At 57.1% G+C, this 115082-nt stretch carries 101 protein-coding genes, 1 tRNA gene and 1 pseudogene (2 of these 103 cut by a window edge); 79 read left to right on the top strand and 24 right to left on the bottom strand.

Annotation, left to right across the window (positions count from 1 at the left end; genetic code table 11):
• The 31 genes from NXF97_RS02070 to NXF97_RS01920 form a co-directional block, all read left to right on the top strand.
• A protein-coding gene (locus NXF97_RS02070) for a hypothetical protein (protein WP_274956291.1) crosses the window boundary here: on the top strand, positions 1–181 show its final stretch. The gene continues 371 nt to the left of window position 1, outside the view; the window shows 181 of its 552 coding nt (coding positions 372–552); its start codon lies beyond the left edge, outside the window; the stop codon is at positions 179–181.
• Positions 181–738 (top strand): hypothetical protein, encoded by a 558-nt coding sequence (locus tag NXF97_RS02065; RefSeq protein ID WP_274956290.1) that lies wholly within the window; start codon positions 181–183, stop codon positions 736–738. The genes NXF97_RS02070 and NXF97_RS02065 overlap by 1 nt, the downstream gene beginning before the upstream one ends.
• A gap of 4 nt (positions 739–742) precedes the next feature.
• On the top strand, positions 743–2317 hold the full coding sequence (locus NXF97_RS02060; RefSeq protein ID WP_274956289.1) for a secretin N-terminal domain-containing protein: 1575 nt from the start codon (positions 743–745) through the stop codon (positions 2315–2317).
• A gap of 26 nt (positions 2318–2343) precedes the next feature.
• The gene (locus NXF97_RS02055) at positions 2344–4062 is read left to right on the top strand and encodes a GspE/PulE family protein (RefSeq protein WP_274956288.1); all 1719 of its coding nucleotides are present in this window, start codon (positions 2344–2346) and stop codon (positions 4060–4062) included.
• A gap of 13 nt (positions 4063–4075) precedes the next feature.
• Positions 4076–5293: a type II secretion system F family protein gene (locus tag NXF97_RS02050; RefSeq protein WP_274956287.1), complete on the top strand. Its 1218-nt coding sequence runs from the start codon at positions 4076–4078 to the stop codon at positions 5291–5293.
• Positions 5294–5334: 41 nt separating this feature from the next.
• Positions 5335–5757 carry a prepilin-type N-terminal cleavage/methylation domain-containing protein gene (locus NXF97_RS02045; RefSeq protein ID WP_274956286.1) on the top strand — a complete coding sequence of 141 codons (423 nt, stop codon included), beginning with the start codon at positions 5335–5337 and terminating at the stop codon, positions 5755–5757.
• Positions 5758–5941: 184 nt separating this feature from the next.
• A complete protein-coding gene (locus NXF97_RS02040; RefSeq protein ID WP_274956145.1) occupies positions 5942–7714 on the top strand; it encodes an IS1634 family transposase in 1773 nt (590 codons plus the stop codon).
• Between the two features lie 54 nt (positions 7715–7768).
• On the top strand, positions 7769–8188 hold the full coding sequence (locus tag NXF97_RS02035) for a prepilin-type N-terminal cleavage/methylation domain-containing protein (protein WP_274956285.1): 420 nt from the start codon (positions 7769–7771) through the stop codon (positions 8186–8188).
• A gap of 176 nt (positions 8189–8364) precedes the next feature.
• Positions 8365–9423 (top strand): type IV pilus twitching motility protein PilT, encoded by a 1059-nt coding sequence (locus NXF97_RS02030; protein WP_274956284.1) that lies wholly within the window; start codon positions 8365–8367, stop codon positions 9421–9423.
• Between the two features lie 10 nt (positions 9424–9433).
• Positions 9434–10255 (top strand): prepilin peptidase, encoded by an 822-nt coding sequence (locus tag NXF97_RS02025; protein WP_274956283.1) that lies wholly within the window; start codon positions 9434–9436, stop codon positions 10253–10255.
• Positions 10256–10263: 8 nt separating this feature from the next.
• Positions 10264–10734 carry a prepilin-type N-terminal cleavage/methylation domain-containing protein gene (locus NXF97_RS02020; RefSeq protein ID WP_274956282.1) on the top strand — a complete coding sequence of 157 codons (471 nt, stop codon included), beginning with the start codon at positions 10264–10266 and terminating at the stop codon, positions 10732–10734.
• Complete coding sequence (locus NXF97_RS02015) at positions 10724–11224, top strand: pilus assembly FimT family protein (RefSeq protein WP_274956281.1); 501 nt, start codon at positions 10724–10726, stop codon at positions 11222–11224. The genes NXF97_RS02020 and NXF97_RS02015 overlap by 11 nt, the downstream gene beginning before the upstream one ends.
• Positions 11224–11679, top strand: a complete 456-nt coding sequence (locus tag NXF97_RS02010) for a PulJ/GspJ family protein (RefSeq protein ID WP_274956280.1) — start codon at positions 11224–11226, stop codon at positions 11677–11679. The genes NXF97_RS02015 and NXF97_RS02010 overlap by 1 nt, the downstream gene beginning before the upstream one ends.
• The gene (locus NXF97_RS02005; protein WP_274956279.1) at positions 11676–12218 is read left to right on the top strand and encodes a hypothetical protein; all 543 of its coding nucleotides are present in this window, start codon (positions 11676–11678) and stop codon (positions 12216–12218) included. Before NXF97_RS02010 ends, NXF97_RS02005 begins: the two co-directional genes overlap by 4 nt.
• A gap of 160 nt (positions 12219–12378) precedes the next feature.
• Positions 12379–12462, top strand: a tRNA-Leu gene (locus NXF97_RS02000).
• Between the two features lie 660 nt (positions 12463–13122).
• On the top strand, positions 13123–14307 hold the full coding sequence (locus tag NXF97_RS01995) for a beta-ketoacyl synthase N-terminal-like domain-containing protein (protein ID WP_274956278.1): 1185 nt from the start codon (positions 13123–13125) through the stop codon (positions 14305–14307).
• A 4-nt stretch (positions 14308–14311) separates the two neighbouring features.
• On the top strand, positions 14312–14770 hold the full coding sequence (locus tag NXF97_RS01990; RefSeq protein ID WP_274956277.1) for a hypothetical protein: 459 nt from the start codon (positions 14312–14314) through the stop codon (positions 14768–14770).
• Entirely contained in the window at positions 14758–15486 is a 729-nt protein-coding gene (gene fabG, locus NXF97_RS01985) for a 3-oxoacyl-ACP reductase FabG (protein ID WP_274956276.1), read from the top strand. Before NXF97_RS01990 ends, fabG begins: the two co-directional genes overlap by 13 nt.
• Positions 15483–16730, top strand: a complete 1248-nt coding sequence (locus NXF97_RS01980) for a beta-ketoacyl-ACP synthase (protein WP_274956275.1) — start codon at positions 15483–15485, stop codon at positions 16728–16730. The genes fabG and NXF97_RS01980 overlap by 4 nt, the downstream gene beginning before the upstream one ends.
• 3 nt (positions 16731–16733) lie before the next feature.
• Positions 16734–17810 (top strand): methyltransferase, encoded by a 1077-nt coding sequence (locus NXF97_RS01975; protein WP_274956274.1) that lies wholly within the window; start codon positions 16734–16736, stop codon positions 17808–17810.
• The gene (locus NXF97_RS01970; RefSeq protein ID WP_274956273.1) at positions 17807–18568 is read left to right on the top strand and encodes a beta-ketoacyl synthase chain length factor; all 762 of its coding nucleotides are present in this window, start codon (positions 17807–17809) and stop codon (positions 18566–18568) included. The genes NXF97_RS01975 and NXF97_RS01970 overlap by 4 nt, the downstream gene beginning before the upstream one ends.
• The gene (locus NXF97_RS01965) at positions 18565–19344 is read left to right on the top strand and encodes a lysophospholipid acyltransferase family protein (protein WP_274956272.1); all 780 of its coding nucleotides are present in this window, start codon (positions 18565–18567) and stop codon (positions 19342–19344) included. Before NXF97_RS01970 ends, NXF97_RS01965 begins: the two co-directional genes overlap by 4 nt.
• Positions 19341–19604, top strand: coding sequence for a phosphopantetheine-binding protein (locus tag NXF97_RS01960; RefSeq protein WP_274956271.1), 264 nt, complete (start codon positions 19341–19343; stop codon positions 19602–19604). The genes NXF97_RS01965 and NXF97_RS01960 overlap by 4 nt, the downstream gene beginning before the upstream one ends.
• A 32-nt stretch (positions 19605–19636) precedes the next feature.
• Positions 19637–19897: an acyl carrier protein gene (locus NXF97_RS01955; protein WP_274956270.1), complete on the top strand. Its 261-nt coding sequence runs from the start codon at positions 19637–19639 to the stop codon at positions 19895–19897.
• 8 nt (positions 19898–19905) lie between these two features.
• Positions 19906–20445, top strand: coding sequence for a hypothetical protein (locus NXF97_RS01950; RefSeq protein ID WP_274956269.1), 540 nt, complete (start codon positions 19906–19908; stop codon positions 20443–20445).
• Positions 20442–22184 carry an AMP-binding protein gene (locus tag NXF97_RS01945; protein ID WP_274956268.1) on the top strand — a complete coding sequence of 581 codons (1743 nt, stop codon included), beginning with the start codon at positions 20442–20444 and terminating at the stop codon, positions 22182–22184. The genes NXF97_RS01950 and NXF97_RS01945 overlap by 4 nt, the downstream gene beginning before the upstream one ends.
• Entirely contained in the window at positions 22177–22914 is a 738-nt protein-coding gene (locus tag NXF97_RS01940; protein WP_274956267.1) for a glycosyltransferase family 2 protein, read from the top strand. Before NXF97_RS01945 ends, NXF97_RS01940 begins: the two co-directional genes overlap by 8 nt.
• Positions 22911–23879, top strand: a complete 969-nt coding sequence (locus NXF97_RS01935; protein ID WP_274956266.1) for an acyltransferase — start codon at positions 22911–22913, stop codon at positions 23877–23879. Before NXF97_RS01940 ends, NXF97_RS01935 begins: the two co-directional genes overlap by 4 nt.
• Entirely contained in the window at positions 23876–24484 is a 609-nt protein-coding gene (locus tag NXF97_RS01930; protein ID WP_274956265.1) for an outer membrane lipoprotein carrier protein LolA, read from the top strand. Before NXF97_RS01935 ends, NXF97_RS01930 begins: the two co-directional genes overlap by 4 nt.
• Complete coding sequence (locus NXF97_RS01925; protein WP_274956264.1) at positions 24481–26796, top strand: MMPL family transporter; 2316 nt, start codon at positions 24481–24483, stop codon at positions 26794–26796. The genes NXF97_RS01930 and NXF97_RS01925 overlap by 4 nt, the downstream gene beginning before the upstream one ends.
• Positions 26793–27350, top strand: coding sequence for a hypothetical protein (locus NXF97_RS01920; protein ID WP_274956263.1), 558 nt, complete (start codon positions 26793–26795; stop codon positions 27348–27350). Before NXF97_RS01925 ends, NXF97_RS01920 begins: the two co-directional genes overlap by 4 nt.
• A gap of 61 nt (positions 27351–27411) precedes the next feature.
• On the opposite strand, the gene NXF97_RS01915 is transcribed toward NXF97_RS01920, so the two are convergent.
• The 5 genes from NXF97_RS01915 to NXF97_RS01895 form a co-directional block, all read right to left on the bottom strand.
• Positions 27412–27777, bottom strand: a complete 366-nt coding sequence (locus NXF97_RS01915; protein WP_274956262.1) for a hypothetical protein — start codon at positions 27775–27777, stop codon at positions 27412–27414.
• A gap of 576 nt (positions 27778–28353) precedes the next feature.
• Entirely contained in the window at positions 28354–28896 is a 543-nt protein-coding gene (locus NXF97_RS01910; protein WP_274956261.1) for a hypothetical protein, read from the bottom strand.
• Positions 28897–28899: 3 nt separating this feature from the next.
• Positions 28900–30192, bottom strand: coding sequence for a conjugative transfer system coupling protein TraD (gene traD, locus NXF97_RS01905; protein WP_274956260.1), 1293 nt, complete (start codon positions 30190–30192; stop codon positions 28900–28902).
• Entirely contained in the window at positions 30131–30760 is a 630-nt protein-coding gene (locus tag NXF97_RS01900) for a hypothetical protein (protein ID WP_274956259.1), read from the bottom strand. The genes traD and NXF97_RS01900 overlap by 62 nt, the downstream gene beginning before the upstream one ends.
• A gap of 27 nt (positions 30761–30787) precedes the next feature.
• Positions 30788–32158: a hypothetical protein gene (locus NXF97_RS01895; RefSeq protein WP_274956258.1), complete on the bottom strand. Its 1371-nt coding sequence runs from the start codon at positions 32156–32158 to the stop codon at positions 30788–30790.
• A 433-nt stretch (positions 32159–32591) separates the two neighbouring features.
• On the opposite strand from NXF97_RS01895, the gene NXF97_RS01890 reads away from it, so the two are divergent.
• The 3 genes from NXF97_RS01890 (at position 32592) to NXF97_RS01880 (ending at position 34270) form a co-directional block, all read left to right on the top strand.
• Positions 32592–32726, top strand: a complete 135-nt coding sequence (locus NXF97_RS01890; RefSeq protein ID WP_274956257.1) for a hypothetical protein — start codon at positions 32592–32594, stop codon at positions 32724–32726.
• On the top strand, positions 32704–32907 hold the full coding sequence (locus tag NXF97_RS01885) for a hypothetical protein (protein ID WP_143182963.1): 204 nt from the start codon (positions 32704–32706) through the stop codon (positions 32905–32907). The genes NXF97_RS01890 and NXF97_RS01885 overlap by 23 nt, the downstream gene beginning before the upstream one ends.
• Positions 32908–33070: 163 nt before the next feature.
• Complete coding sequence (locus NXF97_RS01880; RefSeq protein WP_423767311.1) at positions 33071–34270, top strand: IS256 family transposase; 1200 nt, start codon at positions 33071–33073, stop codon at positions 34268–34270.
• Positions 34271–35357: 1087 nt separating this feature from the next.
• Here the strand turns inward: NXF97_RS01880 and NXF97_RS01875 are convergent.
• From NXF97_RS01875 to NXF97_RS01865, 3 genes are all read right to left on the bottom strand, one after another.
• A complete protein-coding gene (locus NXF97_RS01875) occupies positions 35358–35678 on the bottom strand; it encodes a hypothetical protein (RefSeq protein WP_274956256.1) in 321 nt (106 codons plus the stop codon).
• A 151-nt stretch (positions 35679–35829) separates the two neighbouring features.
• Complete coding sequence (locus NXF97_RS01870; protein ID WP_274956255.1) at positions 35830–36990, bottom strand: porin; 1161 nt, start codon at positions 36988–36990, stop codon at positions 35830–35832.
• A 673-nt stretch (positions 36991–37663) separates the two neighbouring features.
• Positions 37664–38866: an IS4 family transposase gene (locus NXF97_RS01865; protein ID WP_274956254.1), complete on the bottom strand. Its 1203-nt coding sequence runs from the start codon at positions 38864–38866 to the stop codon at positions 37664–37666.
• A 278-nt stretch (positions 38867–39144) separates the two neighbouring features.
• Between NXF97_RS01865 and NXF97_RS01860 the strand changes: the two genes are divergently transcribed.
• A complete protein-coding gene (locus NXF97_RS01860; protein ID WP_274956253.1) occupies positions 39145–39624 on the top strand; it encodes an FAD-binding protein in 480 nt (159 codons plus the stop codon).
• A gap of 28 nt (positions 39625–39652) precedes the next feature.
• Here the strand turns inward: NXF97_RS01860 and NXF97_RS01855 are convergent, their stop codons facing one another.
• Both NXF97_RS01855 and NXF97_RS01850 read right to left on the bottom strand, forming a co-directional pair.
• Positions 39653–40153 carry a DUF4113 domain-containing protein gene (locus tag NXF97_RS01855; protein WP_337608919.1) on the bottom strand — a complete coding sequence of 167 codons (501 nt, stop codon included), beginning with the start codon at positions 40151–40153 and terminating at the stop codon, positions 39653–39655.
• Positions 40035–40832, bottom strand: coding sequence for a Y-family DNA polymerase (locus NXF97_RS01850; RefSeq protein ID WP_274956251.1), 798 nt, complete (start codon positions 40830–40832; stop codon positions 40035–40037). Before NXF97_RS01850 ends, NXF97_RS01855 begins: the two co-directional genes overlap by 119 nt.
• Before the next feature lie 429 nt (positions 40833–41261).
• On the opposite strand from NXF97_RS01850, the gene iscB (NXF97_RS01845) reads away from it, so the two are divergent.
• On the top strand, positions 41262–42539 hold the full coding sequence (iscB, locus tag NXF97_RS01845) for an RNA-guided endonuclease IscB (protein ID WP_274956250.1): 1278 nt from the start codon (positions 41262–41264) through the stop codon (positions 42537–42539).
• A gap of 27 nt (positions 42540–42566) precedes the next feature.
• Positions 42567–43253 carry a LexA family protein gene (locus tag NXF97_RS01840; protein WP_022373672.1) on the top strand — a complete coding sequence of 229 codons (687 nt, stop codon included), beginning with the start codon at positions 42567–42569 and terminating at the stop codon, positions 43251–43253.
• Here NXF97_RS01840 and NXF97_RS01835 read toward each other — a convergent pair.
• A complete protein-coding gene (locus tag NXF97_RS01835; protein ID WP_274956249.1) occupies positions 43250–44332 on the bottom strand; it encodes a hypothetical protein in 1083 nt (360 codons plus the stop codon). The two genes, NXF97_RS01840 and NXF97_RS01835, sit on opposite strands and share 4 nt — an antisense overlap.
• A 392-nt stretch (positions 44333–44724) precedes the next feature.
• Here NXF97_RS01835 and iscB (NXF97_RS01830) point away from each other — a divergent pair, with 392 nt between their 5' ends.
• The 9 genes from iscB (NXF97_RS01830) (at position 44725) to NXF97_RS01790 (ending at position 59836) form a co-directional block, all read left to right on the top strand.
• Positions 44725–46047, top strand: coding sequence for an RNA-guided endonuclease IscB (gene iscB, locus NXF97_RS01830; protein ID WP_274956248.1), 1323 nt, complete (start codon positions 44725–44727; stop codon positions 46045–46047).
• Between the two features lie 123 nt (positions 46048–46170).
• The gene (locus tag NXF97_RS01825; RefSeq protein WP_274956247.1) at positions 46171–49692 is read left to right on the top strand and encodes an exodeoxyribonuclease V subunit gamma; all 3522 of its coding nucleotides are present in this window, start codon (positions 46171–46173) and stop codon (positions 49690–49692) included.
• Positions 49682–53089, top strand: coding sequence for a UvrD-helicase domain-containing protein (locus tag NXF97_RS01820; protein ID WP_274956246.1), 3408 nt, complete (start codon positions 49682–49684; stop codon positions 53087–53089). Before NXF97_RS01825 ends, NXF97_RS01820 begins: the two co-directional genes overlap by 11 nt.
• The gene (gene recD, locus NXF97_RS01815; protein WP_274956245.1) at positions 53086–54954 is read left to right on the top strand and encodes an exodeoxyribonuclease V subunit alpha; all 1869 of its coding nucleotides are present in this window, start codon (positions 53086–53088) and stop codon (positions 54952–54954) included. The genes NXF97_RS01820 and recD overlap by 4 nt, the downstream gene beginning before the upstream one ends.
• Positions 54955–55138: 184 nt before the next feature.
• A complete protein-coding gene (locus NXF97_RS01810; RefSeq protein WP_235836748.1) occupies positions 55139–56203 on the top strand; it encodes an ABC transporter substrate-binding protein in 1065 nt (354 codons plus the stop codon).
• Between the two features lie 5 nt (positions 56204–56208).
• Entirely contained in the window at positions 56209–57060 is an 852-nt protein-coding gene (locus NXF97_RS01805) for an alkaline phosphatase family protein (RefSeq protein ID WP_274956244.1), read from the top strand.
• A 54-nt stretch (positions 57061–57114) separates the two neighbouring features.
• Positions 57115–57972 carry an ABC transporter permease gene (locus NXF97_RS01800; RefSeq protein ID WP_022373659.1) on the top strand — a complete coding sequence of 286 codons (858 nt, stop codon included), beginning with the start codon at positions 57115–57117 and terminating at the stop codon, positions 57970–57972.
• A complete protein-coding gene (locus NXF97_RS01795) occupies positions 57962–58780 on the top strand; it encodes an ABC transporter permease (protein WP_274956243.1) in 819 nt (272 codons plus the stop codon). Before NXF97_RS01800 ends, NXF97_RS01795 begins: the two co-directional genes overlap by 11 nt.
• Before the next feature lie 9 nt (positions 58781–58789).
• On the top strand, positions 58790–59836 hold the full coding sequence (locus tag NXF97_RS01790) for an ABC transporter ATP-binding protein (protein ID WP_274956242.1): 1047 nt from the start codon (positions 58790–58792) through the stop codon (positions 59834–59836).
• Here NXF97_RS01790 and NXF97_RS01785 read toward each other — a convergent pair.
• Genes NXF97_RS01785 through NXF97_RS01775 form a run of 3 tightly spaced genes read right to left on the bottom strand, consistent with a single transcriptional unit; the run spans position 59833 to position 62564 of the window.
• Positions 59833–60168 (bottom strand): putative signal transducing protein, encoded by a 336-nt coding sequence (locus NXF97_RS01785; RefSeq protein ID WP_274956241.1) that lies wholly within the window; start codon positions 60166–60168, stop codon positions 59833–59835. The genes NXF97_RS01790 and NXF97_RS01785 overlap by 4 nt on opposite strands.
• Positions 60158–61063, bottom strand: a complete 906-nt coding sequence (gene rsgA, locus NXF97_RS01780) for a ribosome small subunit-dependent GTPase A (protein ID WP_022373655.1) — start codon at positions 61061–61063, stop codon at positions 60158–60160. The genes NXF97_RS01785 and rsgA overlap by 11 nt, the downstream gene beginning before the upstream one ends.
• Positions 61056–62564, bottom strand: a complete 1509-nt coding sequence (locus tag NXF97_RS01775) for a M48 family metalloprotease (protein WP_274956240.1) — start codon at positions 62562–62564, stop codon at positions 61056–61058. Before NXF97_RS01775 ends, rsgA begins: the two co-directional genes overlap by 8 nt.
• A 94-nt stretch (positions 62565–62658) precedes the next feature.
• Between NXF97_RS01775 and orn the strand changes: the two genes are divergently transcribed.
• The 4 genes from orn to NXF97_RS01755 all read left to right on the top strand — a co-directional run bounded on the left by orn (position 62659) and on the right by NXF97_RS01755 (position 67448).
• On the top strand, positions 62659–63225 hold the full coding sequence (gene orn / locus NXF97_RS01770) for an oligoribonuclease (RefSeq protein ID WP_022373653.1): 567 nt from the start codon (positions 62659–62661) through the stop codon (positions 63223–63225).
• Positions 63226–63308: 83 nt separating this feature from the next.
• Entirely contained in the window at positions 63309–65282 is a 1974-nt protein-coding gene (locus NXF97_RS01765) for a DNA topoisomerase IV subunit B (protein ID WP_274956239.1), read from the top strand.
• Positions 65283–65498: 216 nt separating this feature from the next.
• Positions 65499–66890: a C4-dicarboxylate transporter DcuC gene (gene dcuC, locus NXF97_RS01760; protein ID WP_274956238.1), complete on the top strand. Its 1392-nt coding sequence runs from the start codon at positions 65499–65501 to the stop codon at positions 66888–66890.
• A gap of 291 nt (positions 66891–67181) precedes the next feature.
• Positions 67182–67448, top strand: a complete 267-nt coding sequence (locus NXF97_RS01755) for a hypothetical protein (protein WP_274956237.1) — start codon at positions 67182–67184, stop codon at positions 67446–67448.
• A gap of 263 nt (positions 67449–67711) precedes the next feature.
• Here NXF97_RS01755 and NXF97_RS01750 read toward each other — a convergent pair whose 3' ends face one another.
• Both NXF97_RS01750 and NXF97_RS01745 read right to left on the bottom strand, forming a co-directional pair.
• Entirely contained in the window at positions 67712–68470 is a 759-nt protein-coding gene (locus tag NXF97_RS01750; RefSeq protein WP_274956236.1) for a Fic family protein, read from the bottom strand.
• A 306-nt stretch (positions 68471–68776) separates the two neighbouring features.
• Complete coding sequence (locus NXF97_RS01745; protein WP_423767310.1) at positions 68777–70051, bottom strand: IS256 family transposase; 1275 nt, start codon at positions 70049–70051, stop codon at positions 68777–68779.
• Between the two features lie 837 nt (positions 70052–70888).
• Between NXF97_RS01745 and NXF97_RS01740 the strand changes: the two genes are divergently transcribed.
• The 8 genes from NXF97_RS01740 (at position 70889) to NXF97_RS01705 (ending at position 81443) form a co-directional block, all read left to right on the top strand.
• Positions 70889–71887: a LysR family transcriptional regulator gene (locus NXF97_RS01740; protein WP_274956234.1), complete on the top strand. Its 999-nt coding sequence runs from the start codon at positions 70889–70891 to the stop codon at positions 71885–71887.
• Positions 71888–71965: 78 nt separating this feature from the next.
• Positions 71966–74176, top strand: a complete 2211-nt coding sequence (locus tag NXF97_RS01735; protein WP_274956233.1) for a molybdopterin-dependent oxidoreductase — start codon at positions 71966–71968, stop codon at positions 74174–74176.
• Between the two features lie 15 nt (positions 74177–74191).
• A complete protein-coding gene (locus NXF97_RS01730) occupies positions 74192–74743 on the top strand; it encodes a 4Fe-4S dicluster domain-containing protein (RefSeq protein ID WP_022373486.1) in 552 nt (183 codons plus the stop codon).
• Position 74744: 1 nt separating this feature from the next.
• On the top strand, positions 74745–75410 hold the full coding sequence (locus tag NXF97_RS01725; RefSeq protein WP_022373487.1) for a TorD/DmsD family molecular chaperone: 666 nt from the start codon (positions 74745–74747) through the stop codon (positions 75408–75410).
• 2 nt (positions 75411–75412) lie between these two features.
• Positions 75413–76366 carry a formate dehydrogenase subunit gamma gene (locus NXF97_RS01720; protein ID WP_022373488.1) on the top strand — a complete coding sequence of 318 codons (954 nt, stop codon included), beginning with the start codon at positions 75413–75415 and terminating at the stop codon, positions 76364–76366.
• Positions 76367–76453: 87 nt separating this feature from the next.
• Positions 76454–77146 carry a 4Fe-4S dicluster domain-containing protein gene (locus NXF97_RS01715; protein ID WP_274956232.1) on the top strand — a complete coding sequence of 231 codons (693 nt, stop codon included), beginning with the start codon at positions 76454–76456 and terminating at the stop codon, positions 77144–77146.
• Positions 77147–77157: 11 nt separating this feature from the next.
• On the top strand, positions 77158–80091 hold the full coding sequence (locus tag NXF97_RS01710; protein ID WP_274956231.1) for a molybdopterin dinucleotide binding domain-containing protein: 2934 nt from the start codon (positions 77158–77160) through the stop codon (positions 80089–80091).
• 398 nt (positions 80092–80489) lie between these two features.
• Positions 80490–81443, top strand: coding sequence for an HlyD family efflux transporter periplasmic adaptor subunit (locus NXF97_RS01705; protein WP_274956230.1), 954 nt, complete (start codon positions 80490–80492; stop codon positions 81441–81443).
• Positions 81444–81515: 72 nt separating this feature from the next.
• Here the strand turns inward: NXF97_RS01705 and iadA are convergent, their stop codons facing one another.
• A complete protein-coding gene (gene iadA / locus NXF97_RS01700) occupies positions 81516–82658 on the bottom strand; it encodes a beta-aspartyl-peptidase (protein WP_274956229.1) in 1143 nt (380 codons plus the stop codon).
• Positions 82659–82849: 191 nt separating this feature from the next.
• Between iadA and NXF97_RS01695 the strand changes: the two genes are divergently transcribed.
• From NXF97_RS01695 to NXF97_RS01685, 3 genes are all read left to right on the top strand, one after another.
• Positions 82850–83260 carry a hypothetical protein gene (locus NXF97_RS01695; RefSeq protein WP_274956228.1) on the top strand — a complete coding sequence of 137 codons (411 nt, stop codon included), beginning with the start codon at positions 82850–82852 and terminating at the stop codon, positions 83258–83260.
• Positions 83261–83262: 2 nt separating this feature from the next.
• The gene (locus tag NXF97_RS01690; RefSeq protein ID WP_022373640.1) at positions 83263–84045 is read left to right on the top strand and encodes an enoyl-ACP reductase FabI; all 783 of its coding nucleotides are present in this window, start codon (positions 83263–83265) and stop codon (positions 84043–84045) included.
• 97 nt (positions 84046–84142) lie between these two features.
• Positions 84143–85402: a P1 family peptidase gene (locus NXF97_RS01685; protein ID WP_274956227.1), complete on the top strand. Its 1260-nt coding sequence runs from the start codon at positions 84143–84145 to the stop codon at positions 85400–85402.
• A 114-nt stretch (positions 85403–85516) separates the two neighbouring features.
• Here the strand turns inward: NXF97_RS01685 and NXF97_RS01680 are convergent, their stop codons facing one another.
• Positions 85517–87001, bottom strand: a complete 1485-nt coding sequence (locus NXF97_RS01680; RefSeq protein ID WP_274956226.1) for an FAD-dependent oxidoreductase — start codon at positions 86999–87001, stop codon at positions 85517–85519.
• A 331-nt stretch (positions 87002–87332) separates the two neighbouring features.
• Here NXF97_RS01680 and NXF97_RS01675 point away from each other — a divergent pair, with 331 nt between their 5' ends.
• On the top strand, positions 87333–88772 hold the full coding sequence (locus NXF97_RS01675) for a DEAD/DEAH box helicase (protein WP_374048759.1): 1440 nt from the start codon (positions 87333–87335) through the stop codon (positions 88770–88772).
• Between the two features lie 57 nt (positions 88773–88829).
• Here NXF97_RS01675 and NXF97_RS01670 read toward each other — a convergent pair whose 3' ends face one another.
• The 4 genes from NXF97_RS01670 to NXF97_RS01655 all read right to left on the bottom strand — a co-directional run bounded on the left by NXF97_RS01670 (position 88830) and on the right by NXF97_RS01655 (position 92321).
• Complete coding sequence (locus NXF97_RS01670) at positions 88830–89321, bottom strand: acyl-CoA thioesterase (protein WP_274956225.1); 492 nt, start codon at positions 89319–89321, stop codon at positions 88830–88832.
• A gap of 109 nt (positions 89322–89430) precedes the next feature.
• Positions 89431–90048 (bottom strand): L(+)-tartrate dehydratase subunit beta, encoded by a 618-nt coding sequence (ttdB, locus tag NXF97_RS01665; RefSeq protein WP_022373635.1) that lies wholly within the window; start codon positions 90046–90048, stop codon positions 89431–89433.
• Positions 90045–90944 (bottom strand): L(+)-tartrate dehydratase subunit alpha, encoded by a 900-nt coding sequence (ttdA, locus tag NXF97_RS01660; protein ID WP_022373634.1) that lies wholly within the window; start codon positions 90942–90944, stop codon positions 90045–90047. Before ttdA ends, ttdB begins: the two co-directional genes overlap by 4 nt.
• 174 nt (positions 90945–91118) lie before the next feature.
• A complete protein-coding gene (locus NXF97_RS01655; RefSeq protein ID WP_274956224.1) occupies positions 91119–92321 on the bottom strand; it encodes an aromatic amino acid transaminase in 1203 nt (400 codons plus the stop codon).
• A gap of 390 nt (positions 92322–92711) precedes the next feature.
• Here NXF97_RS01655 and rpsB point away from each other — a divergent pair, with 390 nt between their 5' ends.
• The 6 genes from rpsB to NXF97_RS01625 all read left to right on the top strand — a co-directional run bounded on the left by rpsB (position 92712) and on the right by NXF97_RS01625 (position 97796).
• A complete protein-coding gene (gene rpsB / locus NXF97_RS01650) occupies positions 92712–93467 on the top strand; it encodes a 30S ribosomal protein S2 (RefSeq protein WP_022373632.1) in 756 nt (251 codons plus the stop codon).
• Positions 93468–93616: 149 nt separating this feature from the next.
• Entirely contained in the window at positions 93617–94507 is an 891-nt protein-coding gene (gene tsf, locus NXF97_RS01645) for a translation elongation factor Ts (RefSeq protein ID WP_022373631.1), read from the top strand.
• A gap of 266 nt (positions 94508–94773) precedes the next feature.
• The gene (pyrH, locus tag NXF97_RS01640; RefSeq protein ID WP_074009562.1) at positions 94774–95511 is read left to right on the top strand and encodes a UMP kinase; all 738 of its coding nucleotides are present in this window, start codon (positions 94774–94776) and stop codon (positions 95509–95511) included.
• A gap of 42 nt (positions 95512–95553) precedes the next feature.
• Positions 95554–96117 carry a ribosome recycling factor gene (frr, locus tag NXF97_RS01635; RefSeq protein ID WP_022373629.1) on the top strand — a complete coding sequence of 188 codons (564 nt, stop codon included), beginning with the start codon at positions 95554–95556 and terminating at the stop codon, positions 96115–96117.
• Positions 96118–96221: 104 nt separating this feature from the next.
• A complete protein-coding gene (uppS, locus tag NXF97_RS01630; RefSeq protein ID WP_022373628.1) occupies positions 96222–96929 on the top strand; it encodes a polyprenyl diphosphate synthase in 708 nt (235 codons plus the stop codon).
• Between the two features lie 33 nt (positions 96930–96962).
• Entirely contained in the window at positions 96963–97796 is an 834-nt protein-coding gene (locus NXF97_RS01625) for a phosphatidate cytidylyltransferase (protein WP_022373627.1), read from the top strand.
• Between the two features lie 16 nt (positions 97797–97812).
• On the opposite strand, the pseudogene NXF97_RS01620 reads toward NXF97_RS01625, so the two are convergent.
• Together NXF97_RS01620 and NXF97_RS01615 are read right to left on the bottom strand one after the other, a co-directional pair.
• Positions 97813–98277: pseudogene (locus NXF97_RS01620) on the bottom strand (EamA family transporter); the annotation flags it as partial.
• 30 nt (positions 98278–98307) lie between these two features.
• On the bottom strand, positions 98308–99909 hold the full coding sequence (locus tag NXF97_RS01615) for a transposase (RefSeq protein ID WP_274956223.1): 1602 nt from the start codon (positions 99907–99909) through the stop codon (positions 98308–98310).
• Between the two features lie 463 nt (positions 99910–100372).
• On the opposite strand from NXF97_RS01615, the gene NXF97_RS01610 reads away from it, so the two are divergent.
• From NXF97_RS01610 to ppk2, 11 genes are all read left to right on the top strand, one after another.
• On the top strand, positions 100373–102031 hold the full coding sequence (locus tag NXF97_RS01610; protein WP_274956222.1) for a CTP synthase: 1659 nt from the start codon (positions 100373–100375) through the stop codon (positions 102029–102031).
• A gap of 69 nt (positions 102032–102100) precedes the next feature.
• Positions 102101–102952: a 3-deoxy-8-phosphooctulonate synthase gene (kdsA, locus tag NXF97_RS01605; protein ID WP_274956221.1), complete on the top strand. Its 852-nt coding sequence runs from the start codon at positions 102101–102103 to the stop codon at positions 102950–102952.
• 25 nt (positions 102953–102977) lie between these two features.
• Positions 102978–104267: a phosphopyruvate hydratase gene (gene eno / locus NXF97_RS01600; RefSeq protein WP_274956220.1), complete on the top strand. Its 1290-nt coding sequence runs from the start codon at positions 102978–102980 to the stop codon at positions 104265–104267.
• Positions 104268–104289: 22 nt separating this feature from the next.
• The gene (locus tag NXF97_RS01595; protein ID WP_274956219.1) at positions 104290–104712 is read left to right on the top strand and encodes a septum formation initiator family protein; all 423 of its coding nucleotides are present in this window, start codon (positions 104290–104292) and stop codon (positions 104710–104712) included.
• A gap of 65 nt (positions 104713–104777) precedes the next feature.
• Entirely contained in the window at positions 104778–105059 is a 282-nt protein-coding gene (locus NXF97_RS01590; protein WP_274956218.1) for a hypothetical protein, read from the top strand.
• Between the two features lie 192 nt (positions 105060–105251).
• Complete coding sequence (htpG, locus tag NXF97_RS01585) at positions 105252–107150, top strand: molecular chaperone HtpG (RefSeq protein ID WP_274956217.1); 1899 nt, start codon at positions 105252–105254, stop codon at positions 107148–107150.
• 113 nt (positions 107151–107263) lie between these two features.
• Positions 107264–108685, top strand: a complete 1422-nt coding sequence (locus tag NXF97_RS01580; RefSeq protein WP_274956216.1) for a DNA recombination protein RmuC — start codon at positions 107264–107266, stop codon at positions 108683–108685.
• 159 nt (positions 108686–108844) lie between these two features.
• On the top strand, positions 108845–111412 hold the full coding sequence (gene parC, locus NXF97_RS01575; protein ID WP_274956215.1) for a DNA topoisomerase IV subunit A: 2568 nt from the start codon (positions 108845–108847) through the stop codon (positions 111410–111412).
• A gap of 12 nt (positions 111413–111424) precedes the next feature.
• A complete protein-coding gene (locus NXF97_RS01570; protein ID WP_274956214.1) occupies positions 111425–113365 on the top strand; it encodes a histidine kinase in 1941 nt (646 codons plus the stop codon).
• Between the two features lie 3 nt (positions 113366–113368).
• Entirely contained in the window at positions 113369–114517 is a 1149-nt protein-coding gene (locus NXF97_RS01565; RefSeq protein ID WP_274956213.1) for a metallophosphoesterase, read from the top strand.
• A 23-nt stretch (positions 114518–114540) separates the two neighbouring features.
• Positions 114541–115082, top strand: the 5' portion of a protein-coding gene (gene ppk2 / locus NXF97_RS01560) for a polyphosphate kinase 2 (protein WP_022372316.1). It continues 529 nt past the right edge of the window; the window shows 542 of its 1071 coding nt (coding positions 1–542); it begins with the start codon at positions 114541–114543; its stop codon lies beyond the right edge, outside the window.

Below are 115082 nucleotides of genomic sequence, written 5' to 3'. Positions count from 1 at the left end.
GGGCAAGGCTCAAGGCTCGACCGACTGCTTCCGCCGCTTCCTTGTGGGCCTGAGCTCCCAGGACTGGATCTCGTCCATTGGCCGCGTCAAGGCTTCTGCCGGCAACGATGCCGACAGCAACAAGTATGAAGTGACGATCCGGGCTCGTTTCGGCCTTCTTAAAGAGCAGGGAGGCAAGTGATGAATTCTCGTGAGAAAAAGCTGCTCGGGCTCGTGATTGTCGCCCTGATCTTGGCGGCCGGCAACTTCTTCTATTCGTCGCTTGACAAGTTCGGGGCCGTCGTTTCGTCGGATTCGAAGGCCGAGTCTGCAAGCTCCGCCGTGGCTCAGATGAGCGCCCGTATGGCGTCGATGCCGCTCAACGCCGAAGCGCGCAGGCGTCTCGCCGCCGCCAACGAGCCGCTCAAGCGCGATCCGCTTCAGGCGGTGCCGGCAAGCCGGCAGTTTGCGCGTAACGGCCAGAAACTTCCCTTCATCTCGGTCGACGGCTTAATTCACATGGGCCGCACCCACCTCGTCATTCTCGGCGGCGTTGAATTCGCCAGGGGCGACATGATCCCCGAGACGGGCGAAGTGGTGAAGTCGATCGGCGCCGATTCCGTGGTGCTTGAGCTTCCGGACACCGGCATGCGCCGCACGCTCAACTTCGTCGAGCAGGATCTTGAAACCAATTACGAGGAGCCGAAAGCCGGCGACTCCAACCTCATAACACAAGTGACCGCCAAGCCGGTCCGGTAATCGAATGAAAGCACTCCACATCAACCTCAACACCTGCCTCATGCGTCCTCTTGCAGCCGCGTTCGTTGCGGTGCTCGTGCTTTCCGGATGCGCAACCCGCGACAAGGACGGCATCGGCAAGGACGATGCGTTCATGCAGCACTGGCAGAACCAGTCCGTCGACCGACAGGGCTTCTCGCCCGCGCTCGAGGATCTGGCGCCCGAACCCCGCGTTCTGATGAAGCAACAGTCTGTAAATCTGCACGGCACGCCGCGCGCGCTGCCTGATCAGCCCATCACGCTCAAGCTCCAGAATGCAGCCGTCGAGTCGGTTCTGCGCGCCATGGCCTCCGCAGCCAACGTGAGCCTCATGATGAGCAGCGGCGTTTCGGACAAGATCAGCCTCAACGTGAAGAACGCCCGCTGGAGCGACGTCTTCCAGTCCATCCTTCGCTCCAACGGTCTCGACTATCGCTGGCAGGGCAAGATCCTGCAGGTGATGACGGCCGCCGACAAGCAGAAGGAAGTGAGCCTTCTCACGCTCAACAACCAGCTTTCCGAGCAGTACCAGACGGCCGCTCATTCGGGCGACATGATGGTGCAGGTCGTGAACGTCCGCTATTCCGATGCTGCTTCGCTCAAGAACAGCCTGACGCGCTTTGTTTCGCGCAACAAGGATGCCGTCATTGAAATCGACCAGCACAACAATGCGCTCGTCATTCAGGGAACGCCGACCGAACAGGCCCGCATCCTTGCTTTGATCGACAGCCTTGACCGTCCGCGTCCGCAGGTTCAGCTGAAGGCCTACATTGTCGAAACTACGAAGGAAAAGGCTCGCGAGCTCGGCATGCAGTGGGGCGGACGCTTCGAGCATCAGAAGCTGATCGGCGGTTCCGGCAGTACGCCTCTTAAGAAGGGCGGGGATGGAAGTACCAATACCATCAGCGGCTTCCCGCTTGGGCTTGGCTACGGCAGCATTGTCAATTCCTCCGGTGCAGGCACCCTTGGCCTGGCCTTTGGCAAAACTTCCGTTCTCGAAGCTCAACTCAACTTGATGGAAAGCGAAGGCGTGCTCAACATTCTGTCGTCTCCGTCCATTACGACGCTTGACAACAAGATGGCCTACACCGAAAACGGTGAGAAGGTGCCGTATGTAAGCAAGGACGACGACGGCGATACGAGCGTCAAGTTCGAGGACGCGGTTCTGCGACTTGAAATGACGCCGAACGTCATCGACCCGGCGAACCTCAAGCTCAAGGTTCTGATCAAGAAGGACGAAGTGGATGCCAGCCGCAGCGTGCAGGGCAATCCCTACATCGTCAAGAAGCAGACGGAAACCACTGTGCTCGTGAGAAGCGGCGAGACGATCGTCATCTCCGGTCTTACGAAGGAAAAGGGCACGAATCAGGAAGCCGGCGTTCCCGGCATGCGCGATCTGCCGGGCGGCAAGTATGCCTTCGGCAGTACGAACCGCAATGTCTCGATGGAAGAGGTGCTGATCTTCATCACCCCGACCATTCTGCCGACGCGCGCCGAATCCGGCCGCCGTTCCGCTCCGCTGCCTCAGTCTCCGGCCGTGCTTACGCCCGGCAGCCGTTGAGCCGAGAGTCGTGAAGGAGTCTGATCATGGCTGAATTCAATAAAAGCGGTCGAGTGAAGATGCGTCTGGGCGAGCAGCTGGTGGCTGCAGGCCTTCTGACTGCCGACGCGCTTGAGGATGCGCTTAAGCGCGCCCGTGAAGAGGATCAGCGTTTGGGCGAGTATCTCGTTTCCGCCGGCATTGTGACGGAAGCTCAGGTGCTGCAGGCTGTTGCCGGTCAGCTTCAGGTGCCCGTCTACAATCGCGAGGCGTTTCCGATCGACGAGAAGCTGCGCTCGGTGATTCCGGCCGAGTTCGCGCGCCGTCACCGTGTGGTGCCTCTGTGCATGCGAAGCGGCGTGCTCTGCGTGGGTCTTCTCGATGCGCACGACTTCCAGACTTTGGACAAAATCGAGGAAATTGCGCATTGCCAGATGGAGCCCGTGCTCTGTCTCAAGAAGGACTTCGTGCGTCTCTTTACGGCTGTCTACGGCGAATACTCCGCCGTGGGCGAAATGCTTGACAATGCCGCCGGCGCCGCTGAGACTTCGCCCGTGCAGACTGCGGTGCAGAGCGCCGTAAAGGATCAGGAGCTCGAAGGTGACGTGAGCGAAGCCTTCGTCATTAAGCTCGTCAACATGATCATCGCCGAAGCCCTCAAGGCCGGTGCGAGCGACATTCACATCAATCCGGAAAAGACGGAGATCAAGGTCCGCTATCGTGTCGAGGGGCTTCTTCGCCGAGCCTCCACGATTCCGGTCTCCATGGGTTCCGCCGTGGCGTCCCGCATCAAGATCATGTCCAACATGGACATTTCGGAAACGCGTCTTCCGCAGGATGGTCGCTTTACCGTCAAGGCCGAGGGCCGCGAGGTGAACATTCGCGTGTCGACCCTTCCGACGACGTACGGCGAAAACATCGTGCTTCGTCTTTTGGACAGCCGCTCGGGGATCATCTACGACCTTCCGAAGCTCGGCATGAACCAGGCCGATTATGCGACCATCACCCGCTGCATCCGCAAGCCCTACGGCATGATCCTTTCGACCGGTCCGACGGGGTCCGGCAAGAGCTCGAGCCTCTACGCCATTCTGAAGATGCTCAATCGCGAGGACGTCAACATCATCACGCTTGAAGACCCGGTCGAATACCGTCTTCCCGGCGTACGCCAGGTTCAGTTGAACGTCAGAGCCGGCATGACATTCTCGTCGGGCCTTCGCAGCATTTTGCGTCAGGACCCGGACATCATCATGGTGGGTGAAATCCGCGACAAGGAAACCGCCGAAATTGCCGTTCAGGCCGCCATGACGGGCCACCTTGTGCTGTCGACCCTTCATACGAACGATGCGCTTTCCGCCGTCTATCGTCTCGTCGACATGGGCGTGCCTTCCTACTTGGTGACGTCGGTGCTGTTGTGCACGTTTGCCCAGCGTCTTGTTCGCACGATCTGCCCGAATTGCCGCCAGGAATATGTGCCCGCCGAAGGCATGCTTCGCGATCTTGGCCTCAAGCCCGAGGATGGTCCGTTCTATCACGGCGCCGGCTGTCCGCAGTGCGGCGGCACAGGTTACTCGGGACGCATGGCCATCTTCGAAGTGATGCCCATGTCGGAGGAAATCAATCAAATGGTGCTGAAGGGCGAGTCGATGCAGACGGTTTACCGTCATGCGCTTGAAAACGGCCTTCACACGATGCGTCGGGACGCTGCGGACAAGATTCGCGCGGGGCTTACGACCTGCGAAGAGGCGCTGCGCGTCACGATGGCGTAACGGGGACTGAGAAATGCCTCTTGACTACCGTTACGAAGCCGTCGATGCCGCTGGACGCCGTCTCAACGGAACGTTGACGGCGGATTCCGAAAAGGATGCTCGTCGCAAACTGTTCGAGCAGGGGCTCGTTGTCTCGAAGCTTCAGGGTGAAGCCAAGGCGAAGACGAGCTGGGATTGGCGCCGCCTTTTCAATAAGCCGTTGAGCACGATGGAGCTGATTCTTTTTACGCAGCAGTTTCGTACGCTCTATATGGCCGGCATTTCGCTGCCCGAGGCTTTGCGCATCCTTCATGACCAGGCGGAGAACAAGCAGTTCAAGTGGGTCGTGGGCGACATGCAGCGTCGCGTGTTGGAGGGCGAGAGCCTGCATCAGGCGTTTTCGGCCAACCGAAAGGTGTTCTCATCGCTTTACTGTGCCATGATCGCGGCGGGCGAAAGCTCGGGTGCGCTTCCGGAAGTGCTTGAACGTCTGGTGTATCTGCTCGAACATGACGCGAAGACGAAGCAGCAAATAACGTCCGCTCTACGCTATCCGAAGATGGTGGTATTTGCGATGGTGATTGCTTTCCTTGTACTTCTCAATTTCGTGGTGCCGCAGTTTGCCTCGATATTTCGGTCAGCCAAGGTCGAATTGCCGTTGCCTACACAGTTTGCTTTGTGGCTCAATCAGTTCTTCCAAGATTATTGGTTTATTATCCTAGCTTTGTTTTTTGGATTCATTTATGCTTGGAAGGCATATATGAAGACTGAAAAGGGCGTTTTTTGGCGTGACAGTATGGCGCTCAAGATTCCCCTGATCGGCAAGGTTGTTCAGAAGGCGGCCATTGCGCGTTTTGCTGCAATTTTCAGCATTCTGCAGCGAAGCGGTCTTTCGGTTTTGAACAGCCTGGACATCATCCGGGATACGGTTGACAATGCGTTCTTTCAGACGAAGTTCGAGGGAATCAAGACAAAAATTCAGGCGGGCAGCGGGATTGCGGCTGCTGTTGAATCTGTGAAAGGGTTTACACCGCTGGCGGTGAATCTTATTTTGGTGGGTGAGCATTCCGGCAAGTTGGATGAGATGCTCAACGACCTTGCAAGGCACTATGACAATGAAGTTGAGTTGGCGGTAGAGGAGCTTACCGAGTGGATTGGTCCCATACTGATCATGGCTCTTGGTGTTGTAGTGCTTTTCTTTGCATTGGCGATCTTCCTGCCAATGTGGGATTTGGTAAAGTTGGTTCAATAATTTTCCAGTTGCTTGCTATCTTTGTTTAATGGAGTTTATAAATGTTTTCATCAAGTCATCAAAAGGGCTTTACTCTAATTGAGATTGTCCTTGTTCTAGTTTTGTTGGGTATTTTGGCAGCTGTTGCCTTGCCGAAATATTATAGTCTTAAGGCGGAATCGAAAAAGTCTATTGCGGTTGCTGTCGCTAATCAATTTGTGGCTGATGTAAACAATAAGATTGCTAAACGGATTATTGCTGGTGAAAAGTGTGATGATGCTAAAAGCTCAGAGTTTTCTCAGAAAAATAAACAATCCGTCCTTGTTGAATATACGAATTATCTTATTAATGGCATGGCAGTATATACACAACAGATGGATCAAAATTCCACTAAGATTCCAGTTTGGGATCAGGAGACGGGTGAAGTTTTTGAGATTCCGGCACATTTTGTGGTATGTGGCAAGCCCGTTACGACAGTCCCTTAAAAATTTAATTTCTTCCCTGTGTTGTTTCTATAGGAGTTATTGTTATGAAATCTAAATTGGTACAGACGCGTACGGATAACAGACAAATTTTGTTAAAAATGCATTGAAAAACAATGCATTTTTATTTGACTCATGCGTATTTATTTTGTATAATTAGATGCCAACAATAAATACGTATGAGACCATGATGCCTGCAGCGAAAAAAGTCATCCCGAATCCGGCGGCAGTTAAGAATTTCCCGCATGACAATAAGAAGGCAAAGATCATCTACGACAGGGTCAATGATGTGTTGCGCGTCGTAGAACGGAATTACTATTGGGATCCTCAAGCTGACCGCGGCAAGGAAAAGCGTGTTTACCTTGGGTACATCGTCGATGATGTCTACTATGCAACGGCCGATTACCGAAAGTACTTCAAGAGAAACGGAGTCCCGCGCCTGGTAACAAAAGACACCAAGAAGACCAAGACAAAGGCCGATGAAAAGACGTGCGACAGCTTGTCCTCGTCGTTGGCCGCAGAACTTCCTGTTTATCACGCGATCGCGGCCAAAATCGGTCTGATACATGATCTGCGGGAGACCTTTGGAAAAGCGTTGGCCGATATGACTCTGTCGGTTGCCTATCATTGGCTCAACACCTCTGCTAATGCGGCTTACCTGTATAAGACATGGGCACCCGGCAAACTCCTGCCGAGCACTAACATTCCGTGCTCCAGGGAGATGAGTGACTTTTTTGAAGCTCTGGCCACGCAGCCGGAGTGGAGAAAGACCTTCTTCAATGCGCGCATTGCACGGCTGCCGGAAGATGAAGTGCTTGCCTTTGATGCGACTGAAATTGCAACAGAGGCAGCAAATATCTCGTATGCTCAGTTCGGTCTTGGTAAGGAAGGCGGGTACCAAAAGCAGGTAGGCATGATTCTTTTGGTCGGCCACAAATCTGGAATGCCGGTCCTGTTTCGTCTCTTACCAGGTCAGATTACCGACGTTACAACAGTGCAGGACATGTTGTTTCGCTTCGATGAAATCACTGACAAAAAGCGCGTGTTTGCTGCTGTGCTTGACAGAGGATACTTCTCCCTTGAAAACCTCGGCCGCTTTATCGCTGCCAAGAGCAATGTCATCGTGGCTGCAAAGACCGATGTCAAGTGGATCAACGAGTCGATCGAAGAAGTCATGCCGCGGATGTGGCAACACTCATCACGTATTCCCGGCCAGGATTGCTGGGGAGCAACTGTCGAGAACGAGCAGACTTTTCCTGACGGACAAAAGCACAAAGTGTGGGTCCATGTTTATCGTAGCGATGCCAAGTCACATACTGAAAACGCTGCCTTTTACCGCGTGCTGGAGGCTTTCGAAAGTGATTGGGCCAACTGGCGGCAAGAGGAACATAAAAAAGATACCGTCTGCCCGCTGCTGCACAGCCCTCTGCTGAAGTATTTCAAAGCGCCAAAGAGAGAGCCCGGAAAGTGTCGGCTGGAGACCGACAGCGCCGCAATTGATGACGCTACGCGGTATTTCGGTTTCTTTTGCAATGTCTCCACAATGAAGTGCACGGCGGCTGAAGCCCTGGACATCTACCAGACACGTGACGTGATTGAGAAGACCTTTAAGGGCGGCAAGACGGATATTGAGATCGATGTTGCGAGAGCCCACAAGGACAATACGCTGGAAGGCCGTTTCCTGGTTGGATTTGTGGCCATGTCGATTCTGTGTGAACTGCGCAGATTAATGCGTCAGCCGACAAAACTTGAGCAGAAAAAGGGACCTGTGAAAGACATCCAGCCGCTGTCCAAGGAAATGACTGTGAATGAATTGAAGAACAGACTCAGCTCTATCCGCATGCTTTACACCGGTTCCGGCGAGAAGCGCTGGCTGGAAGTTACCGGCAAGCAGCATGAAATTGCAAGTCGGCTCGGATTTCCTGATCTCTACGAAACGATCCCTGAATGGGTACCTTGATTCAACTGACGTAGGGGGCTGACGCCCCTACGTACGTGCCCGTACCAATTTAGAATGAAAAACAACAAGCGTGGTTTCACATTGATTGAAATCGTCATGGTCCTTGTTTTGCTTGGTATTTTGGCGGCAGTGGCGCTTCCTAAGTACTACGATCTGAAGACTCAAGCCGAAGCTCAGACTGCCAAGGCTGTTGCTGCTGAATATCAGGCGCGTTTGAACGCTGGCTTCGCGAGCGAGTTGCTTCAGAATGGTAGCTGTTCCGATGCTTTGAAAAAGGGTATTGAAACGGCAAACGGTCTGTTTACGGATAAGGCGGATACGGATATCCATGGCTTTACCTCTTCTGGTCTTGAAACGACGAGCAAGCCAACTGTTGATGCTGGTAAGGTAACCAAAGCAACGGTTCCTCTCTCGTTGACGAAGAGTGGAACTACTTATAAGGCTGAAATTGCTCTTCCTGTTTGTGTTAAGTAAAGCAATCGGTATACTTAATATATATTGGACTTAACTTGTTTGGCGGGGTGCAAAATTTTGTATCCCGCTAATAAGTTATTAATATTGATTAGGTTGTTTGTTATTTGTCGCTATTAACTTAATGAGGTAGCGCTGTTCAATCAGATTCTATTAATGGTATTATTCGAAATATTGTCATGTTCGACCTAGATTCCGCTCTTCGCATTGTTCACCAAAGCAATGGTTCTGACCTCCATCTCAGCGTAGGCGAACCACCCATGGCTCGCGTCGTCGGCGAGCTTGAACCGGTTGGCAATGCGGAGCTTACGGTTGCGGACATGGAGGCTGTCTTTGACAAGATCCTCGACGAACGTCATAAGAAGATCTTAGAAGAGAAGGGTGAGGCCGATCTACGTTATGAAGTTCCCGGACTTGCGGGCTATCGTGTGAACGTATTCCAGACGCTCGCCGGAGCGGCTGCCGCTTTCCGAGAAATTCCAAATACCATTCCGACGCTCGAAGAGCTCGGACTTCCCAATTCGCTCACTGAGCTTTCCATGCTCAACAGCGGTCTTGTGCTCCTCGTGGGCCCGACCGGCAGCGGCAAGTCCACTGCTACGGCTGCTCTCGTCAACTATGCGAACGAGCATCGCCGCGAACACATCCTCACGATTGAGGACCCTATTGAATTTCGTTATGAAAGCCTCGGCTGCATGGTTTGCCAGCGCGAAGTAGGCCTTCATACAACCAGTTTCCAGGCCGCTCTTCGTGTTGCGCTTCGCGAGGACGCGGACATTGTGGTGGTGGGCGAAATGCGCGACCGCGAAACGGTCCGTCTTGCCTTGCAAGCAGCCGAAACCGGTCATCTGGTTTTTGCCACGCTGCATACCCGTACTGCGGCTCAGTCCGTTGACCGCATCATTTCGATCTTCCCAGAGGCCGAGCAGGCGCAGATGCGCATGGTGCTCGCCGATACGCTCAAGGCCGTCCTCTCCGTTTCGCTTATGAAGCGCTGCGACATCAAGGGTCGCGTTCAGGCCATGGAGATCATGCTGGTGAACGGCGCCATTCGCAATCTCATCCGCGAAGGCAAGACCCCGCAGATCAACAGCGTCATCCAGACGAGTCGAGGCCAGGGCATGTGCACGATGAACGATGCGCTCAAGGATCTGCTTGATCGAGGCATTATTTCCCGCGAGACGGCTGCGCACTATGCCCGCGATTCCGACTTTCTCAAGGATGTCAGGCGCATCTGACCATTGATTCATGATGAGCGACTTCCTCTCCATTCTCGACTATGTGCCGCGGAGCGACTGGACGATCTTCAGCGCTATTCTGGGGCTTTTTATTGGCAGCTTTCTCAACGTTGTTTCGGATCGATATCTGAGCAATGAGTCGATTGTCTGGCCGCCGTCGCACTGCACCGAATGCGGGAACAAGCTTCGCATCTGGGAGCTTATTCCTGTTGTCAGCTGGGTCTGTTTGCGTGGAAAGTGCTTCTCCTGCGGGGCAAAGATCGGCATTCGCTATCCTCTCGCCGAACTCATGACCTGCGCGGCCATGGCCGCCGTCGGCTGGGTTTACGGTCCGACGGCCGCATGCCTCTGGGTCTGGGGGGTGACGGCGATCTTCATCGTGATGTCGCTCATTGATGCGCAGTCAACCATTCTTCCGGACCGCTTCACGCTGGGAGGCGCCGTCATTGCGCTTCCCGTTTCCATTTTCGTGCTCGGCAACGACTGGCTGAATGTATTGCTGGGCGGCGTGCTGGGCGCCGTCGTCTTCTGGCTCGTGGGCGTGCTTTATCTTCGTCGTCGAGGCGTTGAAGGCCTGGGCTTTGGCGACGTGAAGCTCATGCTGATGATCGGCTTTCTTGTGACGGCGGAGCTCCTGCCGCTCATCGTCATCATGGCGGGTCTTGCCGCCGTGCTGGGCTTTGCCGTTGCGGCGCTTTTGAGAAAGTCTGCTGAAGGACTCGGCTCCATGGAGATGCCATTCGGTCCCTATCTCTGCCTCGCGGCCTGGGTGACGCTCCTCTGGGGGCATGATCTCTGGCGTCTGTGGATTCAATTCATCCTTTCGATTTGAGGTGCGGGATGAGAAAGAATGCAGGCTTCACGCTTCTTGAGCTCGTGCTGGTGCTGGTGCTCTTGGGCACGCTCTCCGCGATTTTTGCCGCTCACTTTCCAAAGCTGAACTTCACCTTTGAGAGCGAATTCATGGAGTGTGAAAGCAGGCTTCGCGAAGCGGTTGTCTTCGCTCGCAATCAGCAGCTCATGTATCAAGATGGCAAGACCGCGCTCACGATTTCCAAGAATGGTGCGACCTGCAAGCACGGATCAACAACTCGCACCTTCACGTGGTCCGATGCTGACGTGAAGTCTCTCCAACCTTCGGGTGAAATCAAGTTTGACGAATATGGCCGTCCATGCTCTGGCTCGACATGCCAGCGCGTAAAGATTGATCTGGCATCCAAGAAGGAAAGTTCGAACACGCTTTCGCTCACGATCTATGAATCGGGTTATATCGGAAGAACGCTGCCGGAAGAGGAAGGCCATGAGAACTGATCAAAGAAACGGTCTTCGCTCGAAGGCAGGCTTTGCGCTCCTTGAAGTCGTCATGACGATCATCATTGTGGGTCTTGCCATGGGTACGGCCGCCATGGTTCTAGGCACTGCGGTCAAGGTCGTTCAGATGCGCACGGCTCTAGACAACCGCAGCCTTGCGGCTGAAAACTGCATGGCGAGAATCGAAGCGGTTTTTCGAGGACGTCCTGTTGCCGAACTTGACGAACTTGATAGTGGTGCGGCCTCCGTCTGCAAGTCTGGCGTCACTGTAAACGTCACGTTGATGTCAATGCATGACGACGGAAAGGATTCTGACGAACGAAAGAATTACGCCGCCAAATTCTATACCAGCAACGACAGTTCTCTTAGGCTTGTTACCGTCAAGGCCGACGGCCATACTTATCGCCGCCTCTTTTCATATCCTACGCTCAACGCAACTTCTGGCCTTCCGGTCCTCTCGTCTTCTAAGGAAACGCAGGAGGGCGAGTGATGAAGGCATATTCAAATACCGCTTACCCTAAGAGAGGCTTTACGCTTCTTGAGTGCGTGGTAACGCTTGTGATTGCCGGCTTCATCGGTGCAGTCATTACGGCAACCATGGCTTACGGCGTCAGAATTTATCAGGGGCTTCGCATTCAAAGCGTTGGCACGAGCCAGGTCCACGTTGCCGCAGCTGTGGTGAAGCGGGAGGTGGAGAAGACGAAGCTGGAAAACCTCAACGTAGTGAAAGATAAATTTCCCTTTGAGAACGGCACGGTTTACTGGAACATTACCGGGAAAAAGGTTGTTTTTCTGGAGGGCGTTACCACGTGGACGATTACCCCTGTCCCCGTATCTGTAGGGAGTGATTCACGCAAGGTTGTCAAGCTTGCAGTAGCCTTGCAGGGTTCCAACAGCGGCGAGATTGTTTATGAATTCCATCCGCTTTGGGAGGCTGACAAATGAAAAACGCCGTTATGACGGATGCTGTCAGACATCGTTGCCCCGGGCGTGAAAGAGGAAGCATTCTGATCTTCGCGCTTACCGTGCTGTTTTTCTTTTCCGGTATGGCCGTCTTTCTTAAGACGATGCTGGATTCTCAGGTCTTCATCGAAAGCCGGGATGCCGAGTATGCCGTCGAAGCGGATTTGCTGCTTTCTTCCGGATTCGAGGCTTACGGAATGATATTCACCGAAGCTTTTCCGAAAACTGCGACGAGCGATACGCCGGAGAAAAGGGCTGCCGACGCGCTCAACAGCATCGGCAAAGTTGCTGTTAAGAAGAATATTGGTTCCAGTTCCTCGTCGTTTGTTACTTTGGGCGTCTTTTACACGAATAAAAAAGACCTTTCAGAGGAAGATGTGGTCATTACACCGGACGGAATGGGCTGGCGCATTAAGACCAAGAACGACTTAACCTGGCATTTGGTGCTTGCCGACGAAACGAAGCTGACCCGGAAGGCCCCAGTGAATCTCTACATTCACCGACCGGCTGCCTGTTTGTAAAACTGCCCCTCCTGGAAAGAATTCTCAAGGGCCCTTCCGGCAATACGGACTCAGAAGCAGGCAGTACGATCCCCGATTATGCTGCCCAAGCGACAGGGCTTGCCCGCGGCAGAGAGTTTTTCGCTAAAATGCGGACCTCTGCCGTAATTATGGACAGAGTCGCCGAGTGACGAAATTGGTAGACGTAGCGGACTTAAAATCCGCAGCCTTTGGCGTACGGGTTCGATTCCCGTCTCGGCGACCACCAGCCTTCTGCAGATGGGCGAAAACCGCTTAAAGCCTGAAATAACGGCTTTCGGCGGTTTTTCTTTTCGACCGTCTTCGCTCTGATTCATCTGCAGCCTATGGCTTTTGTGAAGTCAAAGCCTTCTGCCCCGGGTTTTCTGAGGCCGATCAGCGGCGTCTTTACGCCCTCTGCGGCGGCATCCCGGCCTATGCCGCGGCGGTTGATCTTGCTGTTACGGCAGAGGAAAATTTCAGAGAGCTAGCAGGCGGAAACACTGCTCATCTCAGAACGCTTCTTGAGATTTACCTCTGCCGGGAGTTTCAGAGGGTAAACAACGTCAACCTGATCCTCACGGCACTTGCGGCCGGGGCCGCTGCACTTTTCTCAGATCCTCGCGGCAACGGGTATCAGGTCAGGTGCGGCGCTTACCTACACACTCCCGGCTCGTAATGCTTGAGTTCATTGAAAAGCGCGAGGCGAAGGGCAAAAAAGCGGTCTACGCCGTTGCCGATCCCGTTTTGGCTGCGGTCTTTGCCGAAGGTGACTTACTCTGAGAACGCCCCAACCATAGAAAAGAGCTAACCGGAGCAGGATTTTCCCGCTCCGCAGCCGTTGTAACAAAATGATGCAGAGGGCATAATTTAAGACCATCAGAATTTTGCAGGGCGGAGTTAAACGGTGCAGGATCAGCCGCACATTTATTTGCATTGCGTGAACTGCGTCAGTGCCGCAGGCGTGACGCTGGAAGCGACCAAAGAGGCGCTTTTTTCGGATAAGCCCAAGGCACTAATGGTGTACCCGGGACTGCTCGGGGAGATCGCGCTTGCCTACGGGCTCGTGAAGGAAGCGGGACCTGTGACCGGCAATTTCGCTTTTGATCTCACCCGTACCAACCGCCTCATTGACCTGTGCCTTAAAGGCATGACGGGTCTCACCGACGCGCTTGCCCGTTACGCGCCCGAGCGGATTGCCGTGGTCGTGGGCGCCACAACCTCGGGAATGCGCGAACTCGAAGAGGGCGTGCGGGTTCTCTTGCAGACCGGACAAACCCCCGGGGGCTTTACGCCTGACGTCCTGAATCTCTCCGGTCCTGCGCTGCACTTAGCCGAGCGCGTGGGCGCCGCAGGCCCCGTTTATACGGTAAGTAACGCCTGCGCGTCCGGGGCTTTGGCGTTGGCCTCTGCAGCGTCGCTTATTAAGGCCGGTGCGGCAGACGCCGTGGTCGCGGGCGGCATCGACGGGTTTTCGCGCTTTACAACGAGCGGCTTTTATGCGCTGGGGGCCTTAAGTCTCGTGCAGTGCCGTCCGTTTGCGGCCGACAGAAGCGGCATTAACTTGGGCGAAGGCGGCGCACTGATGCTTCTTACTAAAGAAGAAAGCCCCGTGCGGCTTGCAGGCTTTGCGCACACCTGTGACGCGTACCACCCTTCGGCGCCCGACCCGGAAGGAATAGAAGCGTCCAAAGCCATGCAAATGGCCCTTGCGGCCGCGGGCCTTGCGCCCACTGCCGTTGACTTTGTGAGTGCTCACGGCACCGCAACACCCTTAAATGACGCGATGGAAGCCAAAGCCGTGAACCGCGTGTTCGGCGCCCAAACGCCGGTGGCGTCCTTAAAGGGACTTACGGGCCACACGCTTGCAGGGGCCGGGGCGCTTCAGGCGGCCTTCGCCTGGATTCTTCTCACGATGAACCCGGAAGGCCGGCTCCCCGTGAACACCTTAAGTCCCGTGAAGGACCCGGCACTGGCTGCCATCGACCTTGTGACCGAACCCCGGGTGATCGGCCGAAAGATCAAAGCCGTGGCCGGAAACGCCTTTGCCTTCGGCGGCGCCAATGCTTCGCTGGTTTTTACGGGTGAGTAAAACGATGACACTGACTTTTCCCATGAAGGCGGCTGAACTTCTCCCGCACAAGCCCCCGATGCTGCTGCTTGATGACTGCACCGCGTTTGACGGTGAGACGGTTGAAGGCCGCACGGTCTTGTCCGGGAACTGCGCGCTTTTTGAAACAGAAGAGGGCAGGTACGGCAGCTGGATACTTCTGGAACTGATGGCGCAGGCCGTGGGACTTTATGCGGGGCTTACCAAGCGGCAGAGCGGGGAGAGCCCAAAAATCGGATTTTTACTGGGCACCCGAAAGTTTGAGGCAGCGGTTGCCGAACTCACAAAGGGCACCGAAGTCACAATCCGCGCCAAGTGCGTGTACTTTGCGGACAAGACCCTTCCGAGCCAGTTTGAATGCACGGCGATGACCGGAGGGAAAGTCATCGGCACCGCCAGCCTCACAGTTTATGAACCCGAGGATCTGAAAGCATGGACGAATTGACGGTATTGGTGACGGGCTCAAGCCGCGGCATCGGGCGCGCGGCCGCCATAAGGCTCGCGCGCGAGGGCTACACGGTCGTGGTGCACGGCCGCACGATGAGCGACGCTTTAAAAGCGACGCTTTCCGAAGTGCAGGCGCTTTCCCCCGCGTCGCGGTCGCTCACCTTTGACGTGAGCGACCGGGAGGCCGCCAGAGCCGCCGTATCGGAGGACGTTGAAGCACACGGCGCCTACTACGGGCTTGTGTTAAATGCCGGCATCAACGCGGACGGCACGTTTGCGGCGATGCCCGCGGAAGACTGGGACCGCGTGATTGCGGTCGATCTCGGAAGTTTCTATAACGTCGTGCAGCCTCTGGTGATGCCCATGGTGCATCGGCGTAAGCCCGGACGCATTGTGGTGATGAGTTCGGTGGCGGGCGTCATCGGCAACCGCGGGCAGGTCAATTATTCGGCCGCGAAGGCCGGCCTCATCGGCGCCGTGAAGGCGTTGGCTCTCGAACTCGCGAGCCGCGCGATTACGGTGAACGCCGTCGCGCCGGGCCTGATTGAAACCGAGATGGTGACCGAAGAAATTCTGGAGCGCGTCAAACCGTTCATTCCGATGCGCCGCGCCGGAAAGCCCGAAGAAGTTGCCGGGGCCGTCGCCTTTTTAATGAGTGAAGACGCGGGCTACATAACCCGCCAGGTGATTGAAATTTCCGGAGGCCTTTCATGAAAGAGCGCCGAGTGGTGATTACGGGCGCGGGCGGCATCTCGCCGCTGGGAACCGACTGGGAAAGCGTGAAGGCAAAGATCCTCTCGCAGACCAATGCCGTCAAAGTGATTGACGACTGGGCCGACATCACGGGGCTTAAGACGCGGGCGGCCTGTCCCGCGGTTCCCTTTGCGCTTGATCCCGTGAAATACGGACGCAAAGCCACGCGCTCCATGGGGCGCGTCGGGATCATGGCGGTGAGAAGCGCGGAAGTGGCGTTAACCGACGCAGGACTTATTGATCGACAGGACTTTTTGTCGTCCGGCGAAGTCGGCATCGCCTATGGGTCAAGCGCGGGGACGCCCTCGGCAATCGGGGACGTCGCAAGCCTGATTCTCAAACGCACCACGCTCGGGATGAACGCCAACACCTACGTGCGAATGATGTCGCATACGGCACCTGTGAATATCGGGATCTTCTTTAAGATCCGCGGCCGCATTATTCCGACGAGTTCCGCGTGCACCTCGGGCTCTCAGGGCGTGGGCTTTGCCTACGAAGCGATCCGCTTCGGGCGCGCCACCTGTATGGTCGCAGGCGGCAGCGAAGAACTGGACGCAAGCGACGCCGCGATTTTCGACACCCTCTTTGCAACGAGCACAAACTTTAACGACCGCCCCGAACTCACGCCGCGCCCCTTTGACGCAAAGCGCGACGGCCTTGTGATCGGCGAAGGGGCCGGAACACTCATTCTTGAGGAGCTCGAACACGCCAAAGCCCGGGGCGCGACGATTTACGCTGAGGTCGCGGGCTTTGCGAACAACTCTGACGGCGCGCACATCACAAGCCCCCAGAGCGAAATGATGGCCGAGTGCATGCGTCTTGCGATGAAGGACGCGGGCGTGACGCCTGAGGATATCGGGTACGTGAACGCCCACGGCACCGCCACGGACCGCGGAGACGCCGCCGAAAGTAAAGCGACCTTTGAGGTGTTCGGGGACAAGGTGCCGGTCTCGACGTTAAAAAGCTACATGGGCCACACGCTCGGGGCCTGCGGGGCGCTGGAGGCCTGGTACACGATTCAGATGATGAACGAAGGGTGGTTTTCGCCCAACATCAATCTGGACTCCGTGGCCGAAGACTGTGCTGCGCTCGATTACATCCGCGGTGAGCCGCGAAAGATCACGACGGATTATGTGATGAGCAACAACTTTGCCTTCGGGGGGATCAACACGTCCCTTATTTTCAAGCGCTGGACGGGAGAGTAGAGAATGCGCAGAGTGAGAAACGAAAAGGGCGGCATCGCCGCCGCATTAAGCGAAGCGCAAAAGCTTGTTTTCGGGCCCTTTATCTTTCAGGCCGTGGTGGCCGCCAGGCGCCTGGGGATTTTGAAGGCATTTTCAGAAAGTACGGACCCTTTGACCTTTAAGGCGGTTGCCCAAAAGTGCGGCCTTTCCGAGTACGCCGTGGAAGTCACCGGCGACGTTCTGACGGCCGTCGGAGTTCTCACGCCAAAGGCAGAAGGCTACGTCATCACGAAAACCGGCGACTGCCTCTTGTACGACCCGATGACCGTTGCCAATCTCGACTTCACGGCAGACGTCTGCTACAAGGGCCTGGCGCACTTAGGGGAGTCACTCAAGTCCGGACACCCCGAAGGCTTAAAGGAGCTCGGAAACTGGTCCACGATTTATCCGGCGCTTTCACAATTGCCCGAACCCGCAAAGTCGAGCTGGTTTGAGTTTGATCACTTCTATTCCGACCGCGCCTTTGAGGCGTGCGCCGCGTGGATTCATAAGGAAATGAATCCTGCGGTTGTCTTTGACGTGGGCGGCAACACCGGTAAGTTTGCGGGCCTGTGCCTCACGGAAATGCCGAAACTACACTGTACGATCATTGATCTTCCGTCGCAGTGTGAACTCATTGCCCAAAACCCGGCCCTGGATGCTGTGCGCTCGCGCCTGGCGACGGCTTCGGTTGACTGGCTCGATGAAAAGGCGGTGCCTGAGGTCACGGGCGCGCCCGACATCATCTGGATGAGCCAGTTTCTGGACTGCTTCACGGAAGATCAGGCCGTGAGTATTTTGACGCGCATGAAGCGGTTTCTCCCTACGCACGGACGCCTTGCAGTCTTGGAGTGCCTCTGGGACCGGCAGCCCTTTGAGGCGGCAAAACTGTCTCTGGTCGCCTCGTCGCTTTATTTCACGGCGCTTGCGAACGGCAACTCCCGCTTTTTCTCCGAAGCTAAGCTTCTCAAAATCTTTAAGCGCGCAGGACTCACGGTGGAAAGCGTGCAGGACGGTCTGGGCGTTGCCCACACGCTCTACATTCTCAAGGTCGCGGCATGATTCATCTTGCGCTCACGGACTTTGCCGCGGTAACGCCGGGCGTTGTCTCCCCTGACGGGTGGAAAAGCTGGGCGGCAACGGGCGTTAAGCCCGCCGAAGAAGCGGTGCCTGCGTGCCCGGTGCCGGCAATGATGAAGCGCCGCATGACGCCCCTGGGGCGTCTTGCGCTCACGGCCCTGGCGGACGTCAAACCCCGCCAAGAGGAGGCGGTTGTCTTTGCCTCCTCCTGGGGTGACAACGGCCGCACGCACGCGTTGCTTGCCGACATGACCGCAGACGCAACGGGCGTGAGCCCTGCGGGGTTTTCCTCGAGCGTTCATAACGGCGTGGCGGCCGTGGCTGCCATCTGGCTTAAAAACCATCATGTGGCGAGCGCCGTGTCGGGCGGAGACCTTACGACCGAAGCGGGTCTCTCGGAATGCGTTCTGGCGCTTGCTGACAGCGCTGACAGCGTGATTTTGGTGCGCTACGAAGAGCCCTTGCCCGCCGACTGGAATACGCCGTGCCGCCGTATCGCAACGCCTGCCGTCCCCTATGCCTGGGCCGCGCGATTTGTGCGCCCGGACGCCGCCCCCGCAGGGACACTGACGGTGGAACTCACCCAACTTGCGCGCAAACCCGATGATGCCCGCCGCGACACGGCGGTGACGGGGGCTTGTCCGGCAGACATCGCCTTTTTGCTGGGCGAAAAAAGCGGGCGCGAACACACCGACGCCAGCGGGCGCGGCTGGCGCTGGACAAAACGGGTGAATCAATGAAGCGCCTTGAGCACCTTTACAGAACGCTTGCCACGGGCTTTTGCTTCTGCGTCTTTTTCGTGATGGGCGTGAGTTTTCGCGTGTTTGTCTGTCCGCTTCTGGCGCTGATTTACCGGCACGATGCGCGGCAAAAAGTGCTCACGGCGCGGCGCGTGGTGCAGAAAAGTTTTGCGTTTTTCACCGCTCTCATGCAGGGCCTGGGCGTTTTAAAGCTCACGATCAACGGGCGCGAAAAACTCGCCGCCCCGGGTCTTTTGATCTGCCCGTCACATCCGACGTTAATTGACGTCGTGATTCTGATGAGTCTCATTCCGAACGCCAACTGCATTGTGAAGGCGGCGCTTGCGCAGAAAGCCGCGATGAAGGGGCCCCTGAAAACAGCGGGGTACATCACAAACGACAACGGCCCCGCTCTTGTTGACGCGTGCGCCGAGACGCTGGCTTTAGGGGACACCCTCATTATCTTTCCGGAAGGAACACGTTCGGTGCCGGGAAAAATACCCCATCTGCAGCACGGGGCGGCCGCGGCCGCCCTGGCAGCCAAAAGCCCTGTGACGCCTGTCAGAATCACCTGTGAGCCGCCGTCCCTCATGAAGGGCATTCCCTGGTATCGAATCCCTGAGCGGCCGATGCATATTACGGTGACGGTGCTCGAGGCGATTGACCCGGCGCCCTTTTTGGCAGCCGAAATGAACGAGGGGCGCCCCAAAGCCGTGCGCTCACTCACACGGACCCTTTTTTCTTCTTTGTTTCCACAACTCACAACAGCAAAATGACAAACGACAATCTTGAGAATGAACTCCGGGAGCTCATCATCACGACCTTAAACCTTGAGGACGTCGCCCCTGAAGATATTGAGCGGGATGCGCCGCTTTTTAACGAGGGGCTGGGGCTTGACTCCATTGACGCCCTCGAACTCGGGCTCGCGCTCAAAAAGAAGTACGGCATTACGCTGACCGCGGACGACAAGGACAACAAGAGGTATTTCGCAAGCCTTGCCGCCCTGGCTGACTTCGTGCGCACCAACCGCGCCTGACGGAAAGACTCATCACAAGAAACGGACACACCATGGTTACTGAACAGCAGGTCTTTGACGAACTCAAGAAAATTCTCGTCGAAACGTTTGAAGTGAAGCCCGAGGAGGTCACCAAGGATGCAAAAATCTACGACGATCTCGACATCGACTCGATTGATGCCGTGGATCTGATGGTGAAGCTCCAGCCCTTTATCGGAAACCGCCGCATTTCCCCCGCGGACTTTAAGTCCGTCAGAACGATCGGGGACCTCACCGAGACGCTCGTGAAACTCATCAACGCCCCGCAGGCATAAAACCGGCTATGAAGGCCCGCACCGTTGTCTTTGCGCTGCTCACGCTGTGTTATCCGCCGCTTGTGTGGTGGACGGTAACGCGCGGGTACGGGGAGTGGACGGCGGTGATTCTCGCGGCAGCGGTTTTGCTGCAGCTTAAAAACCGGAAGTCAGCCGTCGTGTGGATTATTGCCGGGGGTGCGGCGGTGTTGGCGGCTGCGGTGCTTGCGACCGGAGAGGCTTTGCCTGCGAAGTTCTATCCGGTGGTGGTTTCTGCCGCGTGGCTCGCGTTTTTCGCGGGGTCACTCGCGGGAACACCGGCGGTCGAGCGCTTTGCCCGGATGAAGACGCCGGATCTGCCGCCCTCAGCCGTACGTTACTGCCGCAGGGTTACCGTCGCCTGGTGCGTCTTTTTTCTCGCAAACGGCACGGTGGCTCTGGACAGTGCGCTAAACCGCAGCGACGCGTGGTGGGCGCTTTATAACGGGCTTATTTCCTACATTGCAATGGGCCTCATGTTTGCGGGCGAATATGCCGTGAGGCTTTGGGTTAGAAGGAATCAAAGATGACAACGGAGAGCTTTGTCCCGGTGAGGGACGTCTTAAAGCGGACAGAGACCGATACGCGGCCCTGGTGCGTGAGCAGCGCGGGCGTGAAAACCTTCGGGGATCTGCGGCGCGCCGCTGCGGGCTACAAGGCGGCTTTTGAAGCGGCAGGCGTAAAGCGCGCCGCGGTCTTTTCGCCGGAAATCTTTACCTCCTCGGCGGCACTCTTTGGCGCCTGGGCGGCAGGCGTTACCGCGGTGCTTCCCGCGGACACGACGCCCGCGACGTGCGCAAGGCTCAGAGCCGGTGTTGCCGACGCCGCAGCCGGGGACTTCCCCGGGGACAGCGGGCTCACAGTGATCGAACCGGTCGCCGCCGCGGAGTGCGAGTTCGGCGTGCTTGAGGAAAACGCGGAACTACTCGAACTTTTCACTTCCGGCTCAACGGGCACCCCCACGGCGGTGATTAAGCGCCTGCGGCAGCTTTTTTGTGAAGTTGAGAGCATTGAAAAGCGCCAGTCTGACGCGGGCGTTGATCCCGATGCCGTCATTCTTTCAACCGTAAGCCAGCAGCACATCTACGGGCTCCTTTTTTTCCTTCTCTGGCCGATTGCTTCCGCCCGGCCCGTCTGGCACAGGCGGGTGACGACGCCTGAAGGCGTCATTGACCTTGCAGGCCGCTTTGAAAAGTCGGCGTGGATCGCGAGTCCCGCGCATCTGACGCGCCTTCCTGAAACCCCCGACTGGGAAAAAACGAAGGGGCGGCTGCAGATTGTGATGTCTTCAGGAGGACCCCTCGCGGAAAACGGGGTAAGGGATTGTCTGCGGCTCACCGGCCTCTCGCCCGTGGAGCTCTTAGGGAGCTCGGAGTCCGGGGGCATTGCCTGGCGAAGCCGCGGCGTTGCCTCTGACGGAACGATGACGGGCACGGCCTGGCGGGCGCTGCCGGGCGTTGTCTGGAAGTGCGTTGACGGCCTTTTGGCACTAAAAAGCGAGCAGCTTTATCACGCAGACTGGGAAGTCACAAACGACAAAATTGCGCCGTTACCCGACGGCCTTTCCTTTGAACACCTGGGGCGCGCGGACCGTATCGCGAAGGTCGAGGAAAAGCGGGTGTCGCTGACAGCCATGGAAAAGGCGTTGACCGACTCAGGGATTGTGAGTGCGGCCCGCGCGTTTCAGTTACCCGACGCCCACCGTACGCTTGCGGTCGCTGCGGAGTTAACGCAGGCGGGGCTTGAGGCATTGCGCAGTGAAGGGAAGGCCGCACTCGTAAAGCGCCTGCGGCACGTTCTGGCGCAATCCTTTGAAGCGGTGTGTCTGCCGCGGCGCTGGCGGTTTGTGACGGAACTCCCGCAAAACTTCATGGGCAAAATCACGATGGAGGCGTTAACGCGCCTTTTTGCCCCCCGCACGGTGCAGTTTGCGGTGGCCAAAAGAGAGGGCGATGCGGCGGAAATTCTTTTGACGGTGCCCGCGAAGAGCCCCTATTTTGAAGGGCACTTTCCGGAGTTTTCCCTCTTGCCCGGTGTCTGTCAGGCCGAGTGGTCCGTGAGAATGAGTGAGGCGGTTTTCGGGCGTATCGGGCTTTTTTCCGGGATCCGAAACCTCAAGTTCATGCAGCCCGTGCGGCCCAACACAACGGTCGTGGTGACGATGACGCGCGTTGCCGGAAAAGCCGCCGTTGACTTCGTTTGGGCGGGTACCCAAGGTGCGCTTTTTGGCAAAGGCAGGCTTATGTTTGAAGGGAAAGCCGATGCCTGATTTTCGTCCCGTCATCGTGATTCCGGTCTATGACCACGATCTGTGCATTGCGGAGATCACGGAGAGGCTTGCCCGACACTGGCCCGTGATTCTCGTGGACGACGGCTCGCACGCAAAGTGTGCGGCGGTTTTGGACGCCGTTGCCGCAAAGACGTATCCGTTTCCGGTTGTGCTAATGAGGCAGGCAAACGGCGGCAAGGGCGCCGCGGTGATGGCGGGCATGCGCCGGGCACGCACTGACGGTTACACGCACGTGCTGCAGGTGGACGCCGACGGCCAGCATGACCTCACGGCCGCTGCGGGGTTTCTCGATGCGGCGCAAAAAAAGCCCGAGGCCCTCATCTGCGGATATCCCGTTTATGACGCCTCAGCCCCCTTGGCGCGGAAAAAGGGGCGGGAGGTGAGTAACCTCTGGGTGAAAATCAACGGCCTCTCGGGCGCCGTCAAAGATTCGCTCTGCGGGTTTCGGGTCTATCCTTTGTCAGCGATGGTGAAACTCTTTGACGCCCGCATGGGTCTCAGGATGGACTTTGACGTCGAAGTGCTGGTGAGGCTTCTCTGGCTTGATACGCCGGTCATCAACCGCCCTGTGGGGGTGACCTATCCGGCTGACGGCATCTCGCACTTTCATGCCTTTGCCGACAACGTGCGGATCAGCTGCGTGCACACGCGGCTTTTTTTCGGGATGCTCGTAAGGCTCCCCGAGCTTCTCCGCCGGAAAAACGTATGACGGATAAGACAGTGCACTGGGCGGGGATCCGCGAAACCACCTTTGTCTGGGGAATCCGGATTCTGTACGGGTTTTTCAGGCTCGGAGGAAGGCCCCTTTTTTGGCTCAGCCTCTGGCCCGTCGTCGCGGTCTACTGGCTGATGCTCCCCCGTGTGAGGGCCGCTAGCCTTGACTATTTAAAGCGTGCTTTTGCGGCGGGGCTTCTGAAGCGCCGCCCCACGGTTTTTACGACGCTCACGCACGTCTTTCATTTTGCCGATACGGTCTTGGATAAGTTGCTCGCGGTGGCGGGTTATTTCGGTAAGGAAAGCCTGAAGGTGCAGGGACGGGAACCCTTACTTGCCTTAGGAAAGGGGGCGGTTCTCGTGACCGCGCACACCGGGTGCCTGGAACTGTGTCAGGCGTTAACGACCGATCCCTCACGCCTTTATGTTTTAACCCACACGCGGCACGCTCAGGAATTTAACCGGATGCTTGCGCGCATCAATCCGGCGTTTGCTGTAAATCACATCGAGGTGACGGAATTAACGCCCGCTGTCGCAATTGAACTCGCGGACAAGGTGGCCTCCGGGGCCTTGCTCGTGATTGCGGGGGACCGGATTCCGGTCGCGTCCCAGGCCGTAACGCACGCCGCGTTTTTGGGCACGGCAGCGCCTTTTCCAAGCGGCCCGGCCTTACTGTCACTGCTTTTAAAGTGCCCGCTGTGGGCGATGGTCTGTACCCGCAACAGCGGGGGTGTCGGGGCAAAGTATCACCTCACGTTTAAAAAACTCGCGGCCCCCGAAAATGTGGGCCGCAGGGAGCGCAACGCGTACTTTGCGCGCGCGGCCGGGGCTTACGCCGCGTTTCTCACGCAGCAACTCGCCAGGGAGCCCCTTGATTGGTTTAATTTCTTTGACTTCTGGCATCAGGCGGCAAACGATGCACATGGCGTGCACGCTAAACGTGCGGAGGAAAATCCATGAAACGGCGGTTGGTTTTGGCGGCGCTTACCCTGCTGACGTCGTTTTGGGGAGAGGCCCGGGCTGTAACGCTCGATGAGATCGCAGCCGTTGCGGCAAAGACGCCCTCTTTTGCCGCGGACTTCAAAATGGTGAAAAAAACGCCCTCGGTGCCGGTGCCTTTAACGAGCACCGGACGCGTGACGGTTGTGGAAAACACAGGGCTTCTCTGGCACACCGTGACGCCTTTTGAGGACGTGATCGGCTTTTCCAAAACAAAGTCCGGGGCGCTGAACGAAAAGGGCGCGTGGCAGGTGAAGGCGCTGCCCGGGGCTGAGCGCTTTTACGCGGTCGCAGCGCAACTGATGGCCGGGGACTTTTCGCTTCTTAAAGACCGCTTTTTCGTGACGGTCACGGGCACCAAAACCAAGTGGACGATGATTGCCTCGCCCAAGGACACCACCGTCAGCCAATGGGTGACGGAAGTGCTCACCGAGGGCGCAGCGTCGGTCACGCGCGTTCAGTTTGCCCTCACGTCGGGGACGATTACCGACATCCGATTCGGAGCCCCTCAGGTTCCGCCCGCACTGTCTGCCGCCGATAAAGCGCGGCTTGAGAGTCTCAAATGAGCGCAAGCACCCGTGCGGCAAGGTGCGCGGCACTCATCTGGGTCGCGGTCTTTGTGTGTCTGGTTTTGGCGCTTGCCCTTTCCTTTACCCCCGCGAAGATCCGCACGGACTTTCGGGCGATGCTGCCCGCTGACGACGTCACACAGTCCTCAAGTGCCGTTTTTGCCGGGATTTCGGACGCCGCCGCGCAGAAGCTTGTGGTGCTTGTGAGAGCCGGGGATGAAAAGGACACAGCGGCCGCAGCGCGCACCGTGACTGGGGTGTTGGGGAAAGCAGGGCTCACGGTTGACGTGAACCCTGCGCGCGACGCGCGGGCCCTTGTGAAGGCGCTCACACCCTACCGTACGGGCTTTATAAGGGACGAGGACCGTGCGTGGCTTGCCGCGGCCGATGATGCGGCGCTCACTCAGCGTGCGCTCAGAGAACTCTACCGGCCGGTGGCGGTGTCGCCTGTAGCCTGGGCCGACGATCCCCTGGGGCTTTTTGCGGGGGTCCTCACCGAAGCCGCTGCCCTCAGGCGCTTTACGGAAAAAGACGGGTTTATGTTGGCGGCGGACCCTGACGGAAAAGCGCCTTGGGCGGTTCTGACGGTTAAAACCGGGGCGCTGACGGCCGCGGACGGTACGCCCGTCACTGAGGCCCTGCGTCAGGCGAGGGCTGCCGCAGAGAAGGTGAGTGAGGGGAGCGAAGTGCTTGCCTTCGGGCCCGCGCTCATTGCGGAACACGCGGTCGGCCGGGCCTCAAGGGAGTCGAGCCTCATGGGGACGGTGTCCGCTGTGGCGCTCACGCTTTTGATCCTTGTTTTTTTGCGCAGCGTGCGGGCGGTCTTTCAGATCCTTGCAACGCTGGCCGTGAGTTTTACGGCGGCCTTTGCCGTGGTGTGGCTTACCTTCGGCGGCATTCACGTGATAACGCTGGTGTTCGGCATGACGCTTTTGGGCATTGCCGCAGACTACGTGTTTCATTACCGCGCGGAACTTTTGGCTGAACCCGACCCCAAGGCGGCGCGCGACAAACTGGCGCGGGGCCTCACCGTTTCGCTCGCAACCTCGGTTGCGGGGTACGGCGCGATGCTCATGGTTCCGATGCCAAGCCTCAGGGAAATGGCGCTTTTCTGCATCACGGGCCTTGTGTGCGCCTGGCTCACGGTTCTTCTGGTGCTGCCGCTCATATCCAAGGCCGGGAGAATGCCTGCGGTGGCGGCGGGCCTCTCTGAATGTTTGGCGGGCCTTGCGCGTCCCGGACAAAAGCGCTGGGTGAAACTCACGGGCCTGGCGGTTCTTTTGGCGCTTGCTGCGGGCATCCCGCGGCTTCAGACCACGGATGAGCTGCGGCTTTTAACGGCACTGACGCCTGAGACCGCGCATGAACTTAAACGCATGGAAAGCATCCTTCCGATGCCTTCGGTTGCGCAATTTTTTGTGGTTAAGGGGGCAACCTCCGATGAAACCGTCACACGTGCTCTGACGCTTACGAAGCAGCTCAAAGCCTTACGCGTCAAGGGCGTGATTTCAGACTTTCAGACGGGGCTGGGGATTCTGACGCCGGCTTCCGTTCAGGCAAAAAACCGCGCTTTGGTGTCAGAGGCCGATGCCCGGGCTCTGGCGCTCACAGGTAAAACACTCGGTGCTCTGTTAAAGCCTCAAACGCCCGAAGCCCCGGACGTTTTAGGGGTGAAAGCGTGGCTTGCGATGCCGCTTGCCCGGGAACTTGCGCGCTTTTGGCTCAGCGACACCGAAACCCTTGTGATGCTCTCTGGCGTCACGCCCGCGGCGCTGCCTAGTTTGGCTGCGACAGCAGAGCGCCTGGGCGACGGGGTTTCCTTTGTCAACACCACCGGCGAAATCAGCGCGTCGCTTGCCCTCTGGCGCGAGACGCTTTCAGTGGTGCTGGTGTTGTCCTTTGCGCTGATGGCCGTGATTCTTGCGGTGATTTACCGGGCGCGTGCCGTGCGGATGGTTTTGCCCGTTGCCTTTTCTGTGGTGACGGTCTTGGGCGTGATGGGGTGGGCGGGGCTGCCTCTGACACTATTTACCGTGATGCCCTTGGTGTTGGTGCTTGCCCTGGGTGTTGACTACGCCGTGATGCTTTACGGAAATCCCGGCAACAGAACCGGCGTATTTTCCGTCTTTCTCGCGGCAGTCAGTACAATCCTTTCGTTCGGACTTTTGGCCTTTTCCGCGACGCCTGCGCTGCATCTTTTCGGTGTGACGCTCGCCGTGGGCATCAGCGCGGTGTTGGTTTTGACACTGGTGATGAGGCCCGAGGCAGCAGTCAGTGATTTTTTGGTCCCGAGGCAACTTAACAAGTGAAGTTTGCCGGTTGCCGCGCCATCCGCAGCAACACAACATTCGACGCGGTCAAAACTCTCAAAATCCACCAGGAGCGCGACATTATTGAGAAGGGTTTCCAACAGCTCAAAAACGAAGTCGGCGGCTCACGTTTTGAAGCCGCCGATGCATGCTACAGAGGAAAACTTTTCGTGTACTCGCTGGCGCAGGCTTTGCGGATGAACATGCTGATGACGGCTCGCTCCGTCAGCGCTGCCAATAAGAATCTGAAAATGCCGCGGGACTCTCTGAGAAAGCTTCTGCTGCAACTGCAAAGCATTCAAGCCCGTAAGCACCGCACCACCAACGCCTTTGTCCTCGGAACAATCCCCAAGCGCTTTAGGGATCTCCTGGCATTGCTTGGATTTGACCAAAAAACACTCCCGAATTTAGTATCTAGTCGTTCGGGAGTTTTTTTTTGGGGGGGGGGAATGGCGCGAGCCAAAACGAGTCCCCGAAGTATGCACCCGAATGATGCGGGGAAGCTGTTTGACGGCGAAGCGTTCGGGTGCTGTTTTTTTTGGGGTTTTACCTGAAGTGTCGGGTTTTGACAACACAACCGCCACTTTAACCGGCAGCAGAGAGACTGTCCGGAGGCTACTCGTGGCCGAGATAATCCTTCTGCCAGGCGGCAACCTTCGGGTCGCTTGTCTTCAGGTTCGGGTTCGGACAGGACCAGACGAACATACGCACATTGGTTGTGCCGGGAACGCCCTTGGTGTAGCCCACGTGCGTAGCGCCCTTGACGGTGAGCGCCTTACGGACGGCTGCCTGGGTGTTGCGCTTGGAGCCGTTGATAAGAATCAGAGATATCGAGCCGGCCTTGTCAAGAAGCACGCAGTTGTTGGCTTTGGCTTCCTGTTCGGTGATCATATTGAGGCGGTCGGCTCCGCGCGGAATGCTGCCGCAGCCGGCTAAAACGATTGCGGATAAGACGCAGGCGGACAAAGCTGCTTTTCTCATTCTTTCTCCCTTTGTTACTTTGAATTTTGAGAATTTGCCGACGCGATGATCGGCGGCCCTAATGGCGTTTTTATTATATGGAGCAGGGAAAAAGGATTGTGGAGACGGGGTCTATCGGGAGCTGAGGCTTTTTGCCGGTTTGAGTGGAAGGGCGGGACTGAAAGGCTGGATAGAAAGAGCGGATGTATCTGCGGAAGTGACAGAGAAATAAACGCCCCGGAAATACAAAACCCCACGATTTCGCGCAGGGCTTGCCTCTGTCAACGGGGGAATGTCTTTTGACAATGCGAGTCCCCGAAGCGCACGGGATGCGTTTTACAGAACTGCGGGTACAAATTCAAAATAGCAGAGGAATCTTGAATATGTATGTCTAGTTGTGTAAGCTGCTGAAAACAGTACGGTAAGACTGCGTCAAATGTGAGCCGTTAATAGTTGATTGGCTTAAAGGGGTAGATCCCTCCGGGCCGCAGAGCGCCGTTTTGAAACCTCTGACTTCCAGGAGAAAATGAGGCGGATGACGGCGCTTTCTTTTTGCCCGCCGATCCGCTCCTGCTTCGCAACATCTCCCGCAGCCCGTTATTTAAAGCGGTGAAACTCCCGCACCCACACATTCATCAAAACCGCTGCGGCCAAAAGCACTGCAAACGCCCAAAACTCAGCCCCCACCAGCGGCAGGAAAAAGACGTTGAGGGCGGTAAAGCCAAGGATAAGCGCCGCATGCGCGGCCTTGAGACTTAACATCGGGCGCGGCGCGCGCTGCGTGATTGACCGGATGCGTCGCACGACCAGCCCGTCGTAGACGGACGCAAGCATGATGACGGCGGAACAGGCTAAAAGCGCAAGCGAGGCTTTAAGCCGCATTAGTCCCGCGGCGAGCAGCCGTTCGGCCGCGGTAAGCCTTTCCAGAAGAAACCCGCGCACGGGCTCAAGGGAAAAGCCGGTTTCTGAGGCATTTTCCGTGAAGGCAATCACCCGGAGCTTCAGTTCTGTGAAAACCGGCAGAGCATTTTCCGCGCCGAGATCACGGGCAAGCAGCCCGGCAGTCTCCGGGGACACACTGAGAATAAGCGCCGCCCAGGCGGCCGTAACGGCTGAAAACAAAAGACAAAACGTGCGCATGGCTTAGTCAATTAGAATCGGAATGCGGCCTTTGACGAGCTTTCCGCCCGCAAGCGCCGCGAAGAACTCGCAGTTGGGAAGTTTCCCCAGCACGTCCGCGGGCACAAGTTCCTCGCGCGAGGACGTGCGGCGGCGCGTGACGGCCGCGGTAAAGGTGAGGGCGTTGCCGTCCGCGGTGGAACTCACGCTGCTTTCGGCGTTGGCGATATAAGTCCGCCCGAACGTTTCCGCGGCAAATTCCTGGGTGAAGCGGTCTTTGGTGCGAAGGGCGATCAGATTATTGAAGTTCCCAAGCGCCATGCGTGCGGCGGCCTCGCTTCCCAGGCGCGCCGCGAGGTCGCTTACGGTCTGCATGGCGCAGGTGGTCCTCACGCCCGCTTCCGCGCCTTTGTTTAAAAGTTCAATGAGAGGCCGGGCAATGACGTTGGAGCACTCATCCACAAAAAGCGCGATGCGCTCGCCGGTCTTACCCGTGCGGTAGCGTTCACCGGCCAAAGACGCGAGGTCCGCAGTGAGAATGGAGCCCAGGGCTGACGCGAGCGTCGGGTCGGGGAGCGAATCGAGCGCTGCGTAGAGGATGCCTTTGGTGCGTGCAATGGCGGCAAGCGACACCACGGGCCGGGTATCGATGCGCAGGGACTGCGTGTCTTCTTCAGGCGTGTCCTGCGGCGACAAAATGCGCCGCAGGGGCCCGGAGGTGAGCATTTCAAGAACCGGCATGAGGCTTGCGGTAATCTTGGCGTAGTGGTCCGGATCGTGGCGCATGACGGCCGCGGCCGCGTCAATCACGGGATGGCGCCTGCCTTCTTTTTCATAAAGCGCCAGAAGTTCCGTGATCACGGTTTCCTTTGACTTCATGGAAAGCGTGGCGGCTTCCGTGACCCGCGCGACGGATTCCGTGCCCAAAACGCGCGTGAGAGCGCGCAGTAAAAGCGCGCCCGGGCCGTCGGTGAGCGCGGCTTTCAGAGACGCTATCGTGGGTTTTTCTCCGAGAAAGTCAAAAAGCGAGGCGACCGTGTGCACCGCCGACCAGGCAAAGGCCTTAAAGGGGCCTTCTTCGGTCATGACGGCGGTGAGACGCCCCGCGAGTTCCGAGGGCCTCGCATAGCTTGTGAGGGGATTTAAAAGAACACCTTCGTGTTTGAGGGCCGGATCAAGAACAAGCGGCGCTTCGCGCCCCGCAAGCGCGGCGGCTTTAAAAAGCGCGTCTTTAAGCCTGCCGCTGTTTTTGGGATCAAGCACAATCACCGTGTCTCCCCGCAGGACCGACTCGGTAATGAGTGACGTGAGCAGCACGCCTTTTCCGGCCTGCGTCGTCCCCACGATGAGCGTTCCGCCTTCGAGCGTTTTTTTCGGCCACGGTGAGGTCGGATTCCGTGAGGCTCACCCCGTGAATAAATCCCTGGCCGATCGTGTCGGGGTCTTTGATCGAGCGGCCCAGAAGGCGCCTGGTGATCCAGAGGGGCGGAATCAGGCGCGCGGCGTCAATCTTTGATAGTTCATAGAGCTTCTGGCTGTGCTCGGGCTGCCAGAGAAAGCCGCGCCCGAACCAGATCCGGCCTTGTTCCAGCACCGGCCGCATGCGTCCGGCAAACGCCTTGCGGTTTTCAAGGAGCATCCCGCGGCCCGCCAGAGACGCCCGGGCTCTGAGAACGCTGTAAGCCTGGTGCCCGCGCACGGCCGCCATCCAAAAGGCCTCGGCGGCCGGAATCAGGGCGGCGGGATCAGTCATCATGCCGGCTGCGGCCGTCAGGGTCCCCGCGGCGCTCCAGGCAAGAGCCGCTTTCATTTCGAGCGCATCGCGCCAGGTGTCGGCCGCGGTGCTTTCGTCGGCCCCGGTATTAAGTGTCCTCAGTCGTGACATGGTTTCTTTCCTGGTGAGTCATCAGTCTTACTTTGAGCGCTCAGTGCGCACAAAGTGTTCGATAAGATCAACGAGCGTCATGGTCTTGAGTTTTGCGGGAAGTTTCTCCGGAAACGCGTCGGCCAAAACCGCTTCATCCCGCTCTGTCACGGCGGGCTGTAGGAGCCGGGGAGGGATCTGCGGTTCTTCTTTGGCTTTGAGGGCCGCGGACGTGAGGGGCTTCATGGCGTCGTTTACGAGTGTTTTTTCGTCGGTTAAAAGCGCAGTGCGCTGTTTCGTCACCGGCAAGCTCATGAAGCGCGCGGTGTTAAGAAGCACGCCGGCCGTGAGGCGGTCGGCTGACGCGTCGCGCCGCAGGGCAACGCCGCGGGGAAGGTTTTTTCTGCGGATCTCGGGCGGCACGGGACGGATGAGCCCTGAGGCCGTAAGCTCGGAGAGCCACAGACCGTATGGAAGCGCAATGAAGGCAAGCGGCACAAAGACCGCCGTAAAGCGCGTCCGTTCCGTAAAGCGGACGTCCGTTGTACCGAGGAGAAAAAAGGGCGCGGTTTCAGGGGCCGAGAGGAGCATCTCCCGCACGCGCGTCAAAGCCCGCCCGAAGGCCGCAAGAAGCGCCGGGGCCGCTGTCCCCGGAAGCGTCACGGTTTCCTGCCCGAGGCGAAAACCCGTGAGGGGTTTGCCGTCCGTGTCTGAAGTAAAAAGCGCCCGGGGTGCGGCGGGGGTATCAGACATTGCGTCACGAAAGGCGCGCGCGATGGTTGCGGCGGGACCGGTGAGAACTGAGACCGTACCGCCCGCGGCGGTGACGGCGCGGCCTGCGGTGAGAAGCCTTTGTACGCGCGCGGGCGTGATGCGCGTCTCGACCGTCAGCGCCGCAATGACCGTGAGTCCCGTGGGGGTGATGTAAATGACGCCACCGGCCGAGGAAAGGCTCGAGAGCAAAAGGGAAGAACCCTCGGTCAATCCCGCGGCAAGCGAAAAGAGAAGGCGCACGGTGTCAGCCGCCGGGGTGCCCGAGAAGGCGTCCGTGAGGGTAGAGCGGTGGGAAAGAAGTTGACCGACGTCTTCGGCCGTAATCGTCCGGGCAGACCCCGTGATCATGCGTAACAGCGTAAAAAACGTGCGGCGCTCATTGCCCGCAAAAATCCGGGCCGATACCCTGAGGGGTGTGATGCCGGCAAGCGTCAGAAGAAGGACTGCGGTCATTTCTGCCGCGTCCCCGTGCCGGGCAAAAAGCGTGATGATTTTCAAAAGCGTGCTGCGGCAAGCGTGCGCGGCAACCGTCAAAGTCCCGAGCTTTTCACGCACGGCTTCGGAAATCGTTGCGGCGAGCGCCAGACGCCGCCCTACGGTAAGGCCGTCAATTGTGAGTGAAGTAAGCCAGCGGCCCTGCGGCATGGATCGGGAAAGAAAAAAAGAGAAGGGGAAGAAGAGGGAAGGAAAACGGCTGCGGGTGTCTAAGGGAAAACCTCAGACACCGTGACCGTCAAACCTTTCGCAGGTTGGCTCTCCTGTGCCTTTTTCTTCGGGTTAAAAAGGAATCCTCGGGGGAAGATGTTCCGTTTCTGCCGGTTGGAGAAAAAGACGCCGGAGCAGCCGATACGCTAAACAAGATCGCTGAACGCCCAGGCGGCCCAGTGCTGCAGGTGTCCCCGGTTTTGCGGAGAGCACCCTGCCGCAAGACTTAACCGAGAAAAGAAAGAATTTTCTGACAGAGCCTGCGGCCCTGAAAGAGCTGGAAAAAATTGAACTCGCGAGACGGCAAAGCGGACTTTATGGGCTGGACCACGCCGTAACAAGAACACAGAAAATCATCCTCAGTTGCTTTGGCATGAATGAAGATGATGTCCGCAGGGGTGCAGCATCGATAGCAGCGTCACTGGCCGCAGCGACCGCCAATCAAAAAGACAACAATGAACCCGAAGAGGACGATGATGCCGAGAATGAAATCTGTGACGTCGATTGAAGCGAAAATTGCGTTGGCGCAGGAGAAGCTCCTGGCGGCGGAAGCTCGATACAACGCATGGGCTGAAAAGTTGCTTGCCCTGCAGAAAGAAAAGGAAGAGGTGCAGGCAGCCAACATCGCCGCGGCTCTCAGAACCAGCCGGAAGACCTATCAGGAGCTGATGACCTTTTTGGGGAAATAATCACCCGTGCCGAGGATGTAAGGTTTTTTGTGTCCAGGCGATAATAGCGCTCCCGTAGGGCGCGAAAGGAATCACCGTGGCACACCGTACACCCAAAATAAACGAGACCGTAAAATTTACCGACCAGCAGCAGGCCATTCTGAACGATGCCGTAGAGCAACTGATGGAAGCCGGCGGCTTAACGGCCTTAACGCAGGCTCATTTCAACGAAGCGATGAAGATCGTAGCCCAACGCTTCATCAACGCCGCCCTGCAAGGGGAACTGAAGCACCATTTGACACAGGAAGACGAAAATCTCAACGAAGAGGAATCGTCGGCTGAGCGCGTTGAAAACAAACGCAATGGGTACAGCAAGAAAACGCTTCACGGCAATAAAGGCGATTTAGAAATCCTGGTTCCCCGGGATCGCAAGGGGACTTATGTTCCCCGCCTGGTACCCAAGCACTCACGGCATTTCAATGACTTCGATGACGCCATCATCGATTTATATGGACGCGGATTGTCTACCCGTGAAATCACTGAGTTCATCAGAAGTCAGTACCACGTTGAAGTGAGTGCCGAATTCATCAGCACCGTGACGGAAAAGGTAAATGACGACGTACGGCAATGGCAAGGCCGTCCGTTGGATTCGGTCTACCCGGTGGTGTTCTTTGACGCTTTGCGCATCAATATCCGTAAGGACGGCGTCATCAAGAAGATGGCGGTTCATTTGGCTCTCGGCGTACGTTGTGACGGCCGACGCGATGTGCTCGGCATGTGGGTTCATGAAAACGAAGGCGCGGCTTTCTGGACGTCGGTATTTACGGAATTGAAAAACCGTGGCGTAGAGGACATCCTGATCGCCGTCACAGACGGCCTCAAGGGTATGACGCAAGCCATTGAAGCCGTATTTCCCCAGGCGCAACATCAAACCTGCATTGTCCATCTCATCCGCGCCTCTACAGCCTTCGTCAGCCACAAGGATCGAAAGGCTGTAATGGCCGGCTTAAAGCCCATTTACCAGGCCAATACCCCCGAAGAAGCGTTGGCGGCCTTTGAAAATAGCCCTATGGGCAAACGTTACCCGTATGTAGCGCAGAGTTGGCGCTCTGCCTGGGCACAGGTGATACCCTTCTTCAACTTTCCCCGGTCGATTCGGAAGTTGTTGTATACGACCAACAGTATTGAGGCTCTCAACCGTGGCGTTCGGAAGGTAATCAAAACTCGAACCATGTTTCCGCATGAAGAATCCGCCAAGAAGCTGATTTACTTGGCACTTCAGCGCATTATGGAAAAATGGAAGTTGCCTGTTCGTGCTTGGAGTGAAGCCATGCCGGTGTTTGCAGCCATGTACGGTGAGCGATTTGCCGCTGGGCAGGCTTAATTGCCGCGGAGTACTGAAACAGTGTTTCAGCATAGCAGTTGCAGTGTTACAACTTAAGGAGACGAAACTGCGATTTTTCCGGTAGCGGCGCGCCGCTGCATAGCCGCCGGCTATGCAGCCCTCCCATGCCGCCGTCGTACCCTGAATCATCGCATTACCACTGATAGAAAAATTGGGGCTTGACAGCCCCGAAGTACCCGGGGTTAAATACCCCTGTTAGCGAGCCAACAAGCTCAACCGTAAACCCGCGCTAGACACAAAAATCTACACACCCCCCCCCCCGTGGCCGGTGTTTGAGTGCAAATTTTTTGGGAAGTTCAGGTCCTGACAAAGCCACATTTGCCAAGAAAATGACAACTGAATAGCGAATTTGCCGCCGCCTCGGCTGAGGCCGGTGCGGCGGCCTGCCCACGCTCAAGAGTGTTAATTTCTGACGCACCACGGCGTTAGTTTTTACTGCACCTGCTGTGTCTCTTTTTATCAGACAGACGGCATCATTTTTTAACGCATTTCTGTATCTGCTATTGACGCCCTTTTGCATCTTTTTTAAGCGCACGTGCGTATCAGCTTTTAACGCCCATTTACCGTCAGAACTGACACAGTTAACGCACCAACTGTGTCAATTCCTCACGCTCCATAACAACTCAAAAGCCGGTTATCCAGAGCAATGACAGAGATCTGACCGCGCGGAGGAACACGGTCCCGTTCGTAGTAGTGGTTGACGTAATCCACGGGATCATCGTATTGCGTTGCATCCGGAACGGAGGCGCAGCCGGAAAGGATCAGAACCGGCAGGCAGAAAAGCCCGATTCTTGAAGAAAGTGTTTTCGTGGGGAGCAGCAGCTCAAAAGAAAAACAAGTTCTTACATTTTAGGACCGGCTTGTGGTTTGCGAAAGAACCCTGTTGTCGCTGAGCCGCAAGGTGGGAATCTTCCGCCATCCGGACAATACCTGTTATGCGGGCCGGTGCCTGAGCCCGTTCCGCAGGAATTGACGGAGCATCTGATTCATCCGTGTCTGGTTCGCCTTGCCTTCTGAACCAAACCCGTGAAGTAAGGCGTTGGCAATGCCTGAGATTCAGACTTCTTCAGAAGGCTTTTCGCACCATCAGGTTTCCCGAGGCGCCCTCACGGTCGCCGGCATAGCCCTTGATGCCCACCTCAAAGGACCAGTTTGACTGCGCCGTAGGTTTGACGGACACCGTGAGTTCGGCAATGCCGGTGTTGCCCTGAAGTGCGGGGACGTCAAGGGACAGTCCGTTCACACGCGATTCGGCTTTGCCGCCCGCAACGTGTTCCCAGGCCAGGCCCGCACGCCAGATAAAGACCTTGCGCGTGGTGCCCGTGAGGCGTGCTCCGACGCGAAACGCACGCGCCGTTGTTTTGGAAAGCGTAAAGTCCGAGCCCATGCGGTCGTCTCCGCTCGTTCGTGCCGATCGCTTTTTTGTGGCAGACTGTCTCTCCGGTCTGCGTTGCCTGCAGATAGACAACGCCCCCGGTTCTTTCGAACCGAGGGCGCTGCCTTCTAGCTAAGTCAAGCTTTTGGAGAGAACTCGACTTTTAGAAGCGGTGACGCAGACCAACCATGACCGTGGTGGCCGTGGGCTTGACGTCTTTATCGCCTGCGGCGGAAGGTTCAAGCTTGTCCTGCATGTAGGAAGCCACACCGTAGAGGTTGGTGCGCTTGCTCAGGTTGTAGGTGTAACCGGCAGAAACAACCCAGCGGGAGAGGTCGAAGTCATGAGCGGAATTGCCGTTGTCGGTCACGCTGTCAGCAGCGCTGGCGTCCGTGTAGCCGACACCGAGCATTGCATTGCCGCCGGCAACAGGAGCGCTGGCGGAAACCGTGGCGGCCCAGCCCTTAACCTTGCCCGGCTTGTTGGCGGAAGCGCCGATCCACTTGCCGGCCACTTCGTCGAAGTACTGAACACCGGCGTAGAGCTTGGCGACGTTGAAGTCGTAGTTACCGCCGAGGGTAACGGTCAGGCTGTCATCGGTATCCTTGGCGCTGTACTCAGTGGTGGAGTTACCAACGGGCGTCCAGGAAGCGTAGTTCGTGGAGTCAACAGCGAAGAAGAGCTTGGCAGGGCCGTTAGCGTATTCAGCGCCGATAGCGTAGTAACGATCCGTGGAGGATTCGTTTTCAACCATCGTCGTGGGCTGAGACTGAGACTTACCCATGCTGTACTGAGCGTAAACCGTGACGCCGCCGAAGGACGGGGTCGAGTAAGCGATCATGTTGTCGTAAACGGTCGACGTTGCGAAGATCGCACCGGCCTGAGCGGCGTAGTTGCCGAAGGACGTGCCGAAGGCGGAAACAGAACCAACCTTACCCCAGGAAGACGCACCCTGGACGATCGAGCCGAGCTTACCGAAAGCAACCTTACCGAAGCCGCCCTGAACGAACAGAGAAGCTTCACGATCAAAGAGCGTGTTGGGGGTACGGAAAGAACCGTCGTCAACGTTGAAGCCGCTTTCAAGGATGAAGCCGACCTGGACGCCGTTACCCAGATCTTCAACGCCCTTGAGGCCCCAGCGGGAACCGGCCTGGTTGCCGGACTTCATTTCAAACTTATCGGTGGCGTCAACACCCTGAACGTCCTGGTCAAGATGCGTGTAGACCAAACCGGCATCGACCACACCATAGAGCGTGACATCAGCAGCGAGAGCAGAACCGGCGAAAGCGCCGAGAACAGCGACTGCAGCAACTGTCTTTTTCATAATGAGGAGATCTCCAAACTAAATTCTTTTGTGCCGCCGGTGTAGTCATGTTTCTTAAAACTCTTGCGGAATGAAAAAGGAACCGCCGGCGGGCCTTTCAACTCAGGCAACCTCATTATCGGTTTAGTTAATTTGCCTTAACAAGAAAACCGCAAAAGTCAATAGCCTGTGGGGGGGTTATCCCTGAGAATAAAAAGGAACAAGACCGGAAAACCAAGGTGCCAGAAGAGGTCCGGAACGCCCGCCGTTCATGACTTTGCGGGTGTCTGCGCGTGGTTTTCGCTGGTTTGCGGTTTTGAAAAGGAATGCTTATTGATTGGCTGTCCGGGGCCGGTTCAGCCATGGTTTATACTTTCCGCCAACTGAAGTTCTTTCCTGTGCTCCTTTGTGAGTGCACGTTGATAAGCCTGTAACCAACGTTAAGTTCAGGCGGGACTGAAGTACCCGGCGCGATGCCGCAACACTTCAACCAAAGCGGTCGCAGCCGCTGAATAAATGTGCCGTATCCGGGATTTCATAAAACCCTGCAAAGCTTTTTAACCCGCCTTCCTTAACAAGGGCAAGGCAATAAATCCGACGGGAAGAAGTAAATTCTTTCACTACTGTCCAAAACGGATTTGTGCATCAAAAAAATAGTTTGTTGATTTAAAAGAGAAAACGCGAATTTTCGGTTTTAGGGGCCTACTTTTCCGAATGGAAGCTCCATCTGCGGAGATTCCTCACAGGAAGCCTCTGGCTCATCTCGGCCGAGGATTGACGGATTCAGGATTTGTTCCAAGCGGATGTATTTCCAAAGACTCTGCCTCACAACCCAGTTAAAAGTGCTGAAATGCCTGTGGTTACGGCTACGCTGAAACAAGATTTGCAGCAACAATGTCGCAATCAAAGCAATCCACACCTGACTGCGGACAGCGTTTTCCGTTGTTCCGAAGTATGCCTTGACCACCGTGTTTTGCTTGAGCTTTTTGAAGAAGAGCTCCACCTTCCATCTCTCGCGGTAAAGCTCTGCAATCGTTTCAGCAGGGCTGTCGAAATCATTCGTAATGAATTCAAACCAACGATCTTCGATCGTATCGAAGTACCGAACCACCCGCCACTTCTTTTCGCCGCAGACTTCCTTGGCGGTCTCGCCGGTAAAGGTAATGTGATAGTCGGACCAGTTGTTGCCTTCTCCGACCAGGGTGCTTTCATCGAGCGGTGTATGAGCAGCGTTCTTTTTTAGCCGGGTAACAAACACCGTATTTCTTTTGTCAATCCAGTTGAACAGGCGGTAATCGTTATATCCCCGATCCATTACGATAATGGCCTCCTGAGGCAGTTGCTCGATGACGGCTTTGGCGCACCTGACGTCCGCTTTCTTGGCCACCGTAATAACAACGACTTCGGGTAGTCCCAGCTCATTGGACAGTCCGGTATGGACTTTGATTCCCTTCTTGTGCCGCCGAAAGTTCGCCCAGCCATAAAGCTTGCAGTCGAGGCTGATTGTTGAGGAGTCAATCGAGAAGAGCGCCTTATCAAATTGAGCTTGTTTTTTATGGCCAAGTTCGCAGCGAAACTGCTCCAGAACAGCAAAATAGAAGTCCTTGAAGATCAGGGGATTGGAGTGATTGTTGTTATAAGCCAAGGTGGTTCTTTTCATGAACTTAGCCCCGGTGTGAACAATTTTTTCACCGGCTATTGCCATGCCGAGCACCACTTCCCGCAAGGGACTGGCTCCTGACAGTTGTCCAAACAACATGGCCGTGAAATAATCCCGTGGCGTAAACTTCCGCGAGTTACAAGGCTTGAGCGGATACTTTGCCGCAATGGCTTCAAATGTGTCCATGGGCAACACCTTCAGTAGTTGCGCAAAGACATGCAGTCCGACCGAATTCATGGTGGCGCGCTAATTTGTAGTGTGGAAGCTTCAAATATACGCGACCACCATGATTCTTTTCAGCGCACCTTTCCCATTGAGATCCGATTTTTTCTTACCCTAAAAAATTGGCCCCAGTTGTTAGCTGAGGCCTCGCGCGCGCTTTTAACTTGTTTTCGTTTTGGACAGCAGTAATTTTTTTAAAATAAAAACAGCCGCGATTCCTCCTGCGGCTCAAGCCGCAGGTTTCCTCGCGGAAATTCTATGAAAATGTCATCTACACCCAGACCAACATCGATATGCTCAAGCAAAAGACGGTCTGGGAAATTGTGACGCCCGAGCTGCACCCTGTGGTCGCGAAGATGATCGAAGCGGGCGTAGCCGCAAAGTGCGATTCCTACGAGGCGCTTGCCAAACACATCGGCTGCCCGGTAGATGGGCTTAAGGCCGATATCGAAGAGCACAACGCCGTTACGCGGCTGCCGGCAGAGAAGCGCCGCGACCGCTTCGGCCGCACGGTCTATCAGAAAGAACTCAAGGCGCCGTTTTACGCTCTGCAGGTTAAGCCCGTGATGATCGAAACCGTGGGCGGCATTACGATTAACGAAAAGAGCGAAGTGACGACGCTGCTTGGCCGACCTATTGCCAAGGGCCTTTTTGCGGCGGGTGCCGTTGCCTTCGGTGAACATTTCGGCACCGGATGCCGCTCGGGCGAAGCCTATGTCTACGCGGGTGTTACCGGCATGGTGGCGGGAGAGCAGGCTGCTAAGCTGAAGTAAGACAAAAGCGGGCAACGTGCCGGTGTGCTTAATTTGCCGTGAGCACGTCGGCAATACGCGTCGTGTAGCAGCGTGAGAGCCGCTCACGGCGCATGGCGGCGCCCGAGGAGAGGGTGCTGACGGCGGTTGTAAGGGGACTTACGCCGTAGCGCGACGTCAGGCTGTCTAATACCTGCATGAGTTTTTCCCGCCGCTCCTGCTCCGGGGACGGTGTGTCAAAGAGATCGAGGGGCTCAGGTGTGCCCTCGGGCACAAGTTCGGAGAGAATAATCCCTGCCTTTTTGTACCCCACGCTGCGCACAAAACGCGCGCGCATCATCTCGCACGCGGCGTGCGTGATGCGCGCGGTGTCGGCGGTGGCGTACTTAAACACCGTCGTTTCGTGAATCACGTGCTGCTTCTGGCGGGGGTTAAAGGTGTTGGAAAGGACAAACACACTGACGGCCAAAGCCCGGCAGTGCTGCTGCCTTAAGCGCCTTGCGGCCTGAGCGGCGTGAACCGCAAGCGCCGATGCAGGGCGTGCCCGCAAGTTCCTTTTGGGTTCTTATAAGCGTCACCCCGAAGCGCCTGCGGATGAGGGCTTCATCGGCGTTTTTAAGATCAAGGGCGGTGGTGATGCCCATCGTTTCAAGTGCTGCGGAAATCTGACGGCCCACGCCCCAGACGTCGCCCGCGGGGATCGTGGAGAGCGCTTTTTCCTGCCGCTCGGGCGTGAGTTCCGTCCAGTTAAAAACACCCTCAAAGATGCGGTAACGTTTGGCGATGTGGTTACTGAGTTTGGCGAGCGTCTTGGTGGGGGCAATCCCCACGCAGGTGGGAATGCCCACCCACTTTAAAACGCGGCTGCGGATCATCCGCCCGAGTTCGGTCACGGATTCAATGCCGGTGACGTCGGCAAAACATTCGTCAATAGAGTAGACCTCAATGGAGGGCACAAGCGATGCGATCGTGCGCATCATGCGCGAGGACATGTCGCCGTAAAGCTCGTAGTTACTCGAAAAGACTTCGACCGCATTTTTCTCGATGACGTCTCTGACCTTAAAAAGCGGTGTGCCGCGTTTGAGCCCCAGGGCCTTCGCTTCTGCGGTGAGCGTCACGATGCAGCCGTCGTTGTTGCTTAAAACCACGACGGGCCGGCCTCTGAGCGCCGGGTTAAAGACGCGCTCGCAGGAGGCGTAGAAGGTGTTGCCGTCAATGAGCGCGTACACGGTTGCTTCTGTCCTTACGGTTAATCTTTTTCAAGTTTACCTCCGGAAGGTTGTTTTGAAAAGGTAGTGCATGGATGCAAAGGACTGAAAATTCGGATATTATTTGAAAGTTAAGGGCTTATTCAAAAATCAACGGGCAGATCACTGTCAACTACCCCTGACTGAAGTCAGAGGCTTGGCAACAAGTCTTGGTTGACTAGCCTCAGTCCGTTTTCGGACGGACTCCGCTGGTTGGGAATCCGTTCCGTCGCAAGACGGGACGCAAACAGGCACCGCGGGATGTCGATCCTAGTCCCGCGCTCTGCGGTCTGCGGTTAAAAGCTCTGAGAGGTAGGAGCGGTGCTTCAGACAACAAACCCCTTCCAACATTGGCGAAGGATCACCACCGACCGCAAGGTCGAGCAGACGGAGCCCGTGAGGTATCCGTCAATGGAGAACACTTTGAAAGTTTTTGTGTTGAATATGCGCGGGCAACCGCTCATGCCGTGCTCCCCGCCCAAGGCGCGTAAGCTCCTTCGGGCCGGGAAGGCCGTGCCTGTGCGCCGAACGCCCTTTGTGATTCAACTGACGGTGCCGACGGGCGAAACCAAGCAGCCGATCACCTTGGGTGTGGATGCGGGCTACAAGCACGTCGGCCTGAGCGCAACGACCGCCAAGGAAGAGTTGTTGGCTTCCGAGGTCGAACTGCGGCAGGACGTGACGGGCTTGCTCTCGGATCGCTTGGCACTTCGCCGCGCCCGACGCAACCGCAAGACCCGCTGCCGCGCACCACGCTTTGCCAACCGCGTTCGATCGGAGCACAAGGGCTGGCTTGCGCCGTCCGTGGAGAACCGCATTCAGGCGCACATATCGCGCATTGAAGCGGTTTGCCGAGTGCTTCCGATCACCAAAATCGTGATTGAAACCGCATCCTTCGACATTCAGAAGATCAAGAATCCCGAAGTCGAAGGCACGGACTATCTGCAGGGCGACCAGCTTGGCTTTTGGAACGTGCGCGAGTACGTTCTTTTCCGTGACGGTCACGTTTGCCAAGCCTGCAAAGGCAGATCGAAAGATCTGATTCTCAACGTGCATCACATTGAGAGTCGGAAAACGGGAGGCGGCGCGCCGGGCAACCTCATCACGCTGTGCGAGGCGTGCCACAAGGCGTATCACGCAGGCAAGTTGAAGCAGTTCAGTCCCCGGCGCGGCGCTTCTTTCAGGGCAGAGACTTTCATGGGCATCATGCGTTGGACGGTGCTCAACCGCCTGCGCGAGCGCCATCCCGAATTGCCTGTCACGAATACCTACGGGTATCTGACTAAACACAAGCGCATCGTCGCGGGCTTGCCGAAGACGCATTGCGCGGATGCTTTCTGCATTGCCGGCGTCCTCGACGCAAAACGTCGGGGCGAATACCTGTTTCAGAAACAGACGCGCCGCCACAATCGCCAGATCCACAAGCTGACGATTCTCAAAGGCGGTGTGCGCAAGCGCCATCAGGCTCCGTACCTAGTGCACGGCTTCAGGCTCTTTGACAAGGTGCCGTGCAAAGGGGAAGTCGGCTTTATTTTTGGCAGACGCTCCTCGGGTGCATTCGATGTGCGCCGTCTGAACGGTACAAAGATTTCTGCCGGTATTTCCTACAAGAAACTTTCGCTTCTTGAGAAGCGAAAGATGTTTTTAACTGAACTGAGAAAGGAGGGCCGCGATTCCTCCCGCGTCTGAAGATGCGGGTTTCCTCGCGGAATTTCTATGAAACAGACAACCGCAAAGGCGCAGGCCAAAACGATCAGCAAGACAACCGGACGCGTGAAGGGGACCTGGGGCGGACGCCGTCCCGGCGCAGGCCGCAAGCCCATGTGCGACAAGGCCATGACCGAAACCGCGACGGTGCGTTTAAGTGTTGAGCAGGTTACGAGTTTCAGGGCACTGGGCGGCGCCATCTGGTTCCGTGATGTGCTTAATCAGGCAATGGCAGCTGATCCCAAGCTCGCCTCAGGCGTCTCTAAGCCTGACGGTCTGATTCCGGTGAAGGTGAAGACTCATGTGAAGGTGCCTTCGGGGTACTCCGCGGTGCAGGCCGGTTTCCCGTCGCCGGCCGAACAGTATCAGGGCGAGAGTATCGACTTTAACGATCTTCTGATCACCAATGCCGCCTCGACCTTTGTACTGAAGGCCAAGGGCGAATCGATGATTGAAGCGGGAATCGATGAAGGGGATCTGCTTGTCGTGGACCGCAGCGTCACGGAAAAGCCCGGTGACATCGTGATCATGCAGGTCAACAACGAATTCACCGTGAAGCGCTTCATGAAGAAAAGAGGAAAGATTTACCTGCACCCGGAAAACAGCTCCGGTCTGTACGACGACATCTTCCCCGGTGACGGTGACGAATGGGTCTGCTTCGGGGTTGTGAAGCACGTCATCAAGTCGATCGGCTAACTGCTTTTTTCGGTTGCTTTTTCGGGCCGCCTTCTTATCAATCGGAAGGCGGCTTTTGTTATCCAGAGAATCCCTGTGAGCGCTGAGAAAAGCCAGGAGGCCACGGACAAAATGAGTCCGAGCGTTTTCCAGGCGGCCTTCGTGGTGATTTTCGTGTAGTGCGCGGCGTCTTTCATAAGCCGAGCGGCGGGCACTTTGTCAAGAAGCCTCACGGCGCCGTCGCCGTAGACCGCCGCCTCTTTGACGGCCGTCTTTCCGCAGCGGTTGACGGCCGCAAAAACGTCGGGACCGCCGAATTTAAGAAGGCCCGGCATATCTTCGCCCAAGCTCAGCGCCGAGCGGATCGCGCGCGGCGCGTCTTCAAGCCTCGGCGTACGGGCGAGAACTTCCAGTGCCGGCGCAATGCCGTACTTTCGGGCAAAGTCCGCGATTTCCGCTAAAGGCCCTGCCAGTGTTTTGAGAACAGCCGGTTTGGCTGCGGCAGCGGAAAGCTCCCGGATAAAGCCCGCCGAGAGTTTGCGGGCGCGGTTGGCGACCTTTAAAACCGCAATCCCGCCTTTGGCGGCGGCTCCTGCAGTTGCCTGTGGGCCGATACTGGCTGCGGCAACGGCAAGGCTGACTGCTGAAAGCGCGGCCGTAAAGGTCTCAGGTTCCGTAAGGCTTTGGTTGCCGGCGAGTTTAGTACCGGCCGTGTAAATGTCGCGGATGTCGCCCACAAGGAAAAATTCGCCGGCGGCCTGAGCCGCTCTCCCGTAGTCCTCATGACTTTCTCCCAGGAAAAAGCCGGCCGCTGTTTCTTTGGCAATATAGGACGGATCACTGCGGATCGCTTGGGCTTCTTCCGCGAGTTTTTCCATTGCGGGTGTCGGGGTGAGGCCCGGCACCGAGGCGTAAAACGCCACGTAGTCAGCGAGATCCCTGTAATTCTTTTCCGCAAAAAGAGTCTGACAGTAGTTTTCCGGATCACGCACGGCAGCCTCCGCCAAATAGTCATAGCGGTCAAAAAGCACGTAATGCGCGCCGACGGCCGCGAGGGCTGCGGCCGGAGAAGCAATGAAAAGAAATTTCAGAAGGCGCATGACGGGCTGTTAGTGCGGGAAAAACCGGGACGGCTGCAGTGTAGCCAAAGCCCGGTGCAGGCGTTACAGAGTCCTTGAGCCCGCTTCAAAATTTTCCGCGTTTTCACGCGACATTTTGTGTCGCAGTCCTTCAGATAATGATTGTCCATAGAAAGGAAAAAAGTGACGGCGGTACATTGGGTCAATAACCCCCGCCTGAAGGCGGAGGCTTGAAAAAGCCTTTATTGACTAGTCTCAGCAAACCTCCTCCGGGAGGGGAGCTACGTTGGTTGGGAATGTACAGGCACCGTGGGATGTTCATCCTAGCTCCACGCTCTGCGGCCAGTGGTTAAAAGCTCTGAGAGGTAGGAGCGGTGCTGCTGGCAAGAAACCCTTTCCAACATTGACGAAGGATGTCAACCGGCCTTCGGGCCGAGCAAGCGGAGCCTGCGGGTATCCGCAAAGGAGACACTTTGAAAGTATTTGTTTTGAACATGCGCGGCAAGCCGCTGATGCCGTGTTCGCCTGCAAAGGCGAGACACATGCTGAAAGCGGGCAAGGCCGTCGTCTTGCGACGCACGCCGTTCACGATCAGTCTGACCGTCGCCACGGGCGAGACGAAGCAGGAAGTGACGCTTGGCGTCGATGCAGGCGCCGAACACGTTGGCATTTCCGCCACGACGGAAAAGGAGGAAGTCTTCGCGTCCGAAGTCGAGCTTCGACAGGACATCAAGGGACTTCTGGCTGATCGTCTGGAATTCCGACGTGCAAGGCGCAATCGCAAGACGCGCTACCGCGCACCACGCTTCGACAACCGCGTTCGATCCAAGCACAAGGGCTGGCTTGCGCCGTCCGTGGAGAACCGCATTCAGGCGCACATATCGCGCATTGAAGCGATTTGCCGAGTGCTTCCGATCACCAAAATCGTGAGTGAAACCGCATCCTTCGACATTCAGAAGATCAAGAATCCCGAAGTCGAAGGCACGGACTATCTGCAGGGCGACCAGCTCGGATTCTGGAACGTGCGCGAGTACGTTCTTTTCCGAGACGGTCATGTCTGCCGGCACTGTCGAGGTCGATCCAAGGATCCGTTCCTCAATGTGCATCATCTTGAGAGCCGCAAGACGGGCGGTGACGCGCCCAACAACCTGATAACGCTCTGCGAGACCTGCCACAAGGCATATCACGCAGGAAAGATCAAGTTGAAGGCACGACGCGGCACGCCGTTCAGAGCAGAAGCCTTCATGGGAATCATGCGTTGGACGTTGCTTGAGCGCGTCCGCAAGGCGCATCTCGAACTGCCTGTCGAGAACACTTACGGGTATCTGACAAAGCACAAGCACATTGTTCTTGGCTTGCCCAAGACGCATTGCGCCGACGCCTTCTGCATTGCGGGAAATCTGAGTGCGCTGCGACGAGGAGAATTCCTCTACCAGCGGCAGACGCGCAAGCACAACCGTCAGATCCACAAGTGTTCGATTCTCAAGGGTGGAGTGCGAAAACTCCACCAGGCGCCGTTCCTTGTCAAGGGCTTCCGCCTTTTCGACAAGGTTAAATGCAAGGGACGAATCGGGATCATTTTCGGTCGGCGTTCTTCCGGGTACTTCGACGTCAGAACTCTGGACGGAGTCCGGCTTTCCGCCGGCATCAGCTCCAAAAAACTGATGCTTCTCGAAAAGCAAACCACTTTTTTAACTCAACTTAGAAAGGAGGTCGGCGCTTCCTCCCCTTCCTAAAGGAAGAGGTTTCCGCGCCGAATCATTATGATCCGTGAACAGCAACCTTAAACCATTCAAAGCGCGGGAAACCTTCGTAGAATCGGATGTTTCCCGCTTTTGTTTTTGCTTCTGGCCGCCGACATGCTTTATACCGTTTTCAGTAATTCTTTTGAGGTCCTCAGGGAAAGCCTGGCCGTGAACTTCGCGGCAGACAATAAAAAAGACACCGGATTTGTCTTTAAGGACACAACGGTCGTGGTCCCCTCGCAGGCCGCGGGCGACATGCTGCGGCGGTTTTTCGCCGACCGCACGGGCGTGTGCGCGGGGCTTTCCTTTAAAACGCTCGGCCAGTGGTTTATTAAGTTCGGCAGACCCTTGATCGGCCTCGGGGAAGCGGGAACGGAACTTGAGTTTCTGATCTGGGATATCTGTCATTCGGATCTCCCCGAAAGGCATCCGCGGCTTAAAAAATTTCTGGACGGCAAAACCCCGGCGGAGCGCTTTGAGTTTGCGATGCACTGCGCGGCCGTGTTTTCGCGCTATGCAACATACCGCCTTGACTGGGTATTGCGCTGGATGGGGAAACCACCCCGGGCGCATGCTGAAAATGATCCCCGCTATGCCGCGGAGGAAGCGGCTTTAAACCGGCATCCCGACTATGCCTGGCAGAAGGATATGTGGCGGGAGCTTGCGCGGCGCGTCACCGACATGCCCGAGGCCCGTGAGTTAAATGACCTTTTTGAGATAGAAGACCGCATGGTGCGCGCGTGGCACGAAAAGCGTGAGGAGAGCGTGCATATCTTCATGCCCTTTACGGTGCCGCCCCTCGTGCTGCCCCTTATTAAGCAGATGGCAGAAGACGCCGAAAGCGACATTTATCTCTACGTCTTAAATCCGTCGTCGGAATACTGGTATGAGGCACTGCCGCAGGCGGCCTTTGACTGGGATTACGGCTCAGAAGACAACGCGGTGTATCAGTACTTAAGGCGCAACGCCACCTCAAGCCGCGCGATGATTGAGCGTGTCTGGACCTTTTTAAATCTGGAAGGGGGAGCGGACTTTGTGGGGATGGAACCGGAAACCAAACCGGACGATCCGGTCGCGGTAACCCACACCAGACACTTTTTTGATCCGGTCACGGAGCGCCTGCAGGACTTAAAGCTTGAGAGCCCCCAGGACGCGGACGCTTACTTTGTGGATCCCGGAAAAGACACTTTTTTAAAGGCACTGCAGCGCTCGGTCTTGACGCTTAAGACCGCGCAAGGGGAGATGCCCGATCCCGCGGACGGCTCGGTGATCGTGGGGCGGGCGCCGTCGCTCATTCGTGAGGTTGAGACTCTCGTTGACTGGCTGCAGTACATTTTCCGCACGCAAAAGGACGTAACACCCGCAGACGTTCTTGTCGTCACCCCGGACATTGAAGGGGCGGCAGGCGTGATTGAAGCCGTGATGAATGCGCAGCCCGAGAGCCGGAAAATTGCCTGGACGATAGCCGACGACCGGGTGAGCGACCGCGCGATGGCGCTTGAGACGTGGAAGGCCTTGGTCGAACTTCTCTTTTCCAGAGCGGATGCCTCAGACCTGGAAGCGTGGCTTGAGATGCCGCAGGCGCAGAAGCGCTGGCAGATGACCGCAGACGACCTCGCGCTCATTCACGCGTGGCTTGTTGCCGGGGGCTACCGCTTTGGATTCTCTGAAGCACATATTGAGCGGTTGGTGTCTGAGGGTGAAGCCGATGCGGCGGACACAGACGGGTCGCTCACGCGGGCTCTGGAGCGCCTCACCGCGGGGCTTTTTTTCGGCGAAAGCCGGGAGCGCGTCTTCGGAGACGTGCGGCCCGCGCCGGGCGCGGAGCGCCGCTGGGAGTCGGTGCTCGAGAACGAAGAACTCTTTGCGCGGCTCACCGAAGTTGCTGCACTGCTTGAAACCAAACGCGCGGAACTCGCGGCAATGGGTGAGGCAGCCGACCCGGAGGTACTTAAGAATTTCTTTGTGTCGCTTACAACGGAACTCACGGACTTTACGGAAGACGAAGAAGCCGCCCAGGCGATCCGGGGAAGCCTTGAAACGGCCGCGAGGGCGCTTGAGGCAACCATGAAGGGGCGGCCGGTGAACCCCCGCGTGTTTGCCAAGGCCGCAACAACGCACGTGGCGGACGCGCTTTTTCACAGAACCGGTAACGGCCTTACCTTTGCCGGCATGAAGGAATTCCGGGGGCTGCCTTATAAAGTCATTGCGGTCGTGGGGCTTAACCGTGACAGCGCTTTTCCGGGTACCAATACCGCTGAAGAGTTTGACCTCATGGCGCCCGGTACGAGCGCGGGTATGCGCGCGCGGCGCGGTGACCGCGACAGCCGCAGCGACAACCGCAATATTTTCCTCGACCTCTTTCTTGCGGCACGGCGCTTCTTTTACGTCTCCTATGCCGAGGGGTTTGAACGTACGCAGTTAAAGCCGCCCTCCGTGGTGCTGGAGGATTTCCTCAGGTTTGCGGCGGCCGCAAGCGGGATCAGGGATGTGGCCGGGCAGGTGACGGTGCCTGCGGCTTTAACGCCCACGGGGCGCGCGAACTTTGTAACGGGCAAACTTAAACGCTGGAAGACCGTGAATACGGCAGCGGGTGACGCCTTAAACGCTGCCTGCGCCGTGAATTTCCGGGGGGAGATCCCCCGTTTTGCCGATGCCCGGTCGGTGCTTACTCCTGAGCAGAACACGGTGACCGTCAACGATATTGCGCAGTACTTCACCAAGCCCTCAGATTTTGTTTTAAGAAAGTTCGGGGTGGTGCTGCCTGATGCCGGTGAAGCCGAAACCGTGCCCTTAAGTCCTTCTGACGACGGGCTGGGGCGCTATCAGGCGTTAAACGCCGTGCGCGGGCCCATTGCTCAAGGCGTCTCGCCCGTGAGGCTCGCCGCAGCCGAGGCCCTTGATCCCTTAAACGGGGCGCCGGGCGTGCGGGAGTGGATCCGGCGCGGGATGATTGAGCAGACGGCCGCTTTTTACGCACAGATCCGGGATATGAGGATCGTGCAGGAATTCCCGGAAGAAACCGTGGAGATTCCGGCGGACTGGGGGCTGACGTATCTTAAAAAACTGGTGTTGCCGGCTCTCACGCTGTACGAAAACCCGGACGGAGGGGAACCCTTGGCGGTCCTTGTTGCTGTGAGCGGCTCTGAAGTCCGTCGTAAGCTTATTGAGTCGGCGATGATGAATGCGTTCGGGCGGACTTTTTCGCTTCGGGTGATGTACGTGATGAAGGGTAATGCCCCGCATGACGCGATAGCGCCGGGTTACTTCGGGACGATTCCGGGGATGGAGACACCGGTTTGCGACACGATTGCGAGAAGTCTTTTATCCCTTTACGAGTGCCTCTTTACGTCGGTGACAGTCGTTGCCGACAACAATGAAAACGGTTTTTCCGGAGGCGATGCCATTTTGTGGCGGGGGTATGAAGGCAGTGAGAGGCTTGCTGCCGCCGAGCGCTTCAGTAAGCCCTTGGATTATCTGTTTGCCCCGGATCCGTACGTTGGTAAAAAAGACAAGAAAAAGAGGAAGGGGGACATTCCTATTCTCGTAACAGCATTGAAAACCTACGCTGACGCGCTCGTTGCAGCGGTTAAAAATGAGGCTGGTGACGTAAGCGGAGAAAGCCATGGCAACTGAAACGATTTTTGACGCTGCGTCCACCGACCTCAGAGGGCGCCTTGTGATTGAGGCGAGTGCCGGTACCGGCAAAACCTGGTCGCTTTCGCGCATCGTGATGCGGCTCGTCGCAGAAGAAGGTTTCCCGATCGGGAGCATCCTTTTGGTGACCTTCACCAAGGCTGCCACCGAGGAACTGAAAAGCCGCGTGAAGGAACTGCTTGCCGAAGCCTCCGACGCGTTGGCGGGGCTTGACGACTGGCCCGATAATGACGCTTCGGATCTTGCGCCCTTTATGAAACGCTGGAAAGCCGCGGGCCTCACGGTAAGTGACTGTGCCAAGCGCCTCACGGCCGCAGTGGACAATTTTGATGATGCATCGGTTTACACCATTCACGGTTTCTGCCGTGAGATGCTCGATAAATGCCTTTTCTCGCAGGGCGGTCAGTTTGACTGTGAGTTTGGGGCGGATGATGAACTACGCGCACAGGTCGTCGATGAATTCATGCGCCGGGAACTCTTAAACCCGGATTTTGATCCGGCGTTTAAAACACGCATCCTTGAAAAGTCGGACTTTGACGCGGTTTTAAAGACCGTCGTCACGCTCTCGCGCCGGAGCAAGCGGACGCAGTGGGAGCTTCTGGATGCAGAACGCTCACAATGTTCGCCCGAAGAGGAGGCCCTTTTGCGGCGCTTTATCGACTGGGCGCCTGCGCGCCTGGCCGAACTCAAGCACCGCGCCGGTATCCGTACGTTTGACGACCTCTTGGTTGATATGGATTCAGCGCTCACGGATCCTGATTTTGCCCGGGCTGTACGAAGCCGCTTTAACGCCGTTTTAATTGACGAGTTTCAGGACACCGACCCCCTGCAGTACGCGGTCTTTAAAACACTTTTTATGAGTGGAACGGGCGACCCCGCATCACTCGTTTTTGTGGGAGACCCCAAGCAGAGTATTTATGCCTTCCGAAACGCTGATCTGCAGACTTACCAGCAGGCGGTAAAGGATATCGGACGGACGCTGAGGCTTGCCACCAACTTTCGTTCCTCTCAGGCGCTTGTCGCAGGCGTCAACGCCTTTTTCTCGGGCAATCAGTCTGACGGTGAGGACGACCGCCGCCGGACGTTTCTCACCGACACAATCGCCTACAGCCGCGTGGGAGCCGCAGGGCGCGCCGAGCCCCTTATGCGTGACGGAAAAGAAGTGCCCGTGTTTGAAGTCTGGACGATGGCTAAAGACAATGTGTACCCGGATACGGGGTCGGCTGACGGTGCGGAAGCCGCCTTTATCGCCGAAGATATTGCACGGCTTCTGGACGGCAAAACGACACTCAAGGGTAAATCCTTAAAGCCCCGCGATATCGCGCTTTTGGTGTCAAAAAAGACGGACGCCGACGCAACGGTGGCAGCGCTTGCGGCGCGCGGCATCCGCGTGCTTAAAACAGGCGAGGACACGGACGTCTTTCAGACCGAAGCCGCAAGCGAAGTTCTCTCGGTGTTAAAGGCCCTTGAAATGCCGCAGAACCGTGCGCTTTTTGCGGCGGCTCAGGCAACGAAACTTTTCGGACGCACGCTCAAGGTGATCCGGGAGGGGTTTGACGAGCGCATCGCCGACACGCTTTTAATGAAAACCATGACGGAGCGCTGGGAGAAGGGGGCGCTTGCCGCGGCCTTTGCGCACCTTTTTACTGAGCGAAATGTTGAAAACCGCCTCCTGCCGCAGGCGGGGGGTGAACGTTATCTCTCGGACGCCCGACAGGTGGTGGAGCTGCTTCACAAAGAATCCCGCCGCTACCGAACGCTCTCGGGGCTCGTAAGGCGCTTTGAAACGCTCAAAAGCCGCACGATGAGCGAAGACAATACGGACCGTAAGTGCCGTGTTGAGAGCGACGAGGATCTCGTCATCGTGCAGACGATTCACTCGAGTAAAGGGCTTGAGTATCCTGTTGTTTATCTCCCCGGCGCGGCGAAGATGCAGATCTCGTCGAGCGGCAACACCGACGGCTATGCCGTTTTCCGCGTAAGAGGCTCTTCAGGGAGCGTGCGGCTTTTTTCGCCCTGCCGCGTAAGCCGCTCCACTGTGAAAGAGTGCTTTGCTGATGAGCAGGAGGAAGGCGTCAGAAAGGCTTATGTGGCTTTGACCCGCGCTTCAAGCCGCGTGGTACTGCCGCAAATTTACTGCCAAAGCAAGGGAAAAATTAACCATTACCGTACCAACAACCTCTATTTGCGGGCTCTGGCAGGTCTTACGCGTTGTCCTGAAGAGGCCACGAAGGGTGCCTTTAATGAAAAGGCCTGCGATCTGCTTGCAGAACTTGAGCATCGTTTTGAAGACGAAGCCGGGCCCTTGTGCCGGGTCGTCACCAAAACGAAGGGCGAAGCGGAAAACCTGACCCTGCCGGCAGAAATCACAAAAGAAGCGGCCGGCGTGATGACGGCGGATAAGTCAGCTGCCTATCCTCTCACAAGTCGGGTTTCAAGTTTTACTTCCATCGTAAGAAGAAGCCTCACGCCCGCACGCATGCCCGTATTGGCCTGCGAAGAAACCCCGGTTTTTGATGCCGCTGACGACGTGATAGACTTTGATGCCGACACGCAAGAAGCGCCCCAGGCGGGTCTTGCCTTATTTAACGCCTGCACGATGAGGGGACCCGATGTCGGCACGTTTCTGCACGAAATCATGCAGCGCGCGGACTTCACGGACGACACGGGCCGCCCGCGTCTGATTGACGCGATGATCCGCAAGTACGCCTATCTTTTCCCGGAAGAAAACCGCGAAGAAGCCCAGACGCAGTGGGCGGCCTACATTGAAAGGATGATGAAAGCGGTGCTCTCAGCGCATCTGACGGATGGTGATGCGCCTTTAAAGCTTTCTGATGTGCCTTTTGCGGCCCGTTACTCCGAGTGGCCCTTCACGATGAGCGTTGCCCGGGGCGCCGGGGGAAAGAAGGCTCCGAGGGCAAAGACTCTTGCGGCGCTTTTAAAAGCGTTCGGACCCGAGTACGCGATTGATGAGCTCGACGATACGGCGCTCACCGGTTACCTCACCGGTACCGCCGACCTCGTTTTTAAGGCGCAGGGCAAATACTGGCTCGTTGACTGGAAGAGTAATTTCATCGGGTCGGGCACGCCCGCGGACTACACGGAAAAAGCCGTTCACGACGAAATGCGGCGGCATAACTACAGACTGCAGTACCTGATTTACCTCACCGCCATGAAGCGCTTCCTGGAAGTCAAAACGGGTGTTGCCGACGGCTGCGATCTGATCGGCGGCGTTTTTTACGTCTTTTTGCGCGGCGCGGGCGAGGGCTCTCCCACGCAGGGGATTTTCCGCGACAGGCCGCCCGCGGAATTGATCCGCGCGCTCGATACATTTTTTAAAACGGGTGAGCGTCCCGTGAAGGAGGCCCGCAAATGACGGACGTGACGATTGAAGCGGCCTGGAAGGCCTACGGCGAACGGTTGCTGGCGGTTGCGGAGCGCTCCAAAAGGACGCTTGCAGAGACGGACAGCACGGCATTTGCCGCTGTGATTGAAGCGCTCGCGGCTGCGGACGCGCAAAAAAGCAGTTGCGCGGAGCTTCCTGCGTCGGTGACTTCAGAGATGCTTGACGCCTGGGAGGCCGCAGGGCTCCTCGTTTCCTACACGGGCGCCGAGGATCCCCTGAAACTTGCGGACGCGCCGCTTGTTGCGGACACCGTGCGCGGGGGCTTTATTTATCAGTTAAGGCGCTTTGAGGAAGAAGCCGAACTCGGACGGCTGCTCGCGCGGGCCGCGCAGTACGTGACGCCTGAAGCCAAGCTCGCGCCGGCACTCAAAACAGCGTTTCAGGCAACGGACACAACGCTCTGGCAAAAACACAACGCCTGCGCAACGGCTGAGCGCACGGCTCTTTGGCGCGAAGGCGCGGGACACCAGTATGAGGCCGTGGAAAATGCTTTGAAGCGGCGCCTTTCCGTCATCACCGGGGGACCGGGCACGGGGAAAACCTCAACGGTGGTGCGTCTTTTAACCGCGCTTCTGGCACGAAACGGAGCGCTTACGGTGGCGCTCGTAGCACCCACGGGTAAGGCCGCAGGGCGCCTTAAGGAGTCGCTGCAGAAGGAATGCCTGCGTGAGCCCGGGCTCTATGCCCTCGTGGATAAGGGCGTAAAGGAAAAGCGCATCACGGCGCAGACCATTCACCGGCTCTTGAGCACCCCCAACACCTCGGGCGTGCGGCCCGGCCCTCAGGCCCCCGTGGAAGCCGATGTCCTCATTGCTGACGAAGCCTCCATGATTGATGTATCGCTTGCCTTAAAACTCATGCGGTCCGTGGATCCTGCAAAGACGCGGCTGATTTTCTTAGGCGACAAATACCAGTTGGCAGCCGTTGGTCCGGGCTCGGTCTTTGCCGATATGACGGCTTCGGGTGGAGCGCTTTCTGAGGCCGTGACAGAACTTACCTACAGTTTCCGCTTTGGCGCGGACTCTCCGGTGGGAAACCTTTCTCGGGCGGTGAATACCGGGGATGAAGCAACCGTACGCACGCTTCTTGCGCACGATAAAAAGTTTGACGCTTCTTACACGGACGATCAGAACGAAGAAATTTCGTTCTCGTTGCCTAAGCGATTTAAGTTCGGGGTGAATGAGGACTTGAGACAGTGGATACGGCTTGAAATGAAGCCCTATTTGGAGCTCGTTAAAAAACGCACGAAAAAAATTGCCGGGAGGGAAGAATCCGACAAACTCAATGATGAAATGCTTGCGGCCTTTAACGCGTTTCGTGTTTTGTGTGCCCAGCGCCGGGGCCCGGACAGCGTGAGTGCCGTAAACCGCCTTGTTGAGGAGCATGTCAAAAACACGGCGGGGGCAGAAACGGACGCCGTCTTTTACCCCGGGCGCGTCATCATCGTGCGCGTGAACGATCAGCAGACGGAGCTTTACAACGGTGACGTCGGCATTGTCGTGCCGAACCCGCAAGACTGTACGGACGGGACCTTCTGGGTGTATTTCGGTGAGGGTAAGTACGTGCCTGCGGCGCTTTTACCGGGGCACGAAACAGCCTATGCGCTCACAATCCATCAGTCCCAGGGCTCGCAGTTTGAGTGTGTGGCGGTGGTGCTTCCGGTTTCAGGGGACTCTGAACTCATCACCCGTGAGCTTGTCTACACGGGGATTACCCGTGCCGTGAAAAAGGCGGCGGTCTTTGCCAATATTGAGGTACTCAAAAAAGCGGTCGCTTCGCCCGTGCGGCGTATGAGCGGGCTGGGAGCGCGGCTTAAAGAGGCGACGCTGCCGTAATTTGTCATCGGTGTGTCATCGACGCAGCGCAAAATCACGGAAATTAAGGAGAGCGCCGGTGCGCGGAAATACAGACTTTTGCGCATTTTCGATAAACTGCGTTTTATCCGGCCGTCCGGAAGGAGACTTCCGGGCGGTGCCGAGGCCGGCTCACAGCCGGCCCAACCAACCTAGGAGCTGCGAATTGAATACGATTTCCAAGTACGCTGTTGCCGCGTGTGCCGTTGCCGCCACGGGACTTTCTGCCGCCGTCTGGGCCGCTGACGCCAATGTTGATGCGCTTTTAAAGGCCGCGCAGAAAGAAGGTCAGGTAAATTCCGTCGGTATGCCCGACACCTGGGCCAACTGGGTCGGTACCTGGAAGGATCTGCAGAAACTCGGCATCAAGACCCAGGACTCGGATATGAGTTCGGCCGAGCAGATCTCCAAAATCATGGCCGAAGGTGAAAACGCCACGGCGGACATCGGTGACGTCGGTTTTGAATTCGGTGAGTTCTCCCGCAAAAAGGGTATCACGATGCCCTACAAGCCCTCGACCTGGGATCAGATTCCCGCCTGGGCCAAGGATAAGGACGGTCACTGGTGTCTCGGCTACACCGGTACCGTGGCCTTCATCATCAATAAGGAACTCGTCAAAAATCCCCCGAAGAGCTGGAATGATCTTCTGACCGGCACCTACCGTGTGTCCGTGGGCGCCGTGGGGTCGGCTGCGCAGGCCAATTACGCGGTGCTCGCTGCAGCAATCGCCATGGGCGGCAACGAAAAGAATCTGAACCCTGCCTATGAGTTCTTTGCGAAGATCGCCAAGCAAGGCCGTCTCTCGATGGTTGACCCGGTGGTCGCCAACCTCGAAAAGGGTGAAGTCGAAGTCGGTATGCTTTGGGACTTTAATGCTCTGAACTACCGCGATCAGATCGACCGCAACCGCTTTGAGGTGTTGATCCCCGCCGAAGGGTCGGTCACGAGCGGCTACACGACGATTTTGAATAAGTGGGCCAAGCACCCCAATGCCGCTAAGTACGCCCGCGAGTTCATTTTGTCGGATCGGGGCCAGATTAATCTTGCCAACGGCTACGCCCGCCCGATCCGCGCGGCCTACGTGAAGATGCCTGCGGAAACGGCCGCGAAGATGCTGCCGGAATCGCAGTACGCCAAGGCCCGTCCGATCTCTGACTTTGACGCCTGGGCAAAGACGAGCAGCCGCATTTCGCGTCACTGGCAGAGCAAAGTCTCGATCTACATGAAGTAAGACGCATGGCTTTTTCGTCCAAACTCATCGTGGTTTTGGTCGACGGCCTGAAGGAATCCACAGCCCGCAAGTGCTGTGGATTTCTTATGGGGCTTGTTGAAGAAAAGAGGGGAACACTCTTTTCCGTCGTCTCAGAACTGCCGAGCCTCTCAAGGCCCCTCTATGAAGCGCTTTTCACCGGGCGCGTCCCGGTCACGGGCGGCTTTGTCACAAACAGCAGCCAAAGAAAAGCCGGAGCCGCATCCGTCTTCGATCTTGTGAAGGCCGCGGGCGGCGTCACGGCGCTCGCCGGTTACGGCTGGATGTGTGAACTTTTTGCTCACACTCCCTACTGTGCCGCCAAACATAAGCACCTTGCCCCCGGCAACGGTTCCGCGGTGGACGCCGGGTGGTTTTATACGCGCGACGATTTGCCCGACACCGAGCTTTTTGCCGAGGGAGACTGGTTGATTGCCAATTACAGTCCGGACTTCTGCGTGATTCATCCGATGGGTGTTGACGAAGCAGGGCACGTTTCGGACATGGGCGGGGCAGACGCCGACTACGACCGAGCCGCACGCAACGTTGACTGGCTTCTTGCGGAAAGGATCCCCGCTTGGCTTGCGGCCGGTTACCGCGTCATCGTGACGGCGGATCATGGGATGGGTGAAGACCGCTCTCACGGCGGAACGGACGCCGCTGAACGGCGCGTGCCCTGTTTTTGTTTCGGGGAGGGGATGAAAGGACTTGCCGTTACCGAAGAACCCGTAAAGCAACGGTACCTCGCGGCCTTTTTCGCGCGCACCCTGGGGCTTACGCCCGCGTTGACCATGGCCGACGGTGCAGAGCACATTAAGTTTGCGCCCGTGTACGGGTAAAATCCCGTGAACCGACACAAGAAACAACGGACAGACAAAGGAGCCGATAAGTAAATGCATTCCACGCAGGCACAAAACCAAGGCGGCCTTGTACGGCACGGCCTGCTCGTTCTGCCCTTTGCCGTTGTGTTTTTATTGTTCCAGATCCTTCCGATGATCTGGGTCATCATCAATTCCCTTTACGTTGAGGAAGAGGAAGTCTGGGGGTTCGACAACTACCTCGAGATTTTTGCTGATCCCTTCTTCATGCAGTCCTTTTCGAACTCCCTGTGGCTGTCGTTCTGGAGTTCTCTGGTGGGCCTCGTGATCGCATCCTTTGCCGCGGCAAGCCTCAATAAGGTGCCCGGGCGCGTCAGAGACTGGATGGTGAGTTTCACCAACATGACGAGTAACTTCTCGGGCGTGCCGCTTGCGTTTGCCTTCATCATCATCCTGGGCTTTAACGGCGCGATTACGCTGCTATTAAAGGACCTCGGGCTCATTGAAAAATTTAATGTCTACGGCATCGAAGGCCTTTTTCTCATCTACACGTACTTTCAGATTCCCCTGGGGATCCTTCTTCTTTTTCCGGCCTTTACAGCGCTTAAGCCCGAATGGGAAGAGGCCGCGCGCACGATGGGCGCCTCGCGCTTTGACTACTGGCGGCGTGTGGCCGTGCCGGTTTTGGCGCCCGCACTTCTCGGCACCTTTACGATTCAGTACGCCAACGCCATGGGTGCGTACGCAAGCGCCTATGCGCTCACGGTCGGTAACTACAACCTTGTGACGATCCGCATCGGGCAGCTGGTGGTGGGGGATATTTTCTTTCAGCCCAATCTTGCAGCAGCCCTTTCCGTGCTTCTCATTGTGATTCTTGCGTTTGTCGTTGCCGTCTACCGGTGGCTTTTGAGGAGGTCTTACCATGTCGCGTAACGCTGCGGGGCTGATGACCTACCATAAGGCGGTGATCGGGGTTGTGGCCTTTGTTTTGGCGCTTCCGATTGCGGCGACCGTTTTATATGCCTTTTCCTCGTCCTGGGGCGCAACGATTCTCCCGGACGGCCTGACCTTCAGGTGGTTTGCGCAACTTCTGACCGACCCCCGGTTTCTTGCAGCGTTGGGAAGAAGCCTTCTCATTTGCTTTGCAACGCTCATCGTCTCGACGTTACTCGTGCTGCCGATGATCTTTGCGGTCTTTTATTACTTCCCGAAACTTAAGGGCATCATGGAAGTGCTCATCATCCTTCCGTTTGCCGTGCCCTCGGTGGTCTCGAGCGTCGGGCTTCTTCAGATGTTTGCCGGTGACCCCCTTCCGATCGTGGGTACGCCCTGGATTCTGATCGGGACGTACTTCACGATTACGGTGCCCTTTATGTACCGGGCGCTTGCAAACGGCCTTGCGGGCATCAACCTGAGGGACTTGATCGATGCCGCGCACCTTTTGGGCGTGGGAACATTTTCCGCGTTTATGCGCATTATTCTGCCGAACCTGAACCGCGCGCTGTTGGCGTCGCTTTTCATCAGCTTTTCATTTCTGATGGGCGAATTCGTTTTTGCCAACATGCTCGTCGGAACGCGCTACGAAACGCTGCAGGTTTACCTTTACACCAAACGCATGACAAGCGGGCACTTGAATGCCGCGATTGTGAGCACGTACTTCTTCCTGACGCTCATCATGACATGGGCTGCGATGCGCTTTTCCAGAAGCCGCCGTGAAGAAGCCGTGGCCGAAGAAGAATAGGAAAACACGATGTCAGAAACTGAATCTTTTGTCCGGGTTGAAAAACTTGCCAAGCACTTTGGTGCCACACGGGTTTTTGATGACCTGAGTTTCGGCATTGACCGCGGGGAGTTCATCACGCTTCTGGGGCCCTCGGGCTGCGGGAAGTCAACGCTTCTGCGGTGCCTCGCGGGCCTTGAAACGCCGGACGCCGGGACGATTTATGTCGGCGGTGCCGACATCACCAACGTCAAGGCCCAGAAGCGCGGCATCGGCATGGTGTTTCAGAGCTATGCGCTTTTTCCCAACATGACGGCCGCGGAAAACATCGCTTTCGGCCTCAAAATGAACGGGGTGCCGGCCGCGGAAACCGCGAAAAAGGTCACTGACGCCGTCGCTTTGGTGGAATTGACGGGGAACGAAAAGAAGTACCCCCATCAGCTCTCGGGCGGCCAAAAGCAGCGCGTGGCCCTGGCGCGCGCCCTCGTGATTGAACCCCGGATTCTCCTGCTTGATGAACCGCTCTCTGCTTTGGACGCCCGAATCCGCCGCAACCTCAGGGAGCAGATCCGCTCGATTCAGAAGGACCTGCATCTGACCACCGTCTTTGTGACGCACGATCAGGAAGAGGCGATGACGGTAAGCGACCGGATTTTCCTTATGAACCGCGGCGCGATTGTGCAGCAGGGAACTCCTGAAGAGGTGTACCTCAATCCCGCGGACGAATTTGCCGCGCGCTTTATCGGGTCCTACAACCTTCTTACCAAGGCCGAAGCCAAAGTGCTTTTGGAGTTTGACTCGCCCGAGGACTTGGTGGCCGTGCGCCCGGAATCGGTGTTTGTGCGGGAAGAGGGCGGCAAGTACCCCGAGACTTGCTCAGAGCCCGTGGACGGGCGCGTGGTGAGCCATCAGCTCTTGGGTAACGTCATCCGCTACCGCATTGCCGCGGCTGACACGGTTTTAACCGTTGATGTGATGAACCGGTCAAGCTCCAGGCTTTATGCGCCGGAAAGCGCGGTGAAACTCCTTTTTAACCTCGCGGAACTGAGGCCTCTTGCGGCACAGACGCAGCATTAGGGCTTTGCGGGCTTCACGGATGCGCACTTCCAGCACTGACCGAACTGCGCTTCAATGGTTTCGCCGCAGTTCGGGCACACCCAGGCGGGGGCCTCGGCGTTTTCGGCAATTTCTTTGAGAATTGCCCGGGCGCGCGCCGTGTCGCGCGCGTCGGTAAGCCAGATTTCCGGCGCGCAGATATCAGGCGGCAGTTCGCCTGCCGCCGACCAGAGAAGCGTGTTTCTCACCTCGCAGTCAATGCCGCTTGCCTTAAGCGTTCCTGCGGCAATGTCAGCTGTGACCGGATCGGGCCAGGTACCGAGTTTTCGCGTCGTGTCCTTCTTAGAAAACATCGTCTTTGGCTTCCTCGGTGACGGCACGGAAAAAGGCGTAGCGCTCGGGACTCACTTTCCCGGCCTCAGCCGCCGCACGCACCGAGCAGCCCGGTTCATGGGTGTGGGTGCAGTTGTAAAAGCGGCAGCCCTGGGCGTATTGCGCAATATCGGGCATGGCTTCGAGAATATTGCGCCGCGTGATGTGCGCGAGGCCGAACTCCTGAAAGCCCGGGGAGTCAATAAGCGACGCTTTACTGCCGGCAAACTGCGTGCGGTATAGGCGCGTAGCCGTCGTGGTTTGTTTTCCGAGGTCCAGGGCCTCGGAAAACTCGCGGGTTTTCGCCTGCGCTTCAGGGCAGAGGACGTTAATGAGCGTGCTTTTGCCCATCCCCGACTGACCGATTAAAAGGGTGGTTTTGTTTTCTAAAAGCGGCGTGAGTTTGGTGAGCACGTCGTCCGCATCGTAAGCGGAAAGCGTGAGGCACGGGCAGCCCGCCGCGGGAAGCGACGCCGCAAAGGCGTCACAGGCTTCGCGCCCCTCAGTGAGATCGGCCTTATTGCGGATCGCGACAACGTCGATCCCGGCGGTTTTGGCGGCAACTACTGCTTTCCACACAAACCACGGGTTAAACGTGGGGCGGGAGGCAAAGACGACGGCAACGAGGTCGACGTTCGCAGCCAATTCTTTCACGCGCCACTCATCGCTTCGGAAAAGAAGGGTTTTACGGGGGAGGACCGCTTCCACCGCCACGGTCTCAGAATCGGCCTGACGGCACTCGACGTAGTCTCCGACCGTCACGTCGTTTTTCTTACCGCGCCGGCGGGCTTCAAAAAGATGCCCCGCGTCATCTTCCACGTAGTGATGCCGGCCGTGTCCGGCCGTGACGCGCGCTTTAAAAAGAGAATCAGTCATAAGGGGGCCTTTCGCGCTGGGCGGTGCCGGTTACGGGCGCAAGACACAGGCGCCTTGCGGCAAGGGCCTGTCTTTCAAGAAGCACTTCTTTGCGCAGAAGGAGTTTTTGCGCGAGGAGCCTTGCGCGGGCGCGGCGTCTTGCTTCAAGCACGGTGCTGAAGCGGTCGGCAAGGTCGCCTTCAACGGCCCGGTGGGAATTGGTGAGGTCGTTATGAATGCGGATGTCGGCCAAAATCGCGTGCTCGATGCGCTGCGTCACGTGCGGATGGCGGTGGTTGGCAAGCAAAAACAAAAGGCTCGGCGTAAGCGTGTTGCGGTAGTCCTCGTGCATCTTCACCAAAGACCGGATGACGGGCTTAACACCCGCCTTATCCACGCCGTAGGCGTCGGCGTCAAAGTCCATGAGGCGCGTAAAGCCGTGGATGAGAAAGACAAAGGGGTAAAGAACAATGGGGACGACCGTGAGCGCAATAACGATTAAAAGCCCGGGGTTCACAGCCCCCTTAACGAGCGCGAGGGTCGGCTCAACATTTAACGCCTCATAAAAGGAGGGCGTGACGGCCGCAAGCGAAAAAAGGTACCAGAAGGCAGTCGAGAGCCCGGCAAAAAAGACAAAAAGCGCGGTGTTGTGCCAGCGGCCCGAGCGCCCTGCGGCGCACGCGACAACGGCCGTGATCTCTTCCGGGGTGAGTTTTTCGAGGCTGCTGCTGAAAACCACAAGACGCGCGCGGCCCCAAGGGCGGCGAAACACAAAGGCGCTGCCGATTAAGCGGTCGCGGGGCCGCTCACCCACAAGGATTTCGGCGCCCGCAAGGCCCACTTCCGGCAGAAACGCTTCAATTCTTGAGCGCATGGGGCCAAACGGCATCTCGCGCACGCCGCCGTTAAAGGCAGCGGTAAGGGGCGGCTTAATAAAGATGCGCCAGGCAAACCACGCGACCGTCACCACGGCCGCGGCAAACCACCAGGCATAAGAAAGCGCGTTTAAAAACGCAAGAACAATGAAAATAAGCGGCACTTCAACGGCCAAGCCCGTCGCAATGTCGGTGATGAGGCGCTTAAACCAGAGGCCCCGCACCGTTTTTTCGTACCCGTAGCGCTCGTTGATGCGGAATTGTTTCCACCAGGCAACCGGAATGTCGATGACGGTGAGAATGAGAGACACCGTAAAGACGATGAAAAACTGGGAGATGATACCGGTGCCCCAAAGCGCACTGAAACCGGCCGTGATGAGGTTAAAGCCGTTACCGAAGGTGAGCGTGAGGCACACGAGCGCCCCCAGAATGGCGTTTACGAGATCGGCCTGCACGATTTCGCCCGTGTAGTCTGCGGCCTTACGGTGCACTCTGAGGTCTACGGCGCTGCGGAAGGCCGGCGGAAGCCCTACCGCAGCGTGCTCGGCGGCTTTGACCTGCAAAATGGCAAGCGCCGTCTGCATGCACACGTAAAACGCGGCTGCCGCGACAAAGAGGGTGTTAAGCAGTGCTGCGGTATCGGACATAAATCGGGTTAGAGTACAATCGGCTCAACCTTTAAGCTTAGCCGCTTCAGCCCGGTTTGTGTGAGCTCGGGCGGCGTGAACCGGAATATTTTAAATGACCAACATTTTGCGCGATCCGTCTTTCAGCGACTCCAACCTCATCTGGATCGATATGGAAATGACGGGGCTGCAGCCGGAGGTGAACCGCGTGATTGAAATCGCGGCGATCATCACCGACGCTCAGTTAAATATCCTGCATGAGGGCCCGGTGATTGCCGTGCATCAGAGCCCCTGCGTGATGAGCCACATGGACAGCTGGAACACGCAGACGCACACGAAGTCAGGGCTCGTGGATCGGGTCTTGGCAAGTACCGTGGACGAAGAGGAGGCGACCGACATGTGCCTGGAAGTCTTCCGTCGCTTTGTGGGCCCTCAGAAGTCGCCTTTGTGCGGCAACACCGTGGGGCAGGACCGGCGCTTCATGGCGCGCTGGATGCCGAGGCTTGAAAGCTTTTTCCACTACCGCACGATTGACGTCTCAAGCATCAAAGAGTTGGCCAGGCGCTGGAAGCCCGAGGCGGTGACATCCTTTCAGAAATCCACGCGCCACGAGGCTTTAAGCGACATTCAGGAAAGTATTGATGAACTGAAGCATTACCGTAAGACCGTTCTCAATATGTAGGAATCCGATTGACCGGGGTTGGTGCGGGCGGCGTCAGCTAAAATGACGCCGCTTTGATTTTTACCGTTTTTTCGTTTGTTTTTATGGCAGTCCGCAAGCGCAGTTCCGAATACAACGACTCTTCCATCCGTGTCTTAAAGGGGCTTGAACCCGTCCGGCAGAGGCCTGGTATGTACACCCTCACCGATAACCCCCTGCACATCATTCAGGAAGTGCTCGATAACGCAAGCGACGAAATCCTTGCGGGCTACGGAACGAAGATCACCCTTACGCGTCACACGGACGGCTCGATCACGGTTGAAGACGACGGACGCGGTATTCCCACCGGCATTCACCCCACCGAAGGGGTGCCCACGGTGGAACTTGTGTTTACGCAGCTGCATGCGGGCGGTAAGTTCGATAAGACGGCAGGCGGCGCCTACACCTTCTCCGGGGGCCTTCACGGTGTGGGTGTGTCGGTCACAAACGCCCTGAGCCTCAGGATGGACGTCACCGTCTGGCGTGACGGGCAGGAATTTGACATCGGCTTTGAGGGCGGAAACGTCGTGCGGCCGCTGACAAGCAAAAAAAGCCCGCGCCCCAAAAGCGCCACCGGCACGCGCGTCACGTGCCTTCCCGATCCCAAGTACTTTGACAGCGCGGAAATCCCTGAAGCGTCGCTCGTGCGGCTTTTAAAAAGTAAAGCCGTGCTTCTGCCCGGGGCGTCCGTTACCTACATTAACGAAGTGAAGGGGACGGAGCAGCACTGGAAGTACGAAGGGGGCCTTAAAGAGTATCTTCTCGCCGAAGTCACCGACCCCTTGGCGGTACCCGCTTTTGAAGCCGAAGGCTGGGCTGATGAAACGACGGAAGGCTTTGCCGCAGGCGAAGGCGCCGCCTGGGTTGTGGTCTGGACCGAGGACGGGCTTTTGACGCGCGAAAGTTTCGTAAACCTCATTCCGACGCCTGCGGGCGGTACGCATGAAGCGGGACTCAGAGACGGCCTTTACGGCGCCATGAAGGCCTTTATGGAAGCCCACGGCCTGATGACCAAGGGCGTGAAACTTCTCGCGGAAGACGTTTTTGCACGCGCGAGTTTCGTCCTTTCCTGTAAGGCCCTCGATCCCCAGTTTCAGGGGCAGACCAAGGAAAAGCTCACAAGCCGCGATGCCCTGCGGCTTGTCGCGGGTTTTGTGCGCCCGCAGTTTGAGTTTTGGCTGAACGACCATATTGAAGAGGGTAAGAAACTCGCCGACCTCGTGATCCGCCAGGCCCAGAAGCGCCAGCGGCAGGCGCAGAAGGTGGAAAAGAAAAAGGGCTCGGCCGTTGCGGTGCTCCCCGGTAAACTCACCGACTGCGAAACCGACGACATCACCCGCAACGAACTCTTTCTCGTGGAAGGTGACAGTGCAGGCGGCACCGCGAAGCAAGGCCGTGACAAGGAATGCCAGGCGATTCTGCCCCTGCGCGGCAAGGTACTGAACACCTGGGAAGTGGACAGCGATCGCATTTTTGCCTCCCAGATCATCCACGACATCGCGGTGGCGGTGGGGGTGGATCCCCATAAGCCCGGGGAAGACGCAGATTTAAAGGGCCTCAGATACGGCAAGATCTGCATTCTCGCGGACGCTGACGTGGACGGCAGCCATATTCAGGTGCTCCTTCTCACGCTTTTTTACCGGCATTTCCCGACGCTTGTGGAAAAAGGCCACGTCTACATCGTGCAGCCGCCGCTTTTCCGCGTGGATGTCCCCAAACTCAGAAATAAGCCCGCCAAGAACATTTACTGCCTTGACGACAAGGAACTCGCCAGAACCCTTGCCAAACTCAAAAAAGACGGTTTTGCCGAAGATAAGCTCGTTGTCTCCCGTTTTAAGGGCCTGGGCGAAATGATGTCGGAACAGCTGCACGAAACGGCTTTTGCGCCGGACACCCGCAGACTGCTTCCCGTTACGATGGGAGACGTCAACAAGGCGGAAACCGATGCCGTCATGGGGTTACTCATGGCCAAGGGCGAAGCCGCGGGGCGACGCAGTTGGATGGAACTGCACGGCGACGATGTGGAAGTTGACGTGTAGGCTTTTCTGTCAGAAAAGAGCCGGTGTCCGCCTAAAGTGCGTCACCGGCTTTTTTGTGCTCTTTGATTTTTGTCAGGCCCGCTTAACGATTTTTGCCTTTCAGTTCGATTGTATCTCTTTGTAAACCGCGACTCTGTCGGTAGACTGCGGACGAATTCCGAAAAAAGAAGAAGACGCGGATTTCGTCTTGTCCGACAAACAAAGGGAACATTACAAATGCTGGGGATCTTTCTTGTCATCGCGGGCGTTGTGCTCGCGGCCTACCTTGTCATCAAACGCTATTACGCACCGTGGGCGCTGCTCATGGTGGGTATTCTGCTGCTTATCTGCGTGACGCTCATTTCAGGCGATCCGCTTGTGACCGGCAAAAAAGCCACGCACAGCGCAGTCTTTGACGTCGTTCAGGTCTTCACAAACCTGCTGCAGAGCCGTGCCGCCGGCATCGGCATGAACATCATCTGCGTGGGCGGCTTTGCCTACTACATGGACAAAATCGGCGCAACGAAAGCGCTGGTGAGAATCTGCATCAAGCCCCTTTCCTATGTGCATGCACCGTATCTGCTCCTGGGGTTCGCCTACCTGGTCGGGCAGCTGCTCAACGTCTTTATTCCCTCGGCTGTGGGCCTGGGGATGCTGCTGATGGTGACGATCTATCCGCTTTTGGTTGCCGTGGGTGTTTCGCGTCTTTCGGCTGCAGCGGTTGTCGCAACGGCAAGCTGCCTGGATCTGGGGCCGGCTTCAGGTAACTCGCTTCTCGCGGCAGAAATCTCCAACTTGCACGTGATGGAATTCTTTATCCAGAGCCAGCTTCCTGTGGGCGTTATGGCGGCAGTTGTGATTGCCGCCGGCCACGTGCTTCTCGGAAAGTTCTTCGATAAACGGGACCTCGCAAGCGGCCGTCTGACGGTAGATGACTTTAAGCTCAGAACGGAAGTGAAGCAGGAAGGCGCCGCGGCGCAGCCCGATGCGCCGGTCTATTACGCGATTCTGCCAATTTTGCCGGTGGTGCTCCTTTTTGTGTTCAGTAAGCTTGTTTATGCGGGAGTGCGCCTTGAAGTGGTGACGGCAATTCTCTCCTGCGCCTTCATTGCCTTCATCGTGGATCTTCTGACGGTAAGAAGCCTCAGAGCCTGCACGGACCGCACGAAAGCCATGTTTAACGGCATGGGCAAGATCTTTTCCTCGACCGTGCTTTTGATTGTCTGCGCCGAAGTTTTTGCCGAGGGCCTCAAGCGCTCGGGCGGCATCGACACAATTTTGCAGAGCGTGGCGCAGATGCAGGGTGCGGGCGGCGTCACGATGCTTCTCGTGATGTTCCTCATCATGGCGCTTGCAGCCTTTGTGACGGGGTCGGGTAACGCCGCGTTCTTTGCGTTTTCTCCGCTTCTGCCGCAGGCCGCGGGCTCTGTGGGCTGGGCCACTGTCACGATGGCCGTGCCCGTGCAGCTTGCAAGCGGCATCGCACGCTCGATGTCGCCGATTGCGGGCGTTGTGATGGCGGTCTCTGGTATTGCGGAAGTCTCGCCCTTTGAACTTGTGCGGCGCACGATTCCGGTGATGGCGGGAGGCCTTGTCGCTACCTTTATCGCTTCACTTCTCATTCTCTGATCAGAACGCAGATTGAAGTAAAAAAGGCCGCAGACAGTCATTTGCCTGCGGCCTTTGCGTTGGGTGCGCTCGGCATGAGCGCGTTCTAACGGGTGAAAGTCCCGAGTGCAGGGGGTAGCACCAAGCACATAGCCAAGAGCAAGGGTGTCTGCCGCGAGGCGGGATCGGTGTGTGTGGATTTTTGTGTCTAGCGCGGGTTTACGGTTGAGCTTGTTGGCTCGCTAACAGGGGTATTTAACCCCAGGTACTTCGGGACTGTCAAGCCCCAATTTTTCTATCAGAGGTAATGCGATGAAGTGGCTTGATGACTTCATAGAGCATTACAACGAAAAGCACCGCCACTGCGGCATCCGTATGGTGACGCCGGGGGCGCGCTTTCGAGGTGAGGACGTTGAGATCCTGCGCCGCCGCAGGGAGACGATGTTGCGTGCTCGCCAACAGGCCCCGGAGCGGTGGATTAAGCCTGAGGCGCAGCTCAACTGTGAGCCCGTAGGCAAGGTGTGGCTAAACCCCGAGAACGGGCAGTTGCGTGAGGCTCAGCCGGTCGCGCATGCGTAAACGGCGCACTGCAGCAAGTCCACCGCGCGCCGTAGCGAACATCTTCGCGGTCATACGGAGTCGGACCTCTCCTATCCGTGCCAGCGCATTGTAGAGACGTCATACGCGGTGTTGTAGCCCACATCTTTGTGGTCCCAAAAAAACTCGGGGGAAACCGCCGAAGGCGGAGGGGGCAGAGCCCCTCAGAACTCACACATATAAAAATTTGTAAATTAGCGGAAAGAAGACTTGACATCTACCGATCCGTTCTACGACATTATGTGTTACTCAACCTTTGGAAGCTTTTCTTTTGGAGGATACATGGTGCTGACTTGCTTTTGGAAAAACTTCATCATGTCATTTGCATCGCCAGTTTCATAGAACTGTCCCAGCTTCTCATGAAACTCTTCCGCATCACGATTCATCACGGTGATTGGGTAATAGCCATCTCTCATCAGGCAACCGTTCATCATAATAGAAGCTGTCCGCTTGTTTGCGTCATAGAAAAATTGACTTCTGGACATGAACAGAAAGACGGCAATGGCTCGTTCCTTCGGATCCTTAATCTGCGTCTCCAAGAACTCAAAACCTTTGGCAGCAAGCTCAGGCAGATTATTCGCATCGGGTGGCGTGTACTGACAGGCTTGAATGCCGACGTCTCCAGTGCGAAAACTTCCCCAAACCAAAGCGTCTTCTTTCCCTGCAAAATTGTGAAGATGTGACGCACACGCTTCGCTCAACTCAAACTCATCAGCACGAATCAAGCGAACAAGCTCCTTACCGGCCTTACCGTAGTTGACAACCTGCATCATTTCATATTGATCGAGACCGCCAACGGTGTAACCGTTCAAGATCGTGACCGTCTGAGGCAATGTCGTTGGATTATTTTCCAACGTGCTCATGGCATTCCATGTAATGGCTGCACGATTTTGCTGATAGATGAAGACCGCCTTTTTACTGTCTCCGATGTATGGAATGTCAAAAGAGAGAGTCCCGACATCCCAAAACATGCCATTTAAACAATCTTGCATAACTTCTTTCATAAAAATTTTCCAAATCTTGGGGTGTGTGTAGATTTTTGTGTCTAGCGCGGGTTTACGGTTGAGCTTGTTGGCTCGCTAACAGGGGTATTTAACCCCTGGTACTTCGGGGCTGTCAAGCCCCAATTTTTCCATCAGTGGTAATGCGATGATTCAGGGTACGACGGCGGCATGGGAGGGCTGCATAGCCGCCCCCATGGGGGCGGCTATGCAGCGGCGCGCCGCTACCGGAAAAAACGCAGTTTCGTCTCCTTAAGTTGTAACACTGCAACTGCTATGCTGAAACACTGTTTCAGTACTCCGCGGCAATTAAGCCTGCCCAGCGGCAAATCGCTCACCGTACATGGCTGCAAACACCGGCATGGCTTCACTCCAAGCACGAACAGGCAGCTTCCATTTTTCCATAATGCGCTGAAGTGCCAAGTAAATCAGCTTCTTGGCGGATTCTTCATGCGGAAACATGGTTCGAGTTTTGATTACCTTCCGAACGCCACGGTTGAGAGCCTCAATACTGTTGGTCGTATACAACAACTTCCGAATCGACCGGGGAAAGTTGAAGAAGGGTATCACCTGTGCCCAGGCAGAGCGCCAACTCTGCGCTACATACGGGTAACGTTTGCCCATAGGGCTATTTTCAAAGGCCGCCAAGGCCGCCAACGCTTCTTCGGGGGTATTGGCCTGGTAAATGGGCTTTAAGCCGGCCATTACAGCCTTTCGATCCTTGTGGCTGACGAAGGCTGTAGAGGTACGGATGAGATGGACAATGCAGGTTTGATGTTGCGCCTGGGGAAATACGGCTTCAATGGCTTGCGTCATACCCTTGAGGCCGTCTGTGACGGCGATCAGGATGTCCTCTACGCCATGGTTTTTCAATTCCGTAAATACCGACGTCCAGAAAGCCGCGCCTTCGTTTTCATGAACCCACATGCCGAGCACATCGCGTCGGCCGTCACAACGTACGCCGAGAGCAAAATGAACCGCCATCTTCTTGATGACGCCGTCCTTACGGATATTGATGCGCAAAGCGTTAAAGAACACCACCGGGTAGACCGAATTCAACGGACGGCCTTGCCATTGCCGTACGTCGGCATTTACCTTTTCCGTCACGGTGCTGATGAATTCGGCACTCACTTCAACGTGGTACTGACTTCTGATGAACTCAGCGATTTCACGGGTAGACAATCCGCGTCCATATAAATCGATGATGGCGTCATCGAAGTCATTGAAATGCCGTGAGTGCTTGGGTACCGGGCGAGGAACATAAGTCCCCTTGCGATCGCGGGGAACCTGGATTTCTAAATCGCCTTTATTGCCGTGAAGCGTTTTCTTGCTGTACCCATTGCGTTTGTTTTCAACGCGCTCAGCCGACGATTCCTCTTCGTTGAGATTATCGTCTTCCTGTGTCAAATGGTGCTCCAGTTCCCCTTGCAGGGCGGCGTTGATGAAGCGTTGGGCTACGATCTTCATCGCTTCGTTGAAATGAGCCTGCGTTAAGGCCGTTAAGCCGCCGGCTTCCATCAGTTGCTCTACGGCACCGTTCAGAATGGCCTGCTGCTGGTCGGTAAATTTTACGGTGTCGTTTATTTTGGGTGTACGGTGTGCCACGGTGATTCCTTTCGCGCCCTACGGGAGCGCTATTATCGTCAGGACACAAAAAACCTTACATCTCCTCTTCTTCAAAAAGCTCAAGCAAAACACGGTGGTCAAGGCATACTTCGGAACAACGGAAAACGCTGTCCGCAGTCAAGTGTGGATTGCTTTGATTGCGACATTGTTGCTGCAAATCTTGTTTCAGCGTAGCCGTGACCACAGGTATTTCAGCACTTTTAACTGGGTTGTGAGGCAGAGTCTTTGGAAATACATCCGCTTGGAACAAATCCTGAATCCGTCAATCCTCGGCCGAGATGAGCCAGAGGCTTCCTGTGAGGAATCTCCGCAGATGGAGCTTCCATTCAGAATAGTAGGCCCCTAAAACCGAAAATTCGCGTTTTCTCTTTTAAGTCAACAAACTATTTTTTGATGCACAAATCCGTTTTGGACAGTAGTGCTCGTTTTTGTCAAACCGGCAGATTTTTAAACAGATACTGTCCTAAGTATTTTCCCTCACATAAAGTGGAATTTCGGCTCAAATACAGGCTTTCATATTTTTCCCCGAAAAATGAAAGAACTAGCGCAATTTTCGCTATTCATTTTGTGAATAATTAGCGGTTTTTCTGAGTTTGTGGGTCGATACAGAGACGTTTCAACCGGTAGGGTATGCCCGATTGTTGAGAATAATTCTCAACTGTGACCGCTATTTTCGATTTCAGAAAATTCAGTTTTTTGTTAATTGCAATTTTTTTCAAATTGATCTGAGTCAAGAGAAACAGAAAGGCGGCTCGGCTCCCGCCAATAGAATCGATTCAAAAGAGGCAGAAAGCCATGAACATCAATCAACTCAGTTACCACCACATCAAGGTTTTTCTGGCGGTCTACCGGCACAGGAGCGCATCCGTTGCGGGCTGTGAGCTGGGGCTCACAAACTCCGCCATCAGCAGAGCTCTGAGCAATCTGAGAGCGATGTTTGACGACGATTTGTTTATCCGTACGGCCGCCGGTTTTGTTCCGACGGAGCGGGCCAAGGGACTGGCGGAAACACTTGAAACCGTTGTCGGCGGTCTGCGTAGCATTGAAAAGCAGTATTTGAGCTTCATTCCGTCGGAGTCGGAAGGTTGTTTCGAGATCCGCGTCTACGACGAATTCAGTTTTGCGGTGCAGGAGGTGATCGACAACCGGATTTTGAAAAAAGCGCCGAACCTGCGCTTCAACGTCCGGATTCTTACGGAAAACTGCGTGCACGGACTCGCCAACGGCAGCGTGGATTTTGCGGTTGTGTACGAGGGTTTTGACGATCCGAGTCTCAACTTCAAGTGTTTTGCCTACACGGGCGACATCTATCTGCTCGGCCGCAAGGGTCATCCGTTGTTCGGCAAGAGTGATTTCACGGCCCGTGATCTTGGCCGCTATCCGCTGCTTGAGATCGACAACTACCGGGATCTCGCCCGTCCGCTGCTGGTGGATATCTGTCAGGAGAAAAACTGCTCGATGAAGGTGGCGGTTTACACCGAAAGCGTTGCCACTGCATTTCAGAAACTGGCGGCCTCTGACTGCGTGACCGTGGTGTGCAATCAGTTTACGCGGGCTTTTGCCGATCAGATGCCTGACCTCGCTTATGTCGTGTTGCCGGAGCCCATTCTGCGCCGCATCAAGCAGATGCGCAGTGCCGTAAAGCCGATCGGAAATTATCTCGCTTTCGGCAGCACGAATCTGTCGCCCGCTTTTGAGTGGGTGAAGCAGGAATTGTTCGAGGGCCTGCAGCAGGCCTGGATCAAGGCGGCCAAAAGCCTGCCAGAAAAGAATTTAAACACAGCTGCCGCGTAAAGAGGCAGCTGTGTTTAAAAAAGAGGCTGTCCGCATTACCCCGGCGGGCGGCGTTTAAAAAACGTTAAGGAGAAAAGTATGCCGGGAATCAAACGCAGAAACTTCCTTCAGGGACTCGGAGCAACGGCCCTGGCGGGAAGTCTGACCGGACTGGTGCCGCGTTCGGCATCCGCTATGCACTCTTACGGTGCAAACCCCGTTTTGCTCAACAAACGCGCCGGCGTGGTCAAGTACCACAGCTGCCTGCGTAACTGCGCCGACCGCTGTCTGATGAAGTTCCGTGTGCAGGACGGCCGCATGACCTACGTGAGCGGTGCCGAAGAGCAGTTTAAGACCGGGTCCTGCCCGTGCGTGAAGGGGCTGACCTATGTGGAGTACACCTACGCACCGGACCGCATTCTTCACCCGATGGAAAGAATCGGCGAAAAGGGTTCGCACAAGTGGCGCCGCATCTCCTGGGAAGAAGCCTGGGACAAACTCATCAAAAAGACGCACGAAGTGATCGATAAGTACGGTTCGGAAGCGATCCTCCCGTACTCGTACTCCGGCAACTACGGCGCCATCGGTATGCGCGCAGCTGACCGTTTCTTCAACCGCGTCGGCGCTTCCTACCTTGACCGTGTGGTCTGCACGGAAGCCGGTGTCTGGGGTTACGGCAGTGTTCAGGGCACAACTGACGGCCCCGACCCTGAAGAGATCCCCAACAGCGACTGCTACGTCTCCTGGGGCTTTAACGAAACCGTATCCAACGTGCACGGCATCAAACTCATCAACATGGCCCGCGACAGGGGGGCGAAGGTTTTGGCCGTGAACCCCAACCGTACGCCGATCTGCTCGCAGGCCGATGTTTATCTGCAGCCCAAGCCCGCAACCGACGCCTGGGTCGCAGTAGGCGTGATGAAGTATCTGCTTGCGCACGAAGAGATGATCGACCGAGAGTTTCTCAATACCTGCTGTATCGGTGCCGATGAGGCGATCGCCCGCGTCAACTCCGTTTCCTGGGATGACATTGTGAAGGTGACGGGACTTGAGCGCCGTGAAATCGAGAAATTTGCCGATATCTACGGTAAGTCCAAGCGCTGCATCATCCGCGGCGGCTACGGCATGCAGCGTAACTACAACGGCGCCCGCATGACCCGTGCCATTGCAATTATGCATGCCCTGCGCGGTATGTTTGACAAACCGGCCTGCGGCATTATTTACGACAACGTCCGTCCCATCACCGGCATGAATGTCTTCGCCGGCCGCGGCAACCGCTTTATTCGCAAGGATATTCAGCACATCAACATGACCGACCTTGATCAGGCGCTCCGTAAGGATAAGCCCACGACTGAAGGCCGTCCGATCAAGCCCATCCACATGCTCGTCTGCTACAACGGTAATCCCGTGGCGGTTTCCCCGAACGTCAATGAGCTTGTGAAAAACCTCAAGCGCGACGACCTCTACGTTGTCGGCTTTGACATGATCATGACCGATACGCTCGAGTACTGTGACCTGATACTGCCGGCCTCGACGCAGTTTGAAACCGACGACGTGATCGGCGACTACCACAGCTGGTACGTGCAGATCTGCGAAAAGGTCATTGAACCTGTGGGCGAATCCAAGCCCAACTGGGATTTCTTTGCCGAATACGGCCGCCGCATGGGCTTTACCGAACAGGAATTCAAGGATACGCCGCTTGACATCATTGCGCAGTTCCTCGACACGAAGGCCCCGTGGTACAAGGGCATCACGCTCGAGCGTTTGCAAAAAGAAAAGTTCATTCACCTTGTCATGCCTTCAAGCGTTCCGGTCCGTTCGGGCGGCAAGTGCGACACCCCGTCCGGCAAGATCGAGCTTTATTCCGAAATCATGAAGAAGGCCGGGTTTAATCCCACGATTGACTTCGCGCTCTGCGAAGAGGAAATGCCCAAGGAAGAAAGAGGGTTGCCGTTCCGGCTTTTGTCGCCCGGAATTCCGCAACGCGTCAATTCCTCCTTCTACAACGTCAAGTACATCCGCGGGTACAACGCCTACGAATGTGAGATCAATCCGGTTGACGCCAAGCGCCTCGGTATTGCCATGGGCGACCGCATCCGCCTTTCCAACCAGCGCGGAGAAGCGTTCTTCGTGGCGCGTCTCTCAACCCGCGTCACTCCCGGGGTGGTGCGTACCGCCAAATGTAACTGGCGCAGCACCAATCCTTACGGCAAGGGCACCAACACCAACACACTGACCACATCGAAACTGACGGATATGGGCGGCTGTTCCGCTTATCACTCCACGCGCGTGGATGTCCGCAAGGCGTAACGGGGAGACTCTGACATGACAAACAAGTTGCAGAAAGGTTTTATTTTCCGTCAGGAAAACTGCGTGGGCTGCGGCGGCTGTGCCGTGGCCTGCCAGATTCACAATGAACTGCCCGAAGACGTACGCTTCCGCAAGGTTGACCTCTACGAGGTCAAGGACAAGGAAGGCCGCGTGCGCGACGTGTGGCTTACCCACAGCTGCATGCACTGCACCAATCCGTCCTGCATGGCGGTCTGTCCCGCCAACGCCTTCAAACAGCGCCCCGACGGCATTGTGGTGCTTGACCGCAAACGCTGCACGGGCTGCGGGCTTTGCAAAAACGCCTGCCCGTACGATGCGATCGTCATCAGCCGCATTGACGGCAAGGCCGCCAAATGCAACCTCTGCGTGGAACTGCTTGACGCGGGGCTTAATCCCGCCTGCGTGGACGGCTGCCCGGTGAAGTGCCTCACGGCCGGCAATGTGACGCAGGTGCTCGCGCAGAAAAAGAGTGCCTCCAAGACCGGCATCGGTTACCGCGACGGCGTGAACGCTCCCAACATGATCATCATCCGGGAGCGGCGCTGATATGAGCGGAACGGACATGCTTGAAGCGGCACAGAGCCTGCACGCTTTTAAAGAAACGTTCTTTCAGCCGGGCAGTCCCGCAGCGCTTGAGTCTTTAAGCCGCTGGGCCCGATCGGCCGGACACCCGATGCTTGCCGCCGAAGCCGAAATGGCCGCGCGTGACACGGATGCCGCCGAAGCCGAGTTCAACCGGATGTGCATCGGGCCGTACCGCCTGACGGTGCCTCCCTACGAAAGCGTCTGGCGTTCGCACGGGCGAGTGCTCAACAACCGCTACAGCGCGGCGGTGGAGTACGCCTTCAGCGAAGTTGGGCTCACGAGCCATGGCAAACTCAACGAAATGCCGGATTTTTTCGGCAACGAACTCGAGTTTCTGAGCTGTGTGGCTTCCATGTCCTTTCAATACAGACAAAAAGGGGATGCCGCTGCCGCCGATGAACTGGAAGCCATTTTCCGGCGGTTCTGGTCCCAGCACCTCGGCCATTGGGCGGATACGTTTCTTGACGCCGTGGCGGAGGACACCCGATCGTCTTTCTGGCGGGTGTGGGCGAAAACGCTCAAGCGTGAGCTCGCGCAGTTTTTCGCGGGTATTGAGCTCACGGAGATCATGGCCGGCCTGGAAATCCCCATTGCGGACATCTCCTCTTCACAGAATCTGAAGGAATGACTATGAAAAAGTTAATTACTGTTTCCCTGTTCGGGACCGCCTTCGCGGCTCAGGCCGAAGAAACGGCGGAGCACATGCCGGAATTCTGGATGCCGGTGCAGGAACATGTCGTCAACAACGATATTCCGCAGCTGCTGGGCTACGCCTCGGATCCGGCGCTCATCAAAACCTACAATCCGGATGCCGTCAGCGCAGGCTATCTGAGCTTTCTGCATTCGGCGGAAGTGACGGCCAACTTTATCTTCGCTTCGGTGGTGCTGGTGGCACTGCTCTTTGCCGTCTTTGTGCTTATTAACGGCAGAGCACGGCTCGCTGACGGCTTTTCCGGCCGGCTCATCAGCCGCTGGAGTCCGCTTGACGTGGCGCTGCACTGGATTGCCGCCGTGCCCTGCGTTCTCCTGATCCTCACGGGGCTGGTGATCGGTGCCGGGCGTTTCTGGCTTGAACCGTTGATGACGCCGGAACATTTCACCTCTTTTGTGAACGGTTCGGTGATGGTGCACAACTTTGTGGCCTTCCCGTTTATCGCGGCAGCTGTGATCATGATGGTGAAGTGGGCGGCGCGTCAGATGCCGGAATCCTGTGACCTTAAGTGGTTTGCCTGCCTGGGCGGTTACATCAATACCGGTAAGCCGCACCATCCTGATGCCGGGTTTGCCAATGCCGGTGAAAAGGCGTTCTTCTGGTGCTTCGTGGTGTTTGGCCTTGCGATGATCGTCACGGGGCTGATGATGCTCTACCCGGAACTTTTCGGCGGCATGAGTAAGGACGGCGCCAATCTCGCCCTCATTATTCACATCATCAGTGCCGTCATCCTCGGTGCCTTCTCGGTGGTTCACATCTATATGGGTGCCGTGATGAGCGAGGGCGGCATTGAGAACATGCTCTCGGGCAAGTGCGACGAAAACTGGGCTAAACAGAATCACAACCTCTGGTACGCCAAAATCAGCAAGTGACGGATCGGCTGATCCGTCGGACCGGATGCAGGCAAAGCGGTTTTTTCAGCGACTTTGCCTGATCATCGACTAACTGTGAGAATCACAATGGAACGACGTTCGTTATTTAAGCTCGCGGCCGGGAGTGCGGTATTTACGTGTATCCCGACGGCGCAGCTGCTTGCAAAGACGCCGGGCAAGCGCTACGCCATGGTGTTTGATGTGCGGCGCTGCACGGGGTGCCTCTCCTGCACGGTGTCCTGCTCGGTGGAAAACCATGTTGAGGCGGGACGCGCCCGCACCCAGGTCAATCAGATGGCCGTCAAAACGGCTGCGGCCGAAGCGGTCATCGCGTTTCCCAACCAGTGTAATCACTGCGACAACCCGCCCTGTGTGCGTGTCTGCCCTGTTAAGGCCACTTATAAGCGCTCCGAAGACGGCATTGTGGTGATTGACTACAACAAGTGCATTCACTGCATGGCCTGCGTGCCGGCCTGTCCGTACGGCGCCCGCAAGGCTGATCCGACACACAAAAACCCGCCGGAAAAGTGCAATTTCTGCATCCACCGCATCAGCGAGGGGCTATTGCCCGCCTGCGTGGAAAGCTGTATCGGCAAAGCCCGTGTTTTCGGAGATCTCAACGATGAGACCAGCGAGATCTACAAGCTTGTGAAAGCCAGCAAGGTCTATGCACTGCTCTCCGGTTACGGCACAAAACCCAACATTTTCTATATCGGACTGCCCGAAGGATGTGACGACAAGGCAATGTTGTCCGTGAAGCAGACCAACTGGCAGCGCTGAGGAAAAACGTCATGGCAAATGAAAAATCTACGGAACGCTTCGGTTTTGCGGAAAAACCGGAACTGATCCGCCGCAACGGAAAACTCGATGTGAGACCGGGCGTGCGCATCGGTTTTACGCGTTGTTTTACCTGCAACAACATGTGCGGTCTGCGCTACCGTGTGGATGAAGCCACAGATACGCTCACGCGTGTGGCGGGCAATCCTTACTGTGAGGTGGTCACGGGCGGCAAACCCCTGGTACTGGATACCCCGGTTGCCAAAGCCTGGGCGCTTCTGACCGGTGACGCCGGTCAGCAAAACCGCGCAACCTGCTGCGGCAAAGGTGCTTCCGGTATTGACGCGGTCACTGATCCGCGCCGGGTCCTGACCGTGTTAAAACGCGCCGGAAAACGCGGTGAAAATAAGTGGAAGACCATCCCTTACGAGCAGGCAGTGCGCGAAATCGTGGAAGGCGGTAATCTGTTCGGCGAGGGCCATGTTGAAGGGTTGCGGGCGATCCGCAATCTGAAGACCCCGGCGGTGCCGGGGCAGCCTGAGTTCGGGCCCAAGGTTAACCAGCTCATGGCGACCTTTAACGAAGAAGACACCATCCGGGGTAGTTTTTATTCACGCTTTATGACAAAGGCCTTCGGTACAGTGAACCTCACAACCAAGCACGCCTACTGCGGTGCTGCGGTCGGCGTCGGTTACTCCGTGGGTCTCGGGCCTGAAATCGCTGCCGGTATGTGTGACGTTGACTGGGATGCCTTTGAGTATGCAGTCTTTATCGGCACGGCTCCCGGAGCCTCCGGCGCCAGCATTAACCGTCTGGGCCGGGCTGTTGCCGATGCCCGCGTTGAGCGTAAGGCTAAATACGTGGCAGTCGATCCGATTCTCAGAACAGTTGTTGCCAACAATACGCAGGGGCAGTGGCAGCCGATTCTGCCGGGCACGGACACGGCGTTTCTTTACGGTGTGATCCGGATCATCCTTGAAAACAAATGGATGAATTCGAAGTTTTTGGTGAGCCCGAATGAAGCGGCGGCGAAAAAGGCCGGTGAAATCAACTGGACCAATGCCGCATGGCTTGTTGACATCAAAACACAGACCATGGCTGATGCCGCCGATTTCGGCTGCGGCAAAAAGGGCGAGGGGGTCGTGTTTACGGGCGGTAAGCCCGTCTCGGCCGCAACTGCCGTTAAGGGTGAACTCTTTGTGGACCGTACCTTCCGCCGTCAGGACGGCAAAAACGTGCGCCTGGTCTCCAGCCTGGAGCTGCTCCGGCAGCAGGCAGTGAAGTACACGCTTGCAGAGTACGCTCAAAAATGCGGTGTTCCCGTTGAACGGATGACGGAAATTGCCCGCGAATTCACGCACCACGGGCGCCGTGTTGTCGCCGTTTCCAATACCGGCAACAACAGTGCCGATGCCGTGATGTGCGGCTGGCTTATCTGTATTCTCAACAGTCTTGCGGGCAGTCACGACTGTAAGGGCGGTGCCCTTTACGGTAACGGGTTCTTTACGGGCTTTGAAGGCACGTATGATCTGGCAACTGTTAAGGGGGCTCCCGATCAGGACGGCCAGATGAATGCCTGCCGCAACGCACCCTACGAAGACTCGACCGAATACAAGGAACACGTGAAAAAGGGTGAGAATCCCTATCCGGCCAAGCACATCTTCCATCCGCTCTTTCCGGGCTACACGGCCGGAAACGCCGCGGAAATGATGGTGGCGATGGCAAATAAAGATCCGTATCCCGCGAAAGCGCTCTTTAATTGGCGCAGCAACGTTCTTTTCAGTGCTTCTTCCATTGATCACCGGATTAAAGACGTGCTTGCCGATCCCAAACAGCTCCCGCTGTTTGTCGGTATTGACGCCTTTATCAACGAGACGAATATGTACGCCGACTACATCATCCCGGACCGTGTGATGTATGAGGAATACGCCTGCGACCGTACCTGGGGCAACTACAACCAGTGTGTCACGGCAGGGGTTCCGGTCGTTACGCCGCGCACGGTGAAAAACGCCAAGGGTGCGCACGTCTCGATGGAAACGTTCCTTGTCGACTGTGCGCTTGCCATGAAGCTGCCTGGGTTTGGTAAGGGCGCTATTCCCGTAAAGGGGGGCAAACCCGCGGACCTCTTTACCTACGACGACTGGGCCGTGCGCTATCTTTCAAATGCGGCCGAACAGTTTAAGGGGCTGCCCGAGGTGACGGACGAGGACCGGCGTTTTGCGGGGCTTGAGCGGGCCATGAAGATGGTGAGGCCGCTTTTGAAGCCCGCCGAAGCGGCCCGCGTGGAAGCACTGCTTTCCCGCGGCGGTTACTACGAGGCCGACAGCCGCTATGCAGGTGAGTTTATGAAAAACGGCGGCGGCAAATTCCTGCAGTTTTTTAATCCCGCCATGCCCGCCGTGCGCCACTGCTTCAGCGGCAAGCCCTATCCGGGGGTGCCGGTTGCCGAAGAAGCCCGCTTCTTTAACGGTGAAGCCTGGCGTCAGCGCTGGAGCAGAAAGGACTATCCGCTGCTGTTTTCGAGCTTTAAGCCGATTCTGCGCTCCAACTACTCGGTCGCCTTTGAGCACTGCACGGAGATTTCGCCTGAAAACTTTGTGCATATGCACCGCGTGACGGCACAGAAGTTCGGACTTAAAAACGGCGACAAGGTCCGGATTGCAAGCCCCAACGGCGTTGATGTAAAGGGGGTGCTGATGGTTGACGAGGCGGTGACGCCGGGGGCGGTTTGTGTCGCGCATGCCTACGGGCATACGGCCTACGGTGCCGAGAACCGCGTAGTGGACGGTAAGACTGTGCCCGGCATTGCGGCAAGAGCGGGCGGCACTGCCGTCAATCAGATGATCCCGCGCGATCCGACCCGTCCGGGCCGCTACGGCATGCTCAATGACTATTGGGCTGCCTGTAACTGCCGTACCGGGATTCCGGTTAAGGTAGTGAAGGCATGAACTTATACAGCATTCCCTGAAAGAGCAATCTGCTGTTTTCTCTCCGACAGCCGGCACAGGGGCCGGTGACCATTTCCCCCTCGGCGCTAAAACTGAGGGGGTTTTTTCTGCGCTTGTCCGTCTGTGCCGGGACATTTCGGGCGGATATGGGGTGCCCATTTATCTTCTCCGTGCCCTCCTGATTAGCGATTAGGAAGTATTTTGACAGAGAGGGACGCGGATCTACCGCTTTGTGCTTTTTATGGGCATTGCCCTGTTGGTCTACTACGCGTTTTTCAAGGTTCTCGGGATCATTTTGTTTGCCGTTGAGATGACGGTCTTTATTGCGGGGCCCGTGGTGAAGGAAATGAAAGACTGGTGTGTGTTTGGGGAAGGAAAAGTCCAGGCCCCGGTGGCCTTTGATCGGCGGAGTAATCCTTCTCATCTTTGCCTGGCTCTTTTTCCCCTGGAACGCTCAGGTGACGGCGCTCGCCGTGCTGCGCGCTTACGGTGAGACAATCTTTTATGCGACAACACCCGCTGTCATCAAAGCCGTGCATGCCCGCGCGGGGCTTTCGGTCCGTCAGGGGGATGTGCTTTATGAACTGACCTCTCCTAAGCTGGAAAATGAGGCCAGGAAGCTTACGGCAGACCTTGCGGCCGCCGACTGGCGCATCAACTTTCTGCGGGTGAACCGTGAAACGGCGGCGGAAGCCCCCTTGGCTGAGCGCGAGCGCGCGGAAATTGCCAAGCGCCTTACGGAAGTAAAGCGCCAGCTTGCGGCTCTCACCGTCACAAGTCCCTTTGACGGGGTGATTTTGGAAACCGAACCGGATCTTGCACCTGGGGAATGGGTGCGCGCCAGCGAAAAACTTGCGTCTGTTGCGCCAGAGAGAAAAGACGGGAGCGCCTCGGGGCTGATGCCCGAAGTCTGGGGGTTTATGGCGGAAAGCAATCTGCTGCGTGTGGCGCAGGGAAGTTCCGCGGTCTTTGTGCCGGAAGACGCCGGTCGCAGTACCGTACGGCAGAGGACATCCTCAGTCGACCGTGCGGCCACGCGCCAGATCGGTGCGGCGCCGGAATTGGCAAGTACCTTCGGCGGGCCCCCGGCGGCAAGTGTGACATCGGACGCCGCTGCCCGCTCTCTGGGGGGTGACGCCGGGCGCGCCTACGCCTTAAAGGATGCGGTCTACCGGGTGCGTTTGACGGGGAAAGAGGTACTGAGTCTCACAAAAACGGCTTCGGGTGACTATGACACCGCCGGCACGGAAGTGATCCGCGGGCACGTCGTGATTGACGGGGAGCGTGAGTCTCTCGCGGGCCGGTGGCTGCGCTGCGCGTGGGCGGTACTGATGCGTGAGTCGGGATTCTGAGGTTTCGAGGACCAAAAAAGGCGCCGTGAGGAGATAATCCTTCGGCGCCTCAATCATTCCTGCCGGAGAGGATTACTTTTCGTACATCCCCTTGGCAACGACGGTGCCCGCACGCATCATGCTGCGACCGCGGGCAAACATATCGGTGATTTCACAGGCGTCGTTAACAAGCAGCAGGTCGGCGTCCATGCCGGCCTTGATTTGACCCTTGCCCGCGAGGTTGAGGCCCTTCGCGAGGTTCGTGGAAACAAAGCCGATTGCCTTTTCAAAGCCCAGTTTTTCCACGAGCTTCTGAAATTCGGGCCACGCGCCGTTAATGGGGCAGACGTCAAGTCCGATCATCTCGCCCTTATCGTCAAAGCGCGGAAAGGAGCCGTGCGCATCCGTGGAGAGCGTGAGCTTGTCGGCCGTGACGCCGTCTTCGAGTGCACAGAGAACGGCGTCAGCGGCCGTACCGCAGATACAGGGGCCGGCCGTGAGGTCGATCATGCCGCCGCGGCGGGCAAACGCAAGCGACCGCTCCCAGGTGAGGTCTTTACGGGCACAGTGTGTCGGGCGGATGTGTTTGATGGGCATGCCGGCGTCGCAGCAGGCATCGATGATGTCGTAGGCGGTGTTGCCGAGGTCTCCGAGGTGCACGTGCAGGAACCCGGTCTTACCGGAAATCATGCCTCCCACGCGGATGTCGGAGAGAAGGTGCAGGATGTCCTGCTCGGTGGGGAAACTCGAGCGGTGGTCACCGAGCGCAATCTTTACGCCGATCACTTCGGGAATCGTCAGCAGTTCACGGCGCACGGTGCCGGTGATGGTCGTCACGGGAAACGCGTAGTTTGAGGTCCACATGTAGGTTGTGAGACCTTCGGTTTTCAGTGCCCGGACTTTCGCCAGGAGGTTTTCGATGCTGCGGGTTTCGCTGTCGGTGCCGGAGACGCCCACTACGGTGGTGATACCGGCTTCAATGAATTCGAGAAGGCTTGCTTCCGGGCAGCGGGAGACCGGGCCGGCTTCGCCGCCGCCACCGGTGACGTGGATGTGCTGGTCAATGACGCCGGGCATCATCACGCGCCCCTTGGCGTCCACGGTTTCCATGCCGGGGACGTTCACCGTGAGGTCTTTGCCGACGGCAACAATCTTGTCGTTGACGATAAAGACGTCGGTGGTGCCCAGATGTTCGGGCGCGTAAACGTCCGCGTTTTTAATGAGAACGGCTGTCATAAAAACCTCTGAAAATGTGGTCGGTGCCGCTTTGGCGGCGCATATTCTGAGATTCTAATCCGGCCGTTCGGATGATCGGGCGCACTTTTCGGCATTACCGGGTAGTTTCGCGCTCCGCATCCCGATATAATCGCCGCGTTTCAGACCTCGGGTACGTTCCTGCGGTCATTTTGTTTTTGGGGGAGCCGTCAGTGCGTCCTGTTTTTGTGCTCGATGTTGCCGAGCGTTCGATCGATCTTCTGACGCGTGGGCGTTTCATTGACGATTACTGCAATGTTCTCACCGCCAACGGCCGGACCGTCAAGGACGATCCGGACTTAACGCCCGAGGAAAATGAGCACAAGCTCTTTTTGGCGGCGGTGACCGAAATCCAGAAGGATAACGACATCCGCATTGCGGATACGGCGGCCAGTCTCACGACCGTTATTGCGCAGTTTTACGAGCAGGCTTTAAAGAAAGCCGTGACGGTTGAGGACTACCAGAAACTCGCCAAGACTCATCTGGAGCTTCTTGCGGAACTCTCTGCGGTTTTGCAGAAACTCTCGCTTGAACGCGCTAAAGAGCGCCGCGAAAAAGAAACCCCGAAGGAAGGAGCACTTTGAAAATGCCGATGCTTAACAACAAACGGTTTGTCATCACGGGCGTTTCCTCCGAGCGCTCCATTGCGCACGGCATTGCCTGCGTGGCGCACGCCGAAGGTGCCGAACTGATCCTCACCTACAACAACGCGCGCTTTGAATGCCGTGTGAGAGCCCTTGCTGAGGAACTCAATGCCAAGGTGATCCGGCTTGATGCCTCGGACGATGCTTCCGTGGCGGCCTGTGCTGAAAGCGTGAAAGCCGTTTGGCCCGACGGCATGGACGGTTTTGTTCATTCCATTGCCTGGGCGCCCCGGGAGGCCATTCAGGGGTCCTTTTTGGAAGGTATCAGCCGCGACGGGTTTCTTGCGGCAATGAGTATTTCGGTTTATTCCTTTGCGGCGCTTGCCAAAGCCTTTTTGCCTCAGATGGAAGGGCGGCGCGCCTCAATGCTCACGGTTTCCTATTTGGGGGCAGAAAAGGTGCTTCCGAACTACAACACCATGGGTGTTGCTAAGGCGGCGCTTGAATCCATGACGCGCTACATGGCAGCGGACCTGGGCCCCAGGGGAATGCGCGTCAACGCCCTTTCCTGCGGACCGGTGAGAACGCTTGCGGCCTCAGGCATCAAGGACTTCAGCCGGATGCTTGCGGCAAGCGAAACGTTAAGCCCCATGCGCGAAAACATCACCACGACGGATGCGGGTAACGCCGCGGCGTTTCTCCTTTCAGACCTCGCCCGCATGACAACGGGCCAGACCGTCTACGTTGACGGCGGGTTTGAAATTTTGGCGCCGGGCGCTCTGTAAAAGACCGCAGCCTTTTTTTGTTAAGACCGCCTGTCTTTTTCCCGTAGGGTGAAAGGTTGCAGGCGGTTTTCGTTTTTAACGCACAACGAACGACATCATGCCTTCAGCTTCGTCCCGTAAACCCCGTCTGCCGCAGCCCTCGGAAATCAAGAATTTTCCGGATGATCCGGCGATGAAGGTGTTTGAATCCAACGGCACGCTTTACGGGGGCTACCGTATCCGTAAGCGTGACCCGATTACGCACAAGCAGCACGAGCAGAAGGTTTATTCGGGCCGTATCGTCGACGGCGTCTACTACACGATGGACGAATTTAAGGAGCGCTTTACCCGCACCGGTGAACCCCGGCAGTCGGGCGCGGTGCTGCCTCAGGGGTTAACGCCTGCGGCAGAAGAGGCTGTACGTAAAAAGGCGGATCAGAACCAAAAGCTCCTTGCGGACATCGCGGGTGTTCTTGAGGACTTTGACGGGACGCTCGGCGACGGTGTTGCGGACGAGGAACCCAAGAAGGCACCGGCCCTGAAAAAGGGGCGTAAGTCCGCGGCAGCGGCTTCAGACGCTGCTCAAGCCCGGCCGCGTGCCTTCGGGCGCTTTACGCCGGGCGAGAAAAACGATCTCACGGACGTCTCGGGCGTCACGGTAAAGCACTACACGTTTGAGGCTGACAAGGGTAAGACCGGGTGCGGTCTGACGATGGTCGGGTTTGAGGGAAGGGAAGTCAAAGCCGCCTTCGTGCGCTTCGGTGAAGTCCGTGCCTGGGGGCTTGAGGCGCTTGCGGAATCGCACCGTATTAAAGGTTCGGTGGTGATGACAAGCCAGACGGCCTTTCAGAAGGTGCTCGCGCTTTTGCCGGACACTGAAAAGGATGTGCTTCTTGCGCAGCCCGTGGAAGGCGTCAACCTGGAGATGTTGCCGGCTGATTTGTCCGGTGCGCGGTTCACTGTGAAAGACGGCGCGCTCGGAGCCGGTGTCGGTTTAGAGGCCTTCGGATTTGCTGGCGGCGTCGGATCGTCTTCGCGCACCGCTGTGAGGGGCTACAAGGTTGCCGTCATGGCGCTTGCGGCGTGCGAAGGGATGCTTCAGGCGGTTGAAACGGGAAAGACCGAGGCGCCGCAGGGCGCGGGCGGATCAGTCCTGCTTCTGACTGTAACGGATGCTCCGCTTTCGGTGATGGCTCTGACGCGACTTGCCAGAGCTTCCGTTGCGGGGCTTTTCCGCACGGGGGCAATGCCCTTTGCGGTGACGTCCTTGGCTCTTACGACGGACACGGGTGAAGTCAATGACACGGCTGCGGGGACGGTGATGCTGGCTGCGGCGGATGCGGCTTTAGAAGCCGTAGTCCGAAGCTTCAGATCCTGACATTCATAAGAGGGGTCTGAGGGGGTACAAAAAAGGGAGCGGCTCGTGTGGGTTTCCGCTCCCTTTGCGTCAGAAGCTCAAAGAAGAACTTCTGACGCGGACGTCAATGGGCAATTAAGCCTTCTTGCCGCCCTTAAGGCCCTTTACGTACTCAGCAACCGTCATACCGAAGACGCCGGCGCTCGTGAGCTGAGCGCCGCCCACGTAGTTGTCGTAGAAGAGGCCGCCCGCAGCGTTGCCGATGCAGAAGAGCCCCGGGATCACCTGGTATTCGGTGTCAAGCACCTGGCCGTTGGTGTTGATGAGCGGACCACCGAACGTGGCTGTCATACCGCCCTGGAACGGAACGATGTAGAAGGGAGCCTTCTTCACGACCGGGGGCTTCGGAAGGGTATTGACCGGGCTCATCTTCATGGCTTCGCCGTCTTCGATCGCTTCGTTGTAGTCTTCGATCGTTTCCTTCAGAGCCTTCGGATCAATGCCCGCAGCCTTAGCGGCTTCTTCAAGGGTGTTGCCGGTGTAAACCGGGGCCTTGGTGCGGGCGTAGCTTGCCCAGTCGTTCTTCAAAATCGGAATGTCGTGCGCTGTCTGGTCGCACACCATGAAGGCCCAGTTGTCAGGCGTATTGGCTGCCACTTCGCGGGACATCTGAACGTAGGTCTTGCCTTCATCGATGAAGCGCTTGCCCTGGCGGTTCACGCACACACCGTTGTTGACAATGTTCAAGGGGTTGGCGCCGGTCGGGCCGTAAATCGGGCCGCAGTGGAACTGGTCAACGTTCACAACCTTGGGCATGAAGGGGGCCGTCAAAACAATGTTTTCACCAGCAATGATGCGGGAACCGCGGATCGGCATCTTGGCGCCGGCGCTGCCGATAAACTGCGTGACCAATTCCTGGTTGGCAGAGTAGCCGCCGGTGGAAAGAACCACACCGTACTTCGCATAGACTTCAGAAAGGCCGTTTTCGTTCTTCACGCGCACGCCGTTGACGTTGCCTTTCTTCGGATCGCTCAAAAGCGCGACAACCTTGTTGCCGGTGCGGACTTCCACGCCCAGGGACTCAGCCTTCTTCATGAGCGTCATCGCAAGATAAGCGCCGCCCGGCTGAACGTCACCGGTCACGAGGTGAGAGCGGGTGAGCTGCGGCCACACAAGGCGGGCACCGGTCTTAAAGTTAATGCCGCAGTCGCTGTGCAGCCACTCAAGCAAACGGGTGCAGTTATCGACAACCTTGTGCGTCAGAGCCGGATCAGCCTTGCCCTGAGACACCTTCATCATGTCGTTGAAGAACGCTTCATTGGTGTCGTTGGCGGTACCGGCGGCCTTCTGGAATGACGTGTTGAGGCCCAAGAGGAACCCAGCCGCGTAAATGGTGTTGCCGAAAGGCATATCCATCTTTTCCAGCAGCAGGGGCTTTAAGCCCAGCTGCGCGGCACGGACGGCGCACACGAGGCCGCCGCAGCCGGCGCCCACAATGATCAGATCGTACTTGGCGCGGGCGGGACGGGCTTCAGCCGTGGCGGAGACACCGGCCAGAACACCGGCGGTTCCGAGAGCACCGACGGTGGCCGTCTTAAAGAAGTCGCGACGAGATTCCATTGTCATTTTCTTTTCCTTCTCTGTAATGCTGTTCCGATGCCGGGTTTTGTCTGCCGGCAACGGCAAAAACACAGTACTTACGACTGCTTCGGCGGCAACTTTACGCCGTGCAGAAAACTGTGTTCTAAGGTGTTTGTCTCAGAGCAGTGCAAAGAATTTGCTGAACAGTGCTTCAAATCAAATGCGAGGTTTGCCCGAATGTAACGGAATCTGAACAAAATGCGGAAAACGCCCCTGATATAATTTCAGTTTACGTGTCCGCGTTAAGAAAACGAGCGGATTATCCTTTTTCTGATTTGTTAAGACGCGCCCCTGAAAGGCGCAAGCCGGAATGCCACAACAGCAGCCTGCCATTACTTCATTTTCCGATTTCAATCTCGATTCCCGTATCCAGACCGCGATTGCGGCGATGGGTTATGTGAATCCGACACCGATTCAGCAGAAAGCCATTCCCGCCGTTTTGGAGGGCAGGGACGTGATGGGTGCTGCGCAGACCGGTACCGGAAAGACGGCGGGTTACGGGTTGCCCTCGCTGCAGCGGATTCTGCCGACGGCAAACACCTCCGCTTCTCCGGCGCGCCACCCCGTGCGTATGCTCGTTTTGGCGCCCACGCGGGAACTTGCCGATCAGGTTAACGACAATCTGAAGCTTTACGCCGCGAACACCCCCCTGCGGGTCGGCGTTGTCTACGGCGGCGTTGACATTAAGCCGCAGTCAGACCAGCTGCGCCGCGGCATTGAAGTGCTCACCGCAACGCCCGGGCGCCTTCTGGATCATATTGAGGGCAAGGCTGTCAATCTCTCGCAGGTGCAGATCGTCATTCTTGACGAAGCCGACCGGATGCTCGACATGGGGTTTTTACCCGATATCAGCCGCATTCTCAATCACCTGCCGAAAAACCGGCAGAGCCTGATGTTTTCGGCAACCTTTTCGCCGGAAATCAAAAAGCTTGCCGCAAACTTTCTCAATGACCCCGTCTTGATTGAGGTCGCGCGCCGCAATGCGACCGCAGACACCGTCCGCCAGGTCTTTTACCGCGTCGAAGACCGTCAGAAGACGGCGTGCCTTATTGAAATTCTCAAAACCCAGGGTGAGGGGGCGACCGCCTTAAAGCAGGTCCTGGTGTTCGTGAACGCCAAGATCACATGCCGGCGTCTCACGCGGACCCTCACGCAGGCGGGCATCAAGGCCGACTCCATTCACGGGGACAAAACGCAGGAAGAACGCACGGCCGCGCTTGAAGCCTTCAAAAAGGGCGAGTGCGAAGTTCTCGTGGCAACCGACGTTGCCGCGCGCGGTCTTGATATTGAAGAGCTTCCCGTCGTCATCAATTACGACGTGCCCTACGTGGCGGAAGACTATGTGCACCGCATCGGCCGCACGGGCCGCGCGGGAGCGCAGGGGCTTGCCATCATGCTCATTACGGCAACGGACGACCGTTCTGTGGCCGCCATTGAAAAGCTCACCAAGCAGACCTTTAAGCCGGTCGACTACCGGCCCGTGGAACGGTTCCGTCCGCGGCGTGACGGGGACCGTAACGGGTATTCGGATCGTCCGCGGCGCGAGCACTGCCGCGACAATGATCACGAAGGGCGTGCGCGTCCGGAGTACGGCACCTACCGTAAGGCCGTTTACGATCCGATCTTTGATAAGCCCTACGAGCCGAGCAACACGCCGCCGCGGCCTATTGCCGCAACACCGGTGCAGCCTCTGAGAAGCACCAAGAAAAAAGCGCCCGTGGCAGCGCTTTTGGGCGGCCGGGGCCGATAAACAAAAAGGCTCTCTTTCGAAAACGAAGGAGAGCCTTTTTAAATCAGCCGTCAGGATTTAATTTGAGGATCCCAGGGGTGCGACGCCCTGATCATCCGTTTCCTCGGGGTGCGCTTCAAAGTAGCGCTTTCGGCTTTCTTCAATGGGAATGGGGCGGCCGTCCGGGCCCAGGCACACATAAACGAGCGTTGCCTGCGTCACTAGATCGATGGTGTTGTGAGCTTTGGTAAGGCGCTCGGCATAGACCTCAACCTTAATTGTGATGCTTGAGGTTCCTACCTTCACGATGCCGGTGTAAACCGAGACCACGTCACCCACCCGGATCGGGTTTTCAAACGTAAAGGAGGAGACGGCGCGCGTCACTACTTTGCGCGAGAGGCAGTAGCGCATGGCGGTGATGCCGCCTGCTAAGTCCACCTGGCTCATCACCCAGCCGCCGAAGACGTCACCGTGCTGGTTGGTGTCTTTGGGAAGCGGTTCCACTCGTAAAGCCGGCATCTTGCCCTCGGGGAGCCTCACGCGGCGCGTTTCGCGGACAGTGTCTGTCATTTCTCTATCCCTGTTTGTCCTTTTTATAAGAGTGCAGGATTTTAGCGCAGCGCGAAAAAAAGCCGTCCGGTAAATAAAGTCTGCCGGACGGCTTTTGGGGGAGGATTTTTTAGTCGGTGTAACCGATCTTCGGAAGGATGTCTTTGACGATCCCGCCCTTCTTTTCGTTAAAGAGCGCTTTGTTCTGCGCAATGAGGTTGCGGCCTTCGGTGTCGATACTGACAATCAAAGGTCCGAATTCCTTGACCTTCATGCACCAGAGCGATTCCGGCATCCCGAGTTCGGGCCACTTCACGTCCTCGACGACTTCAACGTGTTCGGCACCGATCACGGCGCAGCCCGCGGGGAAGATGCAGTGAATGGCCTTATGCGCTTTGCAGCCGGCTTCGGTGTTGGGGCCCATGCCGCCCTTACCGATGATGAGGCGCACGCCCGTTTCATCGATAAATTCCTTTTCAAAAAGTTCCATGCGCATGGAAGTCGTGGGGCCGATTGCGACCACACGCCAGCCGCTCGGGCTCGTCGGATCCTGCGTCATGATGGGACCGCCGTGGAAAATGGCGCGGTCACGGATGTTCACGGGGAGCTTGCGGCCGTGCTTGACGACACGGGTGTGGGCGCAGTCGCGCGCCGTCACGAGCGTCCCGGTGAGATAAACGATATCCCCGATTTTGAGGTCTTTGACGTCTTCTTCTTTAATCGGCGTCGTCAGGATTTTCTTGCTCACAGCGTGACTCCTTTATGCGTGAAGACTTCGTAGCTCAGATCGGCCTTAAAGCGGATGCCGGCGCGGCGGTGTGCCCAGCAGCCGACGTTGACGGCAGCGGCAAGGCAGGAGGGATGGCGCGCGGCCTGTTCGACGTTCACACCCATCACGGTCTTGGTGCCCCCGAGGCCGTTGGGGCCGATGTTGAGCTTATCGAGTCCCTCGGCGATGATTTGCTCGAATTCGGCGCCGCGGGTGTTGCTGTTGTGTGATCCCACCGGACGCATGAGCGCCTTTTTGGAAAGCACAGCCGCGACTTCAGCCGAGCCTGCGATGCCGATGCCGACCAAAAGCGGCGGGCAGGCATTGATGCCGCGCTCGCAGATCAGGTCAAAAATGAACTTCACGACGCCTTCGTAGCCTTCAACAGGCATGAAGACTTTGGCGGTTCCGGGAAGCGAGCAGCCGCCGCCCGCGAGATAGCAGTAGATCGTGCATTCGTCACTGTCAGGAATAATTTCCCAGTCGGTGTAGGGAATGCGCACACCGGTGTTGTTGCCGGTGTTTTTCTCGTCGAAAATCTGCACGGCGTTGTGGCGCAGCGGAGCTTTCTTGGTTGCGCGCTTGGCGGCTTCAGGCAGGCACTGCGGAATGTCTCCTAAAAGCGGAAACTTTGAGCCGCACTGAATGAAGTACTGAATGACGCCGGTGTCCTGGCAACTCGGGACGTTGCGGCGCAGCGCGGCGTCCTGATTGGCAAACATCGTATCGTAGATGATGTTGGCGAGTTCGCTTTTCTGCTCCTTGCGGAGTTCTTCGAGCTTTGTGACAACATCGTCCGGAAGACGCTTGGCCGTGAGTTCGGTGAACCGGGCCATGGTCTCGGTGAAGCGTTCGCAGAGGTTCTGATCTGACATAGCTGGGAAGTGGGATCGTTAATCAAAAAAACGCAGTGGTGTTCCTCACTGTTGAGCGGCAGTTTATATAGTTATTTAGTGATAATCATGATCAGTTCTATTGGGTAACGCAATAGAACTGCATAAAACAAAACCGCCCGAAGGCGGCTTTGTCTATTAAAACGTGCGCGCGTTTTAAAGGACCGTGGCAATGGCCTTTGCAACGTAGGCGACGTTCTTCTTGTTGAGCCCGCAGATACAGATGCGGCCGTTACGTACGGCGTAGACGCCGAATTCGGTCGCAAGGCGGTCAACCTGTTCGGGGGTAAGACCCGTGAAGGAGAACATGCCGGCCTGACGCGTTACAAAGCTGAAGTCGCGCTTGGCACCGATTCTTGCCATTTCTTCGGCAAGTGCCGCGCGCATCGTGCGGATGCGGTCGCGCATGCCGGCGAGTTCCTGTTCCCAGTGCGCGTAGTTCTTGGCCTCGGAAAGTACGTGCGAGACGATGCGGGCGCCGTGAGCGGGCGGGTTGGAGTAGTTGGCGCGGATCACGGCCTTAAGCTGCGTCATCACGACCTGGGCTTCGGTCGCGTTCGGAGTGACAACGGTGAGCGCACCGATGCGTTCGCCGTAGAGGTTAAAGCTCTTGGAGTAGGAGGTGGAGACGAGGAAATTCATGCCGCTTTCGGCAAAACGGCGGATGGACCACGCGTCTTCGTCAAGACCCTTGCCGAAACCCTGATAGGCCATATCAAGGAAGGGAACGAGGCCCTTTTCCTGGCAGACCGCAATCACCTGATCCCATTCATCGTGCGTGAGATCGTAGCCCGTGGGGTTGTGGCAGCAGGCGTGAAGAATCACAAGGGTCTTTGCGGGCAGCGCCTTAAGGTCTTCCATCATCGCGGCAAAGTCGATGCCGTCACGCGCGGCGTCATAGTAGCGGTAGCCCTTTACTTCGTAACCGGCCATCGCAAGAATCGCATTGTGGTTGCCCCAGGTGGGTTTGCTCGTGGCGCCCACCGTAAGGCCGCAGAGGTGATGCATGAAGTCCATGCCGACTTTCAGAGCCCCGGTGCCGCCCAAGGTCTGCACCGTTGCGGCGCGTCCGGAAAGAACGATTTCGCTGGCGGCGCCGAAAACCATCTTCTGCACGAGTTCACCGTAACCGGCGAGACCGCTGATCGGAATATAGGTATGCGGAATACGGGCGGCAACGATCGCTTCTTCGGCTTCCTGCACGACTTCCAGAATCGGGGTCTTGCCTTCTTCGGTGAGGTAGGCGCCCACACCGAGGTTTACCTTTTCGGCGCGCGGATCGGCGCGGAACTTTTCAGATACACCCAGAATCGGGTCGGCGGGAGCGGCCTTAAGACCGGCAAAAAGCGAAGTCGTCATTTGAATCTCACCCAAGTTGGTATTGTTGGTTTACGGGCGGCAAAACCTACAGAGGCTTTCTTTGCCGCCTTTAGTTTCCGACTGAGTCTAATACAGCGTGCATGGTTCGAATTGAGAGGTATTGCGTATCCGAGGCCCGAAAAACTGTAACCGCGTGCAAGCGGGAATCCGACGCTTCGGTCTGAAAAGTCAAAAAATATTGTGTTTGACCGGCGTTTCTTCTATAATCCCGCGCTTTCCGGCTGAGGCTTACTCGGACGGAGAAAGGAAGAGACTCGGGCTTTTGTAGGTCCGGTCTTTGTAAATAGCGCGTCCGCACCCATCCGGGTTGGCCCAGGCTTTGGGCACACCGGGGCGGCGTAAGACAGAAAACCTTGGAGTAAATTCAAAATGACCAGCATGCGTGAAATGCTCGAAGCGGGCTGCCACTTCGGCCATCAGACCCGTTTCTGGAACCCGAAGATGGCTCAGTACATCTTTGGTGCCCGCAACAAGATTCATATCATCAACCTCGAAAAGACGGTTGAAAAGTTCGAAGAAGCCACGAAGTTCGTGCGTGAACTCTCTGCCCGCGGCGGCAAGATCCTCTTCGTGGACAGCAAGCGCGGCGGCCGCGACATCATCGTCGAACAGGCTCAGCGCTGCGGCAGCTGCTGGGTTGACCAGCGCTGGCTGGGCGGCACGCTCACCAACTTCAAGACCGTCAAGCAGACGATCAAGCACCTCAAGGAAATGGAACAGACCATCGCCGACGGCGGCCTTGAGAAGATGAGCAAGAAGGAAGCCCTCGACTTCACCCGCGAAATTGAAAAGCTCAACAAGTCGATCGGCGGCATCAAGGAAATGACGAGCCTGCCCGACGCCCTCTTCATCGTTGACGTTGGCTACCACAAGATCGCCATCGCTGAAGCCAACAAGCTCGGCATCCCGGTCGTGGGCGTTGTCGATACGAACTGCAGCCCCGAAGGCATCGACTACGTGATCCCCGGCAACGACGACTCCAGCAAGGCTGTCGCCATCTACGCTTCCGGCATCGCCGATGCGGTTTTGGCCGGCAAGGCTGACCGTGCCACGGGCGCAGAAGAAGAACCGGCTGAAGAATTCGTTGAAGAAGTCGACGAAAAGGCCGAAACGCCTGCTTCCTAAGACGGCGTCTCTTTGAACTGAAAAAGGCGCACGCCGAGCCCGATGCGAGCCCGCCGCTGCGCCTTTTTCGTAAATACATTTGATTTTTCCCGTAGGCAGTCCGCAAGTCTCGGACCGCTTACGTCAAAACCCGAAAGGAGTTGAAAATAATGGCTGCTATTACTGCTGCAATGGTCAAGGCCCTGCGCGAAAAGACCGATGCTCCGATGATGGAATGCAAGAAGGCGCTCACGGAAGCTGACGGTGACGCCGCCAAGGCCGAAGAGATTCTGCGCGTCAAGCTCGGCAACAAGGCGAGCAAGGCCGCGAGCCGCGTGACCGCCGAAGGCGTGATCGGCACCTATGTTTCGCCCGACGGCAAGACGGGCGCCATCGTCGAAGTCAACTCTGAAACCGACTTCGTTGCGAAGAACCCCGAGTTCCTCAAGATGGCTGCCGACGCCGCCAAGCTCATCGCTGAAAAGGCTCCGGCTGACGTCGCGGCGCTTTCCGCTCTCGAACTCGAAGGCAAGACCCTGGACGCGATCCGTACGGCTCTCGTCGGTAAGATCGGCGAAAACATGACCTTCCGCCGCTTCAAGCGCCTTGAAGCCAAGGGTAAGCTTCACAAGTACGTGCACGGCGGCAGCAAGATTGCTACGCTCGTTGACGTTGAGGGCGGTGACGACGAAGTCGCGCACGACATCGCCATGCACATCGCTGCTTCCAAGCCCAAGGCTCTTAACGCTGAAGGGATCGACCCGGCTCTGATCGAAACCGAACGCCGTGTTGCGATCGAAAAGGCCAAGGAAGCCGGCAAGCCCGAAGCGATGCTTGAACGTATCGCCGACGGTACGGTGAAGAAGTTCCTCAAGGAAGTGACGCTTCTTGACCAGCCCTTCGTCAAGGACGACAAGGTGACGATTGCTCAGCTTCTTAAGAGCAAGAACGCCAACGTCGCTGACTTTGCCCTCTTCGTGGTGGGTGAAGGCCTTGAAAAGCGTAACGATGACTTCGCCGCTGAAGTGGCTGCCCAGACGGCTGCTGCTCAGAAGGCTTAATTCCGCTTTCTGACGGTGCCGGAAATTTTTCGGCACCCGGCAGGAAAAACGCGTTTCGGCCGTGTTGCCGGAGCGCGTTTTTTGCGGCCGTCACTTTCGCCAGCGAAGTCCGGACGCACGCAAAATTTTTTCTGATCCGCGTCTTAAGAAGGTCAGATTTGGCGGTATCATGACGCTGGATTTTTACGGATTTTTTATTAGGTCCTTTTCCTGATGCTTTGGGCCGGATAAAAAACGGGTTTGAAAGACATAATTGGAGCCACGACATGACAGAAACGAACGGGCAGACGCCTGCGCCTAAATTCAAACGAATTCTCCTGAAGCTTTCCGGTGAGGCGCTGATGGGGGATGACGCCTTCGGCATCAACCGCGCAACGCTTGCTTCGATCGTTGAAGACATCAAGGACGTTCTGTCACTCGGGGTGGAACTCGGTATTGTTGTCGGGGGCGGCAACATCTTCCGCGGTGTGGCTCTGGGCGCGACCGGTATGGACCGCGCAACCGGCGACTACATGGGGATGCTTGCGACCGTCATGAACGGTATGGCGCTGCAGGATGCGCTCAGAAACGCGGGCGTTGAAGCACGCGTGCAGAGTGCTCTGGCGATGGAGCAGGTGGCTGAACCCTATATCCGCGGCAGAGCGCTTCGCTATCTGCAGAAAGGCCGCGTCGTGATTTTCGCGGCGGGCACGGGCAATCCCTTCTTTACGACCGACACGACGGCCGCACTGCGCGGCGCCGAGATCGGCGCGGAAGTCGTTTTAAAGGCCACCAAGGTTGACGGCATCTATTCTGAAGACCCGAAGAAAAATCCCAATGCCACGCTTTACCACGACATCACGTTTGATGAATGCATGAAGCGTGACCTCAAGGTGATGGACGCAACGGCCTTTGCTCTTTGCCGTGATCAGAAGCTTCCGATCAAGGTTTTCTCCATCCACAAGAAGGGCGCGATGCGCCGTGTGGTTTTGGGGGAAGACGAGGGGACGCTCGTTCACTGCTAAAATAATTCAATTGTTTTTTGCCATACACATTAAAACAAGGCCATGACAACGATTGCAGAAATTCAGCAGACCGCTGAACACAAAATGAACCGTACGGTGGAAACGCTGCGTGAGGAATTCACGAAACTGCGTACGGGCCGTGCCTCGGTGGGGTTGCTCGACCACATCTCGGTTGAATACTACGGCTCGATGACGCCGCTTTCTCAGGTCGCGAACTTGGGCGTCGGCGACGCCCGCACGCTGACCGTGCAGCCCTGGGACCGCAAGATGATCCCTGTGATTGAAAAGGCGATTCTCACGAGCGACCTGGGCCTGAACCCGGCGACCTCCGGTGACATCATCCGCGTGCCGCTGCCTCCGCTTACCGAAGAGCGCCGCCGTGAAATCACGAAGGTGGTGAGAAGCGAAGGCGAAGACGCCAAGGTGGCCGTGCGTAATCTGCGCCGTGACGCCAACGAACAGGTGAAGAAACTCGAAAAAGCCAAGGAAGTGAGCGAAGACGACTCCCGCGGCGCCGAAAAGGACATCCAGAAGATCACCGACAAGTACATCGAAGCGATCGATAAAGTCGTTGCCGAGAAGGAAAAGGAAGTGATGACGGTTTAATGCCGTCTGCGGTATCCCTACAGTATTTCCGCCCTGAAAGCCGGTGTGTTTTCGGGGCGGTCATGTTCTTAATCCTCTGTTTTTGTTAAGGATTGTTTCGGGCGATGAGCTCACATATTCCGGCACATGTTGCGGTGGTGATGGACGGTAACGGCCGCTGGGCGAAGGCCCGTTTTCTGCCGCGCGTGGAAGGTCACAGGCGCGGAATGGCAGCCTTAAAGCGCCTCACCGAAGCCGCCCGCAAAGCCGGTATCCGGCATCTCACGGTCTTTGCGTTTTCAAGCGAAAACTGGAAGCGTCCCGCCGATGAAGTCAACGCCCTCATGCGCTTTTTCGTGGACGGCTTAACGCGTGAGGCAGAGCCTTTAAGAGAGGCCGGCATCAGGCTTCATGTGGTGGGGGATACCAAGGTCTTTTCGCCGGAGCTGCAGGCAGCGATCCGCACCGCGGAACAGATGACTGAGGGCGCGCAAGCCATGACCCTTAATATCTGTGCCAACTACGGCGGCCGCTGGGATGTGGTGGATGCCGTGAACCGCTTGGTGCGTGACGGCAAACCCGTGACGGTGGAAACGGTGACGGACGCTGTTTCCATGCAGTGGGCCGGGCCTGTTGATCTGATGATCCGTACCGGGGGAGAGCAGCGGATTTCAAACTTTCTTCTCTGGCAGCTCGCGTACGCCGAACTGTGGTTTACCGAAGTCCTGTGGCCCGACTTCAGCGAAGCCGACTTCAATGAGGCGCTGACCTGGTTTGCCGGACGCGAGCGGCGCTTCGGCCGGACCGGGGATCAGGTTAAAAACGGCGGCTAGTAAACCGCAACGACAACGCTTAAAGGTGGATGCATGTTAAAAACCCGCGTTATCACAGCTCTCGTTTTGGTGGCCGTTTTTGCCGCTGCCTGGTTCTTTTCGCCCGCTGCCTTTAAGGCGCTTATTGCCGCGGCCTTCATGATTGCGATGGGCGAGTGGCTCTTGATGCTTAAAGTCACGCCGGGTGCGGCAGGTGCCGCTGCCGTCATCGGTACCGTGGTGCTTGCAGCCTGCGCCTTTTACGATATTCGGTTAACCGACACGGTCTATACGGGCCTCATGCTCGTTGTGAGCTGCCTGTGGCTTGCGCTCACCGCTGTTTTGTTTGCTGCGCGCAACCTGGGTTTCCGCATAAAGCGCACGGTGTCGCTTGTCTTTGCCGTTCTCTTTCCGGTTTCCGCCTGGTTTGCTTTTGAACGGATGACCGCAACGGGCCTCGTATTCATGCTTTCGGTTTTCGCGGTTATTTGGCTTGCGGACATCTGCGCCTATTTCTGCGGCAGGCTCTTTGGCAAGCGCAAGATGGCGCCCGCAATCAGCCCGGGGAAGACCTGGGCGGGGGCTGTCGGAGCCGTTGTCTTTGTGTTTGCCTTTGCGATCATTGCCGCCGAGACCCTGCCGCACGACATGATTTTCACAAGTGTCGTTTTGGACAAGATGGGCTACGCCGCTGGGTTCGCAGCGGTTCTTCTGTTGGTGGCGGTTTCCATTGCCGGAGACCTTTTTGAGTCAGCCGTCAAGCGCCAGGCGGGCGTCAAGGATTCGAGTAATTTACTCCCCGGGCACGGCGGCTTTTTTGATCGCTTTGATTCCTCGCTGGCCGTTTTTCCGACGGCAGCGGCACTTCTTGCGGTTCTTACACTCTGAGTGTAAAACGCGCAAGTTACGCGAGCGGCCGGCCTTCGGCCGCTTTTTTCTGCCGCAAAACGGAAGCGGTCTGAAGAACGACCGAAAGCGCAATCAGAGCAAGCCCCGCCCAGAAGCTGAAGTTGAGTTCCCGGGCTTCGTCAAAAAGAACCATCGCAATGAGAATGGAGTAGACGGGCTCAAGGTTGTAGGAGAGGTTAAGCGTAAAGGCCGAGATGTGCTTTAACGCCATCATCTGCAGCAGGTACATCCCGAGCGTGATCACCGTGGCAAAGATCACGAGGTAAAGCGTATCGGGCCAAAGCACCGGCCAAAAGCGCGTTTCGGGGTTGGCCAGGAACACAAAAGGCGCAGCCGCCGCAAAGGAAAGAACGGCTCCGGCAAACTGCCAGGTAAGCACCGTTTCCGGATTGTGCGTGCGCCGGAAGGACTTCATGAAGATGGCGATCAGAGCTGCACCCGCGGCGCTTAGCACCCCGTAGAAAAGCCCAAGCCGGTAGCGCGAGTCAAACTAAACAACCCGCGCTTGAAAGCGCGGGGTTTCCTGACACGGTGCAGGCTTTCCCGTAACAGGCAAGGTTTTTGAGGCCTTGTCTGCCCGGGCATCCCCTGCACCACAGGAACATTTAAAACGCAACCGCTCTACGGGTACGGGCTTCATCAGCTCGATCCGTCGGTTCCGGCGAAGGACTGCTTCGTCTTGCCGATTCGCTGGTTTGTACTGCACTATCGATCCGGCGTTCCCTGAGACTTGTTTGAGCCTCGCAAGCGCTGATTGCTCAGCCTTCAGATCGTAGCTGTCAGTGGCGGGATCCGCAAAATACAGGTTCATGGCGGCCGCGACATCGCGGTCCATGTACCAGCCCGTATCTCCCAACTGATGACTTCTCTCCCAAAGAGCTTTCTTCCGGTACGTTCCCGTTTCGGGATCGTGCTGACTCGGGCGCAGTTTCCGGGGACTGACTTCCACCTCACAACAGCCGGCGCTTTCAGCCTTACTTGTCATCCGGGTTATCAATCCTGCAATACCGCTTTTGCCCAAACTCTTGCCGTATCCGGCTCTCTGAAATGCTTTGTATGAGTTCTTCTCCACAATGACGGTGCCGGCCCTGCCGAACACCTGGTTAATCACTTCGCCGTGCAGGCAACGGCGGGTTTGCGCCTGGCGGCGGTACAGATCCGCAAGTTTTGCCTTTGTTGCCTTATAGGTCTTGGATTCCTTCCAGACAATCTTTTTTCCGGCGGCTTTAACGGTGCCGTCCGCGTTGTAGCACTCCCGATTCGTGTCTCTGCGGGAGCGGTCCATGGCACGTAAAAGACGCGCAATCTCCTTTTCCTGAGAGACAGTGCCCGCGCTCACCAAAATCTTCTGCTGCCACTCGGGGCTGTAAAAAGTCATGGTCATCGGGCCCGGGTCAACAGCCACCTTGAGATCCTTGGGAGCATAAACGTGCTTGACGGGCGGTACGCCTTCGACAATGAGCTGAACAAAGTAGCGCATACGGCTGCGGATCATCCGCCGGACAAGACGGCAGTATTTGACACGCTTAAAGCCGGACGGATCTGTTGCTGAAAGAAGAGCTTCTTTCTGCCAGGCATCCGGGGCTTCAGCCTTTATCACCAGATCCAGAACCTCGAGCGTCCACGTCTTAGCCTTCCAACGCAACCCTGTTTTGTTTGATTTTCCCTCAACGCTGTGCAAGCCCCGTTTAGCACTCTTAAACCGCGGCTGACCGCCCTGATGAAGCAGCCAGCGCTCAATGCCCTGCCAGACACGTGTGGCAATTTTCTGCGCTTCGTTGATGCCGATGCGCTTTGTAAAGCCGCCCTTGGCACGGTGCTCTTTCACGACATCATGCAGGGCATACTCGGAAAGGTGGGCGGACTTCTGAATTTCCTTAAACCGCTTGTTGCGGTCTTTGCCCTTGGGCATCGCGGCCGTGAGCTTCCATGCTTCAGTGCTTTTCATGGCGCGCACGCGTTTCTTTGCCGTTCCGAGAACAGCATTGAAGAGCTGGCGTGCATCGGAGAAGTAGGTCTCCAGCGCACTTTCCTGATCCTCTCCGGTTTTCAGGCCCAGCTCGATGACAAAGGACGGTGTGCGCGATTTCATAGCGGCTGAATATACCTTAAGCGAAAACTATGTGCATGGTTTGGTTGCGTTTGGTCCAAGATTAAAAAATTTCGAAAGCCCGCAGTCCTCCCGGGGCTCAAGCCCCGGGCTTCCTGCGGGAAATTCTGTGAATCCCGTGAACAATGGACGCTGGCAGCGACAAATTTTTGAGGTTCGGTTATGCCTCCGATCGTGGGTTGTCTGATCGCCGTTTTGTTCGTCGGCGCTATCGGCATAGGACGAGCTTTGTACGGCTTCTGGCTCAAAAAGCACGGCAAACTTTGATACAACGCCGGTAGCAGGAACTGATTCTTCCTGGCATCCGCAAAAAGAACACTGAAACTGAACCTCTCTGTCTATATAATTCGCCCAATAACACTTCTCAAGGACCGTGCGGACGAATAGGCGGGCATGCGGCCGCTTTTTGTGCGTGCAGTTTTTGTACCTGGCGAGCGAAAAGAGAATGACTAAATATGTATTCGTGACCGGCGGCGTTGTCTCCAGTTTGGGTAAAGGCATCGCCGCCGCTTCTTTGGCGGCACTTCTGGAGTCCCGCGGACTCAAGGTGACGATGATCAAGCTTGATCCGTACATCAACGTGGATCCGGGCACGATGAGCCCGTTTCAGCACGGTGAAGTGTTTGTGACCGAAGACGGGGCGGAAACCGACCTTGACCTCGGCCACTATGAGCGTTTCATCTCCTCGAAGATGCACCGCTATAACAACTTCACGACCGGTCAGATCTATAAGAGCGTTCTTGAGAAGGAACGCCGCGGCGAATACCTCGGCAAGACCGTTCAGGTGATTCCCCACATCACCAACGAAATCCAGGAATTCATCCAGCGCGGAGCCAAAAATTCCTGCGGCGGACAGTGTGACGTCGCCGTTGTGGAAATCGGCGGCACGGTGGGCGACATTGAGTCGCTGCCTTTCGTTGAAGCGGTGCGCCAGATGAGTTTCCGTGTGGGCCGCGGCAACGCCTGCTTTGTGCATCTGACGCTGTGCCCGTATGTGGCCGCTGCCGGGGAACTCAAAACCAAGCCCACGCAGCACTCCGTGCAAAAGCTCAGAGAAGAGGGTGTGTACCCCGATCTCCTGCTTTGCCGCGCCGAACGCGACATTCCCGAAAGCGAACGCGCCAAGATCGCTCTCTTCTGCAACGTCCCGATGGACTGCGTGATCAGCGTCACCGACGCCAAGACCATTTACGAAGTGCCCCTCATGCTGCACGCGCAGCGCATGGACGACATCGTCTGTGAAAAGCTCGGTCTTAATACGCCGCCCGCGAACCTCTCCGTCTGGCAGGAAATCGTGCGCCGCATTAAGGAGCCCAAGCGCGAAGTCGTGATCGGCATGGTGGGCAAGTACGTCGATTACGCCGACAGCTATAAGAGCCTCAACGAAGCGCTCACGCACGCCGGTATCCGCACCGAAACCCGCGTGAAGACCCGGTGGGTGGACGCCGAACAGCTTGAAAAGGAAGGTACGGACTCCCTGAAGGGCGTTGACGCCGTGCTCGTTCCCGGGGGCTTCGGTAAGCGCGGCACCGAGGGCATGATTAAGGCGATCGAATACGCCCGCGTCAACAAGATTCCGTTTTTGGGTATCTGTCTCGGCATGCAGACAGCGGTCATTGAATTTGCCCGTCACGTCTGCGGTTTGGGCGGCGCCAATTCCACCGAATTTGATGTCGATACGCCGCACCCGGTGGTGGCGCTTATCACTGAGTGGCGCGATCAGTCCGGCCGCATCGAGCACCGCGATGAAAAAAGCGACCTGGGCGGGACGCTGCGCCTCGGGAGCCAGCGCGTGCCCGTTCAACCCGGGACGCTTGCGCAGAAGATTTACGGCGACACGGTCTGCGAACGTCACCGCCACCGCTACGAAGTCAACAACGCCTACGTTTCGCAGTTTGAGGCGCACGGCATGACGATTTCGGCGAGGACCCCGACCGAGCACCTGCCTGAAATGATGGAATTAAAGGACCATCCGTTCTTCTTCGGGGTGCAGTTCCATCCGGAATTTACGTCAAACCCCCGCACCGGTCACCCGCTTTTTGAAGCGTTTGTGAAGGCGGCGATTGACTACAAGGCTTCTCACGAAGGCTTTGGCGACAAGTAAGTTTTAACCCGAAGCGGTCACGGTACGCATGGTGCCGCGGCCGCTTTTGATACTTGAAGAGGTTACCCCGTGAAGCTCTGCGGATTTGAAACGGGCGGCCGGCGCCCCTTTTTCCTCATTGCCGGTCCCTGCGTGATTGAAAGCGAAGCGATGGTGATGGAAATCGCCGGGTTTATGAAGGAAGTCACCGGCAGGCTCGGTATTCCCTACATCTTTAAGGCCAGTTTTGACAAGGCTAACCGTACCTCCGACACGAGTTTCCGCGGTCTGGGGATGGCCGAGGGGCTGAGGATTCTTGCCGAAGTGCGCGAAAAAATCGGTGTGCCGGTTTTAACCGACGTTCACACCGAAGCCGAAGTTCCGGAAGTGGCCGCCGTCGTTGACGTCCTGCAGACGCCGGCCTTTCTTTGCCGGCAGACGGACTTTATCCGCGCCTGCGCCAAAAGCGGAAAACCCGTAAACATCAAAAAGGGGCAGTTTCTCGCGCCCCACGATATGGTAAACGTTGTCGCCAAGGCCCGTCATGCGGCTGAGGAAGCGGGCCTGGATCCCGACCGCTTCTGCGTGTGCGAGCGCGGTGCGAGTTTCGGTTACGGTAATCTCGTAAGCGACATGCGAAGCCTTGCGATCATGCGCGAAACCAAGGCCCCCGTCGTTTTTGACGCCACGCACTCGGTGCAGCTTCCGGGCGGCAACGGCACGTGTTCGGGCGGTGACCGTCGCTTTGTGCCGGTGCTTGCGCGCGCCGCGGTTGCGGTGGGCGTGGACGGCCTGTTTATGGAAACGCATCCGGATCCGGCGTGCGCCAAAAGCGACGGCCCCAACGCCGTGCCGCTCGCGAAAATGCCGGCCCTTTTGGAAAGCCTCACGGCCATTGACAAAATAGTGAAGGCCAAGCCCTTCCTCGAAGAAAACTTTTAACCTGATCTAGTAAGGATTCGTCTTTATGAGTTCTATTATCGATATCGTTGCCCGCGAAATTCTTGACAGCCGCGGCAATCCCACCGTTGAGTGTGATGTGTACCTTGAAAGCGGCACGATGGCCCGCGCGGCGGTTCCGTCCGGAGCCTCCACCGGCATCCGCGAAGCGATTGAACTGCGCGACGGCGACAAGAAGCGCTACGGCGGCAAGGGTGTGTTAAAGGCCGTTGAGAACGTGAACGGCGAAATCGCCGACGCCATTCTCGGCAGTGAAGCTAGCGATCAGGCCTTTATCGACCGCACGATGATTGAACTTGACGGTACGGAAAACAAGGGCCGTCTCGGCGCCAACGCCATTCTCGCGGTTTCGATGGCCGTGGCGCGGGCCGCAGCCGAGGAGTCGGGGCTTCCGCTTTTCCGCTACTTCGGCGGCATGGGTGCCGTTCAGATGCCGGTACCGATGATGAACGTCATTAACGGCGGCGCGCACGCCAACAACAACCTCGACCTGCAGGAATTCATGATCATTCCGGTGGGGGCTCCGAGCTTTAAGGAGGCGCTCCGCTACGGCGCGGAAACCTTCCACACCTTAAAGAAAATCATCAACAGCCGCGGCATGAGTACGGCCGTGGGCGATGAAGGCGGCTTTGCCCCGAAGTGCGAAAGCCACGAGGAAGCGATCGAACTCATCCTTGAAGCGGTGAAGCAAGCCGGCTTTGAGCCGGGCAAGGACATCATGATCGGCCTTGACTGCGCCTCAAGCGAATTCTTCGATAACGGTAAGTATGTGATGAAAAAGAGCGGCGGCAAGGCAATGTCCGCCGAAGAATGGGCCGGCGTGCTCGAAGGCTGGGTCAATAAGTACCCGATCATCAGCATCGAAGACGGTATGGCCGAAGGCGACTGGGAAGGCTGGAAGATGCTCACCGAGAAGCTTGGCGACCGCGTGCAGCTTGTGGGTGATGATCTTTTTGTCACCAACCCCAAGATTCTGAAGGAAGGAATCGAAAAGGGTGTTGCCAATTCGATCCTCATTAAGGTGAACCAGATCGGTACGCTCACCGAAACCTTTGAAGCGATTGAAATGGCAAAGCGCGCGGGCTACACCGCCGTCGTCTCGCACCGTTCGGGCGAAACCGAAGACAGCACGATTGCCGACATCGCCGTGGGGCTTAATGCCGGTCAGATCAAGACGGGCAGTATGTCGCGCTCTGACCGTATGGCCAAGTACAATCAGCTCCTTCGTATCGAAGAGCGCTTGGGCGACTGCGCGGTCTACCCGGGTAAAAGCGCTTTTTACTGCGTTAAGAAGTAACTGACGGACTGAAACTTTCACCGTGTCGCTGCGGCATTTGATTTACCTTCTTGTCTTTATCCTCGCGGTCGCGATTCAGTGGCCGCTCTGGTTCGGCAAGGGGGGCGTATTAAGAATGCAGGCTCTGGAGGCGGAGCTCGCAAGTGTGCGCGCCGCCAACGACCGGTTGCGTGCCGAAAACGATGCAGCTGCCGCCGAAATCGAGTCACTCGAAAGCGGCAGCGGCGCCGTAAGCGAGCGCGCCCGCATGCGTTTGGGTATGATTCGCAGCGATGAAATACTTTTCCGGCTGGTTCCGAAGGGAAAAAACGCGGCTCCCGTGCCCGAAATTCCCGAGAAGCCGACCGGAAAACAACAGATTTTTTCCCCCAAGCGTTCGGACCTTTATGTTCCGGGCTCGATTGAAGACGGGCAAGAGGCTCAGCAAAAAAGCCGCACCCCCTAGATCACGGCCGGCGATGTGAAGCATTCGGGCGAGAGGGACTGACTCTTAAAAAGGACTATAAGAAAATGACGCAGGTTATTCAGCAGCTCACCGTTTTTCTGGAAGGCGGTCAGAACATCGTGATTCCGTTTAACGCGGAAAAACCTGAAATCCTCAATCCCCAGATCGAAACCTTTCTGAAGGCTCTGAGCGAAAAGGATAAGAAGGACGGCAACTTCCTCTTCCAGGGTGCCCGCGTTGTGCTGATTCGTCTCAAGGACGTCTCCGCCTGTGACGTTGTGAGCCTCATCCGCAAGGAGGAAGCCCCCGCCAAGGCGACGAAGGCCGCGAAGGCTGCCGCGAAGTAATTTCGCATCAAGGGCCGGACAATCACGTATCCGGCCGCAGACGCCGCAAAACCTGTGGGTTTCTTAAGAGCCCCCGTTGTGTTTTGCGGCGTTTTTGTATCTTGAAACTCACCGGGACCGTCCCCAAATACGAGCAATCATTGATCGGCGCAACGCGTTTGCGCCCGTTTGTTTTTCGGAGACACATTCACCATGGCAGCACAGGTGCACGGTTTTCAGACCGAAGTCGCAAAACTACTTGATCTTCTCGCCAACTCGCTTTACTCCAATAAAGAAGTCTTTCTGAGGGAGCTCATTTCCAACGCCTCGGACGCCTTGGATAAGCTGCACTTTCTGTCGCTTACCGACCAAAAGCTTCTGGGCGACGATCCGATCCTCAGAATCCGCGTGAAGACCGATAAGGATGCGGGAACGCTGACGATTTCCGATAACGGCATCGGCATGACGGTGGAAGAGGCGCAGGAACACTTGGGCACCATCGCCAAGTCCGGTACCGATGAATTCTTTAAGTCGCTCTCCGGTGACGCCGCCAAGGACTCGCAGTTGATCGGGCGCTTTGGCGTCGGCTTTTATTCGTCCTTTATTGTCGCGGATAAAGTAACGGTTTACTCGCGCTCGGCAAAGGCTGCTCAAAACGAAGGCGTCTGCTGGGAAAGCGAAGGCTTGGGCACCTATACGGCTGAAAGAATTGACCGCAAGGAGCGCGGCACAGACATCGTGCTGCATCTGAAGGCGGATGCACAGAAGTTTTTGGATGCCTGGGTTCTGGAAACAGCGATCACGAAGTATTCGGATCACATCGCCGTACCTGTTTATCTCTGGAAGGAAAAGACGGCTGAAACCCCGAAAGAAGGGGAAAAGCCTGCGGTACCGGTATTTGAGTGGGTGCAGGTTAACGACGCCAAGGCCCTCTGGACGATCGCCCCGCGCGACGTAAAGGACGAGCAGTACAAGGAGTTCTATAAACATTTAACCCACGCCTACGACGATCCTTTGGTCTGGAGCCACAACAAGGTCGAAGGGGAGCTTGAGTACACGTCGCTTCTTTACATCCCGACCGAGGCCCCGTGGGACCTCTTTAACCGTGATGCCGAGCACGGGCTCAAGCTTTTTGTGCAGCGCGTCTTCATCATGGATGAAGCCGAGCAGTTCCTGCCGCACTACCTGCGCTTTGTGCGCGGGCTTGTGGACACGAACGACCTGCCCCTCAACGTTTCGCGTGAAATGCTGCAGGAAACGGCCGTGACGCAGAAATTGAAGAAAGCGCTCACGCACCGCGTGCTCACAATGCTTGAAAAGCTTGCCAAGGACGATCCCGCGAAGTACGCCGCCTTCTGGAAGACGTTCGGGCGCGTTCTGAAGGAAGGCCCCGTAGAGGATCCCGCCAACCGCGGCACTCTCATGAAGCTCATGCGCTTTGCCTCAACGAAGGCGGGCACGGGCAGTGAGGACGTGAGTTTGGCCGACTACGTTGCCCGTATGCCCAAGGGTCAGGACAAGATTTATTACCTCGTGGCCACCAGCCGGCAGACGGCGGAGACGTCGCCCTACCTTGAAGAGCTTAAGAAAAAAGGCATCGAAGTGCTTCTCATGTGGGAGCGGATCGACGAGTGGCTCATGGGGAACCTCTTTGAGTACGAGGGCAAGGCCTTTGTCTCGGTGACAAGCTCAGACCTCGAACTCGGGGAACTCGCTGACAAAAAGGACGAGGCCAAGGAAAAAGAAGCGGCTGAAAAAGCCAAACCCCTGGTTGAACGCTTTAAGAAGGCCCTCGGGGACAAGGTCGTTGACGTGCGCGCCGCAACGCGCCTCACAGACTCCCCGAGCTGCGTGGTGGCTGAAAACGGGGCGTTTATTTCGGCTCAGATGCGCCGCATGTTTGAGGCGGCGGGCCAGCCCGTGCCGCAGGCCCGCTACATTTTGGAAGTGAACGTCAATCATCCTTTGGTGCAGAAGGCGGCGGCCGGTGATGACGCGGCGTTTGAGCGCTGGGCCAAGGTGATCCTTGATCAGGCGGTTTTGGCCGAGCAGGGGACGCTTGCTGATCCCAACGGCTTTATCCGTGAAATGAATGCGCTGCTTGCCTCTTAACGGCAGTACGCTTTAACCCAACGCGCGGGCCCGGACTTTCGATAAACGAAACCGGGCCCGTTTCGTTTCTGCCTGTTAAGCTTCGTGCCGTACTTTTTCAAAGATCAGGCACTATGACAGGGGTAGCGGCTTTTTTAAACACCAATGCGGTTTTTCTCGTCGGGATTCTTGCGGCGCTGCTGGTGCTCGTCATTGTCCTTGCGGGCTTTATTCTCGCGGGGCAGGCGCGGGAAAAGCGCGGGCGCGAAGCCTTTGAAGAGACTTTTATCGCCGCGCTTGAGCGCCGCACGCACGAGACGGCGGCAGGGCTTGCCGTGCAGGTTAACGGCGTGAGAAGTGATGTGCTTGCGTCCTGCGAGCGCATGAATGACACCCAAAACCGCACGGCACAGTTTTTGTCCGATACCCTCGCAAGAAGCCAGGCCTTTGCCGCTGAGCGTGACAGAAGTCTGCAGACGGAACTGAGGCAAACCCTTGAGGGCCTCACGCGCACCCAAAACGAGGGGCTCTCGGCAGTGGCCCGGTCCATGAGCACCTTTCAGGAAGAAGCAAGACGCGAGGCGCGGACGCTTAACGACACCAACGCCCGTGCGCTTGAAGCGATGCGCGCGACGGTCGAGGAGAAACTGCAGGAGACGCTCGCAACGCGCCTTACCGCAAGCTTTAAGACCGTGGAAGATCAGCTCTCCGCCGTACACCGTGGTTTGGGCGAAATGCGCGAGATGGCAAGTAACGTTGAGGGGTTAAGGCGGGTACTCACCAACGTCAAAACCCGGGGCACGTTCGGTGAAGTGCAGCTCGGAATGATTCTTGAGGAACTCTTAACGCCCGAGCAGTATGCGGTCAACGTCGCAACGCGCCCGAAAAGTTCTGAGCGCGTGGAATTTGCCGTGAAGCTTCCCGGAAGAACAACCGGTGAAACCGTGTGGCTGCCGATTGACGCGAAGTTTCCTCTGGAAGACTATGAGCGGCTCACGCAGGCAACGGAAGCCGGGGACGCAGCCGCGGCGGAAGCGGCCCGCAAGGCGCTTTATAACCGGATACTGCTTGAAGCCCGAAAGATTCATGAGAAGTACGTGGAGGTCCCGTATACGACGGAATTTGCGGTGCTTTACCTCCCGGCTGAGAGTCTCTGGGCTGAGGTTTTGAAGTGCCCGGGGCTCATGGAGCGGATTCAGCGGGAAGTGCGGGTGACGGTCGCAGGCCCCACGGTTTTGGCGGCACTTATCAACAGCTTGCAGATGGGTTTCAGGACCTTGGCCGTCGAAGAAAAAAGTGCGGAAGTCTGGCGGCTTCTGGCAGTCGTTAAAACCGAATTTGAGCGCTTTAATGAGGCGGTTGCCAAAGTGGAAAAACGCATTGAAGGCGTCACGGGCGACCTTACCAAACTCAGAACCCGCACCAACGTCATGAACCGCCGGCTCAGGGATTTAAACGCGGGAGAGGCTGATGCGGCCGCTTTGCCGGAAAGTAAGGCAAAGGACGTGTCCGACACGGTTCATGACGATGATCTCGACGGCAGGGACAACTATTAGGTGCTTTTCGTGCGGGCTTTGTCAAAGTTTTTGCCCGAAAAAGCAGTACTTTCCTGAGTTAAAATCAAATGTTTGCGATTCTTTCCGGTTGTCCTCTGAAGAAGACGGCCGGGACCGCACGGGCGCAATCTTTTTCTTGACGGACAGACGGTAATTTTTATGGCCAAGGCAACAGACGGCAAACACGTGACGACAAAACTTTTCCCGGAAGAAAAGGTGAAGGACGCGGCTCCTGAAGCGACCGAGGAGGGCAAGGAAACGCCGGAGGCTGATCAGGCTTCCGAAACTTCTGATGCAGCGTCTCAGGATGGTGAAGGCGACGAAAGCGAGGCTCCCGCTGAGAAAAAGAATCTGCTGCCTGCGGCGCTTGCAGGCGACCTGCCGCCTAAAGAAACCGATGCAGATGAATTGACGCTTGCGCACTACGCGGCACGCGCCTATCTCGAGTACGCCCTGTCGGTTGTGAAAAGCCGTGCTCTGCCCGACGTTGTTGACGGCATGAAGCCCGTGCAGCGCCGTATTCTTTACGCGATGCAGCGGCTGCACTTAACCGCCTCGGACCGCTTTTCAAAAAGCGCCCGCGTGGTGGGCGACGTGATCGGTAAATACCATCCCCACGGCGATCAGGCGGCCTATGACGCGATGGTGCGAATGGCGCAGCCTTTCTCGATGCGCTATCCCCTCGTTGACGGTAAGGGCAATTTCGGCAGCCGCGACGGGGACGGGCCGGCTGCCATGCGTTACACCGAAGTGAGGCTTCAGAAAGCGGCGTCGCTGCTTTTGGACGAAATCGACAGCGAGGACGTGGAGTTTCTTTCCAACTACGACGGCACCTTGAAGGAACCGGCGGTGCTGCCGGCAAAGCTTCCGCTGCTGCTGTTAAACGGCGCAAGCGGCATCGCCGTGGGTATGGCAACGGAAATTCCGCCGCACAACCTCACGGAGGTCGCAGACGCCGTATTGCTTCTTTTAGCGCACCCCGATGCGACGTTAGACGACATTTTGGAAAAGATTCCGGCGCCGGACTTCCCGGGGGGCGGGCAGATCATCACGTCGCCCGCGGAAATCCGGGCAGCTTATGCGTCGGGTCGAGGGAGCTTTCGCGTGCGGGCGCGCTACCACTTTGAAGACCTGCAGCGCGGGCAGTGGCAGCTTGTGATTGATGAACTGCCGCCGGCGGCAAGCGCCGAAGGCGTGCTCTCGGAAATCGAGGAAATCACCAATCCCAAACCCAAAGCCGGCAAAAAAGCGCTCACAGCCGATCAGCAGCAGACAAAGAGCGCGATGCTCGCGGTTCTGGAGCGCGTCAGAAACGAATGCAGCAAAGACGAGCCCGTGCGGCTCGTGTTTGAACCGAAGACCTCGCGCATTGACCGTGATCTCTTTGTGAATACCTTGCTTGCGCAGACGTCGCTTGAATCCAACGCCCCGATTAACCTCGTGATGATCGGAACCGATGGGCGTCCCGCGCAAAAGGGCCTGAGAACAGTGCTCTCGGAATGGGTGAACGCCCGCATGGGGATTGTGCGCGCCCGCACGGACGCAAGGCTTAAAAAGGTGCTTGCGCGGCTTCACATCCTTCAGGGCCGCGTCATCTGCTGCGACAACATCGAGCGCGTGATTGAAATCATCCGGTTTGAAGAAAAGCCGGCTGAGGTGCTTGCGAAGGAATTTAATCTTTCTGAGGAACAGGTCGCCGACATCCTTGACCTGCGCTTAAGACAGATCGCAAACCTCGAGTACGAGCGCATCCACAAAGAAATCAAGACGCTTGAAGCCGAGAAGGCCGAACTCGAGAAAATTCTGGGCGACGAAAAGGTTCTGAAACGCCTGATTGCCAAGGAAACCAAGGAAGCCGTGAAGGCCTTCGGGGACGAGCGCAGAACGCTTGTTGAAGCCGCCAAAAAAGCGGTGGTCGAGCAGGTGGTCACCAACGACCCTGTGACGGTGGTGATTTCCCAGAAGGGCTTTGTGCGCTCGCGCACCGGCCACGGGCATGATGCGTCCCTCATGAACTTCAAGGTGGGCGACGACCTCTTGGTCTCCTTGGAATGCATGACGACCGATACGCTTGTTGCGGTTGCTTCCGACGGCCGCACGTATTCGACGCCTGTGGCGCAATTGCCCGGAGCCCGCGGTGACGGCCTGCCGCTCACAAGTTTCTTTGATATTGACGCAAAGACCGAGATTGTTGGGTACCTTGCCGGTAAAGGCGAAGAGGGTGTTGTCTTTGCGGCCGACAACGGTTTTGGGCTGAAGTGCCGTCTGTCAGATCTCTTTGCACGCGTGAGAAGCGGCAAAGCCTTTATGAGGCCCGATGAAGGCGCCAAGCTGCTTGCGCCGCAGGTGATCGGTAAAGAGACGCCGTACCTCGCGTGCCTTTCCGGTGAAGGCCGGCTTCTCGTGTTTGACCTCTCGGAATTAAGGGAACTCCGTGGCGGCGGCAAGGGTGTGATCCTCATGGACCTTAACCCCGGTGAACAGCTGCTCGCCGTGCTGACCGCAGGCGACACAGGCTGCATCGTAAGCGGCAAGGGCCGCAGCACGGTGCGTCAGAAGACACTGGTGAAGGCCGACTGGCAGCAGCAGTTCGGGCACAGGGCGCGTAAGGGCCGGCCGCTTCCGATCCGCTTTGCCGCGCAGATGCTCTCTGCCATCCCGACCCAAGCCGCCGGCGGCGGGGAGGCCGCCGCGCAGGAAGAAGAGCCTGAACCCACACTTTTCTAAACGGTATAAGAGATGGCGTCACTTTATCCCAAGCGCGTCAAAGGGCTGTTTCGGTCGCTTTCGCTGCGCCTTCTGGCGCTCACCATGCTTTGGGTGTCCTTTATCAGTATGTGCCTCGGATACACCGTGGTGCTGGGCTGGCAGATGGAAGCGAGTTCCACCGTCATCAACCGGGTGGAAAGCATGAAGACCGGGGTGTATCAGGTGAACGCTGCCGTCAACGACACCGCGTCTGATGCCCTTTATCAGAGCGCCGTGCGCCGTTTTGCCGAGGATCTCGAGAAAATGGAGCAGGGCGAGGAGTGGCTTAATTCCGCGATTTGGCGCGATGAGGCCGTCACCGGCCGTGTGGTGCGCATTAACCGCGAATGGATCGGCACGGTACTCCCGCTTTTTACCGATGCGCATTTAAACGGAACGGCAGTTGACCCCAAGCGCCTCACGACGATTCTCACGGAGCTCACGCAGCTGCAGCAGTATCTGGAAAAAAGCCGCACGGTACTGATGAGCTACCAGCGGTGGATTCAGCTTGCGATCATTGTGCTTGCGGTGGGAAGTCTCTTTGTGATCATGGCCCTGCTGCTGCGCTGGGTGATCCGTCCCACGGAAGCCCTGCGGCGCGGGATTGAAAGCGTCACGAGGGGAAATCTTTCCACGCGGGTGAACCCGGAACCCACAAGCGAAGAGTTTGAGCGTATCGGCCAGGGCTTTAACGCGATGGCCGGGCGCCTTGAAGACCTCGTGGAAAACCTTGAAGGCAAGGTCACCGAAAAAACGCAGGCTGTTGAAGAAAAAAACCGCAATCTTGCGCAGCTTTATGAGTTGTCTTCTTACCTCGGGCGTCAGCACAGCGTGGATGAGATCTGTGAAGGCTTTACGGCGCGGCTAATGCACTTCACGAATGCCTCGGGCTGCGCGGTCTTTTTGCTGAACGAAAAGACAAAGACCCTGGAACTTGCGGCCGGCAGCGGCCTGCCGGAAGCGCTTTTTTCCCGGTGGGCGGCGAAGCCTCTGCCTCTCGTGCAGCTTAAAAACGCGATGGAGGCGGACCTGCCGCTTCGGGTGACGCCCGAGACGCCGGCTGATTTTCTGACGTCTCTGCGGGAGACCGAAGGCACGAGTCCGCGAATCCGCACGACCTACGTTTTCCATATCCGAAGCGGCACCAAAAACCTCGGGATTTTCCTCTTGTGCTACGACGAAACGAAGCAGCTGGCAGCACAAAACTACCGGCTCTATGAGAGTTTCGGTTCGCACCTTGGGGTTGCCATTGACAATATCCGCCTCATTGCCCGCGACCAGCAGTACGCGGTCGTGCAGGAGCGCACGCTCATGGCGCAGGGGCTGCACGATTCGATCGCTCAGTCTTTGTCGTTTTTAAACATTCAGGTGCAGTTACTTGAAAGCGGCCTTAAAAACGACGATAAGGCGCTTGTGAACGACACCGTCGCACAGATCCGCACCGGCGTGCAGGAGTGCTACGAAGACGTCCGTGAGCTGTTGCTGAACTTCCGCGAGCGGCTTCATAAGGAAAGCTTTGCCGCAGCAATTGCGACCGCGATTGAACGCTTTGAGATTCAGACCAAACTCAAGGCCCAGATTATCTCGGAAGGCAAGGAACCGAACCTCACCGACAAGCAGCAGCTGCAGGTGATTTTCATCATGCAGGAAGCTTTGGCCAACGTGCGCAAGCACTCGCACGCCACGGACGTGAGAATCGTCATCGACAGCCGCTCTGACTTTACGCTGACCGTCATGGATAATGGCTGCGGCATTGATATGGAACTCTTAAAGCAGCGCGGCAAACGCCACGTCGGCATGAACATCATGCGCGAGCGCGCGGAAAAGATCGGTGCGAGCGTGGCAATCGGCCCGGTGGACGCGTCGGTCTTCCCGCACGGCACGGCCGTACGGCTTTCGATTCCCGCAGCCCTTTTCCGCGAGGTGCATTAAGTTATGCGCTTTGCTGTGATCCTGCCGCTATTGGCGCTCTTTGTCTTTTTTCGGGCGGTGTGGCCCGTGACGGTAAGCCTCAGGTGGCGCGTGTTCTGGGCCGTTCTTTTGGCAGCGGGTGCCCTTTTCCCGAGTGTTGTGGTTGTAGTCGGGGGCTCCATGGTGGCGCCGGTGCTGCCGGAAGCTGTGATGGTCATCGGGGACTACCTCGAACTCACGGTGGTCTGCGCGGCGGCGTTGACCGCTTTGCGCGAAGTCGTCTCGCTTTTTCTTCGCATTGCGCCGGGGCTTCCCTTTAATCGGCTGGCAAAAAATAAGTCCCTTGCGGCCGTGATTGCCGTCGTGGCTGTTTTTGCCACGGCCTGGGGCGAATGGCGGGCGCTTGCCGCGCCCGAAGTCGTGCGGGTGGAGATTGCCGTTGACGGGCTGCCGGGAGCGTTGGACGGCTTCTCGGTTGCACAGGTTTCTGACCTTCACGTGAGTTCGCTGATTTCCGGAAAGCGCCTTGAAAAGGCTGTGGCGGCGGTGAATGCTCTTAAGCCCGACCTTATTGCGCTCACCGGAGACTTTGCCGACGGCACGGCCGCGCACCTGGCGCCTGTGATGCAGGCTTTAAAGGATCTTCGGGCTCCCTACGGTGTGTGGGGCGTTGACGGCAATCATGAGCACTACACGGATTACGCGGGGTGGCGGGAACTTTTGCCCAAACTCGGCGTAAGGATGCTTTGGAATGCTCACGGCGTTATAGATGTAAAGGGGACGCCTTTGGTGGTCGCAGGGCTCACAGACCCCATGGCCGCGCGTTTCGGCCGGGAACTGCCGAACCTTGAGAAAGCGCTTTTCGGTTCGCCCGACGCAACGGTTTTGCTGCTTGCGCACCAGCCCAAGCTCGCCTTTAAGGTCGCGGGCCGTGGCGTTGACCTGCAGCTTAGCGGCCACACGCACGGCGGGCAGGCGCCCGGCATTGCGTTTGTGACGGAGCGCCTTAACGCGGGGCTTTTGAAAGGCCTCTACAACATCCCGGCAGCCGAAACGGGTGCCGGAAATCTCAGGCTCTACATTAATCAGGGCACCTACCTCTGGAACGGTTTTCCTTTGCGAATCGGCACCACGGGTGAGGTGACTTTAATTACACTCAAGAAATCGTCCTGAGGACTTATATCCGGAGACAGACCATGGCCAAAAAGACGGAAGACAAAGAAAAGCACCTCACTGAGGAAATCGACCGCGTGGCCGTGATTGATGCCAAAGACGACGGCGCCAAAGCCGTTAAACGCCTCTTAAAGAGCCTCGCGGGGGCGGGGTTCGCCGCTGAGCCCGCGACACTCGCAGAGACAATCACCGCGCGCTTTCCGCCTGAGACGCGCGATAAGGTCCTGCGTGACCTCATTGCGCGGGAGGCTGCCGAACGGTTTGAAGAAACGGGCAAAGTTCTCGAGCACATGAACGATCTGGTCCCTCAAGCCGCTGAAGGCGCTTATCCCTATGCGAACGGCTACGACAACGACCTTTACGAAGAAGAGCTCTACGGGCTCCAGATTGAGCTTCTGAAACTGCAGAAGGACGTGAAGGAAAAGGGCAAGAAGGTAATCATCCTTTTTGAGGGCCGTGACGCCGCAGGTAAGGGAGGCACCATTCAGCGCTTCGTGGAAAACATGAATCCGCGCGGCGCGCGCATCGTGGCTCTGGCTAAACCCACGGACGCCGAAAAGGGACA

The sequence above is a fragment of the Duodenibacillus massiliensis genome (genome assembly GCF_928721995.1).
GTDB classification, from domain to species: domain Bacteria; phylum Pseudomonadota; class Gammaproteobacteria; order Burkholderiales; family Burkholderiaceae_F; genus Duodenibacillus; species Duodenibacillus massiliensis.
Note: the sequence above shows the minus strand (reverse complement) of the source record. Positions and strands in the feature narration are given on the sequence as shown.

What these genes read in the sequence shown, in the direction of transcription:
- NXF97_RS02065 (WP_274956290.1), top strand. Translation starts at nt 181, where the DNA reads ATGAATTCTCGTGAGAAAAAGCTGCTCGGGCTCGTGATTGTCGCCCTG.
- NXF97_RS02060 (WP_274956289.1), top strand. Translation starts at nt 743, where the DNA reads ATGAAAGCACTCCACATCAACCTCAACACCTGCCTCATGCGTCCTCTT.
- NXF97_RS02055 (WP_274956288.1), top strand. Translation starts at nt 2,344, where the DNA reads ATGGCTGAATTCAATAAAAGCGGTCGAGTGAAGATGCGTCTGGGCGAG.
- NXF97_RS02050 (WP_274956287.1), top strand. Translation starts at nt 4,076, where the DNA reads ATGCCTCTTGACTACCGTTACGAAGCCGTCGATGCCGCTGGACGCCGT.
- NXF97_RS02045 (WP_274956286.1), top strand. Translation starts at nt 5,335, where the DNA reads ATGTTTTCATCAAGTCATCAAAAGGGCTTTACTCTAATTGAGATTGTC.
- NXF97_RS02040 (WP_274956145.1), top strand. Translation starts at nt 5,942, where the DNA reads ATGATGCCTGCAGCGAAAAAAGTCATCCCGAATCCGGCGGCAGTTAAG.
- NXF97_RS02035 (WP_274956285.1), top strand. Translation starts at nt 7,769, where the DNA reads ATGAAAAACAACAAGCGTGGTTTCACATTGATTGAAATCGTCATGGTC.
- NXF97_RS02030 (WP_274956284.1), top strand. Translation starts at nt 8,365, where the DNA reads ATGTTCGACCTAGATTCCGCTCTTCGCATTGTTCACCAAAGCAATGGT.
- NXF97_RS02025 (WP_274956283.1), top strand. Translation starts at nt 9,434, where the DNA reads ATGATGAGCGACTTCCTCTCCATTCTCGACTATGTGCCGCGGAGCGAC.
- NXF97_RS02020 (WP_274956282.1), top strand. Translation starts at nt 10,264, where the DNA reads ATGAGAAAGAATGCAGGCTTCACGCTTCTTGAGCTCGTGCTGGTGCTG.
- NXF97_RS02015 (WP_274956281.1), top strand. Translation starts at nt 10,724, where the DNA reads ATGAGAACTGATCAAAGAAACGGTCTTCGCTCGAAGGCAGGCTTTGCG.
- NXF97_RS02010 (WP_274956280.1), top strand. Translation starts at nt 11,224, where the DNA reads ATGAAGGCATATTCAAATACCGCTTACCCTAAGAGAGGCTTTACGCTT.
- NXF97_RS02005 (WP_274956279.1), top strand. Translation starts at nt 11,676, where the DNA reads ATGAAAAACGCCGTTATGACGGATGCTGTCAGACATCGTTGCCCCGGG.
- NXF97_RS01990 (WP_274956277.1), top strand. Translation starts at nt 14,312, where the DNA reads ATGACACTGACTTTTCCCATGAAGGCGGCTGAACTTCTCCCGCACAAG.
- fabG (WP_274956276.1), top strand. Translation starts at nt 14,758, where the DNA reads ATGGACGAATTGACGGTATTGGTGACGGGCTCAAGCCGCGGCATCGGG.
- NXF97_RS01980 (WP_274956275.1), top strand. Translation starts at nt 15,483, where the DNA reads ATGAAAGAGCGCCGAGTGGTGATTACGGGCGCGGGCGGCATCTCGCCG.
- NXF97_RS01975 (WP_274956274.1), top strand. Translation starts at nt 16,734, where the DNA reads ATGCGCAGAGTGAGAAACGAAAAGGGCGGCATCGCCGCCGCATTAAGC.
- NXF97_RS01970 (WP_274956273.1), top strand. Translation starts at nt 17,807, where the DNA reads ATGATTCATCTTGCGCTCACGGACTTTGCCGCGGTAACGCCGGGCGTT.
- NXF97_RS01965 (WP_274956272.1), top strand. Translation starts at nt 18,565, where the DNA reads ATGAAGCGCCTTGAGCACCTTTACAGAACGCTTGCCACGGGCTTTTGC.
- NXF97_RS01960 (WP_274956271.1), top strand. Translation starts at nt 19,341, where the DNA reads ATGACAAACGACAATCTTGAGAATGAACTCCGGGAGCTCATCATCACG.
- NXF97_RS01955 (WP_274956270.1), top strand. Translation starts at nt 19,637, where the DNA reads ATGGTTACTGAACAGCAGGTCTTTGACGAACTCAAGAAAATTCTCGTC.
- NXF97_RS01950 (WP_274956269.1), top strand. Translation starts at nt 19,906, where the DNA reads ATGAAGGCCCGCACCGTTGTCTTTGCGCTGCTCACGCTGTGTTATCCG.
- NXF97_RS01945 (WP_274956268.1), top strand. Translation starts at nt 20,442, where the DNA reads ATGACAACGGAGAGCTTTGTCCCGGTGAGGGACGTCTTAAAGCGGACA.
- NXF97_RS01940 (WP_274956267.1), top strand. Translation starts at nt 22,177, where the DNA reads ATGCCTGATTTTCGTCCCGTCATCGTGATTCCGGTCTATGACCACGAT.
- NXF97_RS01935 (WP_274956266.1), top strand. Translation starts at nt 22,911, where the DNA reads ATGACGGATAAGACAGTGCACTGGGCGGGGATCCGCGAAACCACCTTT.
- NXF97_RS01930 (WP_274956265.1), top strand. Translation starts at nt 23,876, where the DNA reads ATGAAACGGCGGTTGGTTTTGGCGGCGCTTACCCTGCTGACGTCGTTT.
- NXF97_RS01925 (WP_274956264.1), top strand. Translation starts at nt 24,481, where the DNA reads ATGAGCGCAAGCACCCGTGCGGCAAGGTGCGCGGCACTCATCTGGGTC.
- NXF97_RS01915 (WP_274956262.1), bottom strand. Translation starts at nt 27,777, where the DNA reads ATGAGAAAAGCAGCTTTGTCCGCCTGCGTCTTATCCGCAATCGTTTTA.
- NXF97_RS01910 (WP_274956261.1), bottom strand. Translation starts at nt 28,896, where the DNA reads ATGCGCACGTTTTGTCTTTTGTTTTCAGCCGTTACGGCCGCCTGGGCG.
- NXF97_RS01900 (WP_274956259.1), bottom strand. Translation starts at nt 30,760, where the DNA reads ATGTCACGACTGAGGACACTTAATACCGGGGCCGACGAAAGCACCGCG.
- NXF97_RS01895 (WP_274956258.1), bottom strand. Translation starts at nt 32,158, where the DNA reads ATGCCGCAGGGCCGCTGGCTTACTTCACTCACAATTGACGGCCTTACC.
- NXF97_RS01890 (WP_274956257.1), top strand. Translation starts at nt 32,592, where the DNA reads ATGAATGAAGATGATGTCCGCAGGGGTGCAGCATCGATAGCAGCGTCA.
- NXF97_RS01885 (WP_143182963.1), top strand. Translation starts at nt 32,704, where the DNA reads ATGAAATCTGTGACGTCGATTGAAGCGAAAATTGCGTTGGCGCAGGAG.
- NXF97_RS01880 (WP_423767311.1), top strand. Translation starts at nt 33,071, where the DNA reads ATGGAAGCCGGCGGCTTAACGGCCTTAACGCAGGCTCATTTCAACGAA.
- NXF97_RS01875 (WP_274956256.1), bottom strand. Translation starts at nt 35,678, where the DNA reads ATGGGCTCGGACTTTACGCTTTCCAAAACAACGGCGCGTGCGTTTCGC.
- NXF97_RS01870 (WP_274956255.1), bottom strand. Translation starts at nt 36,990, where the DNA reads ATGAAAAAGACAGTTGCTGCAGTCGCTGTTCTCGGCGCTTTCGCCGGT.
- NXF97_RS01865 (WP_274956254.1), bottom strand. Translation starts at nt 38,866, where the DNA reads ATGAATTCGGTCGGACTGCATGTCTTTGCGCAACTACTGAAGGTGTTG.
- NXF97_RS01860 (WP_274956253.1), top strand. Translation starts at nt 39,145, where the DNA reads ATGCTCAAGCAAAAGACGGTCTGGGAAATTGTGACGCCCGAGCTGCAC.
- iscB (WP_274956250.1), top strand. Translation starts at nt 41,262, where the DNA reads ATGGAGAACACTTTGAAAGTTTTTGTGTTGAATATGCGCGGGCAACCG.
- NXF97_RS01840 (WP_022373672.1), top strand. Translation starts at nt 42,567, where the DNA reads ATGAAACAGACAACCGCAAAGGCGCAGGCCAAAACGATCAGCAAGACA.
- NXF97_RS01835 (WP_274956249.1), bottom strand. Translation starts at nt 44,332, where the DNA reads ATGCGCCTTCTGAAATTTCTTTTCATTGCTTCTCCGGCCGCAGCCCTC.
- iscB (WP_274956248.1), top strand. Translation starts at nt 44,725, where the DNA reads ATGTCAACCGGCCTTCGGGCCGAGCAAGCGGAGCCTGCGGGTATCCGC.
- NXF97_RS01825 (WP_274956247.1), top strand. Translation starts at nt 46,171, where the DNA reads ATGCTTTATACCGTTTTCAGTAATTCTTTTGAGGTCCTCAGGGAAAGC.
- NXF97_RS01820 (WP_274956246.1), top strand. Translation starts at nt 49,682, where the DNA reads ATGGCAACTGAAACGATTTTTGACGCTGCGTCCACCGACCTCAGAGGG.
- recD (WP_274956245.1), top strand. Translation starts at nt 53,086, where the DNA reads ATGACGGACGTGACGATTGAAGCGGCCTGGAAGGCCTACGGCGAACGG.
- NXF97_RS01805 (WP_274956244.1), top strand. Translation starts at nt 56,209, where the DNA reads ATGGCTTTTTCGTCCAAACTCATCGTGGTTTTGGTCGACGGCCTGAAG.
- NXF97_RS01800 (WP_022373659.1), top strand. Translation starts at nt 57,115, where the DNA reads ATGCATTCCACGCAGGCACAAAACCAAGGCGGCCTTGTACGGCACGGC.
- NXF97_RS01795 (WP_274956243.1), top strand. Translation starts at nt 57,962, where the DNA reads ATGTCGCGTAACGCTGCGGGGCTGATGACCTACCATAAGGCGGTGATC.
- NXF97_RS01790 (WP_274956242.1), top strand. Translation starts at nt 58,790, where the DNA reads ATGTCAGAAACTGAATCTTTTGTCCGGGTTGAAAAACTTGCCAAGCAC.
- NXF97_RS01785 (WP_274956241.1), bottom strand. Translation starts at nt 60,168, where the DNA reads ATGTTTTCTAAGAAGGACACGACGCGAAAACTCGGTACCTGGCCCGAT.
- rsgA (WP_022373655.1), bottom strand. Translation starts at nt 61,063, where the DNA reads ATGACTGATTCTCTTTTTAAAGCGCGCGTCACGGCCGGACACGGCCGG.
- NXF97_RS01775 (WP_274956240.1), bottom strand. Translation starts at nt 62,564, where the DNA reads ATGTCCGATACCGCAGCACTGCTTAACACCCTCTTTGTCGCGGCAGCC.
- orn (WP_022373653.1), top strand. Translation starts at nt 62,659, where the DNA reads ATGACCAACATTTTGCGCGATCCGTCTTTCAGCGACTCCAACCTCATC.
- NXF97_RS01765 (WP_274956239.1), top strand. Translation starts at nt 63,309, where the DNA reads ATGGCAGTCCGCAAGCGCAGTTCCGAATACAACGACTCTTCCATCCGT.
- dcuC (WP_274956238.1), top strand. Translation starts at nt 65,499, where the DNA reads ATGCTGGGGATCTTTCTTGTCATCGCGGGCGTTGTGCTCGCGGCCTAC.
- NXF97_RS01755 (WP_274956237.1), top strand. Translation starts at nt 67,182, where the DNA reads ATGAAGTGGCTTGATGACTTCATAGAGCATTACAACGAAAAGCACCGC.
- NXF97_RS01750 (WP_274956236.1), bottom strand. Translation starts at nt 68,470, where the DNA reads ATGAAAGAAGTTATGCAAGATTGTTTAAATGGCATGTTTTGGGATGTC.
- NXF97_RS01740 (WP_274956234.1), top strand. Translation starts at nt 70,889, where the DNA reads ATGAACATCAATCAACTCAGTTACCACCACATCAAGGTTTTTCTGGCG.
- NXF97_RS01735 (WP_274956233.1), top strand. Translation starts at nt 71,966, where the DNA reads ATGCCGGGAATCAAACGCAGAAACTTCCTTCAGGGACTCGGAGCAACG.
- NXF97_RS01730 (WP_022373486.1), top strand. Translation starts at nt 74,192, where the DNA reads ATGACAAACAAGTTGCAGAAAGGTTTTATTTTCCGTCAGGAAAACTGC.
- NXF97_RS01725 (WP_022373487.1), top strand. Translation starts at nt 74,745, where the DNA reads ATGAGCGGAACGGACATGCTTGAAGCGGCACAGAGCCTGCACGCTTTT.
- NXF97_RS01720 (WP_022373488.1), top strand. Translation starts at nt 75,413, where the DNA reads ATGAAAAAGTTAATTACTGTTTCCCTGTTCGGGACCGCCTTCGCGGCT.
- NXF97_RS01715 (WP_274956232.1), top strand. Translation starts at nt 76,454, where the DNA reads ATGGAACGACGTTCGTTATTTAAGCTCGCGGCCGGGAGTGCGGTATTT.
- NXF97_RS01710 (WP_274956231.1), top strand. Translation starts at nt 77,158, where the DNA reads ATGGCAAATGAAAAATCTACGGAACGCTTCGGTTTTGCGGAAAAACCG.
- iadA (WP_274956229.1), bottom strand. Translation starts at nt 82,658, where the DNA reads ATGACAGCCGTTCTCATTAAAAACGCGGACGTTTACGCGCCCGAACAT.
- NXF97_RS01690 (WP_022373640.1), top strand. Translation starts at nt 83,263, where the DNA reads ATGCCGATGCTTAACAACAAACGGTTTGTCATCACGGGCGTTTCCTCC.
- NXF97_RS01685 (WP_274956227.1), top strand. Translation starts at nt 84,143, where the DNA reads ATGCCTTCAGCTTCGTCCCGTAAACCCCGTCTGCCGCAGCCCTCGGAA.
- NXF97_RS01680 (WP_274956226.1), bottom strand. Translation starts at nt 87,001, where the DNA reads ATGGAATCTCGTCGCGACTTCTTTAAGACGGCCACCGTCGGTGCTCTC.
- NXF97_RS01675 (WP_374048759.1), top strand. Translation starts at nt 87,333, where the DNA reads ATGCCACAACAGCAGCCTGCCATTACTTCATTTTCCGATTTCAATCTC.
- NXF97_RS01670 (WP_274956225.1), bottom strand. Translation starts at nt 89,321, where the DNA reads ATGACAGACACTGTCCGCGAAACGCGCCGCGTGAGGCTCCCCGAGGGC.
- ttdA (WP_022373634.1), bottom strand. Translation starts at nt 90,944, where the DNA reads ATGTCAGATCAGAACCTCTGCGAACGCTTCACCGAGACCATGGCCCGG.
- NXF97_RS01655 (WP_274956224.1), bottom strand. Translation starts at nt 92,321, where the DNA reads ATGACGACTTCGCTTTTTGCCGGTCTTAAGGCCGCTCCCGCCGACCCG.
- rpsB (WP_022373632.1), top strand. Translation starts at nt 92,712, where the DNA reads ATGACCAGCATGCGTGAAATGCTCGAAGCGGGCTGCCACTTCGGCCAT.
- tsf (WP_022373631.1), top strand. Translation starts at nt 93,617, where the DNA reads ATGGCTGCTATTACTGCTGCAATGGTCAAGGCCCTGCGCGAAAAGACC.
- pyrH (WP_074009562.1), top strand. Translation starts at nt 94,774, where the DNA reads ATGACAGAAACGAACGGGCAGACGCCTGCGCCTAAATTCAAACGAATT.
- frr (WP_022373629.1), top strand. Translation starts at nt 95,554, where the DNA reads ATGACAACGATTGCAGAAATTCAGCAGACCGCTGAACACAAAATGAAC.
- uppS (WP_022373628.1), top strand. Translation starts at nt 96,222, where the DNA reads ATGAGCTCACATATTCCGGCACATGTTGCGGTGGTGATGGACGGTAAC.
- NXF97_RS01625 (WP_022373627.1), top strand. Translation starts at nt 96,963, where the DNA reads ATGTTAAAAACCCGCGTTATCACAGCTCTCGTTTTGGTGGCCGTTTTT.
- NXF97_RS01615 (WP_274956223.1), bottom strand. Translation starts at nt 99,909, where the DNA reads ATGAAATCGCGCACACCGTCCTTTGTCATCGAGCTGGGCCTGAAAACC.
- NXF97_RS01610 (WP_274956222.1), top strand. Translation starts at nt 100,373, where the DNA reads ATGACTAAATATGTATTCGTGACCGGCGGCGTTGTCTCCAGTTTGGGT.
- eno (WP_274956220.1), top strand. Translation starts at nt 102,978, where the DNA reads ATGAGTTCTATTATCGATATCGTTGCCCGCGAAATTCTTGACAGCCGC.
- NXF97_RS01590 (WP_274956218.1), top strand. Translation starts at nt 104,778, where the DNA reads ATGACGCAGGTTATTCAGCAGCTCACCGTTTTTCTGGAAGGCGGTCAG.
- htpG (WP_274956217.1), top strand. Translation starts at nt 105,252, where the DNA reads ATGGCAGCACAGGTGCACGGTTTTCAGACCGAAGTCGCAAAACTACTT.
- NXF97_RS01580 (WP_274956216.1), top strand. Translation starts at nt 107,264, where the DNA reads ATGACAGGGGTAGCGGCTTTTTTAAACACCAATGCGGTTTTTCTCGTC.
- parC (WP_274956215.1), top strand. Translation starts at nt 108,845, where the DNA reads ATGGCCAAGGCAACAGACGGCAAACACGTGACGACAAAACTTTTCCCG.
- NXF97_RS01570 (WP_274956214.1), top strand. Translation starts at nt 111,425, where the DNA reads ATGGCGTCACTTTATCCCAAGCGCGTCAAAGGGCTGTTTCGGTCGCTT.
- NXF97_RS01565 (WP_274956213.1), top strand. Translation starts at nt 113,369, where the DNA reads ATGCGCTTTGCTGTGATCCTGCCGCTATTGGCGCTCTTTGTCTTTTTT.